The organism is Ruegeria sp. AM9 (genome assembly GCF_056540565.1).
This window is the reverse complement of sequence record NZ_JBQFWY010000002.1, coordinates 55,808-168,291: the sequence shown is the minus strand read 5'-3', so window position 1 is coordinate 168,291 and position 112,484 is coordinate 55,808. Positions and strand designations below refer to the sequence as shown.

At 60.9% G+C, this 112,484-nt stretch carries 106 protein-coding genes and 2 tRNA genes (2 of these 108 running past the window's edge); 56 read left to right on the top strand and 52 right to left on the bottom strand.

From position 1 onward, the window contains the following. Nucleotides 1-764, bottom strand: the 5' portion of a protein-coding gene (gene mazG, locus ACR0DO_RS05645; RefSeq protein WP_421598542.1) for a nucleoside triphosphate pyrophosphohydrolase. It extends 94 nt beyond the left edge of the window; the window shows 764 of its 858 coding nt (coding positions 1-764); it begins with the start codon at nucleotides 762-764; its stop codon lies off the left edge, out of view. 66 nt (nucleotides 765-830) lie between these two features. Between mazG and ACR0DO_RS05640 the strand changes: the two genes are divergently transcribed. From ACR0DO_RS05640 to ACR0DO_RS05610, 7 genes are all read left to right on the top strand, one after another. Beyond that, on the top strand, nucleotides 831-1,994 hold the full coding sequence (locus ACR0DO_RS05640; RefSeq protein WP_480557118.1) for a M20 aminoacylase family protein: 1,164 nt from the start codon (nucleotides 831-833) through the stop codon (nucleotides 1,992-1,994). A 12-nt stretch (nucleotides 1,995-2,006) separates the two neighbouring features. Next, nucleotides 2,007-2,972, top strand: a complete 966-nt coding sequence (gene speB / locus ACR0DO_RS05635) for an agmatinase (RefSeq protein WP_480557117.1) — start codon at nucleotides 2,007-2,009, stop codon at nucleotides 2,970-2,972. Nucleotides 2,973-3,035: 63 nt separating this feature from the next. Continuing rightward, a complete protein-coding gene (speB, locus tag ACR0DO_RS05630; RefSeq protein ID WP_480557116.1) occupies nucleotides 3,036-3,983 on the top strand; it encodes an agmatinase in 948 nt (315 codons plus the stop codon). Nucleotides 3,984-4,046: 63 nt separating this feature from the next. After that, complete coding sequence (locus ACR0DO_RS05625) at nucleotides 4,047-4,454, top strand: DUF1499 domain-containing protein (protein ID WP_480557115.1); 408 nt, start codon at nucleotides 4,047-4,049, stop codon at nucleotides 4,452-4,454. A 291-nt stretch (nucleotides 4,455-4,745) separates the two neighbouring features. Then, entirely contained in the window at nucleotides 4,746-5,801 is a 1,056-nt protein-coding gene (gene prfA / locus ACR0DO_RS05620; RefSeq protein ID WP_480557114.1) for a peptide chain release factor 1, read from the top strand. Beyond that, complete coding sequence (prmC, locus tag ACR0DO_RS05615; RefSeq protein WP_480557113.1) at nucleotides 5,798-6,640, top strand: peptide chain release factor N(5)-glutamine methyltransferase; 843 nt, start codon at nucleotides 5,798-5,800, stop codon at nucleotides 6,638-6,640. The genes prfA and prmC overlap by 4 nt, the downstream gene beginning before the upstream one ends. 243 nt (nucleotides 6,641-6,883) lie before the next feature. After that, complete coding sequence (locus ACR0DO_RS05610) at nucleotides 6,884-7,462, top strand: DUF4167 domain-containing protein (RefSeq protein ID WP_170443581.1); 579 nt, start codon at nucleotides 6,884-6,886, stop codon at nucleotides 7,460-7,462. 52 nt (nucleotides 7,463-7,514) lie between these two features. On the opposite strand, the gene rsmA is transcribed toward ACR0DO_RS05610, so the two are convergent. The 5 genes from rsmA to lptG form a co-directional block, all read right to left on the bottom strand. Further along, on the bottom strand, nucleotides 7,515-8,357 hold the full coding sequence (gene rsmA / locus ACR0DO_RS05605) for a 16S rRNA (adenine(1518)-N(6)/adenine(1519)-N(6))-dimethyltransferase RsmA (protein WP_480557112.1): 843 nt from the start codon (nucleotides 8,355-8,357) through the stop codon (nucleotides 7,515-7,517). An 81-nt stretch (nucleotides 8,358-8,438) separates the two neighbouring features. After that, the gene (gene pdxA / locus ACR0DO_RS05600) at nucleotides 8,439-9,404 is read right to left on the bottom strand and encodes a 4-hydroxythreonine-4-phosphate dehydrogenase PdxA (RefSeq protein WP_480557111.1); all 966 of its coding nucleotides are present in this window, start codon (nucleotides 9,402-9,404) and stop codon (nucleotides 8,439-8,441) included. Beyond that, the gene (locus ACR0DO_RS05595) at nucleotides 9,401-10,654 is read right to left on the bottom strand and encodes a peptidylprolyl isomerase (protein ID WP_480557110.1); all 1,254 of its coding nucleotides are present in this window, start codon (nucleotides 10,652-10,654) and stop codon (nucleotides 9,401-9,403) included. Before ACR0DO_RS05595 ends, pdxA begins: the two co-directional genes overlap by 4 nt. Continuing rightward, on the bottom strand, nucleotides 10,645-12,807 hold the full coding sequence (locus ACR0DO_RS05590) for an LPS-assembly protein LptD (protein ID WP_480557109.1): 2,163 nt from the start codon (nucleotides 12,805-12,807) through the stop codon (nucleotides 10,645-10,647). The genes ACR0DO_RS05595 and ACR0DO_RS05590 overlap by 10 nt, the downstream gene beginning before the upstream one ends. Further along, on the bottom strand, nucleotides 12,807-13,907 hold the full coding sequence (gene lptG / locus ACR0DO_RS05585; RefSeq protein ID WP_170671785.1) for an LPS export ABC transporter permease LptG: 1,101 nt from the start codon (nucleotides 13,905-13,907) through the stop codon (nucleotides 12,807-12,809). Before lptG ends, ACR0DO_RS05590 begins: the two co-directional genes overlap by 1 nt. Nucleotides 13,908-14,147: 240 nt before the next feature. On the opposite strand from lptG, the gene ACR0DO_RS05580 reads away from it, so the two are divergent. The 3 genes from ACR0DO_RS05580 to ACR0DO_RS05570 are packed head-to-tail and all read left to right on the top strand — an operon-like array spanning nucleotide 14,148 to nucleotide 17,161. Continuing rightward, nucleotides 14,148-15,614 carry a leucyl aminopeptidase gene (locus tag ACR0DO_RS05580; RefSeq protein WP_480557108.1) on the top strand — a complete coding sequence of 489 codons (1,467 nt, stop codon included), beginning with the start codon at nucleotides 14,148-14,150 and terminating at the stop codon, nucleotides 15,612-15,614. Between the two features lie 4 nt (nucleotides 15,615-15,618). After that, a complete protein-coding gene (locus tag ACR0DO_RS05575; RefSeq protein WP_480557107.1) occupies nucleotides 15,619-16,077 on the top strand; it encodes a DNA polymerase III subunit chi in 459 nt (152 codons plus the stop codon). 37 nt (nucleotides 16,078-16,114) lie between these two features. Next, nucleotides 16,115-17,161: an aldo/keto reductase gene (locus tag ACR0DO_RS05570; RefSeq protein ID WP_480557106.1), complete on the top strand. Its 1,047-nt coding sequence runs from the start codon at nucleotides 16,115-16,117 to the stop codon at nucleotides 17,159-17,161. A 69-nt stretch (nucleotides 17,162-17,230) separates the two neighbouring features. Here ACR0DO_RS05570 and ACR0DO_RS05565 read toward each other — a convergent pair whose 3' ends face one another. Continuing rightward, nucleotides 17,231-18,217: a GlxA family transcriptional regulator gene (locus tag ACR0DO_RS05565; protein ID WP_480557105.1), complete on the bottom strand. Its 987-nt coding sequence runs from the start codon at nucleotides 18,215-18,217 to the stop codon at nucleotides 17,231-17,233. A 131-nt stretch (nucleotides 18,218-18,348) separates the two neighbouring features. On the opposite strand from ACR0DO_RS05565, the gene bcoG reads away from it, so the two are divergent. The 3 genes from bcoG (at nucleotide 18,349) to ACR0DO_RS05550 (ending at nucleotide 21,605) form a co-directional block, all read left to right on the top strand. Then, nucleotides 18,349-19,266 (top strand): 3-dehydrocarnitine:acetyl-CoA trimethylamine transferase BcoG, encoded by a 918-nt coding sequence (gene bcoG / locus ACR0DO_RS05560; protein ID WP_480557104.1) that lies wholly within the window; start codon nucleotides 18,349-18,351, stop codon nucleotides 19,264-19,266. Nucleotides 19,267-19,380: 114 nt separating this feature from the next. Continuing rightward, nucleotides 19,381-20,847 carry a carnitine 3-dehydrogenase gene (locus ACR0DO_RS05555; RefSeq protein WP_480557103.1) on the top strand — a complete coding sequence of 489 codons (1,467 nt, stop codon included), beginning with the start codon at nucleotides 19,381-19,383 and terminating at the stop codon, nucleotides 20,845-20,847. Continuing rightward, nucleotides 20,844-21,605: an SDR family oxidoreductase gene (locus tag ACR0DO_RS05550; RefSeq protein WP_480557102.1), complete on the top strand. Its 762-nt coding sequence runs from the start codon at nucleotides 20,844-20,846 to the stop codon at nucleotides 21,603-21,605. The genes ACR0DO_RS05555 and ACR0DO_RS05550 overlap by 4 nt, the downstream gene beginning before the upstream one ends. Nucleotides 21,606-21,611: 6 nt before the next feature. On the opposite strand, the gene ACR0DO_RS05545 is transcribed toward ACR0DO_RS05550, so the two are convergent. Then, nucleotides 21,612-21,794: a hypothetical protein gene (locus ACR0DO_RS05545; RefSeq protein ID WP_480557101.1), complete on the bottom strand. Its 183-nt coding sequence runs from the start codon at nucleotides 21,792-21,794 to the stop codon at nucleotides 21,612-21,614. 83 nt (nucleotides 21,795-21,877) lie between these two features. Further along, nucleotides 21,878-22,753 (bottom strand): helix-turn-helix domain-containing protein, encoded by an 876-nt coding sequence (locus ACR0DO_RS05540; protein ID WP_480557100.1) that lies wholly within the window; start codon nucleotides 22,751-22,753, stop codon nucleotides 21,878-21,880. A gap of 107 nt (nucleotides 22,754-22,860) precedes the next feature. Between ACR0DO_RS05540 and ACR0DO_RS05535 the strand changes: the two genes are divergently transcribed. Genes ACR0DO_RS05535 through ACR0DO_RS05525 form a run of 3 tightly spaced genes read left to right on the top strand, consistent with a single transcriptional unit; the run spans nucleotide 22,861 to nucleotide 24,853 of the window. Continuing rightward, nucleotides 22,861-23,064, top strand: coding sequence for a DUF2061 domain-containing protein (locus tag ACR0DO_RS05535; protein ID WP_480557099.1), 204 nt, complete (start codon nucleotides 22,861-22,863; stop codon nucleotides 23,062-23,064). Beyond that, nucleotides 23,057-23,929, top strand: a complete 873-nt coding sequence (locus ACR0DO_RS05530; RefSeq protein WP_480557098.1) for a fatty acid desaturase — start codon at nucleotides 23,057-23,059, stop codon at nucleotides 23,927-23,929. Before ACR0DO_RS05535 ends, ACR0DO_RS05530 begins: the two co-directional genes overlap by 8 nt. 21 nt (nucleotides 23,930-23,950) lie before the next feature. Further along, nucleotides 23,951-24,853, top strand: a complete 903-nt coding sequence (locus ACR0DO_RS05525) for an EamA family transporter (RefSeq protein ID WP_170443615.1) — start codon at nucleotides 23,951-23,953, stop codon at nucleotides 24,851-24,853. Nucleotides 24,854-24,907: 54 nt separating this feature from the next. Here the strand turns inward: ACR0DO_RS05525 and ACR0DO_RS05520 are convergent, their stop codons facing one another. The 3 genes from ACR0DO_RS05520 to ACR0DO_RS05510 all read right to left on the bottom strand — a co-directional run bounded on the left by ACR0DO_RS05520 (nucleotide 24,908) and on the right by ACR0DO_RS05510 (nucleotide 29,011). After that, nucleotides 24,908-26,263: a DEAD/DEAH box helicase gene (locus ACR0DO_RS05520; RefSeq protein ID WP_480557097.1), complete on the bottom strand. Its 1,356-nt coding sequence runs from the start codon at nucleotides 26,261-26,263 to the stop codon at nucleotides 24,908-24,910. A 186-nt stretch (nucleotides 26,264-26,449) separates the two neighbouring features. After that, nucleotides 26,450-27,385, bottom strand: a complete 936-nt coding sequence (locus ACR0DO_RS05515; protein WP_480557096.1) for a glycosyltransferase family 2 protein — start codon at nucleotides 27,383-27,385, stop codon at nucleotides 26,450-26,452. A 21-nt stretch (nucleotides 27,386-27,406) separates the two neighbouring features. Continuing rightward, entirely contained in the window at nucleotides 27,407-29,011 is a 1,605-nt protein-coding gene (locus ACR0DO_RS05510) for a peptide chain release factor 3 (protein ID WP_480557095.1), read from the bottom strand. 109 nt (nucleotides 29,012-29,120) lie between these two features. Between ACR0DO_RS05510 and ACR0DO_RS05505 the strand changes: the two genes are divergently transcribed. The 8 genes from ACR0DO_RS05505 (at nucleotide 29,121) to ACR0DO_RS05470 (ending at nucleotide 36,545) form a co-directional block, all read left to right on the top strand. Further along, nucleotides 29,121-29,483, top strand: coding sequence for a SnoaL-like domain-containing protein (locus tag ACR0DO_RS05505; protein ID WP_480557094.1), 363 nt, complete (start codon nucleotides 29,121-29,123; stop codon nucleotides 29,481-29,483). 69 nt (nucleotides 29,484-29,552) lie between these two features. After that, entirely contained in the window at nucleotides 29,553-30,332 is a 780-nt protein-coding gene (locus ACR0DO_RS05500) for an SDR family oxidoreductase (protein WP_480557093.1), read from the top strand. 2 nt (nucleotides 30,333-30,334) lie between these two features. Continuing rightward, nucleotides 30,335-31,447, top strand: coding sequence for a hypothetical protein (locus ACR0DO_RS05495; RefSeq protein WP_480557092.1), 1,113 nt, complete (start codon nucleotides 30,335-30,337; stop codon nucleotides 31,445-31,447). 102 nt (nucleotides 31,448-31,549) lie between these two features. Next, nucleotides 31,550-32,596 carry a methyltransferase domain-containing protein gene (locus tag ACR0DO_RS05490; protein WP_480557091.1) on the top strand — a complete coding sequence of 349 codons (1,047 nt, stop codon included), beginning with the start codon at nucleotides 31,550-31,552 and terminating at the stop codon, nucleotides 32,594-32,596. Between the two features lie 46 nt (nucleotides 32,597-32,642). Then, nucleotides 32,643-33,764: an ABC transporter ATP-binding protein gene (locus ACR0DO_RS05485; protein WP_170443631.1), complete on the top strand. Its 1,122-nt coding sequence runs from the start codon at nucleotides 32,643-32,645 to the stop codon at nucleotides 33,762-33,764. Between the two features lie 121 nt (nucleotides 33,765-33,885). Beyond that, nucleotides 33,886-34,668, top strand: a complete 783-nt coding sequence (surE, locus tag ACR0DO_RS05480; RefSeq protein WP_170325157.1) for a 5'/3'-nucleotidase SurE — start codon at nucleotides 33,886-33,888, stop codon at nucleotides 34,666-34,668. Further along, a complete protein-coding gene (locus ACR0DO_RS05475; RefSeq protein WP_421598430.1) occupies nucleotides 34,665-35,315 on the top strand; it encodes a protein-L-isoaspartate(D-aspartate) O-methyltransferase in 651 nt (216 codons plus the stop codon). The genes surE and ACR0DO_RS05475 overlap by 4 nt, the downstream gene beginning before the upstream one ends. Nucleotides 35,316-35,378: 63 nt before the next feature. Beyond that, on the top strand, nucleotides 35,379-36,545 hold the full coding sequence (locus tag ACR0DO_RS05470; RefSeq protein ID WP_170443637.1) for a peptidoglycan DD-metalloendopeptidase family protein: 1,167 nt from the start codon (nucleotides 35,379-35,381) through the stop codon (nucleotides 36,543-36,545). Nucleotides 36,546-36,606: 61 nt separating this feature from the next. On the opposite strand, the gene ACR0DO_RS05465 is transcribed toward ACR0DO_RS05470, so the two are convergent. Together ACR0DO_RS05465 and ACR0DO_RS05460 are read right to left on the bottom strand one after the other, a co-directional pair. Further along, entirely contained in the window at nucleotides 36,607-37,278 is a 672-nt protein-coding gene (locus ACR0DO_RS05465) for a helix-turn-helix transcriptional regulator (RefSeq protein ID WP_480557090.1), read from the bottom strand. A 21-nt stretch (nucleotides 37,279-37,299) separates the two neighbouring features. Then, on the bottom strand, nucleotides 37,300-37,605 hold the full coding sequence (locus tag ACR0DO_RS05460) for a hypothetical protein (protein WP_480557089.1): 306 nt from the start codon (nucleotides 37,603-37,605) through the stop codon (nucleotides 37,300-37,302). 219 nt (nucleotides 37,606-37,824) lie between these two features. On the opposite strand from ACR0DO_RS05460, the gene ACR0DO_RS05455 reads away from it, so the two are divergent. The 4 genes from ACR0DO_RS05455 to ACR0DO_RS05440 all read left to right on the top strand — a co-directional run bounded on the left by ACR0DO_RS05455 (nucleotide 37,825) and on the right by ACR0DO_RS05440 (nucleotide 40,340). Then, nucleotides 37,825-38,040 (top strand): twin-arginine translocase TatA/TatE family subunit, encoded by a 216-nt coding sequence (locus ACR0DO_RS05455; protein WP_170328918.1) that lies wholly within the window; start codon nucleotides 37,825-37,827, stop codon nucleotides 38,038-38,040. Between the two features lie 6 nt (nucleotides 38,041-38,046). After that, nucleotides 38,047-38,505, top strand: a complete 459-nt coding sequence (gene tatB, locus ACR0DO_RS05450; RefSeq protein WP_170443643.1) for a Sec-independent protein translocase protein TatB — start codon at nucleotides 38,047-38,049, stop codon at nucleotides 38,503-38,505. After that, nucleotides 38,502-39,380 carry a twin-arginine translocase subunit TatC gene (gene tatC / locus ACR0DO_RS05445; RefSeq protein ID WP_480557088.1) on the top strand — a complete coding sequence of 293 codons (879 nt, stop codon included), beginning with the start codon at nucleotides 38,502-38,504 and terminating at the stop codon, nucleotides 39,378-39,380. The genes tatB and tatC overlap by 4 nt, the downstream gene beginning before the upstream one ends. 117 nt (nucleotides 39,381-39,497) lie before the next feature. Continuing rightward, on the top strand, nucleotides 39,498-40,340 hold the full coding sequence (locus ACR0DO_RS05440) for an ATP-binding protein (protein WP_480557087.1): 843 nt from the start codon (nucleotides 39,498-39,500) through the stop codon (nucleotides 40,338-40,340). A 62-nt stretch (nucleotides 40,341-40,402) separates the two neighbouring features. Here the strand turns inward: ACR0DO_RS05440 and ACR0DO_RS05435 are convergent, their stop codons facing one another. The 11 genes from ACR0DO_RS05435 to alr form a co-directional block, all read right to left on the bottom strand. Beyond that, on the bottom strand, nucleotides 40,403-41,047 hold the full coding sequence (locus ACR0DO_RS05435; RefSeq protein ID WP_170443649.1) for an SDR family NAD(P)-dependent oxidoreductase: 645 nt from the start codon (nucleotides 41,045-41,047) through the stop codon (nucleotides 40,403-40,405). 41 nt (nucleotides 41,048-41,088) lie between these two features. Next, on the bottom strand, nucleotides 41,089-41,337 hold the full coding sequence (locus ACR0DO_RS05430; protein ID WP_170443651.1) for a hypothetical protein: 249 nt from the start codon (nucleotides 41,335-41,337) through the stop codon (nucleotides 41,089-41,091). A gap of 266 nt (nucleotides 41,338-41,603) precedes the next feature. After that, on the bottom strand, nucleotides 41,604-43,127 hold the full coding sequence (gene purF, locus ACR0DO_RS05425) for an amidophosphoribosyltransferase (protein ID WP_170671755.1): 1,524 nt from the start codon (nucleotides 43,125-43,127) through the stop codon (nucleotides 41,604-41,606). A 631-nt stretch (nucleotides 43,128-43,758) separates the two neighbouring features. Continuing rightward, nucleotides 43,759-44,373, bottom strand: a complete 615-nt coding sequence (locus ACR0DO_RS05420) for a CvpA family protein (protein ID WP_480557086.1) — start codon at nucleotides 44,371-44,373, stop codon at nucleotides 43,759-43,761. Between the two features lie 41 nt (nucleotides 44,374-44,414). After that, complete coding sequence (gene radA, locus ACR0DO_RS05415; protein ID WP_421598440.1) at nucleotides 44,415-45,776, bottom strand: DNA repair protein RadA; 1,362 nt, start codon at nucleotides 45,774-45,776, stop codon at nucleotides 44,415-44,417. A 121-nt stretch (nucleotides 45,777-45,897) separates the two neighbouring features. After that, nucleotides 45,898-46,557 carry a DNA repair protein gene (locus ACR0DO_RS05410; RefSeq protein ID WP_480442711.1) on the bottom strand — a complete coding sequence of 220 codons (660 nt, stop codon included), beginning with the start codon at nucleotides 46,555-46,557 and terminating at the stop codon, nucleotides 45,898-45,900. A 271-nt stretch (nucleotides 46,558-46,828) separates the two neighbouring features. Beyond that, entirely contained in the window at nucleotides 46,829-47,281 is a 453-nt protein-coding gene (locus tag ACR0DO_RS05405; protein WP_170671751.1) for a paraquat-inducible protein A, read from the bottom strand. Between the two features lie 46 nt (nucleotides 47,282-47,327). Beyond that, nucleotides 47,328-47,675, bottom strand: a complete 348-nt coding sequence (locus ACR0DO_RS05400) for a hypothetical protein (RefSeq protein ID WP_170671749.1) — start codon at nucleotides 47,673-47,675, stop codon at nucleotides 47,328-47,330. A gap of 11 nt (nucleotides 47,676-47,686) precedes the next feature. Then, nucleotides 47,687-48,433: an ABC transporter ATP-binding protein gene (locus ACR0DO_RS05395; protein ID WP_480557085.1), complete on the bottom strand. Its 747-nt coding sequence runs from the start codon at nucleotides 48,431-48,433 to the stop codon at nucleotides 47,687-47,689. Then, the gene (locus tag ACR0DO_RS05390; protein ID WP_170443665.1) at nucleotides 48,430-49,212 is read right to left on the bottom strand and encodes an MlaE family ABC transporter permease; all 783 of its coding nucleotides are present in this window, start codon (nucleotides 49,210-49,212) and stop codon (nucleotides 48,430-48,432) included. Before ACR0DO_RS05390 ends, ACR0DO_RS05395 begins: the two co-directional genes overlap by 4 nt. Next, nucleotides 49,209-50,243, bottom strand: a complete 1,035-nt coding sequence (gene alr / locus ACR0DO_RS05385; RefSeq protein ID WP_480557084.1) for an alanine racemase — start codon at nucleotides 50,241-50,243, stop codon at nucleotides 49,209-49,211. Before alr ends, ACR0DO_RS05390 begins: the two co-directional genes overlap by 4 nt. A 216-nt stretch (nucleotides 50,244-50,459) precedes the next feature. Here alr and ACR0DO_RS05380 point away from each other — a divergent pair, with 216 nt between their 5' ends. Next, nucleotides 50,460-50,999, top strand: a complete 540-nt coding sequence (locus ACR0DO_RS05380; protein ID WP_480557083.1) for a GNAT family N-acetyltransferase — start codon at nucleotides 50,460-50,462, stop codon at nucleotides 50,997-50,999. Nucleotide 51,000: 1 nt separating this feature from the next. Here the strand turns inward: ACR0DO_RS05380 and ACR0DO_RS05375 are convergent, their stop codons facing one another. The 6 genes from ACR0DO_RS05375 to ACR0DO_RS05350 form a co-directional block, all read right to left on the bottom strand. After that, nucleotides 51,001-52,491 (bottom strand): replicative DNA helicase, encoded by a 1,491-nt coding sequence (locus ACR0DO_RS05375; RefSeq protein WP_170443671.1) that lies wholly within the window; start codon nucleotides 52,489-52,491, stop codon nucleotides 51,001-51,003. Between the two features lie 199 nt (nucleotides 52,492-52,690). Continuing rightward, complete coding sequence (locus ACR0DO_RS05370; RefSeq protein WP_170443673.1) at nucleotides 52,691-53,368, bottom strand: orotate phosphoribosyltransferase; 678 nt, start codon at nucleotides 53,366-53,368, stop codon at nucleotides 52,691-52,693. 143 nt (nucleotides 53,369-53,511) lie between these two features. Next, entirely contained in the window at nucleotides 53,512-54,693 is a 1,182-nt protein-coding gene (locus ACR0DO_RS05365) for an ammonium transporter (protein WP_480557082.1), read from the bottom strand. 145 nt (nucleotides 54,694-54,838) lie between these two features. Beyond that, entirely contained in the window at nucleotides 54,839-55,321 is a 483-nt protein-coding gene (locus ACR0DO_RS05360; RefSeq protein WP_480557081.1) for a CinA family protein, read from the bottom strand. Continuing rightward, the gene (locus ACR0DO_RS05355) at nucleotides 55,318-55,815 is read right to left on the bottom strand and encodes a phosphatidylglycerophosphatase A family protein (RefSeq protein ID WP_170443679.1); all 498 of its coding nucleotides are present in this window, start codon (nucleotides 55,813-55,815) and stop codon (nucleotides 55,318-55,320) included. The genes ACR0DO_RS05360 and ACR0DO_RS05355 overlap by 4 nt, the downstream gene beginning before the upstream one ends. Next, a complete protein-coding gene (locus ACR0DO_RS05350) occupies nucleotides 55,812-56,942 on the bottom strand; it encodes a bifunctional 2-C-methyl-D-erythritol 4-phosphate cytidylyltransferase/2-C-methyl-D-erythritol 2,4-cyclodiphosphate synthase (RefSeq protein WP_480557080.1) in 1,131 nt (376 codons plus the stop codon). The genes ACR0DO_RS05355 and ACR0DO_RS05350 overlap by 4 nt, the downstream gene beginning before the upstream one ends. 185 nt (nucleotides 56,943-57,127) lie before the next feature. Here ACR0DO_RS05350 and dusB point away from each other — a divergent pair, with 185 nt between their 5' ends. The 5 genes from dusB to ntrX all read left to right on the top strand — a co-directional run bounded on the left by dusB (nucleotide 57,128) and on the right by ntrX (nucleotide 64,374). Beyond that, nucleotides 57,128-58,111 carry a tRNA dihydrouridine synthase DusB gene (dusB, locus tag ACR0DO_RS05345; RefSeq protein WP_480557079.1) on the top strand — a complete coding sequence of 328 codons (984 nt, stop codon included), beginning with the start codon at nucleotides 57,128-57,130 and terminating at the stop codon, nucleotides 58,109-58,111. After that, nucleotides 58,108-59,175: a two-component system sensor histidine kinase NtrB gene (locus ACR0DO_RS05340; RefSeq protein WP_480557078.1), complete on the top strand. Its 1,068-nt coding sequence runs from the start codon at nucleotides 58,108-58,110 to the stop codon at nucleotides 59,173-59,175. The genes dusB and ACR0DO_RS05340 overlap by 4 nt, the downstream gene beginning before the upstream one ends. Before the next feature lie 37 nt (nucleotides 59,176-59,212). Then, nucleotides 59,213-60,580: a response regulator gene (locus ACR0DO_RS05335; protein ID WP_480557077.1), complete on the top strand. Its 1,368-nt coding sequence runs from the start codon at nucleotides 59,213-59,215 to the stop codon at nucleotides 60,578-60,580. 99 nt (nucleotides 60,581-60,679) lie between these two features. Further along, nucleotides 60,680-62,968 carry a sensor histidine kinase NtrY-like gene (locus ACR0DO_RS05330; RefSeq protein WP_480557076.1) on the top strand — a complete coding sequence of 763 codons (2,289 nt, stop codon included), beginning with the start codon at nucleotides 60,680-60,682 and terminating at the stop codon, nucleotides 62,966-62,968. After that, the gene (ntrX, locus tag ACR0DO_RS05325; RefSeq protein WP_480557075.1) at nucleotides 62,965-64,374 is read left to right on the top strand and encodes a nitrogen assimilation response regulator NtrX; all 1,410 of its coding nucleotides are present in this window, start codon (nucleotides 62,965-62,967) and stop codon (nucleotides 64,372-64,374) included. The genes ACR0DO_RS05330 and ntrX overlap by 4 nt, the downstream gene beginning before the upstream one ends. A gap of 12 nt (nucleotides 64,375-64,386) precedes the next feature. Here ntrX and ACR0DO_RS05320 read toward each other — a convergent pair whose 3' ends face one another. Then, the gene (locus ACR0DO_RS05320; RefSeq protein ID WP_170443693.1) at nucleotides 64,387-64,869 is read right to left on the bottom strand and encodes a hypothetical protein; all 483 of its coding nucleotides are present in this window, start codon (nucleotides 64,867-64,869) and stop codon (nucleotides 64,387-64,389) included. A 96-nt stretch (nucleotides 64,870-64,965) separates the two neighbouring features. On the opposite strand from ACR0DO_RS05320, the gene trkA reads away from it, so the two are divergent. The 4 genes from trkA (at nucleotide 64,966) to hflX (ending at nucleotide 69,515) form a co-directional block, all read left to right on the top strand. Next, a complete protein-coding gene (gene trkA / locus ACR0DO_RS05315) occupies nucleotides 64,966-66,342 on the top strand; it encodes a Trk system potassium transporter TrkA (protein WP_170443695.1) in 1,377 nt (458 codons plus the stop codon). Continuing rightward, on the top strand, nucleotides 66,342-67,880 hold the full coding sequence (locus ACR0DO_RS05310; RefSeq protein ID WP_170443697.1) for a TrkH family potassium uptake protein: 1,539 nt from the start codon (nucleotides 66,342-66,344) through the stop codon (nucleotides 67,878-67,880). The genes trkA and ACR0DO_RS05310 overlap by 1 nt, the downstream gene beginning before the upstream one ends. Nucleotides 67,881-68,004: 124 nt before the next feature. Then, nucleotides 68,005-68,244: an RNA chaperone Hfq gene (gene hfq, locus ACR0DO_RS05305; protein ID WP_010440340.1), complete on the top strand. Its 240-nt coding sequence runs from the start codon at nucleotides 68,005-68,007 to the stop codon at nucleotides 68,242-68,244. After that, nucleotides 68,244-69,515 carry a GTPase HflX gene (gene hflX, locus ACR0DO_RS05300; protein WP_480557074.1) on the top strand — a complete coding sequence of 424 codons (1,272 nt, stop codon included), beginning with the start codon at nucleotides 68,244-68,246 and terminating at the stop codon, nucleotides 69,513-69,515. The genes hfq and hflX overlap by 1 nt, the downstream gene beginning before the upstream one ends. 3 nt (nucleotides 69,516-69,518) lie before the next feature. On the opposite strand, the gene ACR0DO_RS05295 is transcribed toward hflX, so the two are convergent. The 4 genes from ACR0DO_RS05295 to hemB form a co-directional block, all read right to left on the bottom strand. Further along, a complete protein-coding gene (locus ACR0DO_RS05295) occupies nucleotides 69,519-69,914 on the bottom strand; it encodes an ester cyclase (RefSeq protein ID WP_480557073.1) in 396 nt (131 codons plus the stop codon). Between the two features lie 107 nt (nucleotides 69,915-70,021). Continuing rightward, nucleotides 70,022-72,484, bottom strand: a complete 2,463-nt coding sequence (locus ACR0DO_RS05290; RefSeq protein WP_480557072.1) for a penicillin acylase family protein — start codon at nucleotides 72,482-72,484, stop codon at nucleotides 70,022-70,024. A gap of 172 nt (nucleotides 72,485-72,656) precedes the next feature. After that, nucleotides 72,657-73,232 carry a lipid-binding SYLF domain-containing protein gene (locus ACR0DO_RS05285; protein ID WP_480557071.1) on the bottom strand — a complete coding sequence of 192 codons (576 nt, stop codon included), beginning with the start codon at nucleotides 73,230-73,232 and terminating at the stop codon, nucleotides 72,657-72,659. Nucleotides 73,233-73,374: 142 nt separating this feature from the next. Beyond that, a complete protein-coding gene (gene hemB / locus ACR0DO_RS05280; RefSeq protein WP_480557070.1) occupies nucleotides 73,375-74,373 on the bottom strand; it encodes a porphobilinogen synthase in 999 nt (332 codons plus the stop codon). 119 nt (nucleotides 74,374-74,492) lie between these two features. Here hemB and ACR0DO_RS05275 point away from each other — a divergent pair, with 119 nt between their 5' ends. From ACR0DO_RS05275 to ACR0DO_RS05265, 3 genes are read left to right on the top strand one after another with little or no spacing between them, the layout of a single operon-like run. After that, nucleotides 74,493-75,017, top strand: coding sequence for a component of SufBCD complex (locus ACR0DO_RS05275; RefSeq protein ID WP_170443709.1), 525 nt, complete (start codon nucleotides 74,493-74,495; stop codon nucleotides 75,015-75,017). Nucleotides 75,018-75,038: 21 nt separating this feature from the next. Beyond that, the gene (gene mfd, locus ACR0DO_RS05270; RefSeq protein WP_480557069.1) at nucleotides 75,039-78,494 is read left to right on the top strand and encodes a transcription-repair coupling factor; all 3,456 of its coding nucleotides are present in this window, start codon (nucleotides 75,039-75,041) and stop codon (nucleotides 78,492-78,494) included. A 60-nt stretch (nucleotides 78,495-78,554) separates the two neighbouring features. Continuing rightward, complete coding sequence (locus ACR0DO_RS05265; RefSeq protein ID WP_480557068.1) at nucleotides 78,555-79,562, top strand: DUF3616 domain-containing protein; 1,008 nt, start codon at nucleotides 78,555-78,557, stop codon at nucleotides 79,560-79,562. Here the strand turns inward: ACR0DO_RS05265 and ACR0DO_RS05260 are convergent. The 5 genes from ACR0DO_RS05260 to ACR0DO_RS05240 form a co-directional block, all read right to left on the bottom strand. Next, entirely contained in the window at nucleotides 79,559-80,233 is a 675-nt protein-coding gene (locus ACR0DO_RS05260; protein WP_480557067.1) for an SH3 domain-containing protein, read from the bottom strand. The genes ACR0DO_RS05265 and ACR0DO_RS05260 overlap by 4 nt on opposite strands. Next, the gene (locus ACR0DO_RS05255; RefSeq protein WP_480557066.1) at nucleotides 80,230-81,894 is read right to left on the bottom strand and encodes a tetratricopeptide repeat protein; all 1,665 of its coding nucleotides are present in this window, start codon (nucleotides 81,892-81,894) and stop codon (nucleotides 80,230-80,232) included. Before ACR0DO_RS05255 ends, ACR0DO_RS05260 begins: the two co-directional genes overlap by 4 nt. Before the next feature lie 57 nt (nucleotides 81,895-81,951). Continuing rightward, nucleotides 81,952-83,160: a multidrug effflux MFS transporter gene (locus ACR0DO_RS05250; RefSeq protein WP_480557065.1), complete on the bottom strand. Its 1,209-nt coding sequence runs from the start codon at nucleotides 83,158-83,160 to the stop codon at nucleotides 81,952-81,954. A 75-nt stretch (nucleotides 83,161-83,235) separates the two neighbouring features. Beyond that, on the bottom strand, nucleotides 83,236-83,895 hold the full coding sequence (locus ACR0DO_RS05245; RefSeq protein WP_480557064.1) for a DsbA family oxidoreductase: 660 nt from the start codon (nucleotides 83,893-83,895) through the stop codon (nucleotides 83,236-83,238). Then, a complete protein-coding gene (locus tag ACR0DO_RS05240; protein ID WP_480557063.1) occupies nucleotides 83,892-85,409 on the bottom strand; it encodes a class I adenylate-forming enzyme family protein in 1,518 nt (505 codons plus the stop codon). The genes ACR0DO_RS05245 and ACR0DO_RS05240 overlap by 4 nt, the downstream gene beginning before the upstream one ends. Before the next feature lie 66 nt (nucleotides 85,410-85,475). Between ACR0DO_RS05240 and ACR0DO_RS05235 the strand changes: the two genes are divergently transcribed. Further along, a complete protein-coding gene (locus ACR0DO_RS05235; RefSeq protein WP_170443723.1) occupies nucleotides 85,476-86,099 on the top strand; it encodes a helix-turn-helix domain-containing protein in 624 nt (207 codons plus the stop codon). Here ACR0DO_RS05235 and ACR0DO_RS05230 read toward each other — a convergent pair. Continuing rightward, complete coding sequence (locus ACR0DO_RS05230; protein ID WP_170325112.1) at nucleotides 86,088-86,324, bottom strand: hypothetical protein; 237 nt, start codon at nucleotides 86,322-86,324, stop codon at nucleotides 86,088-86,090. The two genes, ACR0DO_RS05235 and ACR0DO_RS05230, sit on opposite strands and share 12 nt — an antisense overlap. Before the next feature lie 540 nt (nucleotides 86,325-86,864). After that, nucleotides 86,865-88,679 (bottom strand): extracellular solute-binding protein, encoded by a 1,815-nt coding sequence (locus tag ACR0DO_RS05225; protein WP_480557062.1) that lies wholly within the window; start codon nucleotides 88,677-88,679, stop codon nucleotides 86,865-86,867. Between the two features lie 292 nt (nucleotides 88,680-88,971). Between ACR0DO_RS05225 and ACR0DO_RS05220 the strand changes: the two genes are divergently transcribed. Genes ACR0DO_RS05220 through ACR0DO_RS05210 form a run of 3 tightly spaced genes read left to right on the top strand, consistent with a single transcriptional unit; the run spans nucleotide 88,972 to nucleotide 91,249 of the window. Beyond that, a complete protein-coding gene (locus ACR0DO_RS05220; RefSeq protein WP_480557061.1) occupies nucleotides 88,972-89,745 on the top strand; it encodes a 3-hydroxybutyrate dehydrogenase in 774 nt (257 codons plus the stop codon). Continuing rightward, a complete protein-coding gene (locus ACR0DO_RS05215) occupies nucleotides 89,742-90,227 on the top strand; it encodes a hypothetical protein (protein ID WP_480557060.1) in 486 nt (161 codons plus the stop codon). Before ACR0DO_RS05220 ends, ACR0DO_RS05215 begins: the two co-directional genes overlap by 4 nt. Next, entirely contained in the window at nucleotides 90,224-91,249 is a 1,026-nt protein-coding gene (locus ACR0DO_RS05210) for a patatin-like phospholipase family protein (protein ID WP_480557059.1), read from the top strand. Before ACR0DO_RS05215 ends, ACR0DO_RS05210 begins: the two co-directional genes overlap by 4 nt. On the opposite strand, the gene ACR0DO_RS05205 is transcribed toward ACR0DO_RS05210, so the two are convergent. The 4 genes from ACR0DO_RS05205 to ACR0DO_RS05190 form a co-directional block, all read right to left on the bottom strand. Then, complete coding sequence (locus tag ACR0DO_RS05205) at nucleotides 91,250-91,927, bottom strand: DUF502 domain-containing protein (RefSeq protein ID WP_480557058.1); 678 nt, start codon at nucleotides 91,925-91,927, stop codon at nucleotides 91,250-91,252. It lies immediately after the preceding gene. Nucleotides 91,928-91,991: 64 nt separating this feature from the next. Further along, nucleotides 91,992-92,906: a pseudouridine-5'-phosphate glycosidase gene (locus ACR0DO_RS05200; protein ID WP_480557057.1), complete on the bottom strand. Its 915-nt coding sequence runs from the start codon at nucleotides 92,904-92,906 to the stop codon at nucleotides 91,992-91,994. After that, nucleotides 92,903-93,796: a PfkB family carbohydrate kinase gene (locus ACR0DO_RS05195; protein WP_480557056.1), complete on the bottom strand. Its 894-nt coding sequence runs from the start codon at nucleotides 93,794-93,796 to the stop codon at nucleotides 92,903-92,905. The genes ACR0DO_RS05200 and ACR0DO_RS05195 overlap by 4 nt, the downstream gene beginning before the upstream one ends. 45 nt (nucleotides 93,797-93,841) lie before the next feature. Next, complete coding sequence (locus ACR0DO_RS05190) at nucleotides 93,842-94,459, bottom strand: thiamine phosphate synthase (protein ID WP_170671692.1); 618 nt, start codon at nucleotides 94,457-94,459, stop codon at nucleotides 93,842-93,844. A gap of 155 nt (nucleotides 94,460-94,614) precedes the next feature. Between ACR0DO_RS05190 and ACR0DO_RS05185 the strand changes: the two genes are divergently transcribed. The 4 genes from ACR0DO_RS05185 to ACR0DO_RS05170 all read left to right on the top strand — a co-directional run bounded on the left by ACR0DO_RS05185 (nucleotide 94,615) and on the right by ACR0DO_RS05170 (nucleotide 99,392). Further along, the gene (locus ACR0DO_RS05185; RefSeq protein WP_170443739.1) at nucleotides 94,615-95,358 is read left to right on the top strand and encodes an RNA methyltransferase; all 744 of its coding nucleotides are present in this window, start codon (nucleotides 94,615-94,617) and stop codon (nucleotides 95,356-95,358) included. A gap of 59 nt (nucleotides 95,359-95,417) precedes the next feature. After that, nucleotides 95,418-96,563: a heme A synthase gene (gene ctaA, locus ACR0DO_RS05180; RefSeq protein ID WP_480557055.1), complete on the top strand. Its 1,146-nt coding sequence runs from the start codon at nucleotides 95,418-95,420 to the stop codon at nucleotides 96,561-96,563. Between the two features lie 5 nt (nucleotides 96,564-96,568). After that, entirely contained in the window at nucleotides 96,569-98,038 is a 1,470-nt protein-coding gene (locus ACR0DO_RS05175; RefSeq protein WP_480557054.1) for a carboxypeptidase M32, read from the top strand. Between the two features lie 79 nt (nucleotides 98,039-98,117). After that, entirely contained in the window at nucleotides 98,118-99,392 is a 1,275-nt protein-coding gene (locus tag ACR0DO_RS05170; protein ID WP_480557053.1) for a DsbA family protein, read from the top strand. 10 nt (nucleotides 99,393-99,402) lie between these two features. Here the strand turns inward: ACR0DO_RS05170 and gyrA are convergent, their stop codons facing one another. After that, nucleotides 99,403-102,138: a DNA gyrase subunit A gene (gene gyrA, locus ACR0DO_RS05165; protein WP_480557052.1), complete on the bottom strand. Its 2,736-nt coding sequence runs from the start codon at nucleotides 102,136-102,138 to the stop codon at nucleotides 99,403-99,405. A gap of 194 nt (nucleotides 102,139-102,332) precedes the next feature. On the opposite strand from gyrA, the gene ACR0DO_RS05160 reads away from it, so the two are divergent. Together ACR0DO_RS05160 and ACR0DO_RS05155 are read left to right on the top strand one after the other, a co-directional pair. After that, nucleotides 102,333-102,602 carry an usg protein gene (locus ACR0DO_RS05160; RefSeq protein ID WP_170325099.1) on the top strand — a complete coding sequence of 90 codons (270 nt, stop codon included), beginning with the start codon at nucleotides 102,333-102,335 and terminating at the stop codon, nucleotides 102,600-102,602. 103 nt (nucleotides 102,603-102,705) lie between these two features. After that, on the top strand, nucleotides 102,706-103,401 hold the full coding sequence (locus ACR0DO_RS05155) for a lipid-binding SYLF domain-containing protein (RefSeq protein ID WP_480557051.1): 696 nt from the start codon (nucleotides 102,706-102,708) through the stop codon (nucleotides 103,399-103,401). Here ACR0DO_RS05155 and ACR0DO_RS05150 read toward each other — a convergent pair whose 3' ends face one another. Further along, nucleotides 103,402-104,355 (bottom strand): radical SAM protein, encoded by a 954-nt coding sequence (locus ACR0DO_RS05150; RefSeq protein ID WP_480557050.1) that lies wholly within the window; start codon nucleotides 104,353-104,355, stop codon nucleotides 103,402-103,404. 163 nt (nucleotides 104,356-104,518) lie between these two features. Between ACR0DO_RS05150 and zwf the strand changes: the two genes are divergently transcribed. The 4 genes from zwf to ACR0DO_RS05130 all read left to right on the top strand — a co-directional run bounded on the left by zwf (nucleotide 104,519) and on the right by ACR0DO_RS05130 (nucleotide 110,051). After that, the gene (zwf, locus tag ACR0DO_RS05145; RefSeq protein WP_480557049.1) at nucleotides 104,519-105,967 is read left to right on the top strand and encodes a glucose-6-phosphate dehydrogenase; all 1,449 of its coding nucleotides are present in this window, start codon (nucleotides 104,519-104,521) and stop codon (nucleotides 105,965-105,967) included. Continuing rightward, the gene (pgl, locus tag ACR0DO_RS05140) at nucleotides 105,964-106,635 is read left to right on the top strand and encodes a 6-phosphogluconolactonase (RefSeq protein WP_170443754.1); all 672 of its coding nucleotides are present in this window, start codon (nucleotides 105,964-105,966) and stop codon (nucleotides 106,633-106,635) included. The genes zwf and pgl overlap by 4 nt, the downstream gene beginning before the upstream one ends. 4 nt (nucleotides 106,636-106,639) lie before the next feature. Then, entirely contained in the window at nucleotides 106,640-108,250 is a 1,611-nt protein-coding gene (gene pgi / locus ACR0DO_RS05135; protein ID WP_480557048.1) for a glucose-6-phosphate isomerase, read from the top strand. A 181-nt stretch (nucleotides 108,251-108,431) separates the two neighbouring features. Then, nucleotides 108,432-110,051, top strand: a complete 1,620-nt coding sequence (locus tag ACR0DO_RS05130; protein WP_480557047.1) for a long-chain-fatty-acid--CoA ligase — start codon at nucleotides 108,432-108,434, stop codon at nucleotides 110,049-110,051. A gap of 19 nt (nucleotides 110,052-110,070) precedes the next feature. Here ACR0DO_RS05130 and ACR0DO_RS05125 read toward each other — a convergent pair. From ACR0DO_RS05125 to ACR0DO_RS05115, 3 genes are all read right to left on the bottom strand, one after another. Beyond that, a tRNA-Asn gene (locus ACR0DO_RS05125) sits at nucleotides 110,071-110,145 on the bottom strand. A gap of 129 nt (nucleotides 110,146-110,274) precedes the next feature. Beyond that, nucleotides 110,275-110,349, bottom strand: a tRNA-Asn gene (locus ACR0DO_RS05120). Between the two features lie 77 nt (nucleotides 110,350-110,426). Further along, complete coding sequence (locus ACR0DO_RS05115) at nucleotides 110,427-111,341, bottom strand: MBL fold metallo-hydrolase (RefSeq protein ID WP_480557045.1); 915 nt, start codon at nucleotides 111,339-111,341, stop codon at nucleotides 110,427-110,429. A 44-nt stretch (nucleotides 111,342-111,385) separates the two neighbouring features. Between ACR0DO_RS05115 and ACR0DO_RS05110 the strand changes: the two genes are divergently transcribed. Next, nucleotides 111,386-112,484, top strand: partial view of an ATP-binding protein gene (locus ACR0DO_RS05110; protein WP_480557043.1) — the 5' portion only. The gene runs 221 nt beyond the window's last position; only the first 1,099 of its 1,320 coding nucleotides appear in the window; its start codon is at nucleotides 111,386-111,388; its stop codon lies beyond the right edge, outside the window.

Below are 112,484 nucleotides of genomic sequence, written 5' to 3'. Positions count from 1 at the left end.
AAGTCGCTCTGCGATGGGGTTTTTCCGCGTGCAGCGAGCCGTGCTTCAACCTGCTCAAACCGGCGGGTGAACTTGGCGTTGGTGCGCCGCAGGGCGGCCTCGGGCTCGATGCCCAGATGGCGGCCCAGGTTGACCATCACGAACAGCAGATCGCCGAATTCATCCTCCAGCGCGTCGGCGTCCATGCTGTTGCGGGCCTCTTCCAGTTCGGCGGCCTCTTCGGTGATCTTGGCCAGCACATGGCTGGCGTCGGGCCAGTCGAATCCGACACGGGCCGCACGCTTTTGCAGCTTGTGGGCGCGCAGCAGGGCGGGCAGGTTAGCCGCCACGCCGTCCAACGCGCCTTTCTGTTCCTTGCCTGCACGTTCGGCCGCCTTGATGGTCTCCCAGTCCACGGTCTGCTGATCAGCCGATTTGTCGCGGGATTCGTTGCCGAACACATGCGGGTGACGGTCGACCATCTTGTCCGACATGGTGCGGACCACGTCCTGAAAGGTGAAATGCCCTGCCTCTTCGGCCATTTGCGCGTGGAAGACGGACTGGAACAACAGGTCGCCCAGCTCTCCTTTCAACTCATCATAGGCCTCGCGCTCGATGGCGTCCGCGACCTCATAGGCCTCCTCAATCGTATAGGGGGCGATGGTGGCGAAATCCTGTTCGATATCCCACGGGCAGCCTGTTTGCGGGTCACGCAGGCGGCGCATGATTTCCAGCAGACGCTCGATACCCGCATCGCTGTCATGGATCAGAGGATTTTCGGCCATTGCGAACCCTTTCGTTCCGGTGTCAGATGCATCCATTCCGCAGTCAGGATCAGGAGTCCACCCCAGATGCCCGTCGTCAACCGAATTGCCGAATTCTCTGCCGATATGGCCGCATGGCGCCAACATCTGCACTCGATCCCTGAACTGGAGTTTGAATGCCATGAGACGGCCGCCTTCGTTGCCGAGCGTTTGCGTGAATTCGGTGTGGACGAACTGCATGAAGGTATCGCCAAAACAGGCATCGTGGCCATCATCAACGGGCAAGGTGCAGGTCCGACCATCGGCCTGCGTGCCGATATGGATGCGCTGCCGATCCCCGAGGAGACGGGTGTTGACTACGCCTCGAAGAACCCCGGCAGGATGCACGCCTGCGGGCATGACGGGCACACCACGATGCTGTTGGGGGCAGCGCGCTATCTGGCCGAGACGCGGAAATTCGCAGGTCGCGTGGCCTTGATCTTTCAACCTGCCGAGGAAGAAGGCGGCGGCGCAGGCGTGATGGTCGAAGAGGGGATCATGGACCGGTTCGACATCGCTCAGGTCTATGCGCTGCACAACGCGCCCGGAATCGCCGAGGGCGCCTTTCATACAACGCCCGGGGCGATCATGGCGGCAGTGGATACGTTCCATGTGTATATTCAGGGCGTTGGCGGCCACGGCGCCATGCCGCATGAAACCCGTGATCCGGTGATGGCCGCCTGCGGGATTGCACAGGCGTTGCAAACCATTGTCAGCCGCAATCACCACGCGCTGGACGATCTGGTGGTCTCGGTCACGCAGATCCACACCGGTACGGTGAACAACGTGATCCCGGATACGGCCTATATCAACGGCACCGTGCGTACTTTTGATCCCACCGTGCAAAAGATGGTGATGGACCGGATGGAGCAGATCGTGCAGGGGCAGGCGGCATCCTACGGGGTTGAGGCGCGGCTGGACTATGAGGTGAACTATCCCGCCACGATCAACGATGCCGGAAAGGCCAGGTTTGCGGCGGATGTTGCGCGCGAAATCTCGGGACCTGACAATGTGATCGACAACATGACCCGCAACATGGGGGCCGAGGACTTCTCGTACATGTTGCAGGCGCGCCCCGGCGCGTATTTGAACCTGGGGCAGGGCGAAGGCGCCGGGCTGCACCACCCGAAATACAACTTCAATGATGAGATCGCACCCGTTGGGGCGTCCTTCTTTGCGCGGATCGTCGAAAAGGCGCAGCCGTTGGGCTGACGGGGGAATAACATGGCACTGGAAGATGCAAAAAATCAGGTCGATGAGGCGTTCACCAATCCGGACCTCAAAGGGCTGTCATTCGAGAACACCTTTGGCGGCGCCACCTCGTTTCTGCGGCGGCTGTATACCAAGGACCTTAAGGGCGTGGATATCGCCGTTACGGGCGTACCCTTTGACCAGGCGGTGACCAATCGCCCCGGCACCCGGCTGGGGCCCCGCGCCATCCGCGAGGCCAGTGCCTTGCAATCGCCGGACGCGCCCTATGGCTGGCCGTTTGACGCGCTCAGTGAGCTGGCCATCGTGGACTATGGCGATGTCGCCTATGACTATGCCAATATCCCGGCTTTTCCCGACACGCTGACCGACCATATCCGCACCATTCTGGCCGCTGATGTGGCCTCGGTTTCGCTGGGCGGGGACCACTATATCAGCTTTCCGATCCTGAAAGCCTATGCCGAGAAATATGGCCCAATGTCCCTGTTGCAATTCGATGCCCATACCGACACCTGGGCCGATGACGACATGACCCGCGTGGATCACGGGACGATGTTCTACAAGGCGGTAAAGTCGGGAATCGTCGATCCGAAACGCTCGGTTCAGGTGGGTATCCGCACCACGAACGAGGACACACTGGGCGTCAACATCATCGACGCGCGCGAGGTCTATGAATCCGGGCCTGCCGCCGTGGCGCAGAAGATCAAAGGTATTCTGGGCGACAGCCCGGTCTATCTGAGCTTTGACATCGACGGTCTGGACCCGGCTTTTGCGCCGGGCACCGGCACTCCCGTTTGGGGTGGGTTAAGCTCGATCCAGGCGCAGATCATCCTGCGCGACATCGCCGGGATCAACATCAAGGGCGGTGATGTGGTCGAGGTTTCTCCGCCCTACGACACATCCGGCGCGACGGCGATTGCGGGCGCTCATGTGGCGACCCAGATTATTTGCCTGTTGGGGTGGAACAAGCTGATGCCTTAACCATTGGTTAGCCATCTTTCCGGTATCACGTTAACCAAAAGACCGGACGGGAGACATACGGGCATGACAGAGTTTAACCAACCCATCAGCGGCAACGATCTGGCGCGGTTTTCGGGGCCGAATACATTCATGCGCCTGCCGCAGGCGGATACGTTGGCCGGGCTGGATGTGGCCGTGTTGGGCATTCCGATGGATATCGGAACCTCATGGCGGTCGGGGACACGGTTCGGGCCAAAGCAGATCCGTGGCGAAAGTGCGATGATCCGGCCCTATAACATGGCCAATTCCGCGGCTCCGTTCGACAGCCTGCAAATCGCGGATATCGGCGATCTGGCGATCAATACCTTCTCACTGTCCGATAGCCTCAAGATCATCAAAGAAAGCTATGACGCCATTCTGGCGCAAGGTGTGACACCTGTTGCGATGGGAGGGGACCATTCGATCACCCTGCCGATCTTGCGGGCGATTGCGGCCAAACGGGGGCAGGTGGCTCTGGTTCATGTGGATGCGCATGCGGACGTGAATGACGAGATGTTCGGCGAGAAAGAGACCCACGGCACCGTCTTCCGCCGCGCTTACGAAGAGGGGCTGATCGTCCCTGACAAGACCTTCCAGATCGGTATTCGCGGCTCGGGCTATGCGGCCAGCGATTTTACCGAGGCCAAGGGCTGGGGTTTCCGCCAGTTCCCCGCGTGGGAGCTGTGGCAGCAGAACCTGACCGAGATCGGCTCGCAAATCCGAAAGACGGTCGGGGATCACCCGACCTATATCTCTTTTGACATCGACAGCCTTGATCCATCTTTCGCACCCGGCACCGGAACGCCCGAGATCGGCGGACTGACCACACCGCAGGCGCTGCAACTGATCCACGCACTGGCCGGATTGAATGTGGTGGGGTGCGATCTGGTCGAGGTCTCTCCGCCTTATGATCCCACGGGCAACACGGCGCTAACCGCCGCGAACCTGCTGTTCGAGATGTTGTGCGTCCTGCCGGGTGTGACGTCACGGTAGGAGGATCGGCATCTTGTCCGACGCGTCATTGCGCATATTGTCTGCCAAAAGAACGGGTTTGGGATGAAGAAAACGGTGTTTTGGCTGGTCATTGGTCTGGTGGTGCTTGTGGGCGCCTATATTCGTTTGGCCCCATCCGACCCCGGGACGTGGCATGTTGCACCCGTGGGTAAGGCCGATCTGGACATGAAAGGCGGTGTGCTTCGGGTGATTGAAACCGGGCCTGAGGGTCTGGCGAAACTGGACGCTATTGCTCAAGCGACGCCACGCACGGCGGTTCTGGCGGGTTCTGTTGAAAAAGGGATGGTCACCTATATCACCCGTACCAAGGTGATCGGCTTTCCCGACTACACCACGGTTCAACAGGACGGAGACACGCTGCGTATCCACGCCCGCCTGCGCTTTGGGCGTTCAGATTTTGGGGTAAACCGAAATCGCGTTGATGGGTGGTTGGCTACTCTGCAACCGTGACGACAGACACCCCTCCTGCACCTCGCGCCACATCGGTACGTTCAGCGACATCTGACACTGGGCCGTGAACATGCGTCCATCGACCTGAAGGCAGATCATTTCGCCCAGTTCTATGCGCGTGCCGGATTTATCGGTGCAATAACAGTCCTGAACCTTGCCTTTGGGGCCGACAACATCAGCCATGGCAGGGGCCGCGCACAGCAGTAAAACAAGCGCTAAACGTGTCATACGCGTCAGCATAGCACAGCGACGGGCCTTGACCAAAGCCTCGGATTAAGAGACACCGCGCGGATGATCCCCGAAGAACGCCTTGAACAGATAACCCAGCGATTCCAGTACCTCGAAGCCGCCATGGCCGATGGCGCCTCGGGTGGGGATATTGCGGCCTTGGCCAAAGAGTATTCGGACCTCAAGCCGGTGGTCGATCAGATCATGGTCTGGCGGCAGCTGGTCGCCGATCTGGCCGAGGCCGAGGTCATGCTGGCCGACCCCGACATGAAAGAACTGGCCGAAGAGGAAATTCCGGGCCTGCAGGCCCGCATCCCGCAGGCCGAGCACGCCCTGCAACTGGCATTGCTGCCACGGGACAAGGCCGATGCGCGGCCTGCGATGCTGGAAATCCGCCCCGGCACGGGCGGCGACGAGGCGGCGCTGTTTGCGGGGGATTTGCTGCGCATGTATCAGCGGTACGCCGAAGGGCGCGGCTGGCAATTCGAGATTATTGAAGAACAGGCCTCGGACCTCGGTGGGATCAAAGAGGTCGTGGCCCATATCAAGGGTGACAATGTCTTTGCCCGGATGAAATACGAATCCGGAGTGCATCGGGTGCAGCGTGTGCCGGAAACCGAAAGCGGCGGGCGCATTCATACATCGGCGGCCACAGTGGCGGTTCTGCCCGAGGCCGAAGACGTGGACATCCAGATCGACGCCAATGACATTCGCATCGACACCATGCGCAGCTCTGGCGCAGGTGGGCAGCACGTGAACACCACCGATTCGGCGGTGCGGATCACGCACCTACCGACGGGGCTGGTGGTGACCAGTTCCGAGAAATCGCAGCACCGCAACCGAGAGATCGCGATGCAGGTGCTGAAAACGCGTCTTTACGACATGGAACGCCAGCGGATCGACAGCGAACGTTCGGCGGACCGCGCCAGTCAGGTGGGTTCGGGCGACCGGTCCGAGCGGATCAGAACCTACAACTTCCCGCAGGGCCGCATGACTGATCACCGCATCAATCTGACGCTGTATAAGCTGGATCAGGTGATGCAGGGCGATCTGGACGAGGTGATCGACGCGCTGACCGCCGACGATCAGGCGCGTCTGCTGGCGGAGATGGCACAATGATTGCGGCTTTGACAGCAGCACAGGCAATGGTCGCCGCCACCGCGCGCCTGCGGGCCGCAGGGGTGGCCGATCCGGCACGGGATGCACGGGTGTTGCTGGCCCATGCCGCACGGATCGAGGCCAGCCGCGTCACGCTGATCGCGCCCGAGGAACTCTCGCCCGAAATTGCCGAACGCTATGACCAGTTGATCTCGTTGCGGGCCATTCGGGTGCCGGTGTCGCATTTGCTGGGTGAGCGTGAATTCTATGGCCGCCAGTTCCGGGTCAGTCGCGATGTGCTGGACCCGCGCCCCGAAACCGAGACATTGATCGAAGCGGCGCTGAGTGAACCATTCGATCATGTGCTGGATTTGGGCACCGGCTCAGGCTGCATTCTGATCACGCTGCTGGCCGAGCGTGCCAGCGCATCGGGTGTAGGTGCGGATTTGAGCGAATCCGCCTGCCTGCAAGCCAGCGCCAACGCCGTGCAGCACAAAGTACAGGAGAGGGCCGAGATTTTGCGCTCGGACTGGTTTGAGAACATAGAGGGCGAATTCGACCTGATCGTTTCAAATCCGCCCTATATTTCCCTGTCCGAAATGAACGACTTGTCCCCCGAAGTGCGCGAGCACGAGCCGCGCATGGCCCTGACGGATGAGGGCGACGGGCTTGGCGCGTACCGCCATATCGCAGCCTCGGCGCCGGACTTTCTGATGTCGGGGGGGCGAATTCTGGTCGAAATTGGCCCGACGCAGGGTCAAAGCGTCGCATCCCTGTTCCAGGCCGCGGGCCTGGCCGAAACGCGGATCATTCCCGATCTGGATGGCCGTGATCGTGTTGTTCTGGCCAGAATGCCGTAAATACGCCGTCAGGTGAGGCCGAAAAGCGCCGATTAATGTAAAAAAGCTGCGAATTATCGGACAAACCTCTTGTCTGCGCGCGCTGGACATGCTTACTCAGAGTCAGTCGGAGAGGTTGACGCTGTTTCAGCGGGCCCCTGACGCCAAGCCCAAAAAAGTCGACATCGCGTGACGGCTAAAGCCATTGAGCAGTGCAGGACGCGACTTCATCGGCACCGAATGACAAGGCTGACGTAAAGTAAGATGAGATCTTCCAAATCCCGCTCGCGGGCCAAGAATAACCGCAATCGTCCTTCTGGCGGCAACGTTGTTAACCGGGTTTTTGACAGCTCGGGTCCCGAAGGCAAGGTGCGCGGTACGCCCCAGCAGATCATTGACAAATACAACCAGCTGGCGCGCGACGCCCAGCTGTCGAACGACCGCGTGGCGGCTGAGAATTTTCAACAGCACGCCGAGCATTACCTGCGCCTGCTGAGCGAGGCGCAGCGCGAGATCGAAGCGCGCCGCGAAGAGCAGGAGCGCCAGAATCGCGAGCGTCAGGCCGAGCGTGACCGCGAACGCGCCGAGCGTCAGGAACGTGACGCCGCCCGTCAGGCGGACCCGGCCGATGCGCCGCAGCCCGATGTGATGGATTTCGGCACGCCCGAAGCCACACCCGAAAGCGGTTTGGTTGAGACGCCAGAAAGCAAAGGGGCCGAGCCCACTCCGGCACCGGAGAAAAGGGAAAAGCCAGCGCGTAAGCCGCGGGCACGCAAGCCGAAAGCCGCGCCTGCCGAGGATGCGCCCAAGACGGACGGCGATGCGCCGGAAGCAGCCGAGTAAGCGCTGGTACAGAAATTGCAAAAGCCCCGGTTTTGCCGGGGCTTTTTTGTGCTCAGCCTTTTTTGACTTCGCGAGCCAGCGCGCAGAACGCCTCGAGCGGGACCTGCTCGGCCCGTTCGGTGGGCTGGATGCCTGCCGCCAGCAGACGATCTTCGATTTCCGGGGCAACGCCTTTCAATGAGGCTCGCAACATCTTGCGGCGCTGGTTGAAGGCCGCGGCAACGACGCGGGACAGGGTCGCGGCGTCGGCTGGGTAGCGCGGTTCGGGCAGGGCGGTCAGGTGGACCACCGCGCTGGAGACCTTGGGCGGCGGTGTGAAGGCGCCGGGGGGCAGGGACATGGCAATGCGCGCCTCGGCCCGCCATTGGGCAAGGATGGCGAGGCGACCATAGGCCTTGCCGCCGGGTTGGGCGACGATGCGCTCGGCCACTTCGCGTTGGAACATCAGCGTGAGGCTTTGCCAGAAGGGCGGCCATTCGCGTGGAGCCAGCCAGCGAACCAAAAGTTCGGTGCCCACGTTGTAGGGCAGGTTGGCCGCGACGCGGATCGGCGGTGTCAGATGCGCCAGCGGGTCGATTTCCAGCGCGTCGCCGTTGATCACCTCAAGCCGACCGGGATAGGCGGCGGCAATGTCGTTCAGGGCGGCGATGCAGCGAGTGTCCTTTTCCACCGCCACAACCTTGCGCGCGCCTTCGGACAGCAGCCCGCGGGTCAGACCCCCGGGGCCGGGGCCAATTTCCAGCACGTCGCACTCCGTCAGGTCTCCGGCCTGACGCGCGATCTTGGCAGTCAGGTTCAGGTCCAGCAGGAAGTTCTGGCCCAGCGACTTGCGCGCCGAGAGCTGGTGGGTGGCGATGACCTCACGCAGAGGGGGGAGATTGTCGATAGCGCTCATGATCCGGTTACCGTGGCGGGGGTTGATGGGATGCGCCAGTTATTTTGCCTCCGGCGGGGATATTTTCAGACAGGTGAAGGGTCAAGGGCTTTGCGCCATGCGTTGGGCCAGTTTCAGCGCCTCGATCAGGCTGGTCGGGGTGGCGATGCCTTTGCCTGCAATATCCAGAGCAGTGCCGTGGTCGGGCGAGGTACGGATGAAGGGCAGGCCCAGCGTCACGTTCACGCCGCGGTCGAAATCCAGCGTCTTGATCGGGATCAGCGCCTGATCGTGGTACATCGCAATCGCCGTATCATAGTGGGTGCGGGCGGCGGCGTGGAACATCGTATCTGCCGGGTGTGGGCCGGTTACCGTATAGGTGTCGGTGGGCATGCCTTCGATCAGCGGGGCGATCCAGTCCAGCTCTTCCCGTCCCATTTTGCCACCTTCGCCCGCGTGTGGGTTCAGGCCCGCTATGGCGATGCGGGGATGGGCGATGCCGAACTGGCGGCGCAGGCCCTCGGCGGTGATGGAAATCGTCTCGCGCAGCAGGCCCGGGGTCAGGGCCGAAGGCACTTGCGACAGGGGGATGTGGATAGTCGCGGGCACCACGCGCAATTGGTCGGAGGCCAGCATCATCACCACCCGTTTGCGATCCGCGAGTGCGGCCAGAAACTCGGTATGGCCGGGATAGGCAAACCCGGCCCCGTCGATCAGCGCCTTCTTGTGGATCGGCGCGGTGCACAGTGCCGAGGCGGCGCCGGATTGTACCAGCGAGACACCCTGTTCAATGGCGTCGATGACATATGGCGCGTTGGCCGGGTCCGGCTGGCCCGGGACGTTGGGCGCCGGGAAATCCAGCTGCAATACCGGCAGGGCAGAGGCGCAGGCTGCAGCAACCTCGGATGGGTGCGAGATGTGCGCGACCGGGGTGTCGGGAGGCAAATGGGCGGCGTCACCGATATAGAAAAACGGGCAGGCGTCACGCAGGTCCGACCACGCTTTGGCTGCGATTTCCGGGCCTATACCGGCCGGATCGCCGCAGCTGAGCGCGATCGGGGCCGTCATTGTTCGACGATGGTCGCTTCGGCGCGCAGCTGTGCCAGCAGGCTGTTGGCAAATGCCTCGAGCCGTTGTTGGGTAAGCGCGTTGGCCACATCCGTGCGCGTCGTCTCTTCGCCCAGATCGCGGGTACGGGTGCAGAGCATCAGGAACATCAGCGTCTGGCCGTTGTTGCGGGTCAGCGTTGTGGACACCTCGTTCAGGTCCAGTTTGGCAAGCTCCAGCGCCACGTCGCGGGGAATCTCGCCCGGGCTGGCCTGAATGCGTTGCAGCACTTCGGCGGGCTGCTCCTTGGCAATGCCATAGAGGTCATCGCAGGTGTCGATCTCTTCCCTCAGTTGGGCGGCTTTGGCCAGGGTGTCAGCGCTGCGGCCACCGGGCATGTTGTAGATCGCATAGTCGATCTCGGAATAGCGGGTGGTGCCCGTCGCAACCTCGCGCAGGCCGCGCATCTGGAACAGGGCGATGGCGTTGGGCAGGGTCAACGGTTGTGTGATATCCCCGTTCTTCAGCCCGATGATCACCGGTTGCAACGCCGGCGGCAGGCTCGAGAGGTTCAGCCAGTCCAGCCGTCCACCGTTGTCGCGCGTAGCCGCCGCTGAATACTGCGTCGCTGCCGCTGAAAACGCATCAAAGCCTTCCAACTGGGAGATTTCGTCCGCCAAAAGCCGCGCCTGAGCCACGGTCTGCTGGTTCACCGGGATGATGACTTCGGACAGCAACACCTGCAGGCCGCCGCTGTCGGTTTGTCCCAGCGCGCGGTTGATCTCGTCATCGGTCGGGCGGGCCTGCGACAGGAAACGCGCGCTGATATAGTCGCGCCACGTAATCTGGTCGGCGACGAAATCACGAACGGTTTCGCGATCGACGCCCTGATCGGCCAGCAATTGCAGGAACTGATCGGTCGACAATTGCCCACGCGCGGCAAATTCGTCGATCCCGACCTGAATGTCTTCGGGCGCGGCCTGAATGCCGGCCTCGCGCATGGCTTGTCGACGCAGCCGGTCGTCGATCAGCGCATTGCGCACTTCCTCATCGGATGAGCCGGGCGCACCCAGAGCGGTCAGGAACTGTTGCCGCTGGCTCAACTCATACCAGGTGATGATATCCTGATTGACCTTGATCGCCGGCGAAAACAGGCTTTGCGCATCGGCCTGAGGCGATGTCATGGCCAGCATTGCCCCAACCAGCACGGGGGCGACCGGTTTTAGCCAACCGGAGCGAAGGAAACTGGAGAAACCTGAAATCAACTGCATCTTCTCTTGTACTGTTGGCCGCCACTGGTGACGGAATAACCCGTCAGGGCTACGGTAAAGCCGAATTCTGTCGAAGGCTCAATACTTGATGATGAGGTAAAGCGCCTGCTGACGTCCATGTTAACCTGCACACATTCATTCTGATACGTGACCCCCAACCCATAGCGGATCGGCTCGGACTCGCTCAGGTCATAGCGTGCCAGGGCGGTTGTGTTCCAGTTCTGATCGACACGGTAACGTCCGGTCAACCAGACCTCGGAAATCTCGTCGTCCACGTTTTCCGCCGGATCGGGCTCTTGCCAGACATAACTGCCGGTGACCCCCACTGTCGGTTTCTGCCATGCGGCGCGCAGTTCGGCCTTGGCAAAGCTGAAATCCCCGTTCAGCAGGCCGCGCCCGGCCAGAGACCAGCCGTTCGCCGTCTGAATCTGACCGGCCAGCAGCAGATCCGAGGTCGTGCCCTGCAAGCCTGAGGTCAGGTTGAAATTGGGGTCCGCATCGGCGCGAAAGACCTGACCGATCGTAGCCAGGGCCCGCCAGTTGCCGGCGGAATAGCGCGACCAGTTGACGCCGATGACGCCGGTCAGGCCATCTTCGCGCTGGTCCGGGGCAGGGAACCTGGACAGTGACAGAAGGTTGCCCTGATCGAACTCCTGAAAGGTGCTTTCGTCGTCGGGCACATCGTCGTCGGTCACATGTGTCCAGCCGACCTGGGCAATCGGTTCCAGAATCTGGGTTGCCCCGGACGTTTCCCGCTTGCGCATCGGATAGCGCAGCGTCAGTGCCGCGCGGGGGGTGGCCCGGGTCACCTGATCGGGGAAATTGCTGTCGTGGCGGATGTTGAACGTATCGACGGACGTGCCCACACGCGCCTCGGCCCGCAGGCCTGAGGCGAAGGTCCAGTTGCGCAACCATTCCGCATCAAAGGTGGCGCGGGCAATATCGCGACCGAGGACGTCTTCGTCGCTGGTGCGTTCATGCGCGTGCGTGATGAAGCTCAGCCGGACCTCGCCGCCCAAGGACGTTGGGAACAGGCGTTTTTGATAATACAGGTCAAAGATCCGCGACGGGATTTCATCCTGGTTTTCACTGTCGCGCAGAGTTTTGTAGTGGATGAAACTGGTGCGAAACGCGGTGTCGCGCTTGATCCGCTCAAGGGCGACCTCGCTGCGCAGGCGGTCAAGATCGGGCAGGCCGTAATCCGCCAGATAAGCATCGTCTGACGTGGTTCTGATGTTGAACAGGAACCGGTAGCCATCGTTCAGATTGAACCAACCGTTGGCGAACAGGTATCCCCGGTCCTCGCCATCTTGCAGGTCGTCACGGGTATAGGCGCCCTCAAGCTGGATGCGTCCGTTCTTGAACGCTTGCCGAAAACGCAGCCCAAGGGTCTTGGTCTTGGACGAGACATAGGGCGTCAGCGTCAGGTCTTTGTGATCGCCCAGCTTGATGAAATAGGGCACCTGAACGCCGGTTCCCAGCTGCGATGTGGTCCGGACTGAAGGCACCAGAAATCCGGTGGCGCGATCCAAGGTCGGGTCCGGCAGCCGCAGGTAGGGGAAGTAAAAGACCGGCACGTCCAGCACCCGCAACTGCGCCCCTTCGAAATAAAGCTGCCGTTCCAACTGATCATGGGTGACCTTACGGGCGCGGATCTGCCAGATCGGCGGTTTGCCGTTGGCGCAGACATGGCACGAAGTGGCCGAGACCTTGCTGAACTGCGTGTATCTGCCGACCGCGCGGGTGGCCTGAACCGAGGCAATCTGAACCTGTTGGTCGAACACCATCCGGGCACCGATCAGCAGGCCGTTCTGGATGCTGTCATCCAGTTCCGCCGAATCCGCCAGGATCGTCGTCGCTCCGGCCTGATCGATGCGGATTGGGCCTTCCAGCGTCAGCGCGCCGGTCTCGCGGTCGTAAGTGACGCGGTCGGCGGTGATTTTGACGTCACCCTGAAAGGCCTCGACATTGCCTTCGGCCACCAGCACACGTTCGGGCGTGATGAAAATCTCATCTGCCACCAGCAGGGCGGGCTGGTCTTGCTGCTGAACATCCTGCGCCGGATCGGCGGCGGGCTGGGCCTGAGCCGCAGCAGCGGTTGGCAATGCCAGTGCTACGGCGCCTGACAGCAAAAGGTGAGATATGATCCGCATCAGCCGTCCTCCGCATGAAGCAGAAGGCCGAGGGACAGAAGAATGGCAGCAAAGGGTGGCGCCCAGGCCGCGACGATGATTGGCAATTGACCGTTTTCCCCGAGTATTTGGGCAAAGTTGCGAACGAAATAAATGGCAAAGCCCAGCAGAACGGCGGACAGAACCGCGATGCCGGTGCCGCCGAAGCGCACGTGGCGCATGGTGAAGGCCGCGCCGATCATCACCATCGCCATCAGAAAGAAGGGCCGCGCCAACTGAACCTGCAGCCAGACCTCGTATTGTTTGGTGGAGAAGCCAGCCTCGCGGAGGTCGCGGATCAATTGGGGCAGGTCGTAGACCGAAACCGAATCCTGCTGGCCCAGCGTATCCAGAATGCGCTGCCGCGTCAGAGAGGTCGGGAGTTCGATCTGCCGGTGGACCTCGGCAGCGGCCTCCGGGTTCACGTCGTCGGCCAGAGACCAGATTTTTGCGTTGGACAGGATCCACGACCCGTTTGAAAGCCGCGCTTGATCAGCGACGATCTGCTGCGTCGGTTTGCCATCCGGTGAAAACGAGATGATCGTCACCCAGGTCAGTTCCAACGTGTCGGCATTGGTGGTGCCGCTGGCGTGAATGACCGATTGCCCGTCTGCTGACCCCTGCCGCAGCCAAAGCCCTTCGCTGGTGATGGACAGGGCGGAATCGCCCTTGTTCTTGTAGGTGTCGGACAGGCGACGAAACTCTTCGGACGTCGCGGCGGAAATCGGGTTCAGCAAGGCCACTGCAAGGGTGCCGATCACCAGGGCCAGCGACACCGGTGCCAGCAGCGCCCGGATACCCGACCGTCCGATGGCACGGGTCACAACCAGTTCGGAACTGCGCGCCATCCCGACAAACAGCGCGATGGTGGACAAGATCACCAGCAGCGGAAGCATTTCGCTGATCGCCGCCGGTGTATTCAGCAGGGTCAGGTGCAGCAGGGTGCCAAAGGACAGGTTTTCCGAGTCGAACCGGCGGGCCTGCTCGACCAGATCGATCAGAATCAGCAGGGTCAGGAAAATGCCGCCGATGACCAGAAAGCTCTGAATGAACCGGCGGGCGAAATAGCGGTCGAGGATCACGAATGTGCCTCCGCCCGGACGATTTCCTTGGGGAAATGGGCGATCATCGGGCCGAAATCACCGTCGCCTGCGCGGATGCGCACCGGCTTATGCCTGCCCTGTCTCGCCAACTCGTTCTCCCCCGATCCTGCCGGAATTTTTCGGAGACTGTAATGCAATTGGCGCGCGGGGAAAACTGCTATCTGGTCAAGCCGTCCGGGGCGGGCTAGGTCTTGGGGAACAGATTTTGAGGAGTTCGCAATGAGCAGTCTTGTATCGATCCGGTTTCAGCCCTTTGACGTGGACGTGATGGCACAGGCCGAGGGGCGTGTGGCCGTGATCGTGCCGCCTGAGGGCAAGATGAGCCCCGCGGTGCGTCGCGCCAATCGACTGACGCGCGGCGCAGTTGCCCGGCTGATCGAAAGCGCCCGGTTCGAAAAGGTCAAAACGGGCGACGTGATCTCGCTGGGTTGGCCCGGCGGCATGGCGGCAGAGGCATTGGATATCGTCGTTTTGCCGCGCCGCCCCGATGCGGCCGAGGCGCGCAAGGCCGGTGCCGCGCTGGCCAAATTGGCGGGTGGCAAGGACCTGCTGGTGATGGCGGGCAATCAGGTGCGCACCGAGGACCTGGCCATGGGTATCGCCCTGCGCAGCTATGATTTTGACGCGCATAAAACAAAGGAATCGGACGAAGCAGGAACCGTTACAATCAGCCATCAAAAGTCTGATGAGGTCGAAGCCGCCTTTGCCCCGCAATACGCTGTGGCCGATGGTGTGCGCATGACCCGCGACCTGACCAACGAACCGGCCAACGTCCTGACCACCACCGAATTCGCCGATCGTCTGGTCGAGATGAAGGAACTGGGCCTTGAGGTTGAAGTTCTGGATGAGGACAAGCTGGAAGAACTGGGGATGCGCACGCTGCTGAGCGTCGGGCAGGGCTCGGTCAGCCCCTCGAAAGTTGTGGTGATGCAGTGGAACGGCGGCGACAAGGACGACGCGCCGCTGGCCCTGGTCGGCAAGGGCGTGGTGTTCGACACTGGTGGCATCTCGTTGAAACCGGCGGGCGGCATGGAAGACATGACCATGGACATGGGCGGCGCGGGCGTGGTCGCGGGCACCATGCGCGCGCTGGCCAAGCGCAAGGCCAAGGCCAATGTGGTCGGGCTGGTTGGGCTGGTCGAGAATATGCCCTCGGGCAACGCGACCCGTCCGGGTGACGTGGTCAAATCGATGAAGGGCGACACGGTCGAAATCATCAACACCGATGCCGAGGGTCGTTTGGTTCTGTGCGACGTGATGTGGTACGCGCAAGAGCGGTTCAAGCCGGTCGGCATGATCGATCTGGCCACCCTGACCGGTGCGGTCATCATCGGGCTGGGGCATGAGAATGCCGGTGTCTTCTCGAACAACGACACGTTCTGCGATGCCTTCCTGAAATCGGCCAAAGCCGAGGATGAGGGTGCATGGCGGATGCCGCTGGGCGAGGCCTATGACAAGCAGCTGAAATCGCGCATTGCCGACATGAAGAATGTTGGTGGCCGTCCGGCGGGCTCGATCACCGCTGCGCAGTTCCTGCAGCGGTTCGTCAAAGAGGACACGCCGTGGATTCACCTCGATATCGCGGGCGTGGCCTCGGTGTCTTCGGACACATCCTACGCACCCAAAGGGGCCACCGGCTGGGGCGTCCGTGCCCTCAGCCGCCTTGTGCAGGACAATTTCGAGTAATCCGATGGGCGCCGTCTATTTCTACCACCTGACCCGTCAGCCGTTGGAGTACACATTGCCGGTGCTACTGGACAAGGCGCGGCAGGCCGGGTGGAAGATCGCCGTGCGGGGCACCGACCCCGCGCGGATGGACTGGCTGGATGAGAAACTGTGGCTGGGGCGGGAAGAGGATTTCCTGCCCCATGGCCGCGAAGGCGGCCCGCATGACGCGGCGCAGCCCATTTTGCTGACGACCGGACCCGAGGCCGCCAACGAGCCTGCCTGCGTCATGGCCGTGGACGGTGCGGCTGTGGAGCCGGACGAGGTAGCGGCGCTGGAACGGGTTTGCATCCTGTTCGATGGTAATGATGGCGAAGCCGTTCAGCACGCGCGGGGCCAATGGAAGGCGCTGACCGGCGCGGGCTGCGCGGCGCAATACTGGTCCGAGGAATCGGGCCGGTGGGAGAAAAAGGCCGAGGCGTAAGGCGCTGAATTTAAGTCAAGTATCGGGAGGGTGGCAGATGGAAATGAAGCCTTTGGGTCGCACTGGAATCAGGGTGACCGACCTGTGCCTTGGTACGATGACTTTTGGCACGCAGACATCCGAGGCCGATGGTCATAAGCAACTGGACATGGCGCTGGAGGCCGGGATCAATTTCGTCGACACCGCCGAGATGTACCCGGTGAATCCGATCTCGAAAGAAACCGTGGGTCGGACCGAAGAGATTTTGGGCAACTGGAACGCCGCCAATCCCTCGCGGCGGGGTGATTATGTTCTGGCCACCAAACACTCGGGCGCCGGATTTGCCCATGTCCGTGACGGTGCGTGGATTACAGGTGAGACCATTCCCGAGGCGATCGAAGGCTCGCTGCGTCGGTTGCGAACGGACTGCATTGACCTCTACCAGTTTCACTGGCCGAACCGGGGCAGTTACATGTTCCGGCAAAACTGGAATTATGCGCCATCGGGGCACAATACCAACGAAGTTCTGGACAACATGCAGGGCTGTCTTGCGGCGCTGCAGACGCAGGTGGACAAGGGCAACATTCGCGCCTTTGGCCTGTCGAACGAAAGCGCCTGGGGTACCGCACAATGGCTGCGGATAGCCGAGCAGATGGACGCGCCACGGGTGGCCTCGGTGCAGAATGAATACTCGCTGCTTTGCCGCCATTTCGATACCGACATGGCGGAACTGAGCGTGCACGAGGATGTGGGGCTGATGGCGTTTTCGCCCCTGGGCACCGGGTACCTGACCGGTAAGTACCAAGGAGGTGCCATCCCGGACGCCTCGCGTATGTCGTTGAACCCCAGCATGGGTGGGCGGAATTCCAATCGGGTTCTGGACGCTGTCAGGGCCTATCTTGAGGTCGCCGAACGACATGGGCTGGACCCGGTACACATGGCGTTGGCCTGGTGCCGTGCGCGACCGTTCATGATGTCCGCCATTTTCGGAGCAACGACCATTGCGCAATTGGGGCATATTCTGGCGGGTAAAGATCTGCGGCTGCCGGATGATGTCGTGGCCGAGATTGATCAGGCCCACCGCGCGCATCCCATGCCGTACTAGGGGGCTTTGCCCCCGCCGCGCTGCGCGCGTCTCCCCCGAGGTATTTTGGGCCAGATGAAGCGGAGCCCGTCAGTGATGGGTGGGCTGCGCACGCTCTTGCCTCAGGTCACGGGCCGACAGGCCGTGTGCGGTACGGAAGGCGCGGGCGAAGCTGGATTGTGAAGCGAATCCCGTGGCAAGCGCCACATCCATCAGCGGTATGTCGGTGTCTGAAACAAGACGGCGGGCCTCGGCAAGGCGCAGTTGCAGATAGTGGTCCTGCGGCGTGGTGTTCAGGCGCAGGCGAAACTGCTGCTGCAACGTACGGGGACTGGTGCCCAGGGTGTCGGCGATATCGGCGAGGGGGAGGGGGTCGTCAAGCGATGCCTCCATCAGCGCGTTTGCCTTTGCGGTCAGGGCGGTGTGGCGATGCGGGGCGCCGGTGCGGCTTTGCGGCTTTGTCGGCTCGGGCGCGTCATCATACAGGAACAGCCCAGAGACACGGGCGGCAAAACCGGAACCATGACGGGCGGAAATAATATGCAACATCATCTCGATTGCAGGCATCGCGCCGCCCGAGGTCAGACGGTTTCCAGAAGCAACATAGCGGTCGGAGCGCACGTCGACCTCGGGAAAACGGGCGGCAAAGGTCTCTTTGTCCTCCCAATGGGTCGTGGCGGCGTGACCGTCGAGTAATCCGGCCTCGGCGAGCAGCCAAGGCCCTCCGTCAATGCCAGCCATCGTGGCGCCGGTGCCCGCAATGCGGCGCAGGCCGGCCAGCAGGCTTGGTGTCGCGTGACGCGCGAGTTGGAAGCCTGCGACAACGATCAGCAGGTCGCAGCTTTCCAGGCGGGCCAGCGGGATGCCCGGTACCTGCAGTGCGCTGGTCAGCATCGCGGGTTCTGCCGTGGCGGTGACATAGTCCCAATCGAACGCCGGACGATCCGCCAGGCGGTTGGCCGCGCGCATCGGATCGACGGCGGATGCGAAGCTGAGCGTGTTGCATTCGTCCAGCACCAGCACCGCCGTTTTCAGGGCGCGATGTTCGGGCTGCAGTATGTTTTTTGCGGATTTCATCAAGTTCGATTCGCATTCTGGCAAGTGTTTGCACAAGGCTGCGTCAAACTCGGGTCCGAACGCAAATCGGAATCCGTGGAGAAGCCTGGGGAAAACCCGGGCAAAACCGGGTATAACTTGGGGAGAACGTCATGCCTTTGGAAATGAACCGCGAAGTCTTTATCACCTGCGCCGTCACGGGCTCGGGCGGGACGCAGGATCGCAGCCCGCATGTGCCGCGTTCGCCGCAGCAGATTGCAGACAGCGCGATTGCCGCCGCCAAGGCCGGGGCGGCCGTTGTGCATTGCCATGTGCGCGACCCCGAAACCGGTGCTCCTAGCCGACGTCTGGACCTGTACCGCGAGGTGACGGACCGCATTCGCGACGCTGACGTGGACGTCGTCTTGAACCTGACCGCAGGGATGGGCGGGGACATCGTCTTTGGTGGCGTCGAAAGCCCGTTTCCAGTGAATGAAGCCGCCACCGATATGATCGGGGCCTCGGAACGTGTGGCCCATATCGCGCAGTGCCTGCCCGAGATTTGTACTCTGGACTGCGGCACCATGAACTTTGCCGAGGCCGATTATGTCATGACCAACACCCCCGGCGCGTTGCGGGCGATGGGGCAGATGATGACCGACATGGGCGTGAAGCCCGAGATTGAGGCCTTTGACACCGGCCATCTTTGGTTTGCCAAGCAACTGGTGAAAGAGGGGATTTTGGAGCCCAACGCCTTGGTCCAGCTGTGCATGGGTGTGCCGTGGGGTGCGCCGGACGATCTGAATACGTTCATGGCCATGGTGAACAACGTGCCGGACGATTGGACCTTTAGCGCCTTTGCGCTGGGGCGCAACCAGATGGCCTATGCGGCGGCTGCGGTTCTGGCAGGCGGCAATGTGCGCGTCGGTCTGGAAGACAACCTGTGGCTGGACAAGGGCGTTCTGGCCGAGAATTGGCAGTTGGTCGAACGCGCGAGCACCGTGGTGTCGAACATGGGCGCGCGGGTGATCGGGCCGCAGGAAGTGCGTGAGAAGCTGGGGTTGGTGAAACGGGCGCCGGTGGCTGCCTAGAGACGCTTGTCTTGGGCGGATTGGGGGCCAGCCCCCAAACCCCCGGAGTATTTGGGAAAAGATGAAGACGTGATGCCTGAGTGAGCTTGGATAGGCTTTCAGGTTGGAGGAAGATTGATGAAAACAGCAGCTATCATAGGTGGCGGCGTGATCGGCGGCGGTTGGGCCGCGCGGTTTCTGCTGAATGGGTGGAACGTCCGGGTGTTCGATCCGGACCCCGAGGCCGAGCGTAAGATTGGTGAGGTTCTGGACAATGCGCGGCGGTCGCTGCCGGGGTTGAGCAATTTACCTCTGCCGCCCGAAGGCGCGCTGACCTTCCACGATGACATGGCCGACGCGGTGCAGGGTGCCGCGTGGATTCAGGAAAGCGTGCCAGAGCGGCTGGACCTGAAACTCAAGGTCTACAAGGGGTTGCAAGAGGCTTGTGACCCGCAGGCGATCATCGGGTCTTCGACCAGCGGATTCAAACCGTCCGAATTGCAGGAAGGCGCGCTGCGTCCCGAACAGATCGTGGTGACGCACCCGTTCAACCCGGTCTACCTGTTGCCGCTGATCGAGTTGGTGCCGACGGACAAGAACCCGCCTGAGATGGTTGAACGCGCGCAGGAGCTGCTGAAATCGGTCGGATTCTTTCCGCTGCACGTCAAAAAGGAAATCGACGCGCATATCGCCGACCGGTTCCTCGAGGCCGTCTGGCGCGAGGCGCTGTGGCTGGTCAAGGACGGCATCGCCTCGACCGAAGAGATCGACGAGGCGATCCGCATGGGGTTCGGCATCCGCTGGGCGCAGATGGGGCTGTTCGAAACCTACCGCGTGGCGGGTGGTGAGGCCGGGATGCGGCATTTCATGGCGCAGTTCGGGCCTGCGTTGAAATGGCCCTGGACCAAGCTGATGGATGTGCCCGAGTTCACTGATGAGTTGGTCGACATGATTGCCGGTCAGTCGGATGCGCAGTCGGGGATGCACTCGATCCGCGAATTGGAACGTATCCGCGACAACAACCTTGTTGGCATGATGCGGGCCTTGAAGGCTCAGAACTGGGGCGCGGGTGCGGTGCTGAACCAGCATGACGCAGTGCTGAAACCCGGTGCGCTGCCGACGATGGAGCAGGCGGATCTGAGCCAGCCGATCCTGACGGTATCGCGCGCGGTGCCGTTGGATTGGGCCGACTATAACGGCCACATGAACGAGGCGCGCTATCTTGAGGCCTTTGCCGACGCGACCGACCGGTTCATGGAGATCATTGGCTGCGACGCGGACTATATCGCCTCGGGTGGCAGCTATTTCACCGCCGAGAACCACATCCGCTATATCGATGAGGTTCACGCGGGCGCAAAGATCGAGATTCGCACGCAGATGCTGCTGGGGCAGGGCAAGAAGCTGCACATCTTCCACAGCATGTATGAGGGCAACAAGCTGATCGCCACGGGCGAAAGCTTCCTGCTGCATGTCAGCCTTGAAACCCGCCGCCCCAGCGCGCCATCGGCCGAAATTGAGGCCGCAATGGCCCGCATTTCCGAAGCGCAGGCCGGTTTGCCATATCCGGAAGGCGCCGGTGCTGCGATCCGAAAACCGGCATGAGCGGGCGCGTTCTGATTACGGCCGGTGCTTCGGGCGTCGGCAGGGCCATGGCCGAAGCCTTTGATGCGTCGGGCGCGCAAGTGTGGGTGGCGGATGTGGACCAAGCCGCCTTGGGTGGATGTCCGGTGCATTGGAACCGGTCTGAAATGAACGTAGCGGACGAAACTGCCGTGGCTGCCTTGTTCGCTGATATCGAGGCCGCATGGGGTGGTTTGGACACGCTCTGTGCCAATGCAGGTGTCGCAGGACCGACGGCTCTGGTCGAGGACGTGGCGCTGGAGGATTGGCGGTTCTGTCTTTCGGTTAACCTTGAAGGCGCATTCCTGTGTGCGAAATTCGCCGCGCCGATATTCAAGCGACAAGGCAGCGGGTCAGTGGTGATTACGTCCTCTACCGCCGGGCAATACGGCTATCCAAACCGCGCACCCTATGCGGCGGCGAAATGGGGTGTGATCGGGCTGGGCAAGACGCTGGCGATGGAGCTTGGTTCACACGGTGCGCGCTGCAACGTCATCTGCCCCGGCGCGGTCGAAGGCCCGCGGATGGAGGGCGTGCTGGCCCGCGAAGCCGCCGCCAAGGGCATGACCCGCGATCAGGTCTATGACGGCTATGCGGCTGGTACCTCGATGGGGCGGTTCGTCGAAGGGAAGGATATTGCCAATATGGCCGTCTTCCTTGCCTCGGATGCGGCGCGGCTTGTGTCGGGTCAGGTGATTGCCGTGGACGGCCATACGGTGAATCCTGACCCGAAAATCTAGACCGTATCAGCCCTGGTTTGGCCCACGAATCTGGCGGATGGTCTGACGGACCGCCTGCCAGTCCTGCGCTTGCTGCATGTTCCCGGCGGCCTCGCATTCGCGCATTTTCCTGGCAGCTTCCGCCTCGGCCTGATCGCCATGAGCGGTATAGAGTGCTCGTGCATATTGAGCGGTTTGTAGTGCGTCCATTCCTATCGTCCTCCCGTCTATGATCGGAATACCCGAAGGTTCGCGCCGAATGACGATAGCACAAGAAAGCCGTTGGTGCATCCTCAACCCTGGGGTGGGCTGGAAATCGCCGCGCGCAACCGTCTGAGATGGTCGGGAAAGTCGCGTGCGGTCAGGTCGGCTTCGCGCACCAGACGGTCGAAATGGCGGGTAAATGTCTCGATCCGATCGCGGTCGCGAAAGGCCATATAGTGGCTGCCGGCGTAGAAAACGCACAGAAGCGGGCCGAAAATCGTCACCGGGGCCGAATAGAGCCGTTTTGCATCGAACAGATAGATGCGCAGGCGCGGATAGAGCTGCTCGCAGATTTCAAGCAGATGGTCGATCTGTTCCAGTCGGATTTTGGGGCAAAGCCCTTCGTAATAGCCAGAGGCCTGAGCGAAACTGTCGATTTCATACAGCGGCATGGCAATTTCATAGTCCGACTGGGCGCTGCGCATCCATGTCAGCCGGTCTGCCGAGGCGCCGATCGCCTGATCCGCAGTTCGGCCCAGATGCGGCGCGTATTCCCATTCCAGCACGGCGCGTGTTTTCAACATGTCGGGTAAAGTTGCTGGAACATAACGGATTTTATAACCCGCGGCCTCTTGGTGCCATTCGAAAATACGCTCATCTACCAGCGCACGGGGGGCCTCGGTCATGGTCAGGGAACTGGCCAGCAGTTCCGCCGCGCTTTCCGGCCGGTCCGACAGGGTCAACAGCCAATCCGCCGATACCCCAAGAGCCGAGGCGCAACTGCCCACCACATGCGCATTCGGCAACCGCGCGCCCTCATCGGTCAATAGCTGCGAAACGGTCGAGCGGTCCACACCGATATGTCGCGCCAGCGCGCTCTGGCTGACGTGACGCTCTTCCATGGCGCGGGCGAGTCGCAGCCGGAACTGTGCTGCGCGGTCTCGTTTGTCGATTTTATCCTGCATGTGTTTTTAAATATCACAGATGATGAGTTTTGTTAATCATATTCAGAATTTTCAACGAGCGCGCCGACCCGTAATTTTAAAGACATAACAATAATATGGGTGACGGAATGGAGACACGACGAAGATCAGTCGTTAAGGCTGTGCTGTGGAATGTGATGGGACTGATCGTGATGACGCTGGTGGGTTTGATGGCCACCGGGTCGGCCGCGATTGGCGGCACGCTGGCGATTGTGAATACGGCCATCGGCCTGACCATGTATGTGATTTACGAACGTATCTGGGCAGGAATCTCGTGGGGCCGCAATGTCTAGGCCCGCACAGCCAGAGTGGGGCACTTTGGCCCTGATCGCGGTGTGTTACGGGGCGTGGCTGGCGGTGGCGTTCCTGCTGCCGCTGTGGTTGGCGGTTCCGGCGATGGCGGTTGTGGCCGCGCTGCATTCTTCACTCACACATGAGGCGCTGCATGGTCATCCGTTCCGCACCAGGTGGCTGAACGAGGCGTTGATGGCGCTGCCGTTGACCCTGTTCATCCCGTATCAGCGGTTCAGCGACCTGCACCTGGCGCATCACCGGGACGAGACGTTGACCGACCCCTATGACGATCCCGAATCCAACTATCTGGACCCGCAGGTGTGGGGCACCTTGCCCGGTTGGCAACGGCGGTTGTTGAGTGTGAACAATACGCTGCTGGGACGGATCGTGTTGGGCCCGGCCCTCGGGCAAATCGCGTTCATGCGCAACGAGTTACGCGGTGGGCGGGATGTTCTGCAGGCCTGGGCGCTGCATCTGCCCGGAGTTGCGGCGGTGCTGTGGATTGTGGCCCAATCCCAGTTGCCGATCTGGGCCTATGTGCTGTCGGCCTATCTCGGGTTGGGGCTGGTCAAAATCCGCACCTTTCTGGAACACCGCGCGCATGAAAACTCCGGTGCCCGCACGGTGATCATCGAAGATCGCGGCCCGCTGGCTTTTCTGTTTCTGAACAACAACCTGCACGTCGTTCATCACATGAACCCCAGCGCGCCGTGGTATCGGCTGCCCGCCCTCTATCGCGCTGGAAAGGATCGGTATCAGGACCGGAATGAGGCCTATGTCTATCGCTCTTATGCGCAGATTTTCCGCGCGTATTTCCTGCGGGCAAAAGATCCGGTGGCGCATCCTCTCTGGCCAAAGGGTTGATTTCACGACACAAGGGACGCCATGAGTTTGTGGATTCCCGTCACCATCGCCGCCGCGTCCTTCCAGACCGTGCGGTTCATGCTGCAAAAATCGCTCAGCACCGTAAAGCTGACCGCGGCAGGCGCGACCTTTGCCCGGTTCGCCTATTCCCTGCCGCTGGCGCTGCTGGGGCTGTTTGTGGCGCTGCAGGCGACCGGGTTCAGCCTGCCGCCTCTGACAGCTAAGTTCTTTCTGTTCGCCGTCATCGGAGGAACGGCGCAGATTTTGGCCACCATCTGTGTGGTGGCCCTGTTCAAGCAACGCAATTTTGCCGTCGGTATTACCTTCAAGAAGACCGAGGTAATCCAGACCGCCATTGTCGGGTTCCTGGTGCTGGGCGATCAGGTCTCGGCCGGGGCGTTGGTGGCAATTTTCCTTGGTCTGCTGGCGGTGCTGCTGCTGTCGAAATCACCCGGAGGCGACGGGGCGTGGTGGAAGCACCTGACCAACCGTGCCTCGCGGCTTGGGCTGGGATCGGGGGTGCTGTTTGCCTTCTCCTCAGTCAGCTATCGCGGGGCATCGCTGGAGCTGGGCGATATCGACGCTTGGTTCCGCGCGCTGGTGACGCTGGCCGTGGTGGTGACGTTCCAGTTTCTCAGCATGGGGATCTGGCTGCTGTGGCGCGACCGCGCCGAGTTGGTTGCCGTGTGGCAGACCCGCCGGACCAGCGTGTTTGTCGGCCTGACCAGCCTGTGCGGCTCGTTCTGCTGGTTTCTGGCCTTCACGCTGCAGAACGCGGCCTATGTCAAGGCGCTCGGGCAGGTCGAGCTGCTGCTCAGCCTGTTCGCATCACTCTTGTTTTTCCGGGAAACCATCACCCGGCGCGAGATCGCCGGGATGACGTTGCTTGGTGTTTCTATTCTGGCGCTGGTGCTGGCAATTTAGGTCGTGTTTGATTTCTAGGTCACAGAAGAACCAGTTCTATGCAATCAAACCCGACTAGCCAGCGCGGCGCTCATCAAAGCTCAGCGCGATGAAGCTGGGCAGGTGATCGCCCATGCCCACAACGGCGGGGCCACTGTCATCGCGGCGACCACGGCCGCGCGGTTCCTTGTCCTTCTTGCGGTCGGGCTTTTTGTCAGTCTTTTTCTCGTCCGACGGCTTTGCCTTTTTCTCACGCTTGGGGGCTTCGTCCCTCGGCTCTTCCTTCACGGGGTTGTCGAGCCGCGGGATGTCCTTCTGGATCAGTTTCTCAATCGCATCCAGAGCCTTTTCGTCACGGCCCGAGCAGATGGTGATCGCCTTGCCCTCGCGCCCGGCGCGACCGGTGCGGCCGATGCGGTGGACATAGTCCTCGGCATGGCCGGGGACGTCGAAGTTGAACACGTGGCTGACCGACGGAATGTCCAACCCGCGCGCGGCCACGTCCGAGGCGACCAGCAGGCGCAATGAGCCATCGCGGAATCCGTCCAACGTTTTCATCCGCTGAGATTGGTCCAGATCGCCATGGATCGCGGCGGCGTTATAGCCGTACTTCTTCAGCGATTTCGCGCAGATATCCACGTCCGTCTTGCGGTTGCAGAAGATGATCGCGTTGCTGCACTTGTCGCCTTCGGCGTCGATCAGCGCGCGCAGAACCTTGCGCTTGGCGCTGGCCTCACGGTCGCGACGACCGCCTTTGAACATGACCACGCCTTGTTCGATGGTCTCGGATGCGGTGGCCTGACGAGCAACTTCAATCCGGGCGGGGGCCGACAGGAAGGTATCGGTAATGCGCTCGATCTCGGACGCCATGGTGGCTGAGAAGAACAGGGTCTGACGCGTGAATGGCGTCAGCGAGAAGATGCGCTCGATATCGGGGATAAAGCCCATATCCAGCATCCGGTCGGCTTCGTCCACCACCATGATCTGAACGCCGGTCAGCAACAGCTTACCGCGTTCAAAGTGGTCCAGCAGACGTCCCGGCGTGGCGATCAGCACGTCAACGCCACGGTCGATCAGGGCGTCCTGTTCCTTGAAGCTGACGCCGCCGATCAACAGCGCCTTGGTCAGTTTCACATTTTTGGCGTATGTGTCGAAATTTTCGGCCACCTGCGCGGCCAGTTCCCGCGTCGGGCACAAGACCAGCGAGCGCGGCATCCGCGCACGGGCGCGGCCACGGGCCAGCAGCGTGATCATCGGCAGGGTAAAGCTGGCGGTCTTGCCGGTGCCGGTCTGGGCGATGCCCAGAACGTCCTTGCCCTCAAGCGCAGGCGGAATCGCACCGGCCTGGATCGGGGTGGGGGTTTCGTATCCGGCTTCCTCAATGGCTTTGAGGACCTTCGGGTTCAGGTTCAGTTCGTTAAATTTTGTCATGTATGTCCGGTTCATGCGGACACTAGACCTGGCCCGCGCGTCAGAGGTTTGCCGGGCCCGGATGGCCATACGCATCATTGCGCAATTTCGGCTTGAGGGGGGACATAACAAAAACGTTGGTCGGGGTCAAATGAAGACCCCTTTAGGGTTTTTCGTGCTCAGGTGGTGCGGATTTTTCGCAACAATTCAGACACTTCCGGGAAAGTGTTTCCCGAGTTTTTCATCCAGTTCCAGCGGTCGGTGCCGGATCATGCCGTGGTCTTCCAGCCGGGCGCGCGCTTCGGGGTCGGCGCCGCTTATCTCTTCGAAAAATGCGCGCAGGCCGTCCGGGCCTTGTTCTGCTTCGATCCAGCTAAGCAATTCGTTCATATTCAAGCCGCCAAGCTCGCGCGGAACATTGGGCGACATGCCGGGCTGATAAGACCCGCGTTCCATTCGGAACCGGTAGTGCGCCAGAAAGTGTTCCCAATCAGGGGCGTGCCGGTGACACAGCTCCAACCCTGGCAGTTCGAATTTGCAGGGCAAAAGCGCCTTGTTTTGAAACAGATTGTGGATGCGAAAGCTCAGGTTCTTCATTCCGGTGCGGACAAACAGTTTGCCCTGCACATGACTGAGGAACCCACCAAGAACGAAGCCGCCATAGTTGGGGTAAATCGACTGTACCAGTGCCTCGCGGTCGGGGCCGCTTGGGATATGCGCCTTGTAGGTATCATCGCCGCCCGTCAACGCTTCGATCGGGCGCACACGGACCGCTTGGGTTTCGGACGGAACGGATCGCAACTGATCCCGGATGGGGTTTGGGGACCACAGAAATTCGTCCACATCGATATGGGCCAGCCAGTCCAGATCGGTGTTGCGATACGTAAAAGATGCGTTCGCGGTTTGGCGGGTTTGGTGCCGGTCGGGCCTTTCGCGCTGGCGGTAGGTCCAGAACCCATCATCGCAATTGCGGACTTCGACCTTCGGATGCCGGTTCAGAGTGTTGAACGCCTTGGGGTTAGGTTCGTCCAGATAGATATGCATCCGGTCGACCCCAAGATCGAGGTGATAGGCCACAAAGCGCAGGATGTCCGGGGCAGGGCCCCGAACGGTCGAAACAATACCCCAGGTCGGGTTATCCACCAATTTCGGCCTGCAGGCAGGTCACGTCATCATTTCCTTGGTCGCGGTCAGGTTCAGCGCCGGGTAGTCGCGGACGACCCGGTCGATGTCCCATTGCAGGCGCGTCAGATAAACGATGTCGCCGTCATGGTCATGGGCGATGTGCTGCTTGTTGGCGTTGACGAATTTCTCGACCTCGGCCTTGTCGCCGCTGACCCAGCGGGCCGATGTGAACTGAGACGCCTCGAACCGCACGGGCAGGCCGTATTCCATCTCAATCCGGCTGGCGAGCACTTCGAATTGCAGCGCGCCGACGACGCCGACGATAAAGCCCGAACCAATCGAGGGTTTGAACACCTTGGCCGCGCCTTCCTCGGCAAATTGCATCAGCGCCTTTTCCAGATGCTTGGCTTTCAACGGATCCGCCGCACGAACTGTTTGCAGCAGTTCCGGCGCGAAAGAGGGGATGCCGGTCACGCGCAGCGCCTCGCCCTCGGTCAGCGTATCACCGATGCGCAACTGCCCGTGGTTGGGGATGCCGATGATGTCTCCGGCCCAGGCCTCTTCGGCCAATTCGCGGTCAGAGGCCAGAAACAGCACAGGGTTCGAGATCGCCATCGGCTTTTTCGACCGCACATGGGTCAGCTTCATGCCGCGCTTGAAATGGCCCGAGGCCATGCGGACAAACGCCACCCGGTCGCGGTGCTTGGGGTCCATGTTGGCCTGAACCTTGAAGACAAACCCGGCAACCTTCTTTTCATCGGGCGCGATCTGACGCGGTTCCGCCGACTGAACCTGGGGCTGCGGGCCGTAAGCGCCGATGCCTTCCATCAGTTCCTTGACGCCAAAGGAATTAATCGCCGAGCCGAACCAGATCGGGGTCATGTGCCCTTCAAGCACCGCCTGCGGGTCGAGGGCAGGCAGCAATTCGCGCGCCATCTCAACCTCTTCCAGAAGCTTGTCCAGCAGGTGTTCGGGCACGTGTTCGGCCAGCTTCGGGTCGTCGAGACTATTGATCTGGATGCTCTCAGCCACCTTGTTGCGGTCGGCGCGGTCCATAAGTTCCAGCCGGTCGCGCAGCATGTCATAGCAGCCGATGAAATCGCGGCCCACGCCAATCGGCCACGCGGCGGGGGTGACGTCGATGGCCAGCATTTCCTGAATTTCGTCGATGATCTCGAACGTATCGCGGCTTTCGCGGTCCATCTTGTTACAGAAGGTCAGGATCGGCAGATCGCGCAGGCGGCAGACCTCGAACAGTTTCTGCGTCTGGCTTTCCACACCTTTCGCGCCGTCGATCACCATCACGGCGGCGTCCACGGCGGTCAGCGTGCGATAGGTGTCTTCCGAGAAATCGCTGTGACCGGGCGTATCCACCAGATTGAACCGGAAGTTCCCATAGTCAAACGACATCGCCGAAGCGGACACCGAGATACCGCGATCCTTCTCCATCTGCATGAAGTCCGAGCGCGTGCGCCGCGCCTCACCCTTGGCGCGCACCTGACCGGCCATCTGAATCGCACCGCCATACAGCAGGAACTTTTCGGTCAGCGTCGTCTTGCCCGCATCGGGGTGCGAGATGATGGCGAATGTTCTGCGCCGGGCGATCTCGGGCGGCAATGCGGGTTGGTTCGAGGTATCAAGCATATTCGCGCGTATAGGCGGGGAAACCCGTCGAGGCAAGACAAAGGGGGTGGTTCGAATCATGTTCCTATGGCAATAAGAACATATAGTGAACAAATAGTGGAGTGGACCAATGAATTTGAAAGAGATTGCCGACGAACTGGTCGCAGGCTGCCGCGAGGATCGGGCGAAGGAAAATCTGGATAAGCTTTATGCGTCGGATGCTGTCTCGGTCGAGGCAGTGGATTATTCGGGCATGGGCCAGGAAGTGCAGGGCCGCGACGCGATCCGTGGCAAGCATGAGTGGTGGGAAGGCGCGCATGAGGTTTCGAGCGCAACGGTCAGCGACCCGTACCTGCATGGCGACGACCGTTTTGCCGTGATCTTCGAGGTTCAGGGCAAGGTGAAGGAAAGTGGCGAGAGCTTTGATATGCGCGAGGTGGGCGTTTATCACGTTACCGATGGCAAGATCGTCCGCGAGGAGTTCTTTTACTGACGTAGCCTGAATTCTGGTCTTCCTTGCCGGGCCGGTGCTAGATGTGTGGCAAGGACAGGGAGGATCAGAATGGATTTGGGAATTCGCGGAAAACGCGCTCTGGTCTGCGCCAGTAGCAAAGGGCTGGGGTTGGGCTGTGCCGAGGCTTTGGCCCAGGCGGGTGTCGATCTGGTAATGAACGCCCGCGGCGCCGAGGCGTTGGAGGTCGAAGCAGCCCGCTTGCGATCCGAACACGGCGTGGATGTGCGGACGGTGGCCTGTGATGTGACCTCAACCGAGGGACAGGTGCAGGTTGTCGACGCGGCACAGGACGTTGATATTCTTGTGACAAATGCCGGTGGCCCACCTCCGGGAATGTGGTCCGACTGGGAGCGTGACGATTTCATCAAGGCGCTGGACGCCAACATGCTGACACCGATCGCCTTCATGAAGGCGCTGTTGCCGGGGATGATCGACAAGGGCTGGGGGCGTGTGGTGAACATCACCTCGCAATCCGTACGCGCGCCAATCGCGGTGTTGGGTCTGTCGAACGCGGCCCGCACAGGGCTGACCGGTTATGTGGCTGGAACCTCGAGGCAAGTGGCACCGCATGGCGTGACGATCAACAACCTGCTGCCGGGTATTCATGCCACCGACCGCGCGGATTCGCTGGATGGCGGTGTCGCAGCGCAGCAAGGGATATCCATTGACGAGGCGCGCGCGCAGCGTGCAGCGACAATTCCGGCGCGGCGCTATGGGTCAAGGCAGGAATTCGGGGCAACCTGTGCGTTCCTGTGTTCGCAGCATGCGGGCTTCATTGTCGGTCAGAACATCCTGCTGGACGGCGGCGCGACCAATTTGACGATGTGACCATGGCCGAAAACTTTTCCTTGAAAGACCAGCTGTTTAACGCCAAAAAGACCCGCTATCTGGCGGGGCTTTTTGCCGGGGCTGACCCGACCTTTGATGCTGAGGCATTTGTGGGGCTGGTGATGTCCCGCCTGTTGGAGCTTGAACTCAAGGAACGCATGGCCTGGATCGCCGAATGTCTGCAGCAGGCCGTGGCCGGTGATTTGCCAGACATCGCGCCGACCCTGTTGCGCGCTTTGCCACCACCGCTGGATCCCGGCAAGACAGATGACGATTTCGGCGATTTCATCTTTGCGCCTCTGGGCGATTGGGTGGTCAATGTCGGGCTGGACCATCCCGATCTGGCGCTGGATGTGTTGGAAGACTTGACCCAGCGGTTTTCGATGGAATGGGCGATCCGCCCGTTTTTGAACCAACACCAGGATCATGTTCTGGCGCGGATGGAACTCTGGTGTGGGCACGACAGTTACCACGTGCGCCGTCTGGTCAGTGAAGGCACGCGGCCACGGCTGCCGTGGGGGCAGGCGGTTGGGCTCAAGATGACTGACCCGTTGCCCTTGCTGGACAGGTTGCATGGCGACCCGACGCGCTATGTCACGCGGTCGGTGGCGAACCATCTGAATGACATTACCAAGAAAGATCCCGAATTGGTGCTGGATCGGTTGGAGGTCTGGGCCTCGGCCGGGCAACAGAGGCGGGACGAACTGCGCTGGATGACGTCTCATACCCTGCGGGGGCTGGTGAAGTCCGGCCACTCGGGGGCCATGAAGATGCTGGGATATGACCCGGATGCCAAAGTCACTGCGGATGTTCAGGTGAACGGTGACGCCCGGATCGGTGAGGCGCTGGAATTCGAGGTGACCTTGAAGGGGGCCGGGGATCAGCCGGTATTGGTGGATTATATCATTCACTTTCAAAGGCCTGGGGGGAAGACCTCAGCCAAGGTGCATAAGCTGAAACAAGCCGCTCTGCAGGATGGCGCGCTGAAGCTGAGCAAGAAACACAAGCTGAAGGGCAATGCGACCACGTTCAAACTGGTCCCCGGTGCGCATCGGCTTGAAATTCAGGTGAACGGGCGGGTGCGCGCAGGTGTTGATTTCGATCTGCTGGGGTAGCTCGGCACTCTCACGCTTTCGTCAATTCTGAAATGCCCGGATTGCACCGGGGTCTGCGCTGTATTAGCTGCGGTGCAGCCAGTGAGAAAAAGGATAGCCGCGATGAAGCATGAAACTGTGCAGAATTACTATGGCGAGGTCCTGCAGGGCAGCGCAGACTTGCAAACCAATGCGTGCTGCACGCCCGATGACATGCCGGATCATGTCAAAAAGATTCTCTCGAAAATTCATGACGATGTGCTGACCCGTTACTATGGCTGCGGCCTTATCGCGCCGCTGGATCTGGAGGGGATGAGCATCCTCGATCTGGGCTGCGGTGCGGGCCGCGACGTCTATGCCCTGTCTGCGATGGTGGGCGAAAAGGGCCGCGTCGTCGGCGTGGACATGACGCCCGAGCAGTTGGACGTCGCCCGCGCGCATCAGGATTATCACGCGCAAGCGTTCGGCCATGCGGCCAGCAACGTGAAATTCCATCACGGCTATATCGAAAAGCTGGATGAACTGGACCTTGAACCCGGGTCCTTCGACATCATCGTTTCGAACTGCGTGATCAATCTGGCCACCGACAAAGAGGCCGTTTTGCGGGGCGCACATCGTCTTTTGAAAGAGGGCGGTGAGATGTATTTCTCGGACGTCTACGCCGACCGCCGCATTCCGCAGGCAATGGCAGAAGACGAGGTGCTGTATGGCGAATGCCTGTCAGGTGCGCTCTATTGGAACGATTTCCTGTCGATCTCGCGCAAGGCGGGTTTCGGCGATCCGCGCCGCGTCACACACCGTCCGCTGACCATCGAAAACCCAGTGTTGGAAGAGCGTGTGGCGCCGCTGAAATTCCTCTCGGCTACGTATCGGCTATTCAAGCTTTCCGGACTGGAACCAGCGTGTGAGGATTATGGCCAGGCGGTGATCTACAAAGGCACCATCCCCAACGCGCCGCATCTGTTCGAACTTGACGACCACCACGCGATTCAAGCCGATAAGGTCTTTCCGGTCTGTGGCAACACATGGAAGATGCTGAAAGATACCCGTTTTGCCCGGCATTTCGACTTCATCGGCGATTTCTCGACCCATTACGGCATCTTTGAAGGCTGCGGCGGTGAAAGCCCGTTCGAAGCGAACGGCGAAGCCACCTCGGGCGGGTGCTGCTGATCCCTTGCGCCTGACGGGCGGGGTTGCTATCCCCGCCTAAAGCCCGATGAATTTGATCGGGAAAAGGCAATGGGGTCCATCGGTGACAGTTGACGCAACTCCTCCTCGTCTGGAAATCCGCAATCTGATCGCCCGGTACGAGGGGCGGGTTGTTGTGGACAACGTCTCGCTGACCGTCGAAGCGGGCAAGGTGACCTGTCTGCTGGGGCCGTCGGGCTGCGGTAAGTCAACCACGCTGCGCATGATCGCCGGGGTCGAGATGCAGGAATCCGGCGAGATCTATGTCGACGGCAAGCTGATCTGCGACACGGTGTTCCGAGTGCCGCCCGAGCGCCGCGAGATCGGCCTGATGTTTCAGGACTTTGCCCTGTTCCCGCATCTGAACGTGGCCGACAACGTGGCTTTTGGCCTGAAGGGCCACAAAGAGGAAAAGCGCACGCGGGTCGAAGAACTGCTGCGCAAGGTCGATCTGATTCATTTTATCGACAAGTTTCCGCACCACCTGTCGGGGGGAGAACAGCAACGTGTGGCGCTGGCGCGCGCGCTGGCGCCGCGACCGCGTATCATGCTGATGGACGAGCCGTTCTCGGGCCTCGACAACCGTCTGCGTGATGGTATCCGCGATGAGACGCTGGCGATCCTCAAAGAAGAAGACGCCGCCGTCGTGCTGGTGACGCACGAGCCCGAAGAGGCGATGCGCATGGCCGATGAGATCGCCTTGATGCGGCGCGGCAAGATCGTGCAGCAGGGTGCGCCGTACAACGTTTATACCCGCCCGGTCGACAAGGCTGCGGTGGCATTTTTTAGCGATGTCAACGTGTTGCGCGGCAGAGTTGAGGGCGCGCTGACGAAAACTCCGTTTGGTCAGTTCCTGGCGCCGGGGGTCCCCGATGGCACGGATGTCGAGATCGTTTTCCGGCCTCAGCACGTCCGGTTGGATTTCGACCGCAACGGCAAGGGTCCGTTGCCTACGGTAACCGACGGCGTCGCTGCCCGCGGCGTAGTTGAACGGGCGCGGTTTCTGGGCAATGAAAGCCTGGTGGAGTTTCGGATGGACCATGACGGCTCGGTCCTGAAGGCCACCGTGCCGAATGTCTTTGTGCCCAATCCGGGGCGGGTCATGTGGCTGACCGTGCGCCGGGATCGGTGCTTTGTTTTCCCGGATTAGGGTCTGAACCCACAGTTTTGCCCCAAGTGGTGCGCGAAAGCCGCAGATTGCAGGTTCGCTTTGCTTGCCGCCGCGCGGGGGCGGGTCTATCAAGGTCAAAACGCAGCGGTGGATGGGGCATATGCGTATTCTTCTGACCAATGACGACGGCATCAACGCGCCGGGTCTGATCGCCCTGGAAGCGATCGCGGCCGATCTGGCCGGACCGGACGGAGAAGTCTGGGTCGTCGCCCCCGCCTTTGAACAGTCGGGCGTCGGCCATTGCATCAGCTATACCCACCCGATGATGGTCGCCAAGCTGGGCGAGCGTCGCTTTGCCGCTGAAGGATCTCCTGCCGATTGCGTGTTGGCCGGGCTGCATGACGTCATGAAGGACGCGCGGCCCGATCTGGTGTTGTCGGGGGTGAACCGGGGCAACAACTCGGCCGAAAATACACTCTATTCCGGCACCGTCGGCGGCGCGATGGAGGCCGCTTTGCAGGGCATTCCGGCGATTGCCTTGTCACAGTATTTCGGCCCGCGCAATCTTGGGCTGGACGATCCGTTCGAGGCCGCAACCCGCTTCGGCGCCGATCTGGTGCGGAAAATCCTGGATGCGACTCCGTCAGAACAGGGCGACTACCGCCTGTTTTACAACGTGAATTTCCCCCCGGTACCCGCAGATGAGGTGCTGGGCACGCGGGTTGCTCCGCAGGGCTATCGCCGCGACACTCATTTCTCGGTAGAACCGCACAGCTCGCCTTCGGGGCGGCGGTTCCTGTGGATCAAGGGTGGCTACCAGCACAACCCGACCGCGCCGGGCACGGATGCGGCGGTCAATCTGGCGGGCTATATCTCGGTCACGCCGATGCGGGCCGATCTGACAGCGCATGATGCGCTTGAGGCACTGAAGACAATCGAATGACCGGACTGGATCCCGAAACAAAAATGCAGTTCCTGTTCGCCCTGCGGTCGCGGGGCGTAACGGACGCGCGCGTATTGGCGGCGATGGAGCAGGTCGACCGGGGCCGGTTCGTCAAAGGCCTGTTTGCCGAGCGCGCCTATGAGGATACGCCTCTGCCGATTGCCTGCGGGCAGACGATCAGCCAGCCCTCGGTCGTGGGGCTGATGACACAGGCGCTTGAGGTCACTCCGCGGGATACGGTGCTCGAGGTCGGAACCGGCTCGGGCTATCAGGCGGCGATCCTGTCAAAGCTGGCGCGCCGGGTTTATACGGTGGAGCGCCACAAGCGTCTGGTGCGCGAAACCGGGGCGCTGTTCCGCGAGTTGGGGCTGACCAATGTCACCGCGATGTTGTCGGACGGGTCCTTCGGATTGTCCGAGCAGGCCCCGTTTGATCGAATCATTGTGACTGCTGCGGCAGAAGACCCGCCCGGGCCGCTCTTGGCGCAGCTGAAAATCGGCGGTATCATGGTGTTGCCGGTGGGACAGTCGGATGCGGTTCAGACCCTGATCCGGGTCCGGCGTACCGAAACCGGTCTGGACTATGACGAATTGTTGCCCGTTCGTTTCGTGCCCCTTTTGGAGGGGCTTGGCAGGGACGGGGCGTAACTAGATATTCTGCAATATGCGCCGGAACCCCGGAGAACAGGGGCAGGCGTTGAGGACAGTAAGATGAGAGCAGTTTCCAAATCAGCGATGCTCCGCTGTGCGACAGGGGTGGCGGCCGTGGCGTTCCTCGCCGGGTGCGAAGGTCCGCTCGACTATGATCTGCGGGGCAATGTGGGCGGTTTTACGACCGCAGATGCCGCGCAGTCCGCGACCACCAACCGTCCGACCCCGGACGCGCGGGGGGTGATTAGCTATCCGAACTATCAGGTTGCCGTCGCCCGCCGGGGGGACACGGTCAATGATGTGGCCGCACGTATCGGCCTGCCTGCGGGTGAATTGGCAAGGTTCAACGGGTTGCAACCCGATGACCAGTTGCGCGATGGCGAAGTAATCGCATTGCCGCGCACGGTTGCAGCCGGTAGTACCGTGGATATCGCCACAATTGCCGGGACGGCCATTGATGAGGCACCGGCGGACGGTTCGGTTCGGACATCGACGCTGGAACCCGCGCAACCCGCTGCGGCGCCTGCGCCGACGCCGCCTGCGGCCTCGGGGCCTGAGCCGATCCGTCACAAGGTCAAACGGGGTGAGACGGCCTTTACCATCTCACGCCTATACGATGTTCCGGTCAACGCACTGGCCGAGTGGAACGGATTGGATTCGGACTTTACCGTGCGGGAAGATCAGTTCCTGCTGATCCCGATCAAGAACCAGCCTGCGCCGCAACAGGCCGCTGTGCCGGCCACCAACGTGACGCAACCGGGGCAGGGGTCGCCGACACCGACACCGCCAAGCGCAACGCAGCCTCTGCCGGACGAGCAGGTCGCCCCGGCCGTGCCAGCGCCTGACGTAACCGCAGAGGCGCCGACCAGCCAGAGCAACTCGGCCCTTGGGTTACCTGTCACCGGGACGATCATCCGGACCTATGAGAAGGGCAAGAACGAAGGAATCGATATTGCCGGGGCACCTGGCTCTGCCGTAAAGGCGGCCGAGGCCGGGACCGTCGCAGCCATCACCGCAGATGCCGATCAGGTGCCGATCATCGTGATCAAGCACAACAGCGACCTTTTGACCGTTTATGCGAATGTCGACAAAGCCAGTGTCAAAAAAGGCGACCGGGTGCGCCGTGGTCAGCAGATCGCATCCTTGCGGGGCGGGGATAACTCCTATGTCCATTTCGAGGTACGGAAAGGGTTTGAGTCGGTTGATCCCGAACCTTACCTGAAGTGATGGAAATGGCCCGTTCCGGGCCATGCCTCCGGCGGGAGTATTTGGGAAAAGATGAAGTCGGTCAGGCGTGCGGGTCGAAGTCGTCCAGGCGCTTGCCGGTTTCATCGGCGAAAATTTCGGGCAATGGCTCGACTGCCTCGATCAGGTCGATGCGGAAGACGCGAAAGCCTTCGCGCAACTCGCACCAGGCCGTGAGGGTCCAGACGCGGCCCCAGTATTCCATGTGCAAGGGGCGTATGGTGCGGTCTGTCAGAACGCCGTCGATGCGGCGATAGGTCAGGCGCAGTTTCTGGCGGGATTTGATGGCGGCCCGGATCGGGGCCATATGCGCCAGCCCCCGTGCCGCGTCGGCAAAAGGGTAAACGGCGAATTTCCACGTATCGGCCTCGGCCACGACCTGAGTCGGCAGCACCGCGTCGATCTTGTCGGCCAGTGACTCGGCCGCTGCTTTCAGGTCAGGGTCGGCGGCCTCGGCCACGATGGCCATGCCGAGGTTCAGAGCTTCCAACTCTGAGGGGGTCAGGTTCAGTGGGGGCAGGGTGATCTGCTCGCGGACCATATAGCCGACGCCGCGCTCGCCCTCGACCGGAACGCCCGAGGCGACCAGCGTATCCATGTCGCGGTAGATCGTGCGAACCGAGACCTCGAGCCGGTCCGCGATGTCCTGCGCGCGGTGCAGTTTACCGTCGCGCAGGATCCGGATGATATCGAACAGGCGATCCGTGCGGCGCATGTCACGCCGTCCAAACCGCGTTTAGGCGGTCATGTTCCATAGAACGTTCTCATGGCGCATCTGGATGCTTTCAGGGTTGATGGCGGCCATCAAATTCGCGCAGAAGTCCTGTTGCGGGAATTGCGCGGCGGCATCCTTGGCGGCTTTCATATCGGTCCAGACGACATAGTCAGTCCAGCGGCCATCCTCTCCTTGGCTCAGTTGCCGATGGGCAAAGCCCGGCGCCGAGCGGACAAACGCTTCGGAGGCCTGGCTGAGTTTCACGAACTCTTCCGGCGAGGTGCCATTGGCAAGGGTGAAGGTGACGATTTCTGCAACATGGGTCATGTGAATCTCCGTTGACCAAGTTTCGATGCCCTCTACCTAGCCATCTACAACTGACATAAACCTGTCAGTTGTGAAATGCCAATCCGTAAAAAACGTACGATCCGTTCACAATTCGGCGCGGAATTGATTTGCGTCACTTTTGCGCACGGCCTTGCAGGCGTAGACACAGGGCCAGATAACATCCCCGGCGCGTGGCGCCGACGTACAAGGAGAAGAGACATGCTTAACAATATCGGCCTTCCCGGTCTGCTGCTGATCGCCGTTGTGGTGCTGGTGCTGTTTGGCCGCGGCAAAATCAGCTCGTTGATGGGCGAAGTGGGCAAGGGCATCACCTCGTTCAAGCGCGGCGTCAAGGAAGGCGCGGACGAGCTTGAGCAGGACGCAGCCGAAGTGGCCAAGGACGTCACCCCCGAGACCGACAAAGACAAGGTCTAAGTCCAGATGTTTGATCTGGGCTGGACCGAGCTTCTGGTCATTGGCGTTGTTGCCCTGATCGTTGTGGGGCCAAAGGATTTGCCGGTGCTGTTCCGCAATGTCGGCCGCTTTGTCGGCAAAGCCCGTGGCATGGCGCGCGAATTTAGCAGCGCCATGAATGAGGCCGCCGATCAGGCGGGCGTCAATGAGATCAAGAAGGGTCTCGACGCGGCCACCAACCCCGTTGGCAGCGCCATGGACGGTGTGAAAGAAGCCGCGCAGGATCTGGCGAAAAGCATCGATCCGACCAAGTTCGACCCCGACAGCGAAACCGGCAAGCTGGCTGCTGAACGGGCCGAGCAGGCCAAGAAGATTCAGGCCACGACCGCACGGGCCGCTGCTGAACGCAAGGCCAAGGAAGCTGCTGACGCGCTGGCCAAGGCCGAAGAGGCCGAAGCCGCGCTGAAAACCGAAAGCAAGACATGACCAAAACCGACGAGATCGAGGACAGCTCGGCCCCATTGATCGAGCACCTGGCGGAGTTGCGCACGCGGTTGATTCACTGCGTCGTGGCGTTTCTGGTCGGCATGATCATCTGTTTTACAGTGGCCACGCCGCTCTTCAATTTCCTGACTAACCCCCTGTGCAATGTTCTGGCTGAGCGTGGGCAGGATTGCGGGCTGATCTTCATCTCGCCGCAGGAAGGCTTCTTTGTCGCCATCAAGGTCTCGTTGCTGGGCGGCTTCATCCTGGCCTTTCCTTACATCGGGATGCAGATGTGGCGCTTCGTGGCGCCGGGGTTGTACAAGTCGGAAAAGAACGCGTTCCTGCCGTTCATGCTGGCCTCGCCCTTCATGTTCTTGCTGGGCGCAAGCTTTGCCTTCTACGTGGTCACGCCGCTGGCCTATGACTTCTTCCTTGGCTTCCAGCAATTCGGTGCCGAAGGTGAGGCCGTGACCGAAGGTGCAACCGCAGCACCTCTGAGCGTGGTGTTCCAGGGCTCGGCGCAGGAGTATCTGAACCTGACGATCAAGTTTATCGTGGCTTTTGGCCTGTGCTTCCAACTGCCGGTTTTGCTGACCTTGATGGGCAAAGCGGGGTTGGTCACCGCCGAAGGGCTGGGATCGGTACGCAAATACGCCGTAGTCGCCATTCTGGTGCTGGCCGCACTGGTGACACCGCCGGACGTGATCACTCAGATCATTCTCTTTGTGGTGGTCTACGGGCTCTATGAGGTGTCAATCTTCCTCGTCGCACGCGTCGAGAAAAAGCGCGAAGAGCAACTGCGCGCTGATGGCTACTATGACGACGAAGAAGAAGAGGCCGACGAAGAGATCGTGCTGGAAGAAGACGGCAAGTAATCCTGTCGGTTGCTAACAATCGGGCGCGTCCTTCGGGGCGCGCCTTTTTCGTGCCGCGCTCTTGTTGTGCCGGGCGGAACATGGTTTGAACCCCGCAAGACACGACCGGAGGCCCCAATGGACGACCAAGCCCTGAACCGCATCGCCGACGCGCTGGAACGTATGGCGCCAGCTCCTCTGGCCGCCCCCGAATTTGCGGCAGCCCCGGCCTTTGTCTGGCAGGTAGAGCCCGACCGTCTGGAACCGGTCACGCAGGTCAATCGTGTTGATCTGGACCTGCTGGTCGGCATCAACCGATCTCGCGATACGCTGCTGGATAATACGCGTCGGTTCGCCGCTGGCTTCAAGGCCAACAATGCGCTGCTCTGGGGCGCGCGCGGGATGGGCAAGTCCAGCCTCGTCAAAGCCGTCCACGGCACGCTGCAGAACGACTACCCCGACCTGAAACTGGTAGAACTGCAGCGCGAAGACATGGGCTCGGTCGCGCGTCTGCTGAACCACCTGCGCGCCGCGCCGCACCGGTTCATCCTGTTCTGCGATGACCTGTCCTTTAGCCACGATGACCAGCACTACAAATCGCTCAAGGCGGTGCTGGACGGTGGCATCGAAGGCCGCCCGGAAAACGTCGTTTTCTACGCCACCTCGAACCGCCGCCACCTGATGCCGCGGGACATGATCGAGAACGAGCGTTCAAGCGCCATCAACCCGTCCGAGGCGGTCGAAGAAAAGGTCTCGCTGTCCGACCGGTTCGGGCTGTGGCTGGGCTTCCATCCCTGTGATCAGGATGAATACCTGGCCATGATCGACCGCTATTGCGCGGCCTACGGTGTCTCAATTGCCCCCGAGACCCTGCGCGCCGAAGCAATCGAATGGCAGGCCACACGCGGCGCACGTTCGGGCCGCGTGGCGTGGCAATTCTTCGTCGATCTGGCCGGGCGCAACGGCGTGCATATCGCGTAAACCCGCGCGCTTCATCTTTTCCCAAATAATCCCGCCGGAGGCATGGCCCAAAGGGCCATTCCTTACAGCAGTGCCAAAATACGCGCGGCCTCATCTGCTGTGCTGGTCAGCACATCACGATCCTCGCCGGGGTGGAAACGCGCGCGTACGGCCGTTGGCATCGGCGCGGGCTCGACAATTGTCACGCGCGGACCGGTGCGTTCGGTCTCAAGCGCCCAGCTGCGTGCTAGCGCCATCTGCGCCGCCTTGGTCGCACCATAGATGCCATAGAATTTCTCGCCCGCTTTCGGGTCATCGAAGAACACGGCATGTCCGGCCTCGCCCAGCAGGGGGGCGATGTAGGGGATCAGGACCGACGTGGCAGTGGCATTGGTGTTGACGGCCTTGGTCCATTCCTTGGGGTCGACGAAATGCGTGGGCGTCAGCGCCGAGGTGTGGACTGCCGTGTGCAACCACAGATCGACCTTGCCCCAGCGATCATGGATGCCCCGGCACAAGGTGGCCATGGCGTTCGGATCGGCGATGTCCATGGGGGCAAGCGTCGCTGCGCCGCCTTTGGCGCGGATGCGGTCATCCAGCTCTTCCAGCCCGCCGGTGGTGCGGGCAACGGCGACGATGTGATATTCGGGTGCCAGCGCCTCGGCCAGGGCAGCGCCCAACCCACGAGAGGCCCCGGTGACGAGGGCGATTTTGGTCTGATCGGTCATAACAGCGGTTTGGACCCCTGCGCGCAGGGCGTCAAGCCAGTTTAACTGCCGGGTATGGCGATCCGTTTGGTCTGGCCGCTTTGTCGCAGCATCACACCCTCGTCATCAATGGCGACCACGGTGCCTGAGGATACCCGGCTGCCGGGCTTGACCTCTTTCACTCGGCCAGACGACATGCGTACCAGCGCGCGCATATCCGACTTTGGCCCGAAGACCCCCAGCACGGACACGGAACTTTTGTTCAGCGCACCCTTTTGTGTGGCCACGCTTTTGACGGTTGCGTTTGACATGAATTCCGACCCGGCCGTGGTGGCCCAGCCCCTTGTTTTGAGTGGTTGGCAGCTGGCGGCCTAGCAAACCGGACTACAGAGTTAAACCCCGGCTCAGGGTCACGAGACCGACAGGGTCCTCGACTCGGGCGAAGCCCTTGCGATTGCAAATTCTTCATCGGAGGGTTGTGCGCGAAAACCCACTCATGCGCCTGAGAGCCAGACAGAAAAAGACCCGCATCACCAAAGCTGTGCGGGTCAAAAACTGTATTGATTCGAGTCCGGACTTATCCCGAAGCCAGTTTCGCGCTGTTCCACGAACCGCCGGGCACCTGCATGTCCTCGCGCTTTTTGCTGACGCGGCTGCTGTTTTCGAGGCTGTCCAGATAATCGTCGCTGACACTACCGGTGATGTAGTTGCCGTCAAAGCAGGAACAGTCGAAGGCCTCGATCTCGGGGTTGCCTTCCTTGGCGGACCAGATCAGGTCGTCGAGGTTCTGATAGAACAGAGCATCGGCGCCCAGTTCCTGCCGGATCTCTTCGACCTCTTTGCCATTGGCGATCAATTCATGCTTGGTTGGCATGTCGATGCCATAGACATTGGGGAATTTCACCGGCGGCGAGGCACTGGCGATGAACACCTTCTTGGCTCCGGCCTCACGGCACATCTGGACGATCTTTTTGATCGTATTGCCGCGCACGATCGAGTCGTCGATCAGCAGCACGTTGTGGCCCTTGAACTCAAGCGGAACGGCGTTCAGCTTGCGGCGCACGGATTTCTGACGCTCTTCCTGACCGGGCATGATGAAGGTCCGACCGACATAGCGGTTCTTGACCAGCCCCTCGCGGTAGGGGATGCCGGTCGCCTTGGCGACCTCAAGCGCGACCGGGCGGGCGCTGTCGGGTACGGGGATGATGCGGTCGATATCCAGACCGGCGGCCTCGATCTGGCGGGCCAGTGTCTGGCCCATGCGCATCTGGGTCTTGTAGACCGAGACACCGTCCAGCAGCGAATCCGGGCGGGCGAGGTAGACATATTCAAAAATGCACGGCGTCAGTTGCCCTTCGACTGCTTGGAAGGTGTGCATTTTGCCGTCCAGATCGATCAGGATCGCCTCGCCGGGTTTGACGTCGCGCAGCTTGTCAAAGCCGTTGATGCCAAACGCCACATCTTCCGAGGCAAAGGCATAGTCGTCGCCCTCGCCATCCACATCGCGTTTGGCAACGGACAACGGGCGGATGCCATACGGGTCGCGGAAGGCCAGCATGCCGACACCGGCAACCAGACAGATTACCGAATAGGCGCCCTGAACCCGCTCCATCGTCATCTTCACACCGGCAAAGAGGTTGCGGATCGGCTCGGCATTACCATTCACTTTGATCGCGTCGGCAACCTTGTCGGCCAGCACGTTCAGCAGAATCTCGGAATCCGAAGTGGTGCGCAGGTGGCGGCTGTATTTTGCCGTGACTTTCTCGCGCTGTTCGGCGGTGTTGGTGATGTTGCCGTTATGGACCAGATAGATGCCATAAGGCGCGTTCACAAAGAAGGGCTGCGCCTCGGACGCGCTGAGCGACCCTGCCGTGGGATAGCGCACATGGCCCATGCCGATCTTGCCCAACAGGGTTTCGGCGTCCTGTGCGTTGAACACATCCTTGACCAGACCGTTGGCTTTCTTTTCACGGAAGAACTCATCGTTATAGGTGACGATGCCCGAGGCGTCCTGACCCCGGTGCTGCAGCATCAGCAGCCCGTCATAGATTTCCGCAAAGACATCATGCGTCCTGCTTGCGATCCCCAAAATCCCACACATCTACGGGCTCCAACTTCTACGACGTTTTGACTGGCGATGATGATCTGAACATCTGCATAGGTGTACCTGTACGCCTTGCCGCCATCCCGGCTGCTGGTGCAGACGCGCCTTCGTCACGAGGGCGGGCGCGAAAGTAAACAGGGTCAGCAAGATCGGCGGCTCCGATTCCATGTCAGCTCGGCATCCACATAATGCCTAACGGGGCCTGTGTCATCAAAGGATCACAATTGTCGGTTCCTGCAGATGTATTTTGCCTGATACGGCATCAAAAGGTGACACGGGCGCAGGCATGTGCTGTCATGGCGAAAGTCATGAGTTTTTTCATAAAACCGGGTTCGATCGGGGCAGCGCCATGTGGCAACACAAGCAAGGAACAAAAAAGGAAGAACCTGTAAAACGCAGGTGCCATCGGTGCCGTGGTATGGGACGCGCGCCTTGTCCGATCTGCAATGGGGCCGGAGAGGTTCTTAAAAGCCGGGATATACTTGGAAAACCCATAATGGGTCGCTGCGAAGGATGTTTTGGCCTGAAAACCATCAGATGCACAGTCTGCGCGGGCGAGGGCTTTGTCAGTTAAAACCTGACGCGCAGACGCAGAAAAAAAGCCCGGGCAAAGCCGGGCGTTTTTTTCTTATTCGGTCGTGGCCGGTTCGGTTGTATCCGGGGCGGCCGGTTGTTCCGTAGTGTCCGTGCCGCCGTTGCAGCTTGCCACAAGCTCTTCATATTGCTGGGTGACCCAACCCAGAGCCTGTTCGGGGTTCTGCTCTTCGATCCGGTCGCTGAACTGTTCGAACACTTTGGCCGAGCGGCTTTCGTCGACGATCGTATAAGACTGGCCGGTCATCACGGTGTCATAGACAAAGAAAGCAATGGCCACCAACAGGATGCCGCGGGCGATGCCGAAGAAAAGTCCAAGCGCCTGATCCAGCCCGCCGATGGCCGAGCGCTGAACGATCGACGAAAACAGCGGTGTAAAGATGCTGACGACGATCAACGCGATGGCAAAGACGGCGGCAAAACCGGTGATCACCGACAATTCGCAGCTGTCGCGCAGGAAGTCTCCGACCACCGGGATTTCTTTTACCAGCGGTACGGCCTGGGGTGCAAAAATGAAGGCCAGAACGGCGGCTGCGACCCAGCCCGCGATGGCCAAAACCTCACGTAAAAAACCGCGTGAATAGGCCAGCAGGCCCGACACGACGATGATCAGGGCAACCACCCCGTCGACTATTGTAAAACCTTCCATGGCCCTCGCCTGTATTTTTTTCAGCCCCTCAAGGCGTTACCTTAACCTGCTCCGAAGGTTTCGCCAACAAACCCCACCAAATCAGAGGGTCGGGTGAGTGTCAGACCTGCCACAGTGCCGGTTTTGCCACCTGCCGGAGCAATTGCCGATGTGAAACCAAGTTTTTGGGCTTCTTTCAACCTGTTTTCGGTCTGCGGGGCGGGTCTAAGTGCCCCGGATAACGAGATTTCTCCGAAAACAACGGTATCTGCGGGCAGGGCTGTGTCTTCGCGGGCACTCAGCAATGCGGCAGCTACCGCAAGGTCGGCTGCGGGTTCGCTGACCTTCAGCCCTCCGGCGACGTTCAGATAGACATCAAGCCCCGCAAAGGGGATACCGCAGCGGGCTTCAAGCACGGCGAGGATCATCGCCAGCCGCCCGCTGTCCCATCCGACCACCGTGCGGCGGGGCTGGGAATGCGGTGAAGGGGCCACAAGTGCCTGTAATTCAACCAAAACAGGGCGGGTGCCTTCGATCCCGGCAAACACGGCCGAACCGGGACTGGGGGTGCCGCGTTCCGACAGGAACAGGGCCGAGGGGTTGGTAACCTGGGCCAACCCCTTGCCGGTCATTTCAAATACGCCGATCTCATCAGCCGGGCCAAAGCGGTTTTTCACGGCGCGCAGAATGCGGAACTGGTGGCCGCGCTCGCCTTCGAAATAGAGCACGGTGTCGACCATGTGTTCGACCACGCGGGGGCCTGCGATTTGGCCTTCCTTGGTGACATGGCCAACCATGATGATTGATACGCCGTGTCGTTTCGCAAACGTGGTCAATTCATGCGCTGCGGCCCGGACTTGTGACACCGAGCCCGGCGCGCTGTCCACATTGTCTGCCCACATGGTCTGAATCGAGTCGATAATGGCGAGGCCGGGTTTTTCCGCCTCAAGCGTCGTCAGGATATTGCGGAGATTGGTTTCGGCCGCCAGTTGCACCGGCGCGTCTTCGAGACCCAGACGACGTGCGCGCATCCGCACCTGCGCGCTGGCTTCCTCGCCCGAGACATAGATGGTTTTGACACCGGCCCGGGAAAACCGCGCGGCGGCCTGCAGCAGAAGGGTGGATTTGCCGATGCCCGGATCTCCGCCCACCAAGAGGGCCGAGGCGGGGACAAGGCCGCCACCCAGCACACGGTCCAGTTCCTCAACCCCGCAGAGCGTTCGGGGCGGAGGCGTTTCCTCGGTGGACAGGTCGCTGAGAGCAATGGACTGGCCGCGTTTTCCACCAAGGGATTTCTTGGCGGGTCCGGCGGATAGGGGGACGTCCTGCGAAATGGTGTTCCATTCACCGCATCCGTCGCAGCGCCCGGACCAGCGCGAATGTGTCGCGCCACAGGCCGAGCAGGAAAAAGTCGTCTTTGCCATGCCGCCTTGGTGCCCGAGGACGGGCGGTTCTTCAAGCCCTTGCGGGGCTTTCATCTCCGCCGATGGGGTGCCGCGTCCTCAGGCCCCAGGGGGCCATCGTCCGTGGCGGGCGCTGGCGCGCCTATTCCGCGGCGCGGGGGGGCGACATTGCGATGACGCTGGACGCTTGGGATGTTTTATCCTTGGGCGGTGTCTGCAACTGCGCCGACAGTTCCGGCAGCAGTTCAAACAGCTCGTCGCGCAGGCGGGTCAATTGCGACTTGGCAATTGATTCCTCCATCTCGACGTCGCGGGTCCATTGGCGCAGTTCGTTCTGGATTACCTGCGCCTCTTCGATCCGCTTCTGGAATTGTTCGATCTCTTCCTGACGCTGTTGCAGGAACATCCGCGCGCGAGAGATTTTGGCGTTGCCGTAGGTTTGGGCCAGCTCGTGGCTGATCTGGCTCATCTGAGCCGCAAGCTCCAGGATCTCGGGCTCAAGCGTCTGCAGGTCGGGGTGCTGGCGCAAAAAGGCCATCCGCTCTTTGACGGCGTCGAACTCGGACGACATCATGAACAGCCCCTCGCGATCTGCGGCATGGGCCATTTGATAGGCCGAAGAGATATCGTGCATGTTCAGCGCGAATTTTCGATGGTTGTTTTCCAGCGCCATCATCCGCGCATTGGCCGGCAGGTAGAACGCCAGCATCAGGATCAGCGCGGTCAGGCCAATCTGAACGTACATCCCGGCGTCGGTTACCGTGCCGTCACCGAACCCGGCCTGAATCGAGAGCCAGGGCAATACACCCAGGGCGGACAGAAGTGTGGCTGAAACGGATAGTAATGCGGCCGCGCATATCAGAAAAAAGGTCAGTCTCAAAAAGGCATTTTGAAATTGCAATGTCACATTGTGGAGGGCTGTCATGATCGACGAACTCCTTCTAGAACCGGTTAACACCAGGTCCAAGCGGAGACACCTAAAACACACAGAATGATCCGCTGCGGACCCGTAAACTACAAATTTTTACTGCTCGAAATACTAAGATGATACTCAGATGAGTGTTTTCAATCAATTAGCTCTGAGGATTTCGTGAACTGCGTGTCATTTCGGTAATCTGGCCCAGTGCAATCGACGCCAGAATACAGGCTGTGAACAGGTAGAGGCCCCATGCGGTTTCGATGGTCGCGTAAGAGATGCCTTTGGCTAGCGTAATGTAAAGCGCGATCAGGAAGATATCGGCCATCGCCAGTTTTCCGAGGATGTTGAGCGCGGGCTGAACGCGTGCATCCAGCAGGTCCCATTGGATCAGGGCGGTGCCGATGGTTTTGATGTATGGCGCGAAGAGGGCGAAAACGGTGACGATCAGCGCCAGAAAGACGTCGGATTTCCAGAGCGATTGCAGGCCGGTGATGACGCTGATTTCGCTGAGGCCGAAGATCGGCAGCAGGCCCGCGCGCATCAGCGGGGCGAACCACGCGATGGGGTAGAGGATCAGGAGCGAGAGGGTGGCGAGGCGGAGGGTCATTGGCATCACTGATATGTAATCCGTGCTCTGAGAAATCGCTACGATCTTAGCCAACTGGTGGGATGGCGGTTTTTAGGCCCTCGTAAATTGCCCACACTGTTGCGGGGCCCGCGACAACAAAAATCAGCCCCGCCAACCTTGCAAGAGGTTTCGGATCAAAAAAACGTCCGGGCCACAAAACAACGACTGAAATTGCGGTGTAACACAATCCGTTCCCTATCAAAAAAGGTGTATGGGGCACGGCAAAGCTCGGTTGGAAAGCGTACACGAGCCCATAAGTAAAGGTTGCGAAGATCAACAGCGACAATAATGGGAACCGAGACAAACCAACCAACGCAAAGTAAGCGGCGAAAGCCCAGCAAAATATCAGCCCGAATCCAAGAACGTAGTCCAAGGCTAAGCTCGTCACCGCACCGCCTCAATCGGTCCCTCGGCACTCCCGCTGATGAACTGCTCGACATACGGATCACCCGAGGCATCCATCTGGCTGACCGGGCCGGTCCACTGGATGACGCCTCCGTGCAGCATGGCGACGTTGTCGGCAATCGCGCGGACAGAACTCATGTCGTGGGTGATGGTCATGGCGGTGGCGCCCATCTCGGTCACGATCTCGCGGATCAGATCGTTGATGACGCCGGACATGATCGGGTCCAGCCCCGTGGTCGGCTCATCGAAGAAGATGATCTCGGGCTCGGCGGCGATGGCGCGGGCGAGGCCGACGCGTTTCTGCATCCCGCCTGACAGTTCCGACGGAAACCGGTCGGCCACGTCGGATTTCAGCCCCACGCGGCGCAGTTTCTCGATGGCGATCTCGCGGGCGTATTCCGGAGGGCGTTTCAGCGGACCACGCAGCAGGCGGAAGCTGACGTTTTGCCAGACCGGCAGCGAGTCGAACAGCGCTGCACCTTGAAACAGCATCCCGAACCGGGCCAGGAATCTGTCCCGGTCGCCCTTGGTGGCGTCTTTGCCATTCACATAGATCATGCCGCTGTCGGGTTTAATCAGGCCCAGGATGCATTTCAGCGCCACGGATTTCCCCGTGCCCGAGCCGCCGATGATGACCATCGAGGTGCCCTTGGGAATCTCAAGGTTCATGCCCTGCAACACATGGTTGTCGCCGAAAGCCTTATGTACGTTCTCCATTCGGATCATAGCGAGAAGAACACCCCTGTCAGAATGAAGTTGGCGGCCAGAATCATGATTGCGGCGGATTCGACCGAGGATTTGGTGGCCCGGCCCACGCCCTGCGCGCCGCGGCCCGAATCCATACCGTAGTAGCAGCCCATGATCGCCGCGATCAGGCCGAAGGCGGCCCCTTTGACCAGCGATGAGACGATGTCACGGGCTTCAAGGAAATTGACCGTGTTCGACAGGTAGTTTGCCGGATTGAAACCCAAGTTCTGGGTCGCGACCGCATAACCGCCGGCTATGCCGATAATGTCGCCGATCCCCACCAGCAGGGGGACGGTGATCAACGCGGCCAGAACGCGCGGGGCGGTCAGGTATTTCATCGGATGCGTCGACAGGGTGACCAGCGCGTCGATCTGCTCGGTCACTTTCATGGTGGCGATCTCGGCGGCGATGGATGAGGTCACGCGGGCCGCGATCATCAGGCCGACCAGAACGGGGCCGAGTTCGCGCACCATACCGATGGCGACGATCTGCGGCACCACGGCCTCGGCGTTGAAACGGGCGCCACCGGCGTAGATTTGCAAGGCCAGCGCGCCTCCGGTGAAAATGGCGGTCATGCCGACGACCGGCAGCGACAGCCAGCCGATATTCATCAGCGCAACCATGAACTCACGCGGGTAGTAGGGGGGGCGGAAGATGTGCGAAATCGCATCCACCGAGAACAGCGCAACTTTGCCGAATGTGGCGAATAGCGCCAGGACCGCCCGGCCCAGACCGCCCAGCAGGTTGAGAGGGTTCATTCCACGTAGCCCCGGGAATAGCGCGCGCCAAGCGAGGTGAGGATTTCGTACCCGATTGTGCCTGCGGCCTCGGCCAGGTCATCGACGGTCTGGTGGCCGTTCAGGATGCGCAGGCGTTCGGGGTCTTCGGGCAGGTCGGTGACGTCGACGGTGATCAGGTCCATCGAGATCCGGCCGACCACAGGGCAGGGCTTGCCACCTGCAAATGTGTCGATACCGCCGCCGATGGCGCGGTGCAGACCGTCGGCATAACCAGCGGCCACGGTTGCGATACGAGACGGGCGCCGTGCAACCCAGCTGTTGCCGTAACCGACGGATTCTCCGACCTCGACCGCGCGCACCTGAATGACGGGCAGGTCGACCGTCACCACCGGCTTGGCGTCGGCGAAGGGCATCCCTCCGTAAAGGCCAACACCAGGGCGGCAGAAGTCGAAATGGAATTCGGGACCCAATAGCGTGCCGCCGGTGGCAGCCAGCGACCGGGGCGCGGTGACGCCATCCGTCATCTCGCGGAAGGTTTTCAGCTGCTGGCGGTTCATCGGGTGGTCGGGTTCGTCCGAGCAGGCGAGGTGCGACATGACCACGGCCGGGTTCAGCGGCTCGGCCTTGGGGCGCAGTTCGGCCCAGTCGGCTGGCTCCAGACCCAGACGGTTCATGCCGCTGTCCAGCTGGATGCCAAAGGGATGGTCCGGTAACGCCTGCTGGTGACGCAGGAACTGTTCGGGCGAGTTGATCAGCGGCGTCAGGTCATGATCGCGCAGCAGATCGGTGTCACCTTCCATATGCCCCGAGAACACGCCGATCAGCGGGCCGGGGCCAACGGCCTTGCGCACGGTGACGCCTTCCTCGGCGACGGCGACAAAAAACTTGCGAACACCTTCCTCGGCCAAGGTCGCGGATACCGGTCCGGAACCCAGCCCATAAGCGTCGGCTTTGACCACGGCGCCGGTCTCGACATCCGTTTTTGCGTTGAGCGCCCGCCAGTTGCTGGCCAGCGCCTGAAGATTGATCGTCAAACGTGCGGTACTCATGGTGCTGTTCATGACATTGGAACGCGGCAGGTCAAGGGGGAATGCGGTAATTCTTGCGCATATCGTTGCGATACCGCGCAGCTTTTGGCCGGTGCCGCAAAGCCTTGGCGAAAAAAGGCCTTTGCGGCCCTGACCTGTGTCTCGCCATTGTGTTCGTGCTGTGATCAACTGCGGGCGTTGAAGGTGACTGTCGATGCTGCTGGATTGGAGTTGAAAATGTTGAACCTGACCGCCGACTTCAAAGCCCGGACCGCCGAGTTGCCGGGACTGTTCCGGGATGTCTTTACCGCATCCGAGGGCGAGGACGAGGGGCGCGTGGTCAGCGAATTGGCGGCGGACCTTCTGAATTCTACCCCCGAGGATGATCTGCTGGGTGTGTTGGCCGTGGATCGCGACGTGCTGGCCGGGTGCATCCTGTTTTCACGGCTTCACTACGACCAGGACCCGCGTCAGGTGTTCCTGATGTCTCCGGTGGCGGTGCGGACGGACCGGCAGAAATCAGGCATCGGTCAAAGGCTGATCGGTTTCGGGCTGGAGCAGTTGCGCCTGCATGGGGTGGATTTTGTCGTGAGCTACGGTGATCCGGCCTATTACGGCAAAACCGGGTTTCAGCCGATCACCGAAGCGGTTGCCCGGCCGCCCATGCCGCTGAGTATGCCGCAAGGATGGATCGGACAATCTCTGAGTGGCGATCAGACACCAATAGAAGGCCCGTCGCGCTGTGTCAGCGCGTTCAACAGGCCCGAATTGTGGTAGGTCAGTAGTTCTCGATCTGGCCGTCCTGCTGCCAGGGTTTGACCAGATTGCCAAAGCGGGTGAACTGCGCCTCGAAGGACAGCTCGACCGTGCCGATGGGGCCGTGACGCTGCTTGCCGACGATGACCTCGGCCTTGCCATGCAGGCGCTCCATGGCCTGCTTCCACTCTTCCATCTTGTCCAGTTCGTGATCGCCGGGCTTTTCGCGTTCCTTGTAGTATTCCTCGCGGAACACGAACATCACCACGTCGGCATCCTGTTCGATCGAGCCCGATTCCCGCAGGTCAGACAGCTGCGGGCGCTTGTCGTCGCGGCTTTCGACCTGACGGCTCAACTGTGAAAGCGCGATCACCGGGATGTTCAGCTCTTTGGCGATGGCTTTCATGCCCATCGAAATTTCGGCGATTTCGTTGACCCGATTGTCGGCCATACCACGGCAGAGCTGCAGATAGTCGATCACCAGCAGGTCCAGCCCATGCGTCCGCTTCAACCGACGTGCACGCGCGGCAAGCTGCGAGATCGGCAGGGCGGGGGTGTCGTCAATGAACAGTGGACAGGCTTCCAATTCCTTGGCCGCATCGACGAAGCGGCGGAACTCAGATTCCGTCATGTCACCCTGACGGATCTTGTGCGACGAAATCTCAGAGGCTTCGGCCAGAACCCGGCCCGCCAACTGCTCGGCGCTCATTTCCAGTGAGAAGAACCCGACGACGCCGCCGTCAATCGCACCCTCAGAACCGTCCGGTTTTGTTCCGCGCTTATAGGCCTTGGCCACGTTGAACGCCACGTTGGTTGCCAGCGAGGTCTTACCCATCGACGGGCGGCCGGCAAGGATGATCAAGTCGGACGGGTGCAGACCGCCCAACTGCTTGTCCAAGTCGGCCAGACCGGTGGAAATTCCTGCCATGCCGCCACCGCGCTGGTACGCTTCGTTGGTGACGTTGACGGCTTCTGTGACCGCCTTGAGGAAGGATTGGAAACCCTGTTCGGTCTGGCCCTGCTCGGACAACTGGTAAAGCTGTTGCTCGGCCTCGACGATCTGTTCTTTCGGCTCGCTTGATACATCGACCCGAGCCGCCTTGTCCGAGATATCGCGCCCCAGCCGGATCAATTCGCGCCGGATGGCGAGGTCATAGATCATCTGGGCATAGTCATGCACCGCAAACGCACTGATCGAGGCACCGGCCAGTTTGACCAGATAGGCCGGACCGCCCAGTTCCTTAAGGCCCTCATCCTCGGCCATGAACGACTTCAGAGTGACAGGAGAGGCCAGCGCATTCTTGGCGATGCGCGTGGCCGCGACCTCGTAGATCCGTGAGTGAACCGGGTCATAAAAATGCTCGGCCCCGATGATTGAGGCCACCCGGTCGTAGAGGTCGTTATTCGTCAGGATCGCACCCAGAAGCTGCTGCTCGGCCTCAATGGAATGCGGCATGGTTTCGGCATTCTGAATCTGTGCGGCTGCCTGCTCGATGCTGCTGATCTCGTTCATTTCTGCTCTCTATGCCTGTTAGGCACAGTCCATAGCTCAGCCCGATGAGTCGGGGCAAATTGTATGTTTTTGGGGATAGGCTGTGCATATCTCCGGACCCCATCATATTGAAGTATGATGGGGTTATTCGTCAACATATTGTAGGATTGGATCTCTGTGCGCGGACATTGTTTCCAGACCGCGCACAGATGTCGCAGCGTCAGCTCTTGTTGGCTTCCTGCCAGCCGCGCGGATCGTTCAGGAAGACTTCGACCGCGTCCAGCGTCTCTTGGTCGAAGGCGTTCTGGGCCTTGGCTTCGGCCAGAACATCCCACCAGGTACAAAGGCTGTGCAGCTGTACGCCGTGATCGCCCAGCGTCTTCTCGGTCTCGGGGAAAATGCCGTAGTAGAAGATCACCGCCGTATGCCCGCAGGTGGCGCCGGTTTCACGGATCGCATCCACAAATGACAGCTTGCTGCCGCCATCGGTGGTCAGGTCCTCGACCAGCAGCACACGCTCCCCTTCGCTCATCGCGCCTTCGATGCGGGCGTTGCGGCCATAGCCTTTGGGTTTCTTGCGCACATAGGTCATCGGCAGCGCCATGCGTTCGGCGACCATCGCGGCAAAGGGGATGCCAGCGGTCTCACCGCCTGCAATATTGTCGAACGCTTCAAACCCGGCGTCACGCATCACGGTGACGGTCAGGAAGTCCATCAGGGTCGAGCGGATACGCGGGTACGAGATCAGCTTGCGGCAGTCGATATAGGTCGGGCTGGGCAGGCCGCTGGCCAGCGTGAACGGCTCACGCGCGTTGAAGTGGACGGCCTTGATCTCCAGCAGCATCCGCGCGGTCAGGCGGGCGATTTCGGTGCTATCGGGGAAGGAACTGGGGATCATGGTGCAACCTCGGGACAAAATGGCGTTGCGGGCTGATAGCCCGACCATTGACCCAGAGTCGAGAGGCTTGCACGCAAAAGAAAAGCGGACCCCGCCAGGAGGTCCGCTTTGGCCCTTGCGGGCACATGGCAGCCAAGGTGGGCTCAGCTGCTCATGTCATAAGCGCGCTCACCATGGACCGACAGATCGAGCCCGTTGGTCTCGGTCTCGGCGTCCACGCGGAGCGGTGTTACAAGCGCAATACCCTTGATCAGGATAAACGTCACGATTGACGTAAAGGCACCCACGATCACCAGCCCGCCCAGCTGTGCGGTCCAGCTGCCCAGACCAAAGGCGGCGATCATGATGGAGCCAAAGATACCGCCGACACCGTGCACCGCGAAAACGTCCAGCGTGTCGTCGATGTTCAGCATGTTGCGGACGACGTTGACGGCCTCCTGACACAACACGCCTGCCACGGCACCGATAATCAGCGCCTGAACCGGATCAACATAGCCCGACGCCGGCGTGATCGAGGCCAGACCTGCAATCGTACCGGTGACCAGACCTACCATCGAGGCCTTGCCGTATTTGATGCGCTCCCACAGCGCCCAGCTCAGCGAGGCGGTCGCGGCCGAGATATGTGTCACGGTCATCGCCATCGCAGCGCCGCCATCGGCCGCCAGTTGCGAACCTCCATTGAATCCGAACCAGCCAACCCACAGCATCGCCGCCCCAATCATCACGTAGCCTGGATTGTGCGGAGGCGTAGTGCGGTTGCGGCGCGGCCCGAGGATCACGGCGATGATCAGCGCCGCCAGACCGGCGGTTTCGTGCACCACGATGCCACCTGCAAAGTCGCGGACGCCGACTTCTCCTAGAATGCCGCCATCGGTCAGAATGCCGCCACCCCAGATCCAGTGCACGACTGGCGCATAGCACAGCAGCATCCACAGGGCCGAGAAAGTCAGGACAAAGCCAAAGCCCACGCGTTCCACATAGGCACCGACGATTAGGGCCGGGGTGATGATGGCGAAGGTCATCTGGAAGGCAAAGAACAGAACCTCGGGCAGGGTGCCCGACAGGCTGTCGGCATCGACACCATTCAGGAAGGCCTTGCCCAGACCGCCCCATAGACCCGACGTTCCGTCGCCGAACGCGATGGAATAGCCTGCAACCAGCCACAGGATGCTCATCAGACAGGCGATGCTGAAACAGTGCATGAAGACACTCAGCACGTTGCGGGCCCGTACGAGGCCGCCGTAAAACAGGGCCAGTCCCGGCAATGTCATGAACAGGACCAGGGCGGTTGCCACTATGATCCAGGCGGTATCGGCTCCATTCATCGGCCGGTCTCCTCTACAGCTTGCGTGGCGCGCGTTGAAGCGGAGCGAAGACGGGGAAAAAAGAGGCAGATGCGATTTTTGACGCCTATTTTGGCGGCTTTTTATTGACTGGTGATTAAATGCGCATCACAGGGCACCAGTTGCCCTATTTTTGGGCGATAGTGAAAAGCCCGTGCGAGAGCAGCTCCAGCGCATGATCCCGCGCTGCACGGCGGACGTTGTCACGACCAAGCGCGCCGAACTCCACCGTTTCGGTGCGGGTGGGTATGCCTTCCGCGGCAAGTCCAAAGCAGACGCGCCCCTCGGGCTTGAACTCGGACCCGCCGGGCCCCGCGATACCGGTGACCGAGACGGCGAGTTGGGCGTCGGAATTCTTCAGCGCACCCTCGGCCATTTCGCCGGCGACCTGTTCCGAGACGGCGCCATGTGCCGCCAGCGTCTCGGCCCGCACGCCCAGCATCTGCTGTTTGGCGGTGTTGGTGTAGGTGACAAAGCCGCGCTCGACCACGGCAGAGCTTCCGGGGATATCGGTCAGCGCCGCAGCGACCATACCGCCGGTGCAGCTTTCGGCGGTGGCAATCATCACGCCTTGCGCCTTGGCTTGGTCGAGAAGCGTGGTGATGGTCAAAGGCCCAGAACTCCGTGTGAGATACCCGCAAGGATCACGACTCCGACGCCTGCGAACATGCCAGCGATCACGTCGTCCAGCATCACACCCATCGGGTCATTGCGCCGGTCGGCCCAACCGACGGGGCCGGGTTTAGTAATGTCGAACAGGCGGAACAGCAGGAATCCGGCGATCCAACCGGGCCAGAGTGCCGTGATATCGATCCCATACGCCCAGGCTGGATAGGAAATCGCCCACAAGGCGGTGAATTGCCCGGCGACCTCGTCAATGACGATCTCTGATGGGTCGTGATTGTCCTGGCCCTCTGTCATCACGCGCGTCGCCCACAGGCCGCCGAAAAACACGGCGATGGTCGCGATCACCAGTAACGGAAAGCCACCCAGCACATGCAGGACCCATGCCATGGGCAGGGCGGCCAGCGATCCCCACGTCCCTGGCGCAGGGCGCAGATATCCGACGCCACAAACGGTTCCGATCAGGCGCGCGGCATTCATGATTTCACCAGACAGGCAGTGGCGAGCGAGGCGATCCCCTCACTGCGCCCAGTGAACCCCAACCGTTCCGATGTGGTCGCCTTGACCGAGACTTGATCGGCGCGCATCCCCATGATCCGCGCCATCTCGTCCCGCATGGCAGGCGCGTGGGGGCCGATCTTGGGGTATTCACAGACCAGCGTGCAGTCGACATTCGAGATGCAGTAACCCATTTCCTGGGCCAGATCGACTGCGTGACGCAGGAAAATCTCGCTTGCCGCGCCTTTCCATTGCGGGTCCGAGGGCGGGAAGTGCTGACCGATGTCCCCTTGCGCCAATGCGCCATAAATCGCGTCGGTCAGGGCGTGCATGCCCACGTCCGCATCCGAATGCCCTTGCAGGCCGCGATCATGCGGCACCTTCACGCCGCACAGGATCACGTGATCCCCTTCGCCAAACCGATGCACGTCGTACCCGTTGCCCAGCCTTACATCCATATCCGTTCCCAATATACGTTCCGCCCGGGCAAAATCCTCGGGCCGTGTGATTTTGATGTTGTCCGCGTCGCCGGGCACGATGGCCACGTCCAGCCCCGCGGCGCGGGCGACTTCGACGTCATCGGCAGCCCCTCCGGGATGGGCCGCATGGGCCGCAACAATGGCACCATAGTGAAAGCCTTGCGGTGTCTGCGCGGCAAACAGGCCCGAGCGGTCCTGCGTTCCGGTCACAACAGCTCCGTCCCCGGTCCAAAGTGCATCTGTCACCGCTAACCCCGGAGCCGCCGCCGGATGCACGCTCAGGGCCTCGAGAACCTGCTGAAGGGTCGGCTGCCCGACACAGGGCCGGGCGACGTCGTGTATGAGGACATGATCGATTGCAAGCTCTGCTAGGGCGGCCAGACCATTGCGGACCGAGCCCGCCCGGTCGCCGCCGCCGGTGGTCAGGATCAGGTCGGTGTTTTCGAATTCCGTCCACGCCGGGCCGTCATCCTCGGATAGGACCAGTACGATGTGATCCACCTGACCCCGAAAGCGATCAATGGTCCAGTCTGCCACGCGCCGTCCGGCCAGTGGTCGCCATTGCTTGGGAATCCCCCCTCCGGCGCGCAGCCCGCGTCCTGCGGCGACGATGATGGCAGCGGTGGTCATGGGGGCATTTTCTCCGGTGATTTGAGGGCAATGTTTAGGGTGCGGTGAATGCAGAGGCAATCACCCGCGTTAACCTGCCTAAAAATTAGGCATGTGATGATTTTGCGGGCTTGAAGGCCGCCGTTTTGTTGTTCATATGCGCTCAATTCGATATCAAAGCCGCAACTGCCCAAGGATTAAGCACGTTGACCGTTCAACTCGCCGACAAAGACCTGAACCCGCCGGTGCTGCTGGCTCCGATGGCCGGAATCACCGATCGGCCGTTCCGTGATCTGGTGATGCGCTTTGGTGCGGGCATGGTCGTCAGCGAGATGGTCGCCAGCCAGGAGATGGTGCAGGCCAAGCCCGGTGTCCGCGAGCGGGCCGAGCTGTCGGCGGATGTGGAAAACACCGCCGTGCAACTGGCCGGACGCGAGGCGCATTGGATGGCCGAGGCCGCGCGGCAAGTGGCGGATCGCGGGGCGCGGGTGATCGACATCAACATGGGCTGCCCGGCCAAGAAAGTGACCAATGGCTATTCCGGATCGGCCCTGCTGAAGACGCCGGATCATGCGCTGACCCTGATCGAAGCGGTGGTTGAGGCCGTTGATGTGCCGGTGACCCTGAAGACCCGTTTGGGCTGGGACGACAGCTTATTGAACGCTCCGGACGTGGCACAGCGGGCGCAGGAGGCTGGTGTCCGAATGGTCACGATCCATGGTCGAACCCGCTGTCAATTCTACAAGGGACATGCCGATTGGCACGCGATCCGGGCGGTGAAAGAGGCGGTCTCGATCCCCGTCATCGCCAATGGGGACATTGTGGATACCGGCTCTGCGCACACGGCTTTGGTTCAGTCCGGGGCCGATGGGGTCATGGTCGGGCGCGGGGCGCAGGGCAAGCCTTGGCTGCTGGCGCAAATCTGCCATGACCTTTATGGCGCCGAGGCCCCTGACATTCCCACGGGTGCCGATCTGACCGACATGGTCCGCGCGCATTATCAGGCGATGCTAGAATTCTACGGCATCGATCTGGGTCTGCGCGTCGCGCGCAAGCACCTGGGTTGGTACATGGATGAGGCCGGAACCCCCGCCGCCCTGCGCCGCGCCGTTCTGACCTCGCGCGATACGGAGGAGGTGATGCGTCTGCTGGGCGAGGCGCTGAGCATCGAAGCGGAGGTGGCGGCATGACCTCGGATCAAAGCATCTGGACCTCGCTGCCGGTTCCGGCCTTCATCATCGACGCCGAAGACCGGATTGCCGATGTGAACTCGGCCGGTGAAGGGTTTCTGAACGCCTCGCGCAAATCGGTGGTCGGGCATCCAGTCTGGGATCAGATCGCTGTGGACGCGCCATTGGAAGAAGCTTTTGAGCGCGCGCGTGCCCATGGTACGCCGCTGTTCGTCAACGACGTGGATGCCGGGTCGGGCAACCGTGCACCGCTGCAATGTGCATTGCAGATCGCGCCTTTGGTGGGGCAACCGGGGTCGATGATCATGATCATCTCACCGCGCGAACTGGCGGGGCGGATGACGCGGGGCAATACGGTGAAATCCGCCGCGCAATCGGCCATCGGCATGGCCGAGATGCTGGCGCATGAGATCAAGAACCCGTTGGCCGGGATCACCGGGGCGGCGCAGTTGCTGAGCATGAATACCCCTCAGCAAGACCTTGAACTTACAGATCTTATTGTCGCCGAGAGTCGCCGCATCGTTAAGCTGCTGGAACAGGTCGAGCAGTTCGGCAATCTCTCGCAGCCCGATTTCAAACCAGTCAATATTCACGACGTTCTGGATCGTGCGCGCCGCTCGGCACTGCTGGGGTTTGGCGCGCATATGACAATCATCGAGGATTACGACCCCTCGCTGCCGCTGGCCTATGGTGATCCGGATCAGTTCTTGCAGGTGGTGCTGAATCTTCTCAAGAACGCCTCGGAAGCTGCTGATCCCAAAGGCGGAACCATTCGCCTGCGCACCTATTTTGAACATTCGTTCCGGCTGCGGCGCAGTGACGGCTCCGGTCATTCCCTGCCGCTGCAGGTCGAGATCGTTGACGACGGGCCGGGCCTGCCCGAGAAAATCCGCGGCGATATTTTTGACCCGTTCGTTTCGGGCAAGGAAAACGGCACCGGCCTTGGGCTGGCGCTGGTCAGCAAGATCATCTCGGACCATGACGGCTGGATCTCTGCCGACTCGGTTCCGGGTCGCACGGTGTTCCGCATCTCGCTGAGGCGGGCGCCGAAAGACGCAACATAAACAGCCGAAAAGAGCAGAGAAATAAGGAGAGCACCCGATGGATGGCACAGTACTGGTCGCAGATGACGACCGCACGATCCGCACCGTTCTGACGCAGGCCCTGACGCGCGCGGGGTGCAAGGTGCACGCGACATCCTCGCTGACCACGCTGATGCGATGGGTTGGCGAAGGCAAGGGTGACGTGGTGATCTCGGACGTGGTCATGCCGGATGGCAACGGATTGGAGATGCTGCCCAAGATCGCGCAGGATCGGCCCGGTTTGCCGGTCATTGTGATCTCGGCCCAGAACACGATCATGACGGCTATTCAGGCCGCTGAGGCGGATGCTTACGACTATCTGCCGAAACCCTTTGATCTGCCCGACCTGATGAAGCGCACCGCGCGGGCGTTAGAGCAGAAACAGCGTGTGCAGACCGAAGTGGTGGAAACAACCGAGGATAGCCCTGAGGAGCTGCCTCTGGTCGGCCGGACGCCGGTAATGCAGGCTCTGTATCGGTTGGTCGCTCGGGTGATGAATACCGATCTGTCGGTGATGATTTCTGGTGAAAGTGGAACTGGTAAGTCTCTGATTGCAAAAGCGATCCACGATTTTTCAGATCGTCGCACATTGCCGTTTGTGACGGCGACGGCGGCGGACCTGCGCGATCTGGAAGGTCCCGCGCGGGTGATGGCGCGGGTGCGTGGCGGTACGCTGCTGATCGATGAGATCGCTGATATCGAGGACGAATTGCAGGCGCGCATCGTGCGGATGATGGACACGCCGGGTGACCACGTGCCGCGTTTCATGGCCACCAGCCAGTCGGACCTGACCGAAGCGATGGAGAGCGGGCGGGTGCGTCAGGACCTCTACTATCGTTTGTGCGGCGCAACGGTGCATGTGCCGGCCCTGCGGGAACGGGTGGACGATATCACACTGCTTGCCGATCATTTTCTGGCGCGGGAGGAACGCGAGCACGGCGCCAAACGCTGGCTCAGCCCTGATGCGGTGGAACTGGTGCGGCGCTATTCCTGGCCGGGCAACGTGCGGCAGTTGGAAAACGCCATTCGCCGCCTGAGCCTGACCAGCCGCGTCGACGAAATCTCCAAGGCTGAGGTAGAGATGGTGTTGGGCAGCCAGCCCGAGGCTGAACCGATTCTGGGCGACGGTGAGCGCGAGAAATTGTCGGCCTCGGTGGCGCGCCATCTGCGGCGGTATTTCGACCTGCACGGCAATTTGTTGCCCCCTCCGGGCCTGTATCAACGTATTTTGCGCGAGGTTGAGGCGCCGCTGATTGAACTGGCACTGGACGCAACCGGCGGAAATCAGGCGAAATGTGCCGATCTTTTGGGGATCAACCGAAATACGCTGCGGAAAAAAATCACAGATCTCGATATTCAGGTGACACGTCGACGCAAACTGATGTAATATCGCCACACAAATTGTGGCATCCGGGTTCGCGCCCGGCAAGGACCACGACATATGGCGGTACGTCGCGCAAGCGACACATCAGGATGAGGGCAGACGGTGGCAACCCGGGCACAGAGCGGGCCGATTCCAGCGATCAATCGGTGGCGGAAATCCCGAAAACTGCGCAATATCGGCACTTTGGGGCTGGTTCTTCTAGGCCCTGCCTTGGCGCTGGCCACCTATCTTGTCATTGGTCCGTTTGATCTTGGGGCAACGGCCCCCACGCTGCGCCTGATCCTTCTTGCAGACTTGGTTTATGTGCTTGTCGTTGCCGCGCTTGTTCTGGGGCAGGTCGGCAGTCTGATCGCCGCGCGCAGGGCGAAATCTGCCGGATCGCGTCTGCACCTTCGCCTGATCGGCGCATTCACGCTGTTAGCTCTGGTGCCGACCGTGACCGTTGCGATCTTTGCGGGCCTGACGGTGAATATCGGGCTTGAGGGGTGGTTTTCGGATCGCGTGCGGCAGGTTGTGGGCTCGTCCCTGACCGCAGCCGAGGCGTATGAGCAGGAGCACCGCGAGGGCCTGACGCAGGATGCCGTTGTGTTGGCGCGGTTCCTGGATAACGCCCGTGCGCGGGATTATTACATCTCGGATGCGGAACTGCGCGAGGTTCTGGCGCAGGGCCAGGCTCAGATTCAGCGCGGCCTGCGCGAAGCCTATGTGATTGATGGCAGCGGAGAAATCCGGTCGCGCGGGGATCGATCCTATCTGTTCAACTACGAAGAGCCCACGCCCGAGCAGATGGTCGAAGCCACGGATACTGGCTTGTTGATCATCGCCGACTGGCAAAACAGCGAATTCCGCGCGCTGGTCCCGTTACAGGCCTATCTGGACCGGTATCTCTATGTCAGCCGCGAGGTGGATGGCCAGTTGCTGACGCTGCTGGATGACACCAAGGAAACGGTGCAGTTCTACCAACAGCTTGAAAACGACAGGGGGCGGGTGCTGTTCGAGTTTGGCCTGCTCTATCTGGGATTCGCGGTGATTCTGATTCTGGCGGCTATGTCGCTGGGCATGTGGTTCGCCGAGCGTCTGTCGCGGCCGGTTGGGCGTCTGACCACAGCGGCGCAGCGCGTTGGTGCGGGCGACCTGAGCGTTCAGGTGATCGAAGAGGCCAGCGATGACGAGATCGCCATGTTAGGCCGTTATTTCAACCAGATGACCCGACAACTTAAAGGGCAACGTGACACTCTGCTTGAGAACACCCGCCAGATCGAACGTCGCCGGCGCCTGTTTGATTCGGTGCTCAGTTCGGTAACCTCTGGCGTGGTCGGGGTCGACCCGGATGGTTGCGTGACCTTTGTGAACCGCTCGGCCGAACGGCTGCTGGACTGGGCGCATGTGGACGAGAAGCTGTCGATCGGCATCGCAGTCCCCGAGTTCCTGCCGTTGTTTGAAAGCCTCAAGGACAGCGGGCAGGAGGCAGTTCAGGGTGAGATCAAAGTCACCCGCAAGGGACAGCTGGAAAACCTGCTGGTACGCATGGCCACGCGACGCGGCGAAGATGGCGGGCTGGAAGGATACGTGGTCGCCTTTGACGACGTCACCGATCTGGTCAGCGCACAGCGGATGGCCGCGTGGGGCGACGTGGCCCGGCGGATCGCGCATGAGATCAAGAATCCGCTGACCCCCATCCAGCTGAGCGCCGAGCGGATCAAGCGCAAATTCTCACGCAAACTGAATGAAGAGGATTGCGACAGCCTCGAATCTATGACCGACGTGATCGTACGGCAAACCAATGACCTGCGGCGGATTGTGGACGAATTCTCGAAATTCGCGCGGATGCCGGAACCGGATCGGCGCGAAGAGGACGTTGTCGGGCTGGTACGCGAAGCGGTATTGTTGCAACAGGCCGGGCAGCCGGATGTTCAGATCGACGCCTCTCTGCCGGATCACCCGATACTGGCCGATCTGGATGCGACGATGCTGAATCAGGCACTGACGAACCTGATTAAGAATGCAGGTGAGGCCATCGAGACCCTCAAGAAAAAAGGCCCGCCAGACAATCTGAAGCCACAGATCAAAGTGGACGTGATCAGCGACGATGCGGGGACGGTCATTACCATTGCGGACAACGGCATCGGCCTGCCCGAAGACCGGGCGCGCCTGTTCGAGCCGTACGTGACCACACGGGACGAGGGCACAGGCCTGGGCCTGCCCATCGTCAAGAAGATCATCGAAGAACACGGCGGAGCGCTCACGCTTGAAGATGCGCCCGTCTTTGACGGACAGGACCATTTCGGTGCGATGGCCGTGATCCGTTTGCCGGGGGGCAATTTCTCTCCGACCGCAGCGCCACAAAAGCAGGCAATTCAAACCAATAAACTGAAAGCAGGCCAAAGATGAGCGACATTCTGATCGTAGATGACGAACGCGATATTCGCGAACTGGTGTCCGACATTCTGGAGGACGAAGGCTATTCAACCCGGCTGGCCGGCAACTCGGACGAGTGCATGGCCGAGATCAATTCCGAACCGCCGGGATTGTTGATTCTGGATATCTGGCTGAAGGACAGCCGTATGGACGGGATCGACATCCTGAAATCGGTGAAGCGCGACAACCCGGATGTGCCGGTGGTGATCATTTCCGGCCACGGCAACATCGAAATTGCGGTGGCAGCAATCAAGCAAGGTGCTTACGACTTTATCGAAAAGCCCTTTAATATAGACCAGTTGATGGTGGTGATCCGCCGCGCGATGGAAACCTCTCGCCTGCGCCGCGAGAATGCCTCGCTGAAGCGCAAAGAGGTCACCAGTTCGGACATGATCGGCAAATCCGCCGCCTTCCGCGCCATGCAGAGCCAATTGGACAAGGTGACCAAATCCAACGGCCGCGTGATGCTGAGCGGTCCGGCCGGGTCGGGCAAGGAGATTGCCGCCCGGTACATCCACGCCCATTCCAACCGCGCCAACGCGCCTTTTGTGACGGTGAACTGTGCGGGGATTGAACCGGAACGGGTCGAAGAGGTCCTGTTTGGCCGCGAATCCTCGGAACGCGGGATTGAATCGGGCCTGCTGGAAGAAGCCCACGGCGGTGTGGTCTATTTCGATGAGGTCGCGGATATGCCGCTGGGCACACAATCCAAGATCCTGCGGGTACTGGTCGATCAGCAATTCCAGCGCGTTGGTGGATCGGACAAGGTGCGAGTTGATCTGCGGGTAATCTCGTCGACCAACCGCGATCTGGAACATGAAATCGCCGCCGACCGTTTCCGCGAGGAGCTGTATCACCGCCTGAACGTGGTGCCGATTGCGGTTCCGTCGCTGGAAGAACGGCGCGAGGATATCCCGGTTCTGGCGCAACACTTCATCGAAATGTGCAACGAATCTCAGGGCTTGGCCCTGCGCGAAATTTCGGAAGAGGCGGTGGCGTTGCTGCAGACCATGACCTGGCCGGGCAACGTGCGTCAGCTCAAGAACCTGGTCGAGCGGGTGCTGATCCTGGGCGATGGCTCTGGTCCCATCGAGGCCAAGGAACTGCCGACCGAAGAGGAAAAGACCGACGATTCAGGCCGCGTCGTGTTGTCGGGTGCCTTGGCGACGCTGCCGCTGCGCGAAGCACGCGAGGCGTTCGAGCGGGAATACCTGCTGACCCAGATCAACCGCTTTGGCGGCAATATCAGCCGCACCGCCAGCTTTGTCGGGATGGAGCGCAGTGCGCTGCACCGGAAGCTGAAATCGTTGGGCGTGGTGACCTCGAACAAATCCGGCGCTCGGGTGGCGCAACTGGACGAACCGGAACCGGCGGAGTAATCCGCCGGGTCTTTATCCTGCCTGACCGGGCGTGATGATCTGGAACGACCCGTTGTCGAATTTCACGTAGCAGGATTCGGTGCTCAGCGATGGCAGTTTTGTCGTGGGCACCGCGGCGACCCGTGACTTTACGTTCTGTTTGCAAGGCGGCAGGCTGACCGGACGAAATCCCTTTTGGGCCATGCACTGAGCCTCAACCTGATTGCGCAGCCCTTGATTGACATCGACGGTATACACGCGCCCCGGCTGCCACCAGCCGGGCGTGCGGTGGCATCGCCCCCGGCTGTCGCAATAGGTGCGACCGGGCCAGTAGGTGGGCGGGCTTTGCCGCACCTGATTGGCCACCGGCACGTCCTCAAGCGCCAGAACCTGACATTGCGTGGTTTCGGACTGCACACGCGATACGCTTTCGCCCTCGCGGTAATACAGCGAAAGTGGGCCGCTGCACGCGGACAGAAACATCACTGGAAGTAGCAAACGAAGTACTGATTTCATGGGCTAATCTTGCCTTAGCTTTGTGGGTATGACAATTCAATTGACCGCTATGGGGGCATCTGTCATTCAAAGATTTCAGGCAGAAGGGCCAAAAACATGAAGGTCATAATTTGCGGTGCCGGTCAGGTTGGCTGGCAGATTGCACGGCATCTGTCGGGCGAGCTTAACGACGTAACGGTGGTGGACAACAACCCCGATCTGGTGCGCCGCGCGACCGAGACGCTGGATGTGCAGGGGATCGCCGGGTTCGCCAGTTATCCGGACGTGCTGAACCGGGCAGGGGCCCGTGATGCCGACATGATCATAGCCGCGACCCATTCGGACGAGGTGAACATGGTCACCTGCCAGATGGCGCACTCGGTTTTTTCGATCCAGCGCAAGATCGCCCGCCTGCGGTCGAAATCCTATCTTGAAGCGATCCATTCGGACCTGTACCGCCGCGACCACCTGCCTATCGATGTGGTGATCAGCCCCGAGCGCGAGGTTGCTGCCGCCGCCATGCGCCGCCTGTCCGCACCATCAGCCTTCGATACCGAGACGTTCATGGATGGCAAGGCGCAGTTGCTGGGCATCCGTATCGATGAAGACTGCCCCATCATAAACACGCCGCTGCGCCAGTTGACGGATCTGTTTTCGACGCTCAGCTCGATTGTTGTGGGCGTCCGGCGCGACGGCAGCCTGTTTGCCCCGGAATCTGAGGATCAGCTATTTGTCGGCGACGAATGCTATGTCTTTACCAATGTCAAAGACGTGGATCGCACGATGGAGGTCTTTGGCAAGACGCAAAAGAAACAGGACCGGGTGGTGATCGTGGGGGGCGGCAATGTCGGGCTCGAGGTCGCGCGGACGCTTGAGGAACGCGAAAGCCGGGTTCGCGCCAAGATCATCGAGCGTGACCGCCACAGTGCCGAGCTGGCTGCCGAAGCGCTGGAACGTACCATTGTTCTGAACGGCGACGGTCTGGATGCTGCCCTGCTGCGCGAGGCCGGGATTGAACGTGCGGATGCGATGCTGGCGGTCACCGATGACGACCGCGCCAACATGCTGGCCGCCGTGCGCGCCAAGGCCGAAGGCTGCGCGCTGGCGATTGCGCTGATCAACGACCCAAGCATGGTGGCGCTGATGGGTCCGCTTGGGATCGACGCCTATATCAACCCGCGCGCCACCACGGTCAGCTCGATCCTTCGCCACATCCGGCACGGGCGGGTGCGTCAGGTCTATTCAATCGGCGATGCCGAGGCCGAGGTGATCGAGGCCGAGGTGCTGTCGACCTCTCCCATGGCCGGCCAGAAACTGCGCGACATCGACTTTCCCGAGGGCGTTCTGGTGGGCGCGGTCCGCAAGGGCGATGAGTTGCTGCGCCCCACCGGCAGTTTGCGGATCGAGGAAAAGGACGTGTTGGCGATCTTCGCGATGGCCAAGGACGTCCCGGAGGTCGAACGGCTGATGCAGGTTTCGATCGATTTCTTCTGATGATACGGGCAAGGACACAACGGATCGGGCTGGTGCGGCGCTTGCCGCTGTTTCTGCTGATTTGGGGTGTTGTTTCGCTGTCCATGTGGATACCCGCGATCTATGCGCTGGCGCTGGATAACCACGACGCTTCGCGGTCGTTTTTCTACTCGGGCCTGTTGGGCCTGTTCGTGGTGGGTACGATTGCGATGGCGTCGTCCAGCCGGGTGCCGCGTCGCGGGACACTGGGACAGTTGGCGGTTCTGTTGGGCTGTTTCACCGTTTTGCCGGTGTTCCTTGCCATCCCGCTGCATGATGCGCTGGGAAACACGACGTTCCTGAACGCCTATTTTGATATGGTCAGCGCACTGACGACCACGGGCGCCGACATATTCCCCGATCCCGACCGCCTGACCGCGCCCCTGCATCTATGGCGGGCGCTGGTGGGCTGGATGGGAGGTCTGCTGATGTGGATTTCGGCGGCGGCGATCCTGGCGCCACTGTCGCTGGGCGGGTTCGAAGTAACCGCGCGCGGACAGCCCGGCCGTCCGGTCTCGGGCGTGGCGCAAAGCGAAAAGGTCGACCCGCGCGGGCGCCTGATCCGGGTAACGCAGACTCTGACACCGGTTTATGCGGGGCTGACAGCGGTGATCTGGCTGCTGCTGCTGATCGCGGGCGAGCAGGGGCTGACCGCCATCTGCCATGCCATGTCCACGATGGCCACGTCCGGCATTTCGCCGGTTGGCGGGCTTGAGGGCGCCCAGGCCGGTTTCACCGGTGAGGCGATCCTCTTCCTGTTTCTGTTCTTCGCCCTGTCGCGGCTGACCTTCTCGACCGATACCGCCACAACGGGGTATTCGCGGCTGGACAAGGACCCGGAGTTTCGGATCGGCCTTATGATCGTGATCGCCGTTGCCACGCTGCTGTTTTTCCGCGCCTGGGCCGGGGTCAACGAAATCGGCGGCACGCTGAACCCGATTGACGCCGTTCGGGTATTCTGGGGGATGACGTTCACGGCGCTGTCTTTCCTGACCACCGCCGGGTTTGAAAGCGCCAACTGGAATGACGCGCAGCAACTTTCAGGGCTGGGTACGCCGGGTCTGATCCTGATGGGGCTGGCCCTGATTGGCGGCGGCGTCGCAACCACCGCAGGCGGGGTCAAATTGCTGCGGGTGTTCGCGCTTTACCTGAACGGCGCGCGCGAGATCGACCGCCTGATCTATCCCTCATCGGTCAGCGGCGAGGGCGGCGGCAACCGGCGCATACAAAGCGACGGTGCCTTCATCGCCTGGATCTTCCTGATGATGTTCGCGCTGACGGCGGCGCTGTTCAACCTGCTGCTTGGGTTGATGGGGGCGGGATTCGAACAGGCCATGGTGCTGACCGTCGCGTCGCTCAGCACCACGGGTCCGCTGATCGAACTTGCCACGGATATACCGATCCGGATCGTTGACCTGTCTGCGGGGGCCAAGCTGACCATGTGTGCGGCAATGGTGATCGGGCGGTTGGAAACGCTGGCGATCATCGCGTTGATTACGCCAAGCCTCTGGCGGGATTAAGATTAAACAGTCGCGCAATGACTGATTTTTGATCTGGAAACTCGGTTAACTCCACTCCATACTCAGCCGGAGGGAGCGCGTTGGTCCGCAGCGCGTAGCAAGAACAACGGCGAGATAAAAAAATATGGCTTCGGACAGACAGAATCTTCAGGACGCGTTCCTGAACAATGTACGGAAAGCAAAGGTACCGGTCACAATTTTCCTGATCAACGGTGTGAAATTGCAGGGCGTGATCACCTGGTTCGATAATTTCTGCGTGCTGCTGCGCCGCGACGGACAGTCGCAGCTGGTCTACAAGCACGCGATTTCGACCATCATGCCGTCGCAGCCGATCAGCCTGTATGAGGGCGAAGACGCCTCTTGATGGAACATGACAGGACGCGCACCCGGGCCTGGGTGCTGCATCCGGAAATCAAATCAGACGAACAGCGCCGTGTCCCTGAACCGGCGCTGGCAGAGGCGGTGGCACTGGCCGCCGCTTTACCCGATCTTGACGTGATCGGATCCGAGATCGTGCGCCTGCAACGTGCCCAGCCCGGCCTATTGTTCGGCAGCGGCAAGATTGAGGAACTGGCCGAACGTCTGCACGAAAACGAGATTGAACTTGTGCTGATCGACGGGCCAGTGTCGCCGGTTCAACAGCGCAACCTCGAGAAGGCGTGGAAGGTCAAGATTCTCGACCGGACCGGATTGATCCTCGAGATTTTCAGCGACCGGGCCCGCACCCGCGAAGGTGTGCTGCAGGTCGAGATGGCCGCGCTCAGTTATCAACGTACCCGTCTGGTGCGGGCTTGGACCCACCTTGAACGTCAGCGGGGCGGATTGGGCTTTGTCGGTGGTCCCGGTGAAACCCAGATCGAGGCCGACCGTCGCGCCATTGATGAGCAACTGGTGCGTTTGCGGCGGCAATTGCAGAAAGTGGTCAAGACCCGCACGCTGCACCGCGCCGCGCGGGCCAAGGTGCCGTATCCGATTGTTGCGTTGGTGGGCTATACCAACGCCGGAAAGTCCACGCTGTTCAACCGCCTGACCGGGGCCGAGGTGATGGCCAAGGACATGCTGTTTGCCACGCTGGACCCGACCATGCGCCGGGTCGAGCTGCCCGATGGCCCTGAGGTGATCCTGTCGGATACGGTTGGGTTCATCTCGAACCTGCCGACGGAACTTGTCGCGGCCTTCCGGGCGACGCTTGAGGAAGTTCTGGGCGCCGATATCGTGGTCCATGTCCGGGACATCAGCCACGAAGAAACCGACGCGCAGGCGCAGGATGTCGAGACGATCCTGACCTCGTTGGGGGTCGATGACGAACGGCCTCGGCTTGAGGTCTGGAACAAGATCGACCTTTTGAACGCTGAAGAGCGTGAGGCGGCATTCAAACGTGCAGACCGTGATCCATCGATCTTTGCCATCTCGGCGGTGACGGGTGAGGGGGTCGAGCCCCTTTTGGCCGAGATCGCCACAAAGCTGCAGGGCGCGCGCCACGAACAGACGCTGACGCTGGGCTTTGCCGAGGGCAACAAGCGCGCCTGGCTGTTCCGGCAGGATGTCGTGCGATCCGAAAAGCAGACCGAGGACGGGTTCGAGATCACTGTCTTATGGACGGATAAGCAGGCGGCGCAATTCGGGGCGCTTTAGCGGTCAGGCGCCGTCAATCTGGCGCTGCATATCCTCGACATCGAACCATCCCTGTGAGGACAGTACCTTGTGGTCTTCGCTCAGATCCCATTCTTCCCATCCTCTGGTCAGGACGTAGTTGCCGGTTCTGGCGTGATGGCCTTCAAACGTCCAGACAAAGATCGCGTGATGACCAGCCCACCGCATCATATCGCAGCGAAGTTCAAGATCGGGAAAATCGGCTTGAAATCCACGCACCATCTCGGCGATTGCAGCCCGACCTTGCAATGTCTCTGTCCGATTCATGATCATCTGCCCGTCAGGGGCAAAAAACTCGGCCACCGCGTTCGGGTCGCCCGAGCTCCAGGCGATCGCATAGTCGCGTGCGAGATTGTTCAGCCTATCCCGTAAACTTGCCATTTGTGCCCCCGGTCCCAACTTGTTGGTCCCCAGATCGTAGGCGAAAAGACGGGTCCGCGTCCACGGCGCCCGAAAAAAGGGGCAAGGTCCTGCCGAAACAGGCGAAATCAGCGCGGGATCAGGTGCGTCACACCGACGGCGGCCGCGCGCGCCAGGTCAAGGTCCAGCGACATAGGAATGTACTCACCCCGCCGCCACAGCTGCGCCTGATCGTCATAATAGCGCGACAGGAAATGGCCGGACTGACCGGTGGCGGTGATAAAGACCGAGCTGTCCGGGTCGGCAAAATCATAGACCCCGCGATAGCCTGCACCGTGGACGTTTCGGAACGGGTTCTTGCCTTCGCCAGCGGTACGCCCACGCAGCAGGGTGTTGTCACCGCCGCTGGTCGATTGGCGTATGTTGACAAAGAACCGCAGCACCGGAACCGCGCCTAGAACCGGGTGGTCATGGGTAGCCTGATGCGCATCGCCCCAGCGCAGGGATTGCAGCGCGCTGCCATAGTTCTCGGAAATCCAGATGATCGCGTCGTCCAAGGCCAGCCGCGCCATGTCGGTGCAGGTCTCGGTCGGGGCGCTCTGGCGCACGTCACACCAGACCGAAGCGCCGTCGATATCGCGGTAGACGCGTTCGATGAACAACGGCTGAACATGTTTGTATTCGGCGGCCAGCGGTCCGAGGTCGTCCGAGATCAGACGGATTTGCAACGCCCGCAGCCATGCGGCGTAGATCAGCGGTTCCGGCAGGTGTTCGTTCATCTCACCATTCCACTCGGCCAGAAGGGACAAAGCGATTTGGCGTTGGCGTTCGGGCGTACCCTCGGGGGCGGAGGCTCCGGTAAACCAAAGGTCGGCCCCGATCAGCGGCAGCAGTGAGCGGGCGGTGAAGCTGACGGTATCTAGCTGCGCCTCGATAAAGCTGTCGCGGGTGTGGACCTCACGCGATTGCATCAGGCGTTCCCAGCGGTGCACGCGCTGGGTGTCACCCCATTCATAGGACACATGCTCGGGGAAGGGGCGGTCGATGATCTTGTTGTTGGTGTTGCCCAGAATGCCGCCCACCGGGGCCACGAATTCCGGGTTATCGGTATAGGGCAGGCGACCCTGCCAAAGGTTTTCGGCCAGCCAGCCGGGCGTCGGGATGCGGCCCCGGCTTTGGTTCAGCAGGTCGCGTTTCGGCATCGCTCCGATCAGCTTGAGGCCGATCGTGTCCTTGTCGACCAGCGACAGGTTCTGCGAGGGTGCGATGAACAGTTCGGCCGCGTCGATGCCCTGCCGGACAGTGTCGGCGTTCATCAACGCCATCGACGCCGTCATCGACGTATCGCGCGGGCTGAGCGCCGTCCAGGAAAGTGACGCGACATGACCCGGCGGGGTGATTGTCTCAAGATCATAGTGACTGCCAGGCAGGACCGGGCCGTTTTCTGTCCAGCGTAGGGTCAGGGTGACCGGGGCCTCGTCCTTGATCTCGATGATCGAAGGGCGGGTGCGGAATGTCTTGTAGCCGTCCGGCGTCAGGTATTCCTCGGGGTTTTCTGGGTTCAGCTGCTCGACATGCACGTCCTGATCGTCCAGATACGAGGATGTCAGACCCCAGCCCAGCCGATCGCTGCGCCCCGCCATGATGGCCGGAATGCCGGGGACGGTCGCGCCGATCACGCCGCCCTTGGCCAGTTCCAGCCGGGCCAGATACCAGATGCCCGGCGCGGTGAGGCCCAGATGTGGATCATTGGCCAGCAAGGTGCCGCCGCTGGCCGAGCGTGAAGGCGCGGCAGTCCATGCGTTCGACGCCCCGGCCAGCCCGCGTTTGGGGAAGGGAGACAGCGGGCTGTCGGGCATCGGCGTACCGCGGGCATAGCGGGGCAGTCCGGGAAACAGTAAGGCGTATTCGGGCAGAGCCGCGATGCCAGCGCCCGGAACGTTTGGCAGGATGTCGGCCAGGCGCGCGGTATCGTTCAGCATAAGCGATGTGCGGGCCCGCAGCACCTCGTCCTCCAGATGGCCGGACAGTTGCAGGCTCATCAGTTTTATCACGGCGATGCTGTCGCCGGGCTGCCACGGGGACACGGGTGCGTTGAACAGAAACATCTCGGGTGCGCCACGGCCCAGGGCGGCCTCGTTGATCTCATCCAGACGGGCGTTAACCCCGGCAGCATAGGCGCGCAGAGCGGCTTTGGTGTAGTCGTCCTGCACCTCGACCGAGCGATGAGCCAGCCCATAGAGGTCCAGCCGCCGCAGCAGCTTGTCGATATGCAGGGTGCGGGTGCCGAAAATTTCGGACAGGCGGCCCTGAGCAGTTCGGCGCATCACGGTCATCTGCCACAAGCGATCCTGCGCGTGCGCATAGCCGAGGCCAAAGAACACGTCCGGGTCGTTTTCGGCCAGAATATGGGGGACGTTGGCCGTATCGCGGATAATCTCGACCGGGGCGGTTGGACCGTTGACTTCGACGGTCTGGTCATAGTTCGGCAGAGACTGGCTGGCCAGGAAGTATACCAGCCCCACAGCGGCCAGGGCCAGCAGGATCAGACCCGTTGTAAGGCGCAACAGCCAGCGAAAAACGAAACCCATTTGTGGCCTTTAATCCCGATCCATTTCCGATTTCGGCAAGATTAGTGGATGGCCGGACTGACCGAAAGAGGAACAGCCCGAGAATATTCGTGTTTGCAGAACTATAAATGAAAAACCCCGCCACAGGTGGGCTGTTGGCGGGGCCGTTCGAGGGGCGCGTGGTAGCTCGGAGTTACGGAATGATCCGCGTGTATTTGGTGCCTTCGACCGTGGCGCCGAATTTCAGGCCGGCTTGTCCGAATACGACAGCCAGTACCGGCGAGCGCAGTGTCGTTGTATCCGTGGATAGGGAGTTCCCAGTTGCATCAACGACATAGCCAATGTCGGCTCCGGCGGTCCAACCGTTGGAGCGGCGGAAATCGTTCAGCGCGTCCTGCGTCATGAAGAACAGGACATGTGTATATTGCTGTGCGCCAATTTGCAGGCCGGCGGTTCCGGAAATCGCGGAATAGTAGTCGACCGTTGCGCCCTGAATGCGCAGCGCGCCCTGACCGTAAGCGCCGCCAAAGAAGATCAGCCCGGCGTCAGTGATCAGGGGCATAACCAACATGCCGGTGGCTTTGTTGGCGATCTCAACCGTGTTGGGATATTTCGCATACATCTCGGTCAGCGTGGCATCGACGCGGGCATCGATGGCGGCGGCGTTGGAATTGCCGACGCCGTTGCCGCAAGCTGCGGTTACCGTCAGACCGGCCATGCCAAAGGCAAAGCCACGACGGCTTAGTCGGGGTGCGTTGGAACTGCTCATGTTTTTTTTCTCTGTATTGCTGCCTGATATGTCGGGTGATCCCGATCTTATGTGCAAGAATACGCCGATTGCGGCTGCGTGTCACGGGAAAGCTGCGTGGCCGTAGATCACAATCGGCGAAAAATTGCGACAATCTGGGGTTTTAGCCCTGAAGGATGCGGGCGACCCCGGGCGCGAAATAGGTCAGGATGCCGTCGCAGCCTGCGCGCTTGAAGGCCAGCAGGCTTTCCAGCATCACCTTCTCACCATCGATCCAGCCGTTCTGCGCCGCCGCCTGGATCATCGCGTATTCGCCCGACACTTGATAGGCATAGGTCGGCGCACCGAACGTGTCTTTCACGCGACGGCAAATATCCAGATAGGGCATCCCCGGCTTGATCATCACCATGTCGGCGCCCTCGGTCAGGTCGCGTTCGATCAAACGCAGCGCTTCGTTCGAGTTGGCCGGGTCCATCTGATAGGTCTTCTTGTCACCGGTCAGCGCGCCCGAGGCCCCCACCGCATCGCGGAACGGCCCGTAAAAGGCGCTGGCGTATTTCGCGGCATAGCTGAGGATCATGACGTTCTGATGCCCGGCGGTTTCCAGCGCGCGGCGCATCTCACCGATGCGACCGTCCATCATGTCGGACGGGCCGATGATATCGGCCCCGGAATCGGCCTGCGCGAGGGTCATCTTGACCAGCGCCTCGACCGTCTGATCGTTCACAATTTCGCCTTCGACCACGTAACCGTCATGGCCGTTGATGTTGTAGGGGTCCAGTGCCACGTCGGTCATCACCGCGATATTCGGGGCTGCGGCCTTGATTGCGCGGATGGCGCGATTGGACAGGTTGTCGGGGTTCCAGGCTTCGGCGCAGTCCTCGGTCTTCAGGCTGGGATCGGTATAGGGAAAGATGCAGATCGCCGGAATTCCCAGCGCCTGAGCCTCGACCGCGGCCTTGGCGATCAAATCGACCGACCGGCGCACGACGCCGGGCATCGAGGGCACGGGTTCCTCCACACCTTCGCCGTCGCGCACGAAAACCGGCCAGATCAGATCATCCGTGGTCAGGGTGTTTTCCCGGACAAGCCCGCGTACAGCGTGCGACTGGCGTGCCCGGCGGAACCGGGTCAGGGGATAGGGGGCGATGGTCGGTTTCATGTCGCGCTCTCCTTGAATATTCCCGCATTGGGTGGCATGAATTCCGTGTGGTCTCAAGGGTAAGGATGGACGCAGCAGTGCGAAAAAGCCCCTCAGGACTGAGAACAAAGGGCTGACGCTTGGACTTATACTCTTCGCTATTCGAAATCATCGACATGCGCAGCTTTTCGAATCTGTGGTATTGGATCGTGCTGGCCGTGCTGTGGTCATCGGCAAGCCACTGGGCGATGGGTGTCCCGTTCGATCTGCTGGTGCGCGCCCGCCGGGTCGGAGGGCAGACCGAGCAGGACTTGCTGGATATCGTCCGGATCAACGGCAACCGTATTCTGTTCATCGTCGACAAGTCCGGACTGATCATTCTTGGGCTGAGCTGTTTCTTTTTCACTGGCCTTGCGATGCTTGGATTTTATTATGGGATCGAGTTCGCCCAGGCCGTGTTCCTGTTGCTGTTTCCCATGTGCCTTGTGACGCTTATTAACGTTAGGGCCGCGCATAAGTTGCGACGCAGTGATGGGTCGCTGGAGTTTACCGGCAAAGTTCTGACACGGTGCCGGATCTATACCCAGATCATCGGTATGATCTCGATCTTGATCACGTCGCTTTGGGGTATGTATCAGAACTTCTCGATTGGGGTTCTGGGATAGAAAATTCGGAAAGGCTAGGCGATGACGGCTCCGAACCACGTAACTGTTGGCGGCGCCCCCGAGGGGTTTGACGCGCAGCTTGTCCTGAACGAAATCGCGCGTTCCGGCGGGCCGGTTTGCCATGTCGCCCGCGACGACAAGCGGATGGAGGCGATGCGCGCCGCACTCGCCTTCTTTGCACCTGACATGCCGGTCTTTGTGTTTCCGGGTTGGGACTGTCTGCCCTATGATCGGGTGTCGCCCAATGCGGATATCGCAGCAGCCCGTGTGGCGACGCTGGCGGCGCTGGTGCACCAGATGCCGGACAGGTTTGTGCTGCTGACGACGCTGAACGCCGCAACCCAGCGGGTGCCCGCACGGGATGTGCTGCGAGAGGCCGCATTCACCGCGCGCGTGGACCACCGCGTTGATGAAACCGCGCTGCGGAACTTTCTGGTGCGGATGGGGTTCACGCAAAGCCCGACAGTGATGGAGCCCGGTGATTACGCCATCCGGGGCGGCATCATCGACATCTTCCCGCCCGGTGAATCCGGCCCTGTGCGCCTGGATCTGTTCGGCGACATCCTGGACGGTGCGCGTCGCTTTGATCCCGTATCACAACGCACGACCGAGAAACTGGACGTGGTGGAACTCGCCCCGGTCTCTGAGGTCATTCTGGACGAGGCCGCAATCACCCGGTTCCGGCAGAACTACCGCATCGAATTTGGCGCGGCGGGCACCGATGATCCGCTGTATGAGGCTATCAGTGCGGGCCGCAAGCATCAGGGCATTGAACACTGGCTGCCCTTCTTTCACGAGAAACTGGAAACCCTGTTCGACTACCTGCCGGATGCGACCGTAACGGTGGACGATCAAGTGACGCCCGCGCGACTTGCGCGTTGGGATACGATTGCCGATCAGTATGAAACCCGGCGGCTGGCGCTTGAGAACCGCTCCCGCATGGACACGGTGTATAAACCGACGCCGCCCGGTCTGCTGTATCTGGACGATGCCGCGTGGGATCAGGCCGTAGGGGATCGGCGAGTGCTGCAATTCAGCCCTCTGCCGCAGGCCAGCGGTCCCGGAGTGATTGATGCGGGCGGGCGGATCGGGCGCAACTTTGCTCCGGAACGGCAGCAGGAAAGCATCAGCCTGTTTGGTGCGCTGGCCGGGCATATCACCGATAAGATGGCCAAGGGTCCGGTGCTGATTGCCTCTTATTCCGAAGGCGCACGCGAACGCCTGACCGGGCTGATCGAAGACGAAGGTCTGGCCGAGGCAATCCCAGTCACCGACGGTACGCGCGTCGGCAAACGAGGTCTGCATCTGGCGGTCTGGGCGCTGGAGCACGGGTTTGAAACGCCCGGCCTGACAGTCATTGCCGAGCAGGACGTTCTCGGCGACCGCCTGATCCGCCAGCCCAAGAAACGCCGCAAGGCCGAGAACTTCCTGACCGAAACCCAATCGCTGTCCCCCGGTGATCTGGTGGTGCATGTGGACCACGGGATCGGCCGCTACATGGGGATGGAGGTCGTCACCGCCGCCGGGGCCGCGCACGAATGCCTGCTGCTGGAATATGCCGAGCAGGCCAAGCTCTACCTACCGGTCGAGAACATCGAACTGCTGTCCAAGTATGGTCATGACGAAGGCCTGCTGGACCGTCTGGGCGGTGGTGCATGGCAGGCCAAGAAAGCCAAGCTGAAAGAGCGCATCCGCGAGATGGCGGATAAGCTGATCCGCATTGCCGCCGAACGTGCTCTGCGGAAGGCTCCGGTCATGGACCCGCCGCCGCACGCGTGGGAGGAGTTCAGCGCGCGCTTTCCCTATCAGGAAACAGACGATCAGTTGCGGGCCATCTCGGAGGTCATGGAGGACATGCACTCTGGCGCACCGATGGATCGCCTGATTTGCGGCGATGTGGGTTTTGGCAAGACCGAGGTGGCAATGCGCGCCGCCTTTGTCGCCGCCATGTCAGGCGTACAGGTGGCGGTGATCGCGCCAACCACGCTGCTGGCCCGCCAACACGCGGCGTCGTTCAAGGACCGTTTCCGGGGCTTCCCGCTGGAGGTTCGGCAGCTGTCGCGCTTTGTCTCGACCAAAGAGGCACACCAGACCCGCGACGGGTTGGCGCGCGGCACGGTGGATATCGTCATCGGCACCCATGCGTTGCTGGCTAAAGGCATACGGTTCAACAACCTCGGCCTGCTGATCATCGACGAGGAGCAGCATTTCGGCGTCGGTCACAAAGAACGCCTGAAACAATTGCGCAGCGACATTCACGTCCTGACCCTGACCGCCACGCCGATCCCGCGGACGCTGCAATTGTCGCTGACCGGCGTGCGCGATCTGTCGATCATCGGCACGCCTCCGATCGACCGTCTGGCGATCCGCACCTATGTCAGCGAATTCGACGCCGTGACGATCCGCGAAGCACTGTTGCGCGAACACTATCGCGGCGGGCAGAGCTTCTATGTGGTACCGCGCATCTCGGACCTGCCCGAGATCGAAGAGTTCCTGAAAGAACAATTGCCCGAACTGACTTATGTGGTGGCACATGGGCAGATGGCGGCGGGCGAACTCGACGACCGGATGAATGCGTTTTACGACGGTAAATACGATGTGCTGCTGGCGACCACGATTGTGGAAAGCGGGCTGGATATCCCGACCGCGAACACGATGGTCGTGCACCGGGCGGATATGTTCGGCCTGGCGCAGCTCTATCAAATTCGCGGACGGGTAGGGCGGTCAAAGACCCGCGCTTACGCCTATCTCACCACCAAACCCCGCGCGCGCCTGACCGCGACGGCCGAGAAACGCCTGCGGGTTCTGGGTTCGCTGGACACGCTGGGGGCGGGGTTCACGCTGGCCAGCCAAGATCTCGATATTCGCGGTGCGGGCAACCTGCTGGGCGAGGAACAATCCGGCCAGATGCGCGATGTCGGCTATGAACTCTATCAGTCGATGCTGGAAGAGGCGATTGCCAAGATCAAAGCCGGTGAGATGGAAGGGCTGTCGGACGCCGATGACCAATGGGCCCCGCAGATCAATCTGGGCGTCCCGGTTCTGATCCCCGATGATTACGTGCCTGATCTGGACGTGCGTCTTGGCCTCTATCGTCGCCTGTCGTCATTGTCGACCAAGGTAGAGCTGGAAGGCTTCGCAGCCGAATTGATCGACCGTTTCGGGACCTTGCCGAAAGAGGTCAACACCCTGATGCTGGTCGTCCGCATCAAGGCGATGTGCAAACGCGCGGGCATTGCCAAGCTGGACGGCGGGCCCAAGGGGGCCACGATCCAGTTCCATAATGACAAGTTCGCATCGCCTCCGGGGCTGGTCGAGTTCATCCAGAACCAACGCGGGCTGGCCAAGGTCAAGGACAACAAGATTGTTGTGCGCCGCGACTGGAAGAAGGACAGCGACAAGATCAAGGGCGCCTTTGCCATCGCCCGCGATCTGGCCGAAAAGGTCTTGGCCGAGAAGAAAAAGGCGAAGGTTTAGGCTCAGAGTTTCGCCTGTGCTATTCTGATGCCGTATTCCTCAGCGGTATTGGATTTTGTTATGTACAAAGCTCTTTTTGCTTCTCTGTGTATTGCTCTGCCGGCCTCTGCCGCTCCGCCACAGAAGCTGGAGGTCATCGGAACCTTTCAAGAGTTCGATGAACATGGCGATGAAATCGAACAAGGCGCGTCGGTGAATGTCAGCGGTGTGGCCTGTATGGTCAATGGACTGTGTTTTGCTGCCGCCGACGAGGGGCGTTTTGTCCAGGCCTTTAAGCTTGAGAAGGACGCTCTGTTCGTCGGACAGCGGGTTTACATGGCCGAAACCAAGGACAAGAAGAAGTCCGAACTGAAGGACTTTGATCTGGAGGGGGTGACGGTCGCGGGGGATAACCTGATCGTGGTGGGTTCGCATTCGCGCGGGCGGAAAAGCTGCAAATCGCCAAAACGCAACACGCGTATTTTCTGGGGTGAGGTGGCGCCGCAGCATATCGGCACCCGGGTTCCGTTGTCGCAACAAGAGGTATCGCTTGAGCCGCTGTTTGGGCAATTCGATCAGTTGAGTGCAGCCTTCGATGTTCCGTTGCAGCAAAATGGTCTGAATATAGAAGCGATTGCTGCCGTGGATGACGCTGTGCTGATCGGGTTCCGCGCACCTTATCCGGAAGCCGAACCGGCACGGGTCTTTGTCGCCGAATTCCCACTGAGCGCGTTGGAAACCGGCGATTTTTCCACTGCTGCTTTGCACGAAATCCCGGTTTCAGCCGAGATGGGGCGCGGGATCAGGGGGATGGAGCAGTCTGGTGAGGATGTGTTCCTGCTGCTGGGGGATGCAGGAGCCGGTGCCGGTACCAAACCCGGATGCGATCAACCGAGCCCGCACCTTACGGGAACCTTCTCGTTACACCGGTGGCAAAAGGGGGATGCTGCTGCAGAGCATGTGATGGACATCGTTCCGCCCGATCCGGAGTGGAAGGCCGAAGGTCTTTTGCCACTGGATGCCACACGGTTTGTTATCTTTTTCGACGGGCCGCCCAATGGCAGCCCGCATATCTACAGTGTCGATTAATCACCGCTGACAAAGGTACATAGCTGCCATTCGCCCGCGTCCGATTTCACTAACGCGGCGCGGTAGCCTGTCATGGGCCACAGGTAATCACGGTGCATGTAGCCTTGCGTTCCATCGGTCAGCAGCACCTGTTGATATTCCGAGCCGGCCTGAAAATCGCGGATGATGGCGATCTCGTGGCTGATCAGGCCAACGGTCGGTGCGTTGCGATCACCCGACTGACGAAGGGCAACGTCTGAACCGGTGACGTAGTAGGCCATGAACGGATCCAGCGAGGCGGGCAGGGTGATCTGCCACTGGTGCGGCATCCAGAACTCGCCCTCGTCATCGAAATAGCCGGGCTGGGACAGGGTGTTTTCCAGATCGGACCAATACGCCTCGCGCAGGATATCCGCGTCTTTGCGGTACTCCTCCGACAGCGTTTCCGGGTCCAGGATCAGATTGGCATGCAACTCGTCCGGGCCGCCGTTTCCGCCGTGGCTCAGGTAGATGTCGGGGCAGGCCGATGCGACGACGGCATCGGTGTCCCGCGCGGTTACGTTGGCCAACAGCGCATCGCGAAACGCCACCAGTGACGGGTCCTGTGCGGCTTGATCGACCGGAGGGAAAGATTGGCGATCCGCAAGGGCGGGGCCGCAGAGCAGAGCAGCCAACAGCAAGGCGTATCTCATTCCGCAGCCCTCATCGCGGCTTGAGCGCAGAAACAGGACGCGCCCACCGCACGGTCGGCCCGCGCCAGCGCCAGATCGAGCCGTTGTTTGATCTGCACGATCTCGACCGTTTCGCCACGGGCCTTCAGGCAGTCATGCAGCCCCTTGAGGCTCCAGACATTGTCCGGATGGACCGAGGCGCGGCTGAGCGTCCCGCCCAACCCCAGATCCTCGCGATAGGCCGCTTCGGCCTCGGCCACGTGCCCCTGTTCGAACAGCAAAGCCCCCAGCGCATGGCGGGTCGGTTGCATCCAGCCCCATGGTTCGTCGTAGGGCAACGTGTCGTCCAACTCGACCGAGCGCCGCAGGTGGGCATAGGCAATCTCATGGTTGCCTTTGCGGTATTCGATCTCTCCCCGCAGCATTTCGCCCGCGATCTCCAGCAGATCGACGACACGATTGTTGTGTAGCAGGCGGGTCTCGGGGACGCAGGCCTTGGCGGACAGGAACAGTTGCTCCTCGGCCTCTGCCTCGGCCACCTGGTCGGTGGCGGCATGGGCGATGGCGCGAGCATAATGGGTGGTTGCGGTCAGCGTGCGATAGAGGTCGGGGTCCGAGGGCAGCTCCAGCGCCTTGGCCTCTTCCCATCGGCCAAAGCGGATCAGGATATGCGGGCCCATCGACATGTAGCTTTCGAAGTAATCCGCCATTGGCGGGCTTTCGATGCGCAGCATTTCCTCGGGCGTGGTGTCCCACATCCCCTGATTGGCGCGCAGGGCCGGTTCCATCTGTCCAATGAACAGCGCGCCATAGATGACAAAGTGATAATCGTGCTGGCGATAACCGGTATAGATGTTGAAGGCGCCTTCACGTTCATAATATTTCAGATCGGCCTCGATGGCTTTTTCGTTCCAGTAGACGACGTTGTGATAGTGCCCGCAGAGCACGTCGATATGGGTGGGCATGTGCACCAGATGGCCCGCATCAGGGACCAGCGTGCGCAGCACATCCCCGGCCTTGAGCGCTTTTTCCGGTGTCGGTGACATCTCCATCAGGTGCACATAAAGGTGCAGCAGGCCCGGATGCGACATTGCACCGGGGTCATTGGCCATCGCGTTCTCCAATGCCTTCTGCGCCTCAACCGTGGCTGCGCCTTTGGCGGGTTGGCCGGATTGGAGATCCCACATTTGCCAGGGGGTCAGGTTCAGCAAAGCCTCGACATAGATAGTGCGCAGGTCCAGGTGGTCGGGGTGTTCGGCAAAGGATGCACGCATGGCATCGGCGAAATCGTGATCCCAGTTGTGCATATCCTCAACTGGGTCACGTTGCGGATATCGGGCGGGCAGGGCGCGGATCAGGGCTTGCTCGACCGGAGTGCAGATGTCGAGCAAAGCCAGCGCACGCTGCGCCGCATCGTAGGCCTGCGCCAGCGCCTTTTGCTGCCCGATTGCGTCAAGCAAATCCCAAGGCAAGTTGTAATTCGGGCCAGCCGAATAGGCGATCCCCCAATAGGCCATGGCGCAGTTCGGATCATGGTCCGCCGCGCGTTGAAAACAGACCACGGCCTCTTCGTGGTTATAGCCGTAGGTCCAGACCAATCCCCGGTCGAACCATAGCTGGGCCTCGGGTGATGATGTGGTGACCGGACAGGAATGGGACCCCAGATCGTAATCGTAACGCATTGAAAACCTCCTCTCGGATCAAGGGAAGGTTAGCGGGATTCGCGCAGTCTGCACAGATCAGGCAGGCAGTCTGTTTTCGATCCGGCCCATATGCAGCATCAGGCCAAAGCCGGTCACGCTCATGACAAGAATGCCGGTGGTCAGCGGGGCCAGGGACCCGTCGAACAGCAACCCGATGGGGGCCGCGATGGCTGCGGCCAGAACGGTCGAGACCGCACCGATGACCGAGGCTGCCATGCCGGCGATATGGCCCATCGGCTCCATCGCGATGGCGTTCAGGTTGCCCATCGTCATGCCCGCCATGAAAAAGATCGAGGTCTGCCAGAAGACGAACACCGCAAAGGACAGGTTCGCCGACAGGGGTATCGCGTTCAGGGTAATGACGCCAATGGTGATGACGATCTGCGCACCCAAAGCCCAGGTCACAAGCCGCCGCATGCCCACCCGGATCACCAGCGACGCGTTCAGCAGGCTGGCGGACCCGGATATCAGGGCGACGAATCCGAACCAGAAAGGGAAGCTGTCGGCGCTGTCGTGGATCACGTCATAGACCGGCTGCACCATGGTCAACGTGGTGAACAGCATGCCCAGACAAAGGGTCTGCACGAAAATCGATACCCGAACGGTGGGGTGCGTGAACATCTCGCGCGCGGCCGAGGCCATCAGGGGTAGGCGCAATGGCCTGCGGTTCTGAGGCTTAAGCGATTCCGGCAGGCGCAGGCCCATCCAGACTACGGTGATCAATGAGAACAGGATGAACGAGACAAAGATGCCGCGCCAGCCGGTCAGGGCGATCATCCCGGCCCCCAGCATCGGTGCCACGGCGGGCACCAGGGTGAAGATCATCATGGCAATGGATACGATCCGCGCCATTTCTCGGCCCGAGTACAAATCCCGGATGATGGCCATGGCAACGACGCGCGGCGCGGCACAGCCAACACCTTGCGCGACCCTCGCAATCAAAAGCAGCTCTAACGAAGAACTGGCCCAGGCTACGGCAGCAGACACGATGTATAAAGTCGAACCGGCGTAGATTACCGGCTTGCGTCCGAACGCATCCGACAGCGGGCCCATGAAGAACGTACCGATCCCCATGCCCAGCACGAAAGAGGTCAGGATCAACTGCGCCCGGTTGATGTCTTCGGGGCTAAGCTGTGCGCCGATTTCGGGCAAGGCGGGCAGCATCGAGTCGATGGAGAACGCAATCGTCGCAAACATCATTGCGACAAGTGCGATGAACTCACCTTTTGACATGCGATTGGCCATTGCGCCCTCCTGACCTGATCGCGCTATCACGACATGTCAGGCGGCGCTAGACATCAATGTGCACAGACCCCTGTGCTAATTTGCAGGGGAGGACTCAAGTTGAGACATGATTTCGCCAATCACTTTTTCCCACATTTCAGGCGGTTGCGCGCCCGGAACAGCGTGCTGGTTGGCCACGATGAAGGTCGGCACCGAATTGACGCCCATCTGACGCGAATGGGTGTCGCGATTGCGTATATCCTCACGATCCGCATCCGATTTCAACAGTTTCAGCACAACGGCTGCGTCCATACCGACACTGTCGGCGATATCGGCCAGCACCTCATGGTCGCCAATGTCGCGGGCCTGCACGAAATAGGCGTCGAACAGGGCGTCCACGACCTCGTTTTGTTTGCCCTCGATCCCGGCCCAGTGGATCAGGCGATGGGCGTCCAGCGTGTTGGGGGTGCGTTTCATGCCTTCGAAATCGATGCTCAGCCCGGCCTTCTCGGCGTGTTCGACAACCGGGGCATAGGCCTGAACGGCACCGTCTTTGCCACCGAATTTGCGCTCCAGATACTCGCGGCGGTCCATGCCTTCGTCCGGCATGTCGGGGTTCAATTGGAACGGATGCCATTCGATCACCATTGGATGATCCGGGATTGCGGCCAGCGCCTTGTCCAGATGGGTTTTGCCGATGTAGCACCACGGGCAGATCGGATCGGACATGATGTCGAGTTTGACGGTCTGGGTCATGGTGTGGTCGCCTTGAAATAGGCCGGCAGCGCCCGGCGCAGGAGTTTGCCGTTGCCGCCAGTTGGCAGTTCGGGCAGGTGAATGAATGCGCGCGGCTGTTTGTACCGCGCCAGATTTGCCTCCACATAGGTTTGCAAGGCGGCGTCGTCCAGCTTTTCCGGCCCGGTATAGAAGGCGGCGATCACGAATGTGTCTTCTTTGACCTCAACCGCTGCCGCGCCGACCTGGGTGATTCCGGGGAATTTGGACAAGGTGGCCTCGACCTCGACCGGTGAGACGCGATAGCCGCCCGCATTCATCATGTCATCGTCGCGGCCCAGATAGGTGATCTGCCCGTCGACGGCCATGGCGCCCTGATCTCCGGTCAGAAACCAATCGCCCTGCATCCGTGCCTCGGCTTCGTCCAGCGCGTTCAGGTAGGTCAACATCAGGCCAGGGTCCGAGCGGTGAATGGCAATAGTGCCCTCTTGGCCTTGAGGCACCGGGCCATCCGGTCCGAGGATCGCGATCCGGCGACCCGGTTGCGGTTGCCCCAGCGACTCGCCCCGCGCTGGATGAGCCGGGCTGGAGGAGATGAAGGTGGAACACTCGGACATGCCATAGGCTTCGTAGAGTTCAGTCCCGGTCGCCTCGACCCATTGTGCGTGCAGGTGCTGCGACAGTTTTTCACCGGCGCAGAGGCCATGGCGGAGCGTAGGTAGGTGCAGGTCCTCCGGCGTTTTCAGTAGCTTGCGAAACACGCCGGGGGCTGCCGCAAAGATCGTCGCGCGGTGCTGCCGAAGCAAGGCGGGCAGGGCGCCCGGATCGGTTCCAGGTTCGGGGATCAGAGCGGTCGCGCCAATGGTCCAGGGATCCATCAACCCGGTGCCCAGCGTATAGGTCCAGTTGAACGCGCCCGCATGGCACAGGCGATCCGTGTCCTGCAACCCGTACCAACCATCCACCATCATCTGACGTGCCCAGATCGCACGATGCGCATGGGCTACCGCGCGCGGTTTGCCGGACGTGCCCGAGGTATAGACGACATAGGCCAGCCGCTCGGGGTCGCCCATCTGAAACTCGGCAGGGGGCAGAGTGCGCATTTCAGTCAATTCAGACAACGCGATCTGCAGCGGGTGCGGTGCGCAGGCAACAGCCGGGTCCCGCAGAATGGCGGCCGGTTTCAATTCCGCGATCATGCATTCGGTTTCCGGCTGAGTCAGTTGTGAGGATGTCGGCACGGGTACGATCCCCACCGCAATCGCCCCAAGATAGGCAATCGGGAAATCAACCGTGTTCCCCAACCGCATCAGCGCAATGTCACCCGGTTTCAGCCCGGCGCGCAGCAACCCGGTGGCGGTACCCAGAATGGCTGACTTCAGCGCGCGATAGGTCCAGTCTTCGGCCCCGTCAGGTTGCAGAACCGACAACGCGATCTTTTCCGGATCATCGTCCGTTCGGCGCAGCACATGAGCGGCCAGATTGAATGGCGCGGGGCAAGGCAGAGGTGGCCCCTGATCAAAAACAGACAGCATGGCAACTGGCTACCTTGGTGCCTGGCGCGTTGCAAGCGGGACAGGCTGGGCCTATAGAGTTGACCCATGAGCACCAATGAACAGCCTTCCCTGATCCGCATTGCCCGAGACTCGGGCGACCATGCCGAGCTTGAACCGCTTGATCTGGGCGCGCGCGTGCGCCAATTGCGCAAGGCGCGGAACTGGACGCTGGAACAGGCGGCCACGCAGGCCGGGCTTGCACGCTCGACCCTCAGCAAGATCGAAAACGGCCAGATGTCGCCCACTTATGATGCGCTGAAAAAGCTGGCGATCGGGCTGGAGATTTCGGTGCCACAGCTTTTCACGCCGCCGCAACGCGATCAGGTGATCGGGCGCATGGCGGTGACGCGGATGGGGGAAGGCGCCGCGCATCCCACAACGACGTATGAGCACGAGCTGCTGGCCGAAAACCTGACGAAAAAGCAGATGCTGCCCTATCGGGCCCGCGTGCGTGCGCGGTCAATGGATGAGTTTGAAGGCTGGGTGCGCCACGATGGTGAAGAATTCCTGTATGTGCTGACAGGCGTCGTCCAGCTTTATACCGAGTTCTACGAACCCGTCGAAATGCGTCGGGGGGACAGCGCTTATTACGACGGCAGCATGGGGCACAACGTGATTTCGGTCAGTGACGAGGATGCAACGATCCTCTGGGTCACGTCACTTGCTTAAAGACCGGCTGAACTCGCGGTTCAGGCCTTCGGTAAACAGAAAATCCTCAAGCTCTTCGTGTGCTTCATTCACGGTCAGGTGGTGGCGTTCGGCCAAATACGCTTCGAACCCTTTGCGGTCTTTGCTCAGCCGCACCTTGTCCTGATCGCGCAGGTTCGGAAAACGCCGTTTTGCGCGGGAATACATAGCGTCCCAGTCTTGCGTGAGGTCAGTCCAGTTCAACATTTGTCAGCTATCCGTATTTAGGGTTTCACGGCTGCTCGGCCCTCATATCAGGGTACGGAGGGCACAGGGGCGCACGCGCATGACAAAATGTCGCACCTTGTTTGAGCTGACGTCGGGTCAAAGAGGCCCGCCACGCTGATTGCGCGACGGGCCCACGGACCTGAGGTGTGAGTGAGTGGAGGCCGGTCCGCAAAACCCAGGTGTGACGCGTCGAATGATCAGCTATCTAACGAATTTATCATAATTTATCCGGTCAACCGGTGCGTCTGAATGCAGATAGGCTATCTCGTTGGGATACGATACGTAAAGCCCCTTGTGGTCATTTTTCAACTTTTAGCTGGAAATGGGTGTCTTTGCCATATGTAGCGAACGAAGGTGGATGGGTGCGCAATATATGGCGTGCGTCAAAGCGTGTGCTGAAATCCGCCGAAAGGTGCGACCATTTGGCATGGCACTTCTTGGCGTATAAACCTGCAGATGAAAGAAACCACCGCGTTGAAGGCTCTGAGGCGTATCACGCCGATAACCAGCCGGATTTGGTCACTCTTCGTACCACCAAACCTGCGGCATATACTCCGGTCCGTCACCATAGATCGGAACGATCTGGGGCTGTTTCAGTTCTTTGGCATGGGCAATGCGCCCGACGTCGAAGTTCCAGATCGGGATGATATAGCGCCCGGCGGTCAGGACCCGATCCAGCGCACGGGTGGCCGCCACGAAATCCTCATGACTTTCCGACGCCAGCATGGCGTCGATCAACCCATCCACAGCCGGAGAAGCAACACCCATCAGGTTGCGCGTACCCTGAGTGTCGGCGTTTTCGCTGCCCCAATACAGACGCTGTTCGTTGCCTGGTGACAAGGACAGGGCACGGCGGAAAAAGGTCATGTCGAAATCCAGCTCGGCCTGGCGGCCGGTGAACTGGGCACTGTCCACCTGTTCAACGGTGACCTGAATGCCCAGCCGTTCAAGCGCGCGGGTGTAGATTTCGATGGCCGTCTGCCCCTCGGTATCCCCCTGTTGCAGCAGGACGGTGATAGTGAAGTCCTTGCCGTTCTGATTGCGCAGCACGCCGTCCTGAACGGTCCAGCCCGCTTCGGTCAGCAGCTTGTTTGCCTTGCGGATATTGGCGCGGTTGCGGGCCGAACCGTCGCCGACGGGCAGGGCATAACCTTCCAATGTGCCAGGCAGCAGGTCGTCGGCATAGGGCTGCAACAACTCAGCAACGCGACCGGTGGCCGGGCCGAGCAGCATACCCAGATCAGAACCCGAGAAATAAGAGGCGATCCGGGGCTGCGCGCTGCCAGTGATCGTATCGTTGATGTATTCGAAGTTGAACGCCAGCAGCAGGGCCTCGCGCACACGCCAGTCATCAAAGGGGGCTTTGCGGGTGTTCATGACAAACCCGGTCATGCCCGACGGTTTGCCGTGCGGGATCTCGGTCTTGATGACATCGCCGCGTTGCACGGCGGGGAAGGTGTACTGGGTGTCCCACTTGTCGGCGTTGAATTCCCGTATTGCCGTCAGTTCGCCGGCCTTGAACGCCTCGAACAGAACGGTGCCGTCGCCGTAAAACTCGATCCGCATCTCATCGAGGTTCATGGTGCCGCGGCGAAACGGAATATCGGCGCCCCAATAGTCGGGGTTTCGGCGCAGGGTCACATAGCGACCGGCCTCATAGTTTTCGACCACATAAGGCCCCGAACCGATGGGCACATCATGAAGTGCGGCGTCAGCGAAATCCTTCCCCTCCCACTGCGCTTTTTGCAGGATCGGGCGGAGACCGGCGATCAGCGCCAGTTCCCGGTCCGGTTCGTTGAAGGTGATCCGCACCGTGCGCGGGCCGGACTGTTCGATGCTGTCGATCTTGCCCCACAGCCCGCGATAGCGCAGATGCCCTTCGGTGCCCAACGTCTGATACGACCAGATGACATCATCCACGGTCACTGGGCTGCCATCCGAAAACCGGGCGTTTTCGCGCAGGGTAAATTCGACCCAGGACCGGTCGGGCGCAGTCTCAACTGATTCGGCTAACAACCCGTAAAGAGTGAAAGGCTCGTCCCAGGATCGGCCCATCAGGCTTTCGTGGGTCCAGAACCTTAACTGCCAGGGTACGGTGCCTTTCTGCACGAATGGGTTCAGACTGTTAAAACCGCCGGTATTTCCGAAAACAACTTTGCCGCCTTTTGGTGCGTTGGGGTTGGCATAGGGCAGAGACACAAAATCCGGTGGTAGGGCGGGGTCTCCGTACATAGCTATGCCATGAGCCGATTCTGCATGGGTGATTGTGGCAGCAAAAACAGCGGCGATTCCCGCGATCACAGGGCGAACGGGGCGTAGAAAATCGGGGCGCATTTTGGAAACAATCCTGCTCTGGCCTTATTTTGTTGGGATTCATCGTACCGATGATTTTTCTTGTTTTCAAACTTTTAGCTTGGACGAAGGCGGGGAATTGCGTATAAAGGGTGCACTGCTCGATAGGTTTCTTGCCTGTATGAAACCTGCCTCAATAACTTAACGCCCGCTTCGCGCGGGCGTTTTTTTTGGCAATTTTTTGTGTGGCTCCGGAACCTGGATGTTTCCCCGTTTTCTTTGCAGGTGCAGCATGGCACTGTGCGCACAAAGCGGATTTTGAGGGAGAGAGCCCATGAACCTTTCGGGAAAAACAGCGATCATCACGGGGTCGAATTCGGGGATCGGCTTGGGCGTCGCGCGAGAGTTGGCGAAAGCCGGGGCCGATGTGGTTCTGAACTCGTTCACCGACCGGGAGGAGGACCACGCGCTGGCCGCAGAGATCGCGCAAGAGACCGGCACCAAGGCGCGTTACATCAAGGCGGACATGTCTGTCGGCGGAGAATGCCGCGTGCTGATCGAAAAGGCGGGGGCTTGCGATATTCTGGTGAACAACGCGGGTATTCAGCATGTCGCGCCGATCGACCAGTTCCCAGTTGATAAATGGGATGCGATCATCGCGATCAACATGAACTCGGCCTATCACACCATGGCGGCGGCGCTGCCGATGATGCGCGCGGCCGGATGGGGGCGGATCGTGAATATCGCCTCGGCGCATGGTTTGACGGCGTCACCCTTCAAGGCGGCGTATATCGCGGCCAAGCATGGCGTCGTCGGGATGACCAAGACCGTGGCGCTGGAAACCGCGCAAGAGCCGATCACCTGCAACGCGATCTGTCCGGGTTATGTACTGACGCCGCTGGTCGAGGCGCAGATCCCCGACACGATGAAAGAATACGACATGAGCCGTGAAGACGTGATCAAGAACGTCATGCTGCAACGTCAGCCCTCGAAAGAGTTTGCGACGGTTGAACAGCTGGGCGGCACCACGGTGTTCCTGTGCTCGGATGCAGCGGCGCAGATCACCGGGACAACGATTTCGGTGGATGGTGGCTGGACGGCCCTTTGATTATTACGCCACAAGGGGGACAAGCGTTGAGTTTCTGGGCGCTATTTAAGCCATGGCTATTGGTAATTGTCAGTGCTGTTCTCGCAGGATGGCAAGTTAGCACCGGAGATGCACCGGGTGCCGCAGTCTTTTCGGGAATTTCGGCATTTTTGGCCTCAGCCATCATGGGGCGAAGAATTTGGTGTATTGACGACAATACTGCAAAAGAGCGCTGGGTTGAGTATTTCGGACGAGGTTCAGGAAAAGAAGTGGCGACGGCGCGCTTTATCACATGGGTGTTTTCGTTGGTGTCATTCGCTTTTTTGGTCTCGTTTTTGACCTACTTGGTTGATCCATATGTTTGGTTGGGATTGTCAGACGGGCTTCATGCAGCTGATAGTTTTCCCCTCTATCGATTACTGGGTTTTATCGTTTGTGGAATTACGGCTGCTTCGTTTCTACAACGCCTACTTTGGCTTCAACGAAAGAGAGACCCACAGTGAAACGAATCAATCTGGCCTTGCAAGGCGGCGGGGCGCATGGGGCGTTTACCTGGGGTGTTCTCGACCGGCTGCTGGATGAGGAAGATATCGAGGTTGCGGCGATCACCGGAACCTCGGCCGGGGCGCTGAACGGGGCCGCCTTCAAATCCGGTATGGTGCGGGACGGGCGCGACGGTGCGCGCGCCAATCTGAATAGGCTATGGGAGCGGATGGGCGCGGTCGGTGACATGCGCCTTGCCAACTGGATGCAGGCCATCGAACCTGCACAGATTGCACAGGCGATGGAGTATTCCTTGCCGTTCTCGGTCGGCGATGCCTGGTCGCGGCTGGTGTCGCCCTATGCTTATGGTCCGTTTTACCGCAACCCGCTGGAGCCGGTGGTAGACCGGTTCAACTTCGATGAGATATGTGCCGACGAAGGCCCGCGTTTGCATGTCTGCGCCACCTGTGTGCGCAGCGGCAAGATTCGGGTGTTCACAGGGGAAGAGATTTCGACGGATGCGATTCTGGCTTCGGCCTGTTTGCCGACGCTGTTTCAGGCGGTTGAGATTTTTGATCCCAAATCGGGCCGGACCGAGGCGTATTGGGATGGCGGCTATACCGGAAACCCGGCGCTTTACCCGCTGTTCAACAACGATCTGCCTGATGACGTGGTGATTGTGAACATCAACCCGCTGGAACGCGACGAGGTGCCGAAAACACCGCAGCAGATCCAGAACCGGATCAATGAGATCAGCTTTAACTCCTCGCTGTTCCGCGAGTTGCGCGCGATCAGTTTCGTTCAGCGGCTGCTGGCCGAAGGTAAGCTGAAGGCCGGAGAGATGAGCCGCGTTCTGGTCCACATGATCGCGGATGACGAGCTGATGAACGATCTGTCGGTGGCAACTAAGACGGTGCCGAACCCGGTGATTCTGCATAAGCTGAAAGAGGCCGGACGCGCGGCGGCCCATCGGTTTATCAATGATCACAAAGCCGACTTGGGCGAACGCAGCACCGTCGACCTGCCCGAGATGTTCGGCTGATTAGTCAGGCGGCAGTGTCGGGTCTTTTTCGTTCGGATAGACAAGCCCGGCGGAAATCACCAGCTTTGCAGCCTCTTCGATCGACATGTCCAGCAGGATCACGTCCTCTTCGGGGAAGAACAGCAAAAAGCCCGAGGTCGGGTTGGGGGTCGTCGGGACGAAGATGCTCAGCAGTTCTCCACCGGTTTCGGCACGCTCGCTGACCTCGCCCTTGGCAGTGGTTGAGACGAACCCGATCGCCCAGATGCCCCGGCGGGGGTATTGGATCAGGCAGGCTTTTTCGAATGACCGTTCGGTCTGGGCAAACACGGTTTCCGATATCTGCTTGATCCCGGAATAGACCGAACGGACCACAGGCATCCGGTCAACAAGGCTTTCCGCGAAATGGATCAGCGAACGACCGAGGATACCCTTTGCGATCCAGCCGACGAGGACGGTGAAGATCAGGAAGATGACCACTCCGACGCCGCGCAGATTGACGCCCACGTATTCCTCGGGCTGGAACTGCTGGGGGATCAGCGGCAGAACCGCGCTGTCGACCCAGCCCACCACGGACCAGATCAGCCAGATGGTCAGCCACACCGGTGCAATGACGACAATGCCCGTCAGAAAAGACGCGCGCAGCCGGGAAAACAGGCCCGGTCGGCGGTGTGGTTCTTCGTCAAAAGGCGTGTTCATTGCAGTCCTGAGTGATGTGCCGAATTAGTTAAGCAGTCCGGGGCCTTGGTACAATAGGTTTATGTCACTCGGTCCGTGCGGCCAGCGCACGTGCGATTCCGGCCGCCAGTTTCGCGTTATTTCGGACCAGCGCGATATTGGCGGTCAGCGAGCGGCCCTCAGTCTGTTCGTAGATTCGCTGCAACAGGTAGGGCGTGACGCCTTTGCCGGTGATCCGGTGCGTATCTGCGTCGGCCTGGGCCGAGGCGATGATGGGGGCCAGTTCCTCGGACGGAATCTGATCGGCGGCTGGGATCGGGTTGGCGACCAGCTGCCCTCCGGGCAGGCCAAGCGCGCGGCGGGTGGCGTGGGCCTTGGCGATATCCTCGGCGCTGTCCATGCGCAGGGGCGCGGCATAAGGCGATTTCGCCGACCAGAAAGCGGGGAATTCGTCCTGACCATGCGCGATGACGGGAACGCCCAGCGTTTCCAGAACTTCCAGTGTCTTGGCCAGATCCAGGATTGCCTTCGCGCCCGCAGCCACAACCGTGACAGGTGTCTGTGCCAGTTCGTGCAGGTCGGCGGAGATATCGAATGACGTCTCGGCCCCCTGATGCACACCGCCGATACCGCCGGTGGCGAAAACCTCGATCCCAGCGAAATGTGCGGCGATCATGGTCGCAGCCACCGTGGTGGCCCCGGTGCCGCCGGTGGCGATGCAGGCGGCCATATCGGCGCGGGACAGTTTGGCGACGCCTTGTGCCTGACCCAGAGCCTGCAATTGATCGGATTCCAGACCGACATGCAGCTTACCGTCGATCACTGCAATCGTGGCCGGAACTGCGCCCGCATCGCGAATGTCCTGTTCGACCTGGGCCGCGACCTCGATGTTTTGAGGGTAGGGCATCCCGTGGGTGATGATGGTGCTTTCCAGCGCGACGATGGGTTGGCCTGCGTCTTTGGCGGCGCGGACCTCGGCGGAATAGTGGATGTCGATCACAGTGGGGTTTCTCCGGAAACGTAGGTTGCGGCGGCGTTCAGGGCGCGGGTCAAGGCCTCGTCGCTGGATGCTCCGCCGGATTCTGAGGCGATATGGGCTGCCATGAAGGTGTCCCCTGCGCCGGTCACGCGGGTGACCAGAACAGAGGGTGGTGTTTGCGTCAGGATTTCGTCTGCGCTGCCGACGGTGGCCGAGTTGCCGCCATCCGTGACCAGCACCCGCAGCGCGCCGCGGTCCAGCAGGCCTTTGGCCGCGGATTCGGAATCGGTGAACTCGCGCTGGCACAGGATGCCGGCCTCTTCGAGGTTCACGTACAGCGTCGCACGGGCATGTTTCAGGAACGGTAACAGGCGTTCCGCCTTGCCGGGCGAGGCCGGGGCCACACGCAGATCGGCCTGTGCAAAGGCCGGGCTTTGGGCGATTTCTTCCAGCAGCGTCAGGGTCAGGTTGCCGTCCAGTGCGATGGGGCCGTCGAACGGTGCATTCTCGTTACCCAGAGGCCCGTGCATCAACGGGTGCAGGATTTTGGCTCCGGCGGCCTCCAACGAATGCGCATCGGCAATTGCGGCGATCAGACCGTTGGCGCCTTCGACGGCCATGTAACGGTCAGTCGGCAAATCCTGCGAGCGGTAGATGTGATCCGTGATCATGCCCAGCCGGGCACAGGCGTTGACCAGTTCGTCGCCTTCGGGGTCGCGGCCAATGGCGGTCAGCAGGGTTGGGGTCATACCGAACCGCACCAGCGTCATGGCGATATTCATGGCCACACCACCGGGCAGGCGGGTGATCCGCCCCGGCACGTCGGAACCTTGCCGCATGGCGCTGGCCGAGCGCCCGATCACGTCCCACAGGACCGAGCCGATACACAGGATTTCGCTGTTCTGAGTCATGACGAACTCATGCCGCAGCCCCGGCGCGGGCGCAAGGGTTAACGCTCACATCGCGTCAGTCAGAATCTTCAGCGCGGCCAGGGGGTCGTCCTGCGACCAGATTTCATCCCCGATGCCGAAGAAATCGGTGTGGGGGGCCAAGTCGCGGATCAGGTCAGGGGTCAGGCCGCCTTCGGCCACAACCGGAACCTCGATCATCTCGGACCACCATTGGAACAGGTCCTTTTCGGCGATGGTTCCGTCGCCCAGAGCCGACGCGCCAACCGGACCAAAGGCCACATAATCTGCGCCAGCTTCTCCGGCGCTCATGCCGTCATGGCTGGAGGCGCTGCAGAAACTGCCGACGATGGCATCCGCACCCAGTTCCTTGCGCGCGGCCCGGATGGAGCGGGCCGCGTCATCCAGATGCACCCCGTCCAGCCCCAGCCGCTGCGCCAACAGAACGTGGTTCGAGATCACGATGGCCACGTCCCGCGCATGGGCTACCTCGCGGCACGCGTCAGCCGCGCGGGCGATGGTGTCCTCGTCACTGCCCGCCAGCGCCAGCCGGATACAGGCAATCTCGGCGCCGTCCAGCACGCGGGCCAATTGTTCGGGAAAAGTGCTCAAGGTGATTGCGGGCGGGGTGATCAGGTAAATCTGCGGCTGCTCGGGGGTGTCCATTGGCGCGTCCTTCGCTTTCAGTCTTTGGCGCGGTTTAGCGGATTGCGCCGGGGAAGCAAACTTTTATGCCCGATTAAGGCGCAATTGATCGACCCAACGCCTTGCCCTGCGCCAATGCGCCGATTACAGCATCCCGAAGTTTTCCGGAGACAGCCATGCCCAGCGATAAATCTCAGCCTTCCTTTGTGCTCGTGCGCCCGCAGATGGGTGAAAACATCGGTGCCGCCGCGCGGGCAATGTGGAACTTCGGGCTGGACCGGATGCGGATCGTTGCCCCGCGCGACGGGTGGCCGAACCCCAAGGCCGTAGCAATGTCTAGCGGGGCCGGGCGGCTGCTGGATGAGGCGCAGCTGTTCGACGACCTGGCCGGAGCACTGGGTGACAGCACCTATGTCTTTGCAACCACCGCGCGGCAGCGGGGCCTGACCAAGCCGGTCTACAGCCCCGAGCGCGCCATGCAGATCGCAACCGAAAAGGTGGCGGCGGGCGAAAAGGTGGCCGTACTGTTCGGTCCCGAACGGGCAGGGCTTGAGAATGAGGATATCGCCAAGGCCAATGCCATCATTTCGGTGCCGGTGAACCCGGAATATGCCTCGCTGAACCTGGGCCAATGCGTGTTGCTGACGGCCTATGAGTGGATGCGCCAGACCGGGGACGTGGTGCACGAGGCCACTGATCTGGGCAAAGGCGATTGGGCCACGGGGATCGAGGTTGAAAAACTGGTCGAACATTACGAGGACCGGCTGGAAGAGGCCGGGTTCTTCTATCCGCCCGAAAAGGCCGAAGGCATGAAGACCAATCTGCGCAATCTGTGGTCGCGGATGCGGATGACGCGGGCGGATGTGCAGATGCTGCACGGGATCATGCGGCAGATGGTCCGCTGGAAGGAGAAGGGCTGAGGCTGGACCTCGGCCCGCCATGGCCCTAGCTTGCGGACAAATCAAGACATGAGGACGGCATGAGCGGTAAGCGCAGCATCTTCGAAGAGGTCTCGGAAACCGAGAAACAACAGGCGGTGCAGCCCGGCATGATCGACCGGGGAAGGGGCGGAACGCGTGGGGCGATCCGCGTCTGGCTGATGATCCTGTTCGCGCTGGTGGTTGTGATGATTGTTGTTGGCGGCCTGACCCGCCTGACCGATAGCGGATTGTCGATCACCGAATGGCGTCCGATCACTGGCGCCATCCCGCCGATGACCGAGGCCGACTGGCAGGCCGAGTTCGACAAGTATAAAGAGATCGACCAATGGCGCATCCAGAACCAATGGATGGAGCTGAGTGATTTCAAATCCATATACTGGTGGGAATGGGGACACCGCCAGCTGGGCCGCGTGATCGGGCTGGTTTGGGCTCTTGGGTTCTTCGGCTTCCTCGTGGCGGGGAAAATCCCGACTGGATGGACTGGCAAGCTGCTGATCCCCGGCATTTTGGGCGGCGTTCAAGGGGCCGTCGGCTGGTGGATGGTCGCCTCGGGCGTGACGCAAGGCGAAGGCATGATCGCCGTTGCCAGCTACCGCCTCGCGGTGCATCTGGGACTGGCGTTTGTGATCCTCGGCTTTCTCGCCTGGTACATCTTTGAACTGGGCCGCGAAGAACGCGACCTGATGCAGGCCCGCCGCGCGAAGGAGGCGAAACTGTTCTCGCTGTCGACCGGCCTGATGCACTTTGCGTTCCTGCAAATCCTGATCGGTGCGTTGGTCGCCGGGATCGATGCCGGTCGGTCTTACACCGACTGGCCGCTGATCGGAGGGCAGCTTCTGCCGCCCGATGCCGCGATGCTGGAACCGATGTGGCGCAACTTCTTTGAAAGCCCGGGTCTTGTGCAGTTCATCCACCGCTGCGCGGGGTACCTGCTGTTCATCTTCGCCATCATCGTCTGGCGACGCGGCAGCACCAGCGCGCACCCGCAGACGCGCTTTGCCTTCAACGCGGCTTTTGCAGCATTGTCGCTGCAGGTGGTCATCGGCATCCTGACCGTGGTTTACGCAGCCCCGTGGCAGCTTGCCATCTTCCACCAGTTCATGGCCGTCGTCGTCTGGACCCTGATCCTGCGCGCGCGGTTCCTGACCGCTTACCCAATCGCCACTTCCATCCGCGGAGTCTGACCCCGATGACCGCCTATGACGACCTGATGGCCTTTCAACGCGAAACCTCGGCCCTCGGGCAAATTGCCGGGCGGTTGGGCTGGGATCAGGAAACAGTGATGCCCCGCGGCGCGGCCCCGCAACGCGCCGAAGAAATGGCCGCGATCGAGGCGGTGCTGCACGCCCGCCGCTCGGACCCGCGCGTGGCGGACTGGCTGGAACAGGCCGACCCGCAGGACGAGGTGGGCAAAGCGCAGCTCCGTGACATCCGTCGATCTTATGAACGTACGGTCAAAGTGCCCGCCGATCTGGCCAAAACCATCGCGCGTGTGACCTCGACCGCTCAGGGCACATGGGCGCAGGCTCGTGCCGATGAGGATGTGGCTGCGTTCCTGCCCGTGTTGCAAGAGGTCGTTGCACTGAAACGCGAAGAGGGCGCGGCACTTGCGCAAGGCGGCGATGTCTATGACGCCATGGTCGAGGATTACGAACCTTACACGACGGGCGCACAGATTGCCGAGATTTTCGACCAGATGCGCCCGCGTCTGGTCGCCTTGCGCGCGGCGGTTCTGGACAAACCTGCGCCGCAAGCCCTGACCGGAAAATTCGACGAGCTGGCGCAGATGCGTCTGTCGCAGAAACTGGCGACCACCTTCGGCTATGACCTGAATACCGGCCGTGTCGACAAGGCGGTTCATCCGTTCAGTTCAGGCAGCGGGCTGGACGTGCGCATTACTACCCGCACCAGCGAGACCGACCCGTTCAACTGCTTCTATTCGACCATTCACGAGGTCGGCCACGCCGCCTATGAACAGGGCATCGCCCCAGATTTTCTGCTGACGCCGCTGGGGCAAGGCGTATCGATGGGCGTGCATGAAAGCCAAAGCCGGATCTATGAGAACCAGCTGGGCCGCTCGCGCGCATTTACCGGCTGGCTCTATGGTCAGATGGTGGAGACGTTCGGAGATTTCGGGATCACGAATGCTGACGCTTTCTATGCCACGGTGAACGGCGTCCATAACGGCTATATCCGCACCGAGGCGGACGAGGTGCAGTACAACCTGCACATCATGCTGCGCTTTGATCTGGAACGCGCCCTGATGGCCGGGGACCTGCACGTCAGCGATCTTGAGGCCGCGTGGAACGACCGGTTCAAGGCCGATTTCGGCTATGCGGTCGATAAGCCCTCGAACGGATGCCTGCAGGACGTGCATTGGTCTGTTGGGCTGTTTGGTTATTTCCCGACCTATTCGCTGGGCAATGTCTATGCCGGGTGCCTCTATCAGGCGTTGCGCGCCGCGGTGCCGGATCTGGATACGCAACTGGCCGAGGGCGATACGTCCGGTGCAACCGGCTGGCTGCGCGCAAACCTGCAGCGCTATGGCGGGCTATATGCCCCGCGCGACACCATCCAGCGCGCCAGCGGGATCGAGCCGGGGCCGGAACCTCTGCTCAGCTATCTCGAGGACAAGTTCGGCAGGCTCTACGACCTGTAGCCGTCACGTTCCCGTGTTGCGGCATGGGTTTTCCTGCCGCAGCCGTTACAGTGCCTCGTAACCGTTGCCGGAGGGGGCCTTGTCAATCAGCCGCAAACTTAAAACGCAAGCCGCGATGGCGCTGACCAGTCGCCGTCTGCAGACCTCGCGCCGCTACATGCATGAGGTCAAACGGCGGCTGGCCGGGCGCCCCCATGTGGTCCGGTATTTTCACGACATATCAGATCCCTGCAGCCTTTTGACCGTGCAGGTGTTGCAGCAGTTTCAGGGTAGATACGGGATCAGTCTTCAGCCCTACCTGATTTCCGGCCCGCCGCAGGACATGATGCCCGCACCCGACGAATACCGGCGCAATGCAGTCCGCGATGTCGTGCGTGTGGCAGGTCGCCTTGGTCTGGTTCCGCCAACGCTTTCCAATCCCGACCCTGAGACCATTGAGAAAGCTGAAAGGAAACTGGCCGCAGGGCTGGGCACGGATGAGTTTGCGTCGATCGCGCAGGCCGTGACACAGGCCGTGTGGGCAGGAGGACCGGTCCCGCTCGGGCCAGAGACAGACCCCATCCCTGCAAAGAACGCAGGCGATCGGGCCCTTGCGTCGGTAGGGCACTATCAAGGCGGGTGTTTTGCCTATGGGGGCGAGAGCTATTGGGGGCTCGACCGGCTGCACTATCTGGAAACCCGGTTGCAGGGCCTGGGATTGGGAAAAGCGCTTGCACCGATTGTGCCCGATATCACGCCACAGCCAGTGACAGCAAAGGGCCAAGAGATCGAGTTCTTTTTCTCCTTCCGCAGCCCGTATTCCTATCTGGCTTTTGACCGCGTTCGCGACCTTGCGCGCAAAAGCCAGGCCGATCTGATCCTCAAACCTGTGCTGCCGATGCTGATGCGCGGATTGCCGGTGCCGCCTGCAAAGTCCTCGTACATCCTGCACGATTGCACCCGCGAAGCACGGCGATTGGGTATCCCGTTTGGTTGCATTTCCGATCCCTTGGGGGCGGGGGTTGAGCGTGGTTACGCCTTACTGGGCCATGCCGAAAAGTGCGGATGCCTGGCCGAGTATTGCTCGGCCTTCCTGTCGGCTGTGTGGTCGCAGGGGATCGATGCAGCCACAGATGCGGGTTTGGCCAAAATCACGGAAGTCGCAGGTTTGAACTGGAGTGAAGCCAAGTCAGAGCTGGCTTCAACTGATTGGCGTAATCGGGTCGAGGCCAACCAGAACCGCCTGCACGAAATCGGTTTGTGGGGCGTGCCCAGCTTCCGCGCCAACGGTCAAAACATCTGGGGTCAGGACCGCTTGTGGGTGATCTCTGATGTCTTAAACGCAGACCAGACGGCAAAGAAAAAGGCGCCGTAGCGCCTTTAACTTATTCCGGGGCTTGCTCGTCGCCATCCTCATCGCCCTGATCGGCGATCCATGCGACGCTGACGACCTCTTCGCCCTTGCCGGTGTTGAACACCTTCACGCCGCCCGCGCTGCGGGATCGGAACGAGATGCCATCGACCGGCACCCGGATCGACTGGCCCTTGGAGGTTGCCAGCATGATCTGGTCGTCGATCTCAACCGGGAACGAGGCCACAAGCTCACCGCCGCGCATCGCCTTGTCCATCGCCGCAACCCCCATGCCACCGCGTCCGCGGACCGGGTAATCGTGGCTGGAGCTGAGCTTGCCCGAACCGCCAGTCGTTATCGTCAGGATCAGGTTTTCGGCGGCTGACATCTCGGCATAACGTTCCTGCGTGATGGTGCCGGGGGCTGCTTCGTCCTCGTCGGTCTCACCATCATCGGCAATGCCTGCAACGGCGCGGCGCATCTTGAGGTAGGCGGCACGTTCGTCCGGCCCGGCCTCGAAGTGGCGGATCACCGACATCGACACCACGCGGTCGCCATTGGTCAGCCTGATGCCACGCACACCGGTGGACTCGCGCGAGTTGAACACGCGCACATCGGTGGTCCGGAAGCGGATCGCGCGGCCCGAATTGGTGACCAGCATCACGTCTTCGTCTTCCGAACAGATGCGGGCGTTCACTAGCTCCACGTCCTCGGGCAGCTTCATCGCGATCTTGCCGTTTCGACGCACATTGGTGAAGTCCGACAGGCGGTTGCGCCGAACATCGCCCGCGCTGGTGGCGAATACGATTTGCAGGTTTTCCCATTCCTCATCCGGCACATCAACGGGCATGATCGCCGCGATGGAAACGCCGGTCGGGATCGGCAGGATGTTGACGATCGCCTTGCCCTTGCCGGTGCGGCTGGACTGCGGCAAACGCCAGGTCTTGAGCTTGTAGACCATGCCTTCGGTGGTGAAGAACAGCAGCTGCGTGTGGGTGTTGGCCACGAAGAGGTTGGTAACCACATCCTCTTCCTTGGTCTGCATCCCCGACAGGCCCTTGCCGCCGCGTTTCTGGGCGCGGAAGTCGGCCAGAGGCGTCCGCTTGATGTAACCGCCCGAGGTGACGGTCACGACCATGTCTTCACGCTCGATCAGGTCCTCGTCTTCCATGTCACCGGACCACTCGACGATCTCGGTACGGCGCGGTACGGCGAACTGTTCACGTACGCTGCGCAACTCATCACCGATGATCGACATGATCCGTTCGCGCGAGGACAGAATATCCAGATATTCCTTGATCTTGGCGGCCAGTTCTTCCAGCTCGTCGGTAACTTCCTTCACGCCCAGTTGGGTCAGGCGCTGCAGACGCAGGTCGAGAATGGCGCGGGCCTGAACCTCGGTCAGGTTATAGGTGCCATCGTCGTTCATCTTGGACAGAGGATCGTCGATCAGGCGCAGATAGCCTTCGATTTCTGCCGCAGGCCAGCGACGGGTCATCAGCTTTTCGCGGGCCTCGGCTGCGTCGGCGGACGAGCGGATGGTGGCAACCACTTCGTCCACGTTGGAAACGGCCACGGCCAGACCACACAGGATGTGGCTGCGTTCGCGCGCTTTGCGCAGATCGTAGGCGGTGCGACGGGCGACCACATCTTCGCGGAAATCGATGAACGAGGTCAGGAACCGGCGCAGGGTCAGTTGTTCGGGCCGTCCACCGTTCAGGGCCAGCATGTTGCAGCCAAAGGACGTCTGCATCGGCGAGAAGCGGTAGAGCTGATTCAGCACCACTTCGGGCGTGGCATCGCGTTTCAGTTCAACGACAACCCGCACGCCGTTACGGTCGGATTCGTCCTGCACATGCGCCACGCCTTCGATGCGTTTCTCACGCACGGCCTCGGCGATCTTTTCGATCATCGCGGCTTTGTTGACCTGATAGGGGATCTCATCGACGACGATGGCGTAACGGTCGCGACGGATTTCTTCCACGCGCGTCTTGGCGCGGATGATGACGCTGCCACGACCTTCCAGATAGGCTTTGCGCGCACCGGACCGGCCCAGCATCACCCCGCCTGTCGGGAAGTCGGGGCCGGGAACGTATTCGATCAGTTGCTCGGACGTCAGATCGGGGTCGTCGATCAAGGCCAGAGTGGCGTCAACCACTTCGCCCAGGTTGTGAGGCGGGATGTTCGTCGCCATACCGACGGCGATACCACCGGCACCGTTGACCAGCATGTTCGGGAACCGGGCGGGCAGGACTGTTGGTTCACGGTCCTTGCCGTCATAGTTGTCCTGAAAATCGACAGTCTCTTTTTCAATATCGGCCAACAATGACGCGGCAGGCTTGTCCATCCGCACTTCGGTATACCGCATGGCCGCCGGGTTATCGCCGTCCATCGAGCCAAAGTTGCCCTGACCATCGAGCAGCGGCAGCGACATCGAGAAATCCTGCGCCATCCGCACCAGCGCGTCATAGATCGCGCTGTCACCATGCGGGTGGTACTTACCCATCACATCACCGACCGGACGGGCCGACTTGCGGTACGCCTTGTCATGCGTGTTCCCGGTCTCGTGCATGGCATACAGGATGCGCCGGTGCACCGGTTTCAGGCCATCGCGCAGATCGGGGATCGCGCGACTGACGATGACCGACATGGCATAGTCCAGATAGGACGTGCGCATCTCGGATTCGATGGACACCGTCGGGCCGTCATATACGGGGCGCTCGGGCGGGGTTTCATCCATGTTTTCAGAGGTATCTGGCGTATCGCTCACGTAAACTGCCCGTGTATTGTTCTGGGTCTATATCTTGTGGATGTACCTTATCAGACCCGGCACATAAGGTGCAAGCAAGCAACCCTTTTACCCGCGAAAAACCCCGGTAACATCAGAGTAACACTTTGTTAACTAAGGATTAGGGTGTTTTTGTGCTACCATGAAGAGACCTTGCAACAAAATTGGAGGTCTGCATGGAGCAAAGCGAAACCGAATTGATGCTCAAGGGGTACGGGCTGACGACGGCGGAATTCTTCTACCATATGCCCGACTATATTCACGTTCTGAACACGTTCATCTGGCAGGATTACGATCTGGCGCCGGACCATCCAAAGCTCTTTAAATTTGTCGAGTTCTGGCAGCGCGAGATCGAAGGTCCGCTGCATTCGGTCCGGTTCACGCACCGCAAGATGATCGCGCCCGGAGAGTGGCGCAATGTCGTGGGTGAATTCAGAGTAAATTGAGTGTCAGGCCATATTTTTGGCCAGTAACGATTGAAACGCATTATTTTTTTGGTGCTTGGGTTAAGGTGTCGACCAAATCATTGGTCATATACGGAATCGCTTTATGTCCCGAGTGTTGTTTCTTGCTGCCGCCTTGTTGATCGGCGCACCTGCCGCTGCCGAAGGCGTTCTGGATAAAATCAAAAAAGGTGCGGAAAACGCGGCCGATGCCATCGGGCACGGAGCCGAAGCCGTGGGCGACACCGTGGAAAAGGGCGCGGAGGTCGTCGGCGAGACCGTCGATTCAACCGCCGATCTGGTCACAAATGAGGCCACGCCCGAGGAGACCCGCGCCAAGCTGGACCTGATGGCCAGCGAGGTTCTGACTCAGCTTCTGGCGGAAAACCCCAAAGCGGACGAGTTGTTCGGCATCAGCGCGGGCTATGCGGTGTTCGACTCGCGCAGGGTTACTGTGTTTCCGGTCTCGGCCGGGTATGGGCGCGGTGTAGCGGTGTCGAAGGATACCGGTCAGCATACCTATATGAACATGGGGACAGGCGGCGTTGGCGCGGCCGTGGGTATCGGCGGGTTCGAGACCAAATTCGTGATCCTGTTTGAAACCCCAGCCGATCTCGAGAAGTTCATCGAACACGGCTATGACGCGACCGCGGAAACCGGCGCCATGTACGGGGAGGACAGCAGTGCAGAGACCGTACGCTTCACCGATGGCCGGTCGTTCTTTGTGTTGGGCAAGAAGGGCTGGCGGGTTTCGGCCGGGGCGTCTGGTACGAAATTCTGGAAATCCCCCGAATTGAACTGATCAGCCCGAGCAACTGGCTCCGCCCAGCACGCAGAACTTGGCGCAGTGGGGATGGTTCAGGTGCACGTCCGCTTCGGCCTCGGCCAGGGTGTGCCCCATCTCGAATTCAGGCGCGTAGGGCAGCAGGGTACAGGCCAGAACCGCCGGACGGTCTGCGCCCTTGCGTTTCACGACCATGCGGGCGCTGGCGCACATCACAGCGTCAGGGGATTTGTCCAAGATGTCCCAGCAGGCAGTGGTAATCTCGGGGACCTCGACGGTCTCATCCATCTCGGGGAACAGAACGGTCTGACCCGGGTTTTGCGCGTCGATCTTGAACCCATGCTCGGCGAAAAAGGCGCCGTATCCGGCGCGGCTTTCGGCGTCGGTATCGCCCCAAACGGTGCGCCCGGCAACGGTCATGTTGAACCCGTGGTCGCGCAGCCACTCCATCCCGGTCAGTGTCTTGACGAAACTGCCTTTGCCGCGTTCCTCGTCATGCAATTCGGGACGGTAGTGATCGACCGAAATCCGCAGCGTCAGCTTGTCGCCAAAGTCGCGTTGCAGTTGCACCAGACCGTCTTGCACCCGGCGGCGCATCATCGGCTGCATCGCGTTGGTCAGGATCAGCACCTCATAGCCGCGCTCAAGACAGGCGCGGGTCATGTCGATCATTTCGGGGTTCATGAACGGCTCACCACCGGTAAATCCGATTTCGCGCACCGGCCAGTTGCGGTCCTTGATCTGATCCAGGTAATCCCGCACTTCATCAGCGGTGATATAGACCAGCGCATCATTGGTCGGGCTGCTGTCGATATAGCAGTTGAGGCATTCGATATTGCACAGGGTTCCGGTGTTGAACCAAAGCGTTTCGGGGTTGCTAAGCGACACCGAGGCCCGCGTCTGCCCGTCAGCTGTCACCATTTTGTCCTGAAACTTGCCTATATTGGCGCTCTGAGGGGCGTTGTCTTTCATGCCGCTATCCGGTTCCTTGGCGTCTTGGTGCTGACTTAGCCTTTCAGGCCGGGTTAGTTAAGGGGCTCACGCCGCACCTGACAGAGTTTTGATGAGCAAAAAAATATCAAAAATGATTGCGCTAACATTAGACATGTCCGCAGGGGTAAGGTAGGGGAAACACATGGTTTCTCGTGTCATACCCGTCGATCCGTTCGATCTGGTCATTTTCGGCAGTACCGGCGATCTTGCGCAGCGCAAGATCCTTCCGGCGCTGTTTCGTCGGTTTTGTGCCGGGCAATGGCCGGGTGACGTGCAGATCATCGGTGCAGCCCGCGCCGTTTATGACCGGGATGCGTTCCGGAACATTGTCGCCGAATCGTTGCGCACCCACGCGGCCAAACAGTGCCGTGACGCCGATGCGCTGAACTCTTTCCTCCAACGGGTCGACTATGTCCCGCTGGACGCGCTGTCGGATGAAGGGTGGGACCAACTGGCGGCAAAGCTGACCGTCGACCGGGTGCGGGCCTTCTATTTCTCGGTCGGGCCGCGCCTGTTTGGCCCTTTGGCCGAAAGTATCAAATCGCATAAGCTGGCGACCCAGCAGACACGCATTGTCGTGGAAAAACCATTCGGCCACGATCTGGAAAGTGCCCGGACGTTGAACGCGACGCTGGCCAAGCATTTCTCGGAAGGTCAGATTTATCGGATCGATCACTATCTGGGCAAGGAAACCGTTCAGAACCTGATGGCCGTCCGCTTTGGCAACATGCTGTTCGAGCCGCTCTGGAACAGCCAGTATGTCGATCACATTCAGATCACGGTGGCCGAATCCGTCGGCATTGACGGGCGCGAGGAATACTATGACCGCGCGGGCGCCATGCGCGACATGATGCAGAACCACCTGATGCAATTGCTCTGCCTGATCGCGATGGAGCCTCCGGCCAAGTTCGACCCCGATGCGGTGCGCGACGAAAAGCTGAAAGTGATCCGTGCGCTGGACCCGGTCGAGCCGCACCATATCGTGCGCGGCCAGTTCGAAGGCGACGGACCCAGCTACCGTCAGGTCGTGGGCAATCCGCGCTCGACGACCGAAAGCTATGTGGCGCTCAAGGCGCATATCAGCAACTGGCGATGGGCAGGTACGCCGTTCTATCTGCGCACTGGCAAGCGGTTGGTGGCGCGGTCTTCGGTGATTAACGTGATGTTCAAGGACGCGCCGCATTCGATCTTTGGCGCGGATGCCGGGCGGCACGCCAACGTACTGTCGATCCGGTTGCAGCCAAACGAAGGCATCACGCTGAAGGTGACAATCAAGGAACCGGGGCCGGGTGGGATGCGTCTGGTCGACGTGCCCTTGGACATGAGCTTTGCCGAGGCGCTGGGGCCGGAAAATCAGGACCCGCCGGATGCATATGAGCGGCTGGTGATGGATGTGATCCGCGGCAACCAGACCCTGTTCATGCGCGGCGATGAGGTCGAGGCCGCCTGGGCCTGGACCGACCCGATCATCGCGGGCTGGCAGGCGCGCGGGGACGTTCCCAAACCTTATGAAAGTGGCAGCACTGGCCCGGGCGACGCCGAGCTGCTGATGAAACGAGACGGTCGCCGCTGGCAAGGGATAAACCCATGAAATTACAGGAATACGCAGACAGGGACATGCTGGCCATTGACGTTGCAAACGAGTTGGCGGGCGAGCTGGAATCTGCCTTGCTGCATCATGACATGGTCTCGATGGCGGTTCCCGGAGGCACCACACCCGGCCCGGTTTTTGACGTTCTTTGCGCGGCCAACCTGGAATGGGACCGGGTGCGGGTTCTGCCTACTGATGAACGCTGTGTGCCCGGCGATCATGAGCGTTCGAACGAACGCCTGATCCGCGAGCGGCTGCTGACCAACCGCGCCTCGGCGGCGCAGTACATCCCACTTTATGTGCCCGGCGAAGAGCCCGAGGATGTGCTGCCGGAACTCGAAAGCCTGATCACTCCGATCCGCCCCTTGTCGGTTGTCGTGCTTGGGATGGGCGAGGACATGCACACCGCGTCTCTGTTCCCCGGCATGGATGGGCTTGAGGCCGCGCTTGACAGCCATGCGCGCCCGTTGGCGGTGGCGCGGACCGATGTGCAACCTGAACCGCGGATAACCCTGACCGCTCCGGTGCTGGACGGTGCCTTGTCGAAACACCTGATCATCTTTGGCAGCGCCAAGCGCGCCGCGTTGGAGCGCGCCATGTCCCTGCCGCCGGAACAGGCGCCCATTGCGGCGGTCCTCGGCGGCATGACGGTCCACTGGGCGGAGTAAGCAGATGCAACTTGACGGTCTCACCGCCCTAGCCAGCGAACGAAAAGACCAGACCATTCTTGGCCTGTTTGACAAGGATGCAAACCGGGCGGGGGCGTATTCAGCCTCGACCGGTGATCTTTTGTTTGATTATTCGAAAACGCAGATCGACCACGACACTCGGGACGCCCTTATTGCCCTGTGTGATGCAGCCGGGCTGGCCGAACGGCGCGAGGCGATGTTCTCGGGCGCCAAGATCAACGAAACCGAAGGGCGCGCGGTGCTGCACACGGCGCTGCGCAATCTGGAAGGCGGACCGGTTGAGGTTGACGGTCTGGACGTTATGCCCGACGTGCTGGACACATTGCAGCGGATGCGGGTCTTTGCCGAAGAGGTGCGCGGCGGCGCGATCACCGGGGCAGGGGGCAGTTTCAGCGACGTGGTGAATATCGGCATTGGCGGTTCCGATCTGGGGCCGGTGATGGCGACCCATGCGCTTTCCCCATATCACGACGGGCCGCGGCTGCACTATGTCTCTAACGTGGATGGCGCCCATATCGCCGATACGCTGCGCCAGCTTGATCCGACGCGGACGCTGGTGATCGTGGCATCCAAGACCTTTACCACCATCGAGACCATGACCAACGCCCGCACCGCGCGGGCATGGATGATGGATGGCGGCGGTGATCCAGCCAGGCAATTCGCCGCCGTGTCCAGCGCCGTGGACAAGACCGAAACCTTTGGCATCCCCAAGGATCGCGTGTTCGGCTTTGCCGATTGGGTCGGCGGGCGCTACTCGGTCTGGGGGCCGGTCGGCCTGCCGGTGATGATCGCCGTGGGTTCGAACGCTTTCGACGCCTTCCTGCGCGGCGGGCAGGCGATGGACGTGCATTTCCGGGCCGCGAACTGGGCTGAGAACATGCCGGTGATGCTGGCCTTGGTTGGCGTCTGGCATCGGCAGGTTTTGGGCCACTCCAGCCGGGCGGTTCTGCCCTATGACCAACGCCTGTTGCGCCTGCCGGCCTATTTTCAACAGCTTGAGATGGAATCGAACGGCAAATCCGTCGCCATGGACGGCAGTCCGCTGACCATGCCCTCTGGCCCGGTGGTTTGGGGGGAGCCCGGCACCAATGGCCAGCACGCCTTTTACCAACTGATCCATCAGGGCACCGATGTAATCCCCTGTGAGTTCATGGTCGCCGCCGAAGGTCACGAGCCCGAACTCGCCCACCACCACCGCCTGCTTCTGGCCAATTGTCTGGCGCAGTCCGAGGCGCTGATGCGCGGCCGGTCGCTGGACGAGGCCCGGCAGCGCATGGCTAGCGCGGGCCTGCAAGGCGATGAGCTGGAGCGTCAGGCCCGCCACCGTGTGTTCTCCGGTAATCGGCCGTCCACGACCCTGATCTATCCGAAGCTGACGCCATTTGTGCTGGGCCAGATCATTGCACTTTACGAGCACCGCGTGTTTGTCGAAGGGGTGCTGCTTGGGATCAACTCGTTCGACCAGTGGGGCGTTGAGTTGGGCAAGGAGCTGGCAACTTCGCTTGGCCCGATTGTCGATGGTGAGGAAAGCGCGGACGGCAAGGATGGTTCGACCGCCGCGCTGGTGGCCTATGCGCTGCGCCACCGGGACTAGGTTCCGGTAAATCAGCGATTTGCCGCTGCGGCGGGCCACAATCTTTTGTTGTCAGAAAAATAAATGATTGGCAGGATTTCCCCCAGGTCAGAGCCTTGACGACCCGGTGTTTCCTAAACTCCGGGGAAGGCAAAAAATGGTGCCGCCAAACAGAAGCGTCGCCACCAAAGGGAGGACGCCCATGCTGGGACAGATGATGACGCAGCCTTTGCTGATCTCGTCGCTGATCAATCACGCCGACAGATACCACGGTCAGACCGAGATCTACTCGGTCGAGACCGACGGCACGGTGACTGGGACACATTGGGCAGAAGTTGCGGAAAATGCGCAGAAACTGGCCTCGGCGCTGACCGCACTGGGGCTAGAGCCGCAAGCCCGGATTGGGACCTTGGCCTGGAATAATCGGCGACATCTTGAAATTTATTTTGCGACGTCGGGCGCAGGGTTCGTCTGCCACACGGTAAACCCGCGCCTGTTCCCCGAGCAACTGACCTATATCATCAACCACGCGCAGGATCGGGTGCTGTTCTTCGACGCGACATTCATCCCGCTGGTGGCCGCGTTGCAGGAGCATTTGACAGAAGTTCAACACTTCGTCCTGATGGGGCCGCGGAATGAAGACGCGGTCGCCCAAATCCCCGGCGTTCAGTTCTATGACGACCTGATCGAAACCGGCGATGCGGGGTTCCAATGGCCCAGCTTTGACGAGAATACCGCGTCCAGCCTTTGCTATACGTCGGGCACGACCGGTAACCCCAAGGGGGTGCTGTATTCGCATCGCTCGACCGTGCTGCACAGCTTTGGGTCGAACACCCGCGATGTGATCGGGTTCTCGGCGATGGATGTGGTGATGCCCGTGGTGCCGATGTTCCATGTAAACGCCTGGGGTTCGCCCTATGCCTGCGCCATGTCGGGTTCTCGCATGGTGTTGCCGGGGCCGGATTTGCATGGTGAGGCCTTGGTCAAGCTGATCGACACATACGGTGTCACGCTTGCCCTGGGGGTGCCGACGATCTGGCAGGGGTTGCTGGCCTATGCTGCTCAGTCCGGAACTACGCTGGCCAGCCTCGAACGCACGGTCATCGGTGGGGCCGCGTGCCCGCCGTCGATGATCGAAACCTTCCGCGAAACCTATGGCGTTGATACCGTACACGCCTGGGGCATGAGCGAGATGAGCCCGCTGGGCACCGCAAACCAGCCCTTGGCCAAACACCTCGACCTGCCAGTGGACGAGCAGCATGGGCTACGGGAAAGCCAGGGGCGGCCCTGTTACGGCGTTGAGTTGAAGATCGTGGACGACGACGGCAATGACTTGCCGCATGACGGCGAAACGCAGGGTGATCTGCTGGTGCGTGGGTTCTGGGTGCTGGACAGCTATTTCCAGATGCAAGATCAAGAACTTTTGCAGGATGGCTGGTTCGCGACCGGGGATGTGGCCACGCTGGACCCCGACGGGTACATGACCATCCGCGACCGCTCAAAGGATATCATCAAGTCCGGCGGCGAGTGGATCAGTTCGGTAGAATTGGAAAACATCGCCGTTGCGCATCCCAAACTGGCGACAGCCGCCGTGGTCGGCGTGCCGCATCCGAAATGGGGTGAGCGCCCCTTGTTGGTGGCGGTCAAAGCCGACGGTGAAGAGCCGGCCGAAGAAGAGATACTGGCGTTTTACGGCGGCAAGATCGCCAACTGGCAGGTGCCGGACAAAGTGGTGTTCGTCGATGCCTTGCCCTTGAACGCCACCGGCAAGGTGTTGAAGCGAACTCTGCGCGCGGATTTCGAGGGTGCCTTGACGGGCTGAGATTCAAAACAAGGGGATATGGCTCCGGCGGTAGGGATCGAACCTACGACCAATTGATTAACAGTCAACTGCTCTACCGCTGAGCTACGCCGGAACGGTTCGCGCCGTATAGCAACCTGTATCTGCGGCGTCCAGAGGGCGTTTAAGATTTTTCGTCGAAAATTCCCGCACCGTGACTTGTGTGGAATTCAGCGCGCTGGAGGGCTGGGAAATAGGGGGATTTTGGCTCCGGCGGTAGGGATCGAACCTACGACCAATTGATTAACAGTCAACTGCTCTACCGCTGAGCTACGCCGGAACTGAGGGGCGTATAACAACCTCGATTTTCGTCGTCCAGAGGGGAATGTAACGTTTTCCCAAAAAAGTTCCGCGCCCTCAGGATTGTCTGTAAAAACGCGCGGTTGCGGATAGCGCGCCGTCGGTGGTGACCTTTGATTTTCCAAGCAGATCAATAAGATGCGCGAAAACGTTTCTTTCCGCAGCGGGCAGCAGCGCGACCGGAGTGTCCACGTAGATACGTTCGGCCAGATCTCGGGCCGTGCCGGGTTGGTGTTCGAGCGCCGACAGAATCTGTGCCTCGCGTGTCAGGCGATGATCGATCAGCCAGTCGAGCCGCGCGGCGGGGTCGGGAATCGGGGCTCCGTGCCCCGAGTGAAACACGGACCAGTCGCGCGCCCGCAACCGATGGCAGGCGGTCATGAAATCCGTCAGGTCTCCGTCCGGGGGTGAGACCAGCGAACTTGCCCATCCCATGACGTGATCTCCGGTGAAGCAGACATTGCCCCAGCCCAAAGCGATGTGGTTGCCCAGATGGCCGGGGGTGTGAATCACTTCAAGCTGCCAGCCATCGCCAGTGATCTGCGCGCTATCGGGCAGTTCGACATCCGGGCGAAAAGCGGTGTCGATGCCTTCACCACCGCCTGCCAACCCGCCTTGCGCCAGTTCGGTCATTACTGCGCTGCGCCCGGCCTCGGGTCCGCCAAAGGCCAGAACGGGCGCGCCGGTGCGCTCGGACAGGGGGCGCGCCAGCGGAGAGTGGTCCAGATGGCTGTGGGTCACGATGATGTGGCTGATGCGCTGGCCGGGCTGCACGGCGTCCAGAATCGCCCCAAGATGTGCGTCGCTGCGCGGGCCGGGATCAATCACGGCAAGGTCGCCAGTACCCAGCAGATAGGTGTTGGTCCCGCGATAGGTCATGGGTGAGGGATTCGGGGCCAGAATTCGGCGCAGACCCGGTTGCAGCTCGATAGCTGGTCCGGCAGGTGGGTTGAAATCGTCCGGGGTCTGCATTCTGCGCTCTTTCTCTTGTCGTAACAGCCCGTTAGGTTTAGCGCATGTCGGCGCAATGGCTCAAATCCTATATGCCGCGCAGCCTCTATACCCGTGCTGCGCTGATACTGGTTCTGCCAGTGGTCGTCCTGTTGTTGGTGGTTGGCGTCGCGTTCCTGCAAAAACACCTTGAGGATGTCACCGCGCAGATGACCCGGGCGGCCTCGCGCGAGGTAATGCTGGTGGTTGATGAGGTGAACGCGACCGAAACCCAACAACAGGCGCTGGCGGTTGTCCGGCCCGATCTGCAGGCGCTGGATATGAAGGCGCGCTTTCTGGACATCAACGAAGAACCGATAGTCGGGCAACGTCGCTGGTATGACTTCATCGCACCGCAGGTCGAGGCGGACCTGCGCGCCTTGTTACCGGATCTTGCAGCGGTTGCTTTGCCCAGCGGGCAAGAGGCGCGCGTGTATATGCAGACCGACCTTGGCCTGTTGCAGTTGACCTTTGATCGGCGGCGTCTGTCACCAGTGGCACCGCATCAGTTGATCGTGACGATGCTGTTTTTTGCGATCATCATGACCTCGATTTCGTTTCTCTACATGCGCAATCAATTGCGTCCGATCACCCGTCTGGCCGAGGCCGCGCAGGCCTTTGGCCGGGGCAGGGTGGTGCCGTATTCGCCGGGCGGCGCGATCGAAGTGCGGGCGGCGGGCAGTGCCTTTCTGGACATGCGCGCCCGTATCGAACGCCAGATGGAGCAGCGCACCATGATGCTGTCTGGAGTGAGTCACGACCTCCGAACCCCTCTGACCCGTCTGAAACTGGGCCTGTCGATGTTGCCCGAAGATGAAGCCGCGCCCCTGCAACAAGACGTCGATGAGATGCAGTTGCTGTTGGACGCTTTCCTTGAGTTTTCGCGCGGGGCGGCCGAAGGATCGCCCGAGGCCGTCGATCCCAAAGGCCTGTTGCAGCAGATCGTCAAGGACGCGCGCCGAGCGGGTTATGAGGCCGATCTGATCTCGGTTGACGGCGAGGGGATCGCGATGTTGCGCCCGACAGCCATCCGGCGCGCGGTTGAGAACCTTATCGGGAATGCCGTGCGATACGGCAAACACGCCGATGTCAGCCTGTCAATCACGCCGAAATCCGTTCGTATTC

What these genes read in the sequence shown, in the direction of transcription:
- ACR0DO_RS05580 (WP_480557108.1), top strand. Translation starts at nt 14,148, where the DNA reads ATGAGCAGTCTTGTATCGATCCGGTTTCAGCCCTTTGACGTGGACGTG.
- ACR0DO_RS05420 (WP_480557086.1), bottom strand. Translation starts at nt 44,373, where the DNA reads ATGGAAGGTTTTACAATAGTCGACGGGGTGGTTGCCCTGATCATCGTC.
- ACR0DO_RS05250 (WP_480557065.1), bottom strand. Translation starts at nt 83,160, where the DNA reads ATGGCCAATCGCATGTCAAAAGGTGAGTTCATCGCACTTGTCGCAATG.
- purF (WP_170671755.1), bottom strand. Translation starts at nt 43,127, where the DNA reads ATGTGTGGGATTTTGGGGATCGCAAGCAGGACGCATGATGTCTTTGCG.
- ACR0DO_RS05490 (WP_480557091.1), top strand. Translation starts at nt 31,550, where the DNA reads ATGAAGCATGAAACTGTGCAGAATTACTATGGCGAGGTCCTGCAGGGC.
- ACR0DO_RS05525 (WP_170443615.1), top strand. Translation starts at nt 23,951, where the DNA reads ATGAGTTTGTGGATTCCCGTCACCATCGCCGCCGCGTCCTTCCAGACC.
- ACR0DO_RS05195 (WP_480557056.1), bottom strand. Translation starts at nt 93,796, where the DNA reads ATGACTCAGAACAGCGAAATCCTGTGTATCGGCTCGGTCCTGTGGGAC.
- ACR0DO_RS05220 (WP_480557061.1), top strand. Translation starts at nt 88,972, where the DNA reads ATGAACCTTTCGGGAAAAACAGCGATCATCACGGGGTCGAATTCGGGG.
- surE (WP_170325157.1), top strand. Translation starts at nt 33,886, where the DNA reads ATGCGTATTCTTCTGACCAATGACGACGGCATCAACGCGCCGGGTCTG.
- ACR0DO_RS05380 (WP_480557083.1), top strand. Translation starts at nt 50,460, where the DNA reads ATGTTGAACCTGACCGCCGACTTCAAAGCCCGGACCGCCGAGTTGCCG.
- ACR0DO_RS05295 (WP_480557073.1), bottom strand. Translation starts at nt 69,914, where the DNA reads ATGGCAAGTTTACGGGATAGGCTGAACAATCTCGCACGCGACTATGCG.
- ACR0DO_RS05405 (WP_170671751.1), bottom strand. Translation starts at nt 47,281, where the DNA reads ATGACCCTCCGCCTCGCCACCCTCTCGCTCCTGATCCTCTACCCCATC.
- ACR0DO_RS05395 (WP_480557085.1), bottom strand. Translation starts at nt 48,433, where the DNA reads ATGATCCGAATGGAGAACGTACATAAGGCTTTCGGCGACAACCATGTG.
- ACR0DO_RS05485 (WP_170443631.1), top strand. Translation starts at nt 32,643, where the DNA reads ATGAATTTGATCGGGAAAAGGCAATGGGGTCCATCGGTGACAGTTGAC.
- ACR0DO_RS05460 (WP_480557089.1), bottom strand. Translation starts at nt 37,605, where the DNA reads ATGACCCATGTTGCAGAAATCGTCACCTTCACCCTTGCCAATGGCACC.
- speB (WP_480557116.1), top strand. Translation starts at nt 3,036, where the DNA reads ATGACAGAGTTTAACCAACCCATCAGCGGCAACGATCTGGCGCGGTTT.
- prfA (WP_480557114.1), top strand. Translation starts at nt 4,746, where the DNA reads ATGATCCCCGAAGAACGCCTTGAACAGATAACCCAGCGATTCCAGTAC.
- hfq (WP_010440340.1), top strand. Translation starts at nt 68,005, where the DNA reads ATGGCTTCGGACAGACAGAATCTTCAGGACGCGTTCCTGAACAATGTA.
- ACR0DO_RS05505 (WP_480557094.1), top strand. Translation starts at nt 29,121, where the DNA reads ATGAATTTGAAAGAGATTGCCGACGAACTGGTCGCAGGCTGCCGCGAG.
- hflX (WP_480557074.1), top strand. Translation starts at nt 68,244, where the DNA reads ATGGAACATGACAGGACGCGCACCCGGGCCTGGGTGCTGCATCCGGAA.
- alr (WP_480557084.1), bottom strand. Translation starts at nt 50,243, where the DNA reads ATGAGTACCGCACGTTTGACGATCAATCTTCAGGCGCTGGCCAGCAAC.
- ACR0DO_RS05335 (WP_480557077.1), top strand. Translation starts at nt 59,213, where the DNA reads ATGGATGGCACAGTACTGGTCGCAGATGACGACCGCACGATCCGCACC.
- ACR0DO_RS05545 (WP_480557101.1), bottom strand. Translation starts at nt 21,794, where the DNA reads ATGGACGCACTACAAACCGCTCAATATGCACGAGCACTCTATACCGCT.
- ACR0DO_RS05340 (WP_480557078.1), top strand. Translation starts at nt 58,108, where the DNA reads ATGACCTCGGATCAAAGCATCTGGACCTCGCTGCCGGTTCCGGCCTTC.
- ACR0DO_RS05435 (WP_170443649.1), bottom strand. Translation starts at nt 41,047, where the DNA reads ATGACCGATCAGACCAAAATCGCCCTCGTCACCGGGGCCTCTCGTGGG.
- ACR0DO_RS05240 (WP_480557063.1), bottom strand. Translation starts at nt 85,409, where the DNA reads ATGCTGTCTGTTTTTGATCAGGGGCCACCTCTGCCTTGCCCCGCGCCA.
- ACR0DO_RS05260 (WP_480557067.1), bottom strand. Translation starts at nt 80,233, where the DNA reads ATGAGATACGCCTTGCTGTTGGCTGCTCTGCTCTGCGGCCCCGCCCTT.
- ACR0DO_RS05290 (WP_480557072.1), bottom strand. Translation starts at nt 72,484, where the DNA reads ATGGGTTTCGTTTTTCGCTGGCTGTTGCGCCTTACAACGGGTCTGATC.
- ACR0DO_RS05190 (WP_170671692.1), bottom strand. Translation starts at nt 94,459, where the DNA reads ATGGACACCCCCGAGCAGCCGCAGATTTACCTGATCACCCCGCCCGCA.
- trkA (WP_170443695.1), top strand. Translation starts at nt 64,966, where the DNA reads ATGAAGGTCATAATTTGCGGTGCCGGTCAGGTTGGCTGGCAGATTGCA.
- ACR0DO_RS05235 (WP_170443723.1), top strand. Translation starts at nt 85,476, where the DNA reads ATGAGCACCAATGAACAGCCTTCCCTGATCCGCATTGCCCGAGACTCG.
- pgl (WP_170443754.1), top strand. Translation starts at nt 105,964, where the DNA reads ATGAAATTACAGGAATACGCAGACAGGGACATGCTGGCCATTGACGTT.
- rsmA (WP_480557112.1), bottom strand. Translation starts at nt 8,357, where the DNA reads ATGAGCGCTATCGACAATCTCCCCCCTCTGCGTGAGGTCATCGCCACC.
- ACR0DO_RS05610 (WP_170443581.1), top strand. Translation starts at nt 6,884, where the DNA reads ATGAGATCTTCCAAATCCCGCTCGCGGGCCAAGAATAACCGCAATCGT.
- ACR0DO_RS05310 (WP_170443697.1), top strand. Translation starts at nt 66,342, where the DNA reads ATGATACGGGCAAGGACACAACGGATCGGGCTGGTGCGGCGCTTGCCG.
- ACR0DO_RS05575 (WP_480557107.1), top strand. Translation starts at nt 15,619, where the DNA reads ATGGGCGCCGTCTATTTCTACCACCTGACCCGTCAGCCGTTGGAGTAC.
- ACR0DO_RS05185 (WP_170443739.1), top strand. Translation starts at nt 94,615, where the DNA reads ATGCCCAGCGATAAATCTCAGCCTTCCTTTGTGCTCGTGCGCCCGCAG.
- ACR0DO_RS05500 (WP_480557093.1), top strand. Translation starts at nt 29,553, where the DNA reads ATGGATTTGGGAATTCGCGGAAAACGCGCTCTGGTCTGCGCCAGTAGC.
- ACR0DO_RS05205 (WP_480557058.1), bottom strand. Translation starts at nt 91,927, where the DNA reads ATGAACACGCCTTTTGACGAAGAACCACACCGCCGACCGGGCCTGTTT.
- ACR0DO_RS05430 (WP_170443651.1), bottom strand. Translation starts at nt 41,337, where the DNA reads ATGTCAAACGCAACCGTCAAAAGCGTGGCCACACAAAAGGGTGCGCTG.
- ACR0DO_RS05565 (WP_480557105.1), bottom strand. Translation starts at nt 18,217, where the DNA reads ATGAAATCCGCAAAAAACATACTGCAGCCCGAACATCGCGCCCTGAAA.
- ACR0DO_RS05265 (WP_480557068.1), top strand. Translation starts at nt 78,555, where the DNA reads ATGTACAAAGCTCTTTTTGCTTCTCTGTGTATTGCTCTGCCGGCCTCT.
- ACR0DO_RS05465 (WP_480557090.1), bottom strand. Translation starts at nt 37,278, where the DNA reads ATGCGCCGCACGGATCGCCTGTTCGATATCATCCGGATCCTGCGCGAC.
- ACR0DO_RS05520 (WP_480557097.1), bottom strand. Translation starts at nt 26,263, where the DNA reads ATGACAAAATTTAACGAACTGAACCTGAACCCGAAGGTCCTCAAAGCC.
- bcoG (WP_480557104.1), top strand. Translation starts at nt 18,349, where the DNA reads ATGCCTTTGGAAATGAACCGCGAAGTCTTTATCACCTGCGCCGTCACG.
- ACR0DO_RS05365 (WP_480557082.1), bottom strand. Translation starts at nt 54,693, where the DNA reads ATGAATGGAGCCGATACCGCCTGGATCATAGTGGCAACCGCCCTGGTC.
- ACR0DO_RS05440 (WP_480557087.1), top strand. Translation starts at nt 39,498, where the DNA reads ATGGACGACCAAGCCCTGAACCGCATCGCCGACGCGCTGGAACGTATG.
- mfd (WP_480557069.1), top strand. Translation starts at nt 75,039, where the DNA reads ATGACGGCTCCGAACCACGTAACTGTTGGCGGCGCCCCCGAGGGGTTT.
- prmC (WP_480557113.1), top strand. Translation starts at nt 5,798, where the DNA reads ATGATTGCGGCTTTGACAGCAGCACAGGCAATGGTCGCCGCCACCGCG.
- ACR0DO_RS05175 (WP_480557054.1), top strand. Translation starts at nt 96,569, where the DNA reads ATGACCGCCTATGACGACCTGATGGCCTTTCAACGCGAAACCTCGGCC.
- ACR0DO_RS05540 (WP_480557100.1), bottom strand. Translation starts at nt 22,753, where the DNA reads ATGCAGGATAAAATCGACAAACGAGACCGCGCAGCACAGTTCCGGCTG.
- ACR0DO_RS05320 (WP_170443693.1), bottom strand. Translation starts at nt 64,869, where the DNA reads ATGAAATCAGTACTTCGTTTGCTACTTCCAGTGATGTTTCTGTCCGCG.
- ACR0DO_RS05375 (WP_170443671.1), bottom strand. Translation starts at nt 52,491, where the DNA reads ATGAACGAGATCAGCAGCATCGAGCAGGCAGCCGCACAGATTCAGAAT.
- ntrX (WP_480557075.1), top strand. Translation starts at nt 62,965, where the DNA reads ATGAGCGACATTCTGATCGTAGATGACGAACGCGATATTCGCGAACTG.
- ACR0DO_RS05470 (WP_170443637.1), top strand. Translation starts at nt 35,379, where the DNA reads ATGAGAGCAGTTTCCAAATCAGCGATGCTCCGCTGTGCGACAGGGGTG.
- ctaA (WP_480557055.1), top strand. Translation starts at nt 95,418, where the DNA reads ATGAGCGGTAAGCGCAGCATCTTCGAAGAGGTCTCGGAAACCGAGAAA.
- ACR0DO_RS05355 (WP_170443679.1), bottom strand. Translation starts at nt 55,815, where the DNA reads ATGAATGCCGCGCGCCTGATCGGAACCGTTTGTGGCGTCGGATATCTG.
- ACR0DO_RS05155 (WP_480557051.1), top strand. Translation starts at nt 102,706, where the DNA reads ATGTCCCGAGTGTTGTTTCTTGCTGCCGCCTTGTTGATCGGCGCACCT.
- ACR0DO_RS05130 (WP_480557047.1), top strand. Translation starts at nt 108,432, where the DNA reads ATGCTGGGACAGATGATGACGCAGCCTTTGCTGATCTCGTCGCTGATC.
- ACR0DO_RS05245 (WP_480557064.1), bottom strand. Translation starts at nt 83,895, where the DNA reads ATGACCCAGACCGTCAAACTCGACATCATGTCCGATCCGATCTGCCCG.
- ACR0DO_RS05640 (WP_480557118.1), top strand. Translation starts at nt 831, where the DNA reads ATGCCCGTCGTCAACCGAATTGCCGAATTCTCTGCCGATATGGCCGCA.
- ACR0DO_RS05475 (WP_421598430.1), top strand. Translation starts at nt 34,665, where the DNA reads ATGACCGGACTGGATCCCGAAACAAAAATGCAGTTCCTGTTCGCCCTG.
- ACR0DO_RS05455 (WP_170328918.1), top strand. Translation starts at nt 37,825, where the DNA reads ATGCTTAACAATATCGGCCTTCCCGGTCTGCTGCTGATCGCCGTTGTG.
- ACR0DO_RS05255 (WP_480557066.1), bottom strand. Translation starts at nt 81,894, where the DNA reads ATGCGTTACGATTACGATCTGGGGTCCCATTCCTGTCCGGTCACCACA.
- tatC (WP_480557088.1), top strand. Translation starts at nt 38,502, where the DNA reads ATGACCAAAACCGACGAGATCGAGGACAGCTCGGCCCCATTGATCGAG.
- speB (WP_480557117.1), top strand. Translation starts at nt 2,007, where the DNA reads ATGGCACTGGAAGATGCAAAAAATCAGGTCGATGAGGCGTTCACCAAT.
- ACR0DO_RS05570 (WP_480557106.1), top strand. Translation starts at nt 16,115, where the DNA reads ATGGAAATGAAGCCTTTGGGTCGCACTGGAATCAGGGTGACCGACCTG.
- ACR0DO_RS05370 (WP_170443673.1), bottom strand. Translation starts at nt 53,368, where the DNA reads ATGATCCCCAGTTCCTTCCCCGATAGCACCGAAATCGCCCGCCTGACC.
- ACR0DO_RS05550 (WP_480557102.1), top strand. Translation starts at nt 20,844, where the DNA reads ATGAGCGGGCGCGTTCTGATTACGGCCGGTGCTTCGGGCGTCGGCAGG.
- radA (WP_421598440.1), bottom strand. Translation starts at nt 45,776, where the DNA reads ATGGCAAAGACGACTTTTTCCTGCTCGGCCTGTGGCGCGACACATTCG.
- tatB (WP_170443643.1), top strand. Translation starts at nt 38,047, where the DNA reads ATGTTTGATCTGGGCTGGACCGAGCTTCTGGTCATTGGCGTTGTTGCC.
- ACR0DO_RS05115 (WP_480557045.1), bottom strand. Translation starts at nt 111,341, where the DNA reads ATGCAGACCCCGGACGATTTCAACCCACCTGCCGGACCAGCTATCGAG.
- hemB (WP_480557070.1), bottom strand. Translation starts at nt 74,373, where the DNA reads ATGAAACCGACCATCGCCCCCTATCCCCTGACCCGGTTCCGCCGGGCA.
- ACR0DO_RS05535 (WP_480557099.1), top strand. Translation starts at nt 22,861, where the DNA reads ATGGAGACACGACGAAGATCAGTCGTTAAGGCTGTGCTGTGGAATGTG.
- pdxA (WP_480557111.1), bottom strand. Translation starts at nt 9,404, where the DNA reads ATGACGGCCCCGATCGCGCTCAGCTGCGGCGATCCGGCCGGTATAGGC.
- pgi (WP_480557048.1), top strand. Translation starts at nt 106,640, where the DNA reads ATGCAACTTGACGGTCTCACCGCCCTAGCCAGCGAACGAAAAGACCAG.
- ACR0DO_RS05510 (WP_480557095.1), bottom strand. Translation starts at nt 29,011, where the DNA reads ATGCTTGATACCTCGAACCAACCCGCATTGCCGCCCGAGATCGCCCGG.
- ACR0DO_RS05285 (WP_480557071.1), bottom strand. Translation starts at nt 73,232, where the DNA reads ATGAGCAGTTCCAACGCACCCCGACTAAGCCGTCGTGGCTTTGCCTTT.
- ACR0DO_RS05350 (WP_480557080.1), bottom strand. Translation starts at nt 56,942, where the DNA reads ATGACCACCGCTGCCATCATCGTCGCCGCAGGACGCGGGCTGCGCGCC.
- ACR0DO_RS05495 (WP_480557092.1), top strand. Translation starts at nt 30,335, where the DNA reads ATGGCCGAAAACTTTTCCTTGAAAGACCAGCTGTTTAACGCCAAAAAG.
- ACR0DO_RS05225 (WP_480557062.1), bottom strand. Translation starts at nt 88,679, where the DNA reads ATGCGCCCCGATTTTCTACGCCCCGTTCGCCCTGTGATCGCGGGAATC.
- ACR0DO_RS05160 (WP_170325099.1), top strand. Translation starts at nt 102,333, where the DNA reads ATGGAGCAAAGCGAAACCGAATTGATGCTCAAGGGGTACGGGCTGACG.
- ACR0DO_RS05390 (WP_170443665.1), bottom strand. Translation starts at nt 49,212, where the DNA reads ATGAACCCTCTCAACCTGCTGGGCGGTCTGGGCCGGGCGGTCCTGGCG.
- ACR0DO_RS05230 (WP_170325112.1), bottom strand. Translation starts at nt 86,324, where the DNA reads ATGTTGAACTGGACTGACCTCACGCAAGACTGGGACGCTATGTATTCC.
- ACR0DO_RS05590 (WP_480557109.1), bottom strand. Translation starts at nt 12,807, where the DNA reads ATGCGGATCATATCTCACCTTTTGCTGTCAGGCGCCGTAGCACTGGCA.
- ACR0DO_RS05150 (WP_480557050.1), bottom strand. Translation starts at nt 104,355, where the DNA reads ATGAAAGACAACGCCCCTCAGAGCGCCAATATAGGCAAGTTTCAGGAC.
- zwf (WP_480557049.1), top strand. Translation starts at nt 104,519, where the DNA reads ATGGTTTCTCGTGTCATACCCGTCGATCCGTTCGATCTGGTCATTTTC.
- ACR0DO_RS05625 (WP_480557115.1), top strand. Translation starts at nt 4,047, where the DNA reads ATGAAGAAAACGGTGTTTTGGCTGGTCATTGGTCTGGTGGTGCTTGTG.
- ACR0DO_RS05530 (WP_480557098.1), top strand. Translation starts at nt 23,057, where the DNA reads ATGTCTAGGCCCGCACAGCCAGAGTGGGGCACTTTGGCCCTGATCGCG.
- ACR0DO_RS05595 (WP_480557110.1), bottom strand. Translation starts at nt 10,654, where the DNA reads ATGCAGTTGATTTCAGGTTTCTCCAGTTTCCTTCGCTCCGGTTGGCTA.